This is a genomic window from Haloferula rosea (assembly GCF_016595525.1).
GTDB lineage: Bacteria > Verrucomicrobiota > Verrucomicrobiia > Verrucomicrobiales > Akkermansiaceae > Haloferula > Haloferula rosea.
Map to the genome: position 1 here is coordinate 1 of NZ_JAENII010000001.1, position 115,343 is coordinate 115,343.

Consider the following 115,343-nt stretch of genomic DNA (forward strand, 5'->3'; position numbering starts at 1 on the left):
ACCTCACGGGCCGCCGCCGGTTTCCATGGCTGGTTTGCGGCGCGGCCCGTGGGACATTTTTCCAACGAGACGGAGGGGCCAATCGGGACAGCGGCTGCTTCGACTCATCAGACGGTTGTTCGCTCCGGTTTCCATGGCTGGTTTGCGGGGCGACAACCGGGGACTTTCATGTGTGGTGTGTCGACGAGCGGCTCATCCGACTACCATGTCTCCGTGCTCCCCAGGGAGACCCGGGAATGGATGGCCGCCTCGCCGGACAAGTTCATCATCGATGGCACGCTGGGCGGGGGAGGACACAGCGAGATGTTTCTCGAGGCTGGAGCACGGGTGCTCGGCGTCGACCGCGACCCTGAAGCCCTGGCTCATGCAACCGCGCGCCTCGAGCGCTTCGGCGATCGCTTTCGCACTTGGCAGGGAAACTTTGCCGATCTTCTAGACAACCCCGAGGTTCAGGGGGGAGAGCAAGCCGATGGCTTGCTTCTGGACCTCGGGGTGTCGTCTCGTCAACTGGATGCTGCGGAGAGGGGATTCTCTTTCCGTGGCGAGGGGCCGCTGGACATGAGAATGGGACCAGCGACCGACTTCACCGCTGCCGACCTGGTGAACACCTGGTCGGAAGATGAGATTCGCAAGATGCTGCGTGAATACGGGGAAGAGCCCCGGGCGCGTCGGATCGCTGCGGCCATCGTGAAGCAGCGCGAGAAGGCTCCTTTCGAAACCACCACTCAACTGGCCGACTGCATCGAGCGGGAAGTCGGGCGGACCGGAAGAACTCATCCCGCGACCCGCAGCTTTCAGGCGATCCGCATCGTCGTGAACGATGAACTGGGTTCGCTCGAACGGGCCCTTGAGGCATCGGTCGATCTGATCAAGCCGGGTGGCCGACTTCTGGTCATCACCTTCCACAGTCTGGAGGACCGGATGGTCAAAAGATTCATGCAGGATCGAGCCAAGCAGTGGCTTGATCAACCTGACTGGCCGGAGCCCCGGCCCAACCCTCGGTGGTGCTTCCACCTTCCAAAGAGAAAAGCGATCGCCCCAGGCGACGATGAGATCCAGGTGAACCCGAGGGCCCGCAGTGCAAAACTGCGGGTCGCTGAGCTTCTGGAAACCACTCCAACAAGACCATGAACCGACGCCGATCCGAAGAATTGCCGAATCATTCGGCAGCCTTTCTTGCCCTTGCTCTCGCTGCCATCGTGGCGACGACGGGAGGAGCGATGCATGCCATCTACCGGAATGGTCAGATCAAGACCGAGCGCAAGATCGCGGACACCCGCAAGCGCATCGAGGAGCATCACCTGGACATTCAGATGATCGAGGTGAGGAAGGAGAGATTGTTGGATCGCTACGAGATCCGAGACCAGCTCGCGTTGGTGGATTCATCGTTGTTAGCCGTCGACCACGGGGTGGTCGAAAAGGTGAGCCCGACCAGCTCCGGGGAGACTTTTCCAGTCGTGGTGCGGCCCTGATTCATGTCGTCGAAGTCCTTTCAGTTTCGTTGCTTGCTGTTGTGCACGGTCCTTGTGGCCGGGCTCAGTTTGCTTTCAGTGAGGCTGATCCAGATTCAGGTCTGGGAGCGGAAGAAATATGCGGAAAGGGCGCGTGCGGCGTATGACCGGAGTGAGACCCTGCCCGGTCTTCGCGGGAAGATCGTGGATCGCCACGAGGAGGTCCTGGCCAAGAGCATTGCGCTGAGCGCGGTGATGATCGACGCCAACCTCATGAACGACCCGGTGGTGGTCGTCAAAGCGCTCGCTTACGAGCGGGCGTCGAGCGAAGAGGGCTGGAATGAGCTCACGGCCAACGAGCAAGCCCGCAAGCTAAAGGCATACCGCAGCGTGATCCTCGGCGAGGAGCCCCCCGAGGTCATCGTGAGCCGCCATCTGGCTCGTGCCGTGGGAATTCTGGCCCGGCCGCTCGGCCTGCGCCGTGAGGAGCTGAGGGCTCGGATCGAAGGGCCGCGCAACAAGGGTCGTCAGTACTATCCGATCGCCAAGGACCTGCCGGAGGACGTGGCCGACAGCTTGCGCGAGTTGATTGCGGAGAACCACCTGAAGGGGTTCCGCTTCGAGAACAAGATCAAGCGTTGGTACACCTCACCCGATCTCGCGACCCACGTGATCGGCTACACGGGTGAGGAGAAGTATGAGAACCTGAAGGGCAAGACCGCCTTCCGGCAGATCGGCAAGTTCGGCATCGAATCGGCGATGGAGGAGTATCTCCGCGGCACCGACGGCTACTGGGACCACCTGAAAATCCCGATGCCCGGTGAGGAGGGGAGCATGGTGCCTCCGGTGCACGGATTGAATGTCCAGCTGACCCTGGACATGGGCATTCAGGCCATCGTCGAGGAAGAGCTGGATGCCGCGCTCGAGACCTACATTTCCAAACGGGGCTGCATCGTGGTGCTCGAACCGAAGACCGGAGAGTTGCTGGCGATGGCCAGTCGGCCACATTTCAACCTGAACCGCAAGGAAGGGCTGGCCGAAGGGGCGATGAACTACGCCCTGCAGGGGATCTACGAGCCGGGCAGTACGTTCAAGATTGTGGCGGCTGCGGGTGCGCTGAATGAGCGTCTGGTTAGCCCTGAAACCCTGATATACTGTCACAACGGGCTGTATCAGGAGGGCCGCCTCCGGATTCCCGATCACCATCCGTATGGGATGCTTCCGGTGTGGGGAGTGTTGCAGAAGTCGAGCAACATCGGCGCCTTCAAGATCGCCCGTCAGCTCGGCACCAAGAGGTTCTACGAGTATGCCCACCAACTCGGATTGGGAAGCGACACCGGGATCCTGCTTAGTGGCGAATCCGCAGGCACGGTCCGGGACACGAACAATCTGATCGACTTCAGCCGGGCCTCCTATGGCTACGCGCTGAATGTGACTCCGCTACAGGTAGCGGCGGCCTATGGGGCGATTGCGAATGGCGGTGAGTGGGTTCGTCCCCGGGTGATCCGTTCGATCATTGCCAACGACGGAACCGTGCTTGAGCGCTACCGTCCGGAAGTCGAGCGACGGGTGCTTCGAGAGGAAGTCGCCGAGCAGCTCCGCGATGCCTTGGTCACAGTGGTGGAGCCGGGTGGCACGGCGACCCGCGCTGCGGTTTCCGGCTTCAAGGTGGCAGGAAAGACTGGCACGGCGATCCGCATCGACAAAGGTCGCTATCAGAAGCCCCCGTTCGCCAGTGAGTCGCACTACACCGTTTCATTTGCCGGCATGATGCCTGCCGAGGATCCGGCCTTCGTCTGCCTCGTGGTGGTGGACGATCCTCTCACGAATGAGGTGAAGCGCTATGGGGGAACGATTGCGGCGCCGACCTTTGCCAAGGTGGCCGAGCGATTGGCCACGCACATGAATCTCACTCCCACCGAGCCTCTTGACGAGGACACCCTGGCGGAAGCCGACTAAGCCATGAAACTCAGCGAACTCACCTCCAGGCTGCGCAAACCACTCGTCGTGGGTTCGCTCGACGTCGACGTTTCGTCGGTGACGTCGGATTCGCGTCAGGTCGACGATGGGTCGATCTTCGTGGCGGTGCGTGGAACTCAGGTGGACGGGCGCCGATTCATCGGTTCCGCCGTGGAGGCGGGGGCCGTGGCGGTGGTCAGTGAGAGCGCTCCGGAAACGGGCGATCCAACGAAGGTGACCTGGATTCAGGTCTCCGATACCCGGGCGGCGCTGTCGGCAATGGCCGCAGGCCTTGCAGGTGATCCGTCCAGGGACTTGAAGCTGGTCGGTGTCACCGGGACGAACGGAAAGACGACGACGGGGTTCCTCTGTCACCATATCATGAAGTCCGCGTGGCATCGTGCAGGTCTGCTCGGAACCGTGCAGGTCGACGACGGGGAGAAGATCACGGTGGCAAGCCACACGACACCGGATGCGGTGGATTTGCAGAATTTGATCGCACGCATGGCTGGCAATGGCTGCCGGGGTGCGGCCCTCGAGGTTTCCTCGCATGGGATCGACCAGAAGCGGGTGGCTGATCTGGCCTTCGACGCGCTCGTTTTCACCAACCTGACTCAGGACCACCTCGACTACCATGGAACGATGGCGGCGTATGCGGCGGCGAAGTTCTCCTGGTTCGAGGCCGCAGCTGCCGATCCCCGGGGGAAGAAGCCCGTCGCGGTGATCAATGTGGATGATGCGAGCGGAGCGGAGCTGGCCGGCATGCTGAGGGACAAGATGCCGATCGTGCGTTATGGCTTCGGTCTGCATACCGACCTGCGGGCCTTGGAATTCCGCCAGAGTTCGCGTGGCATGGAGGTGAAACTTGAAACCAAGGGGCGCCAGTATCTCATCCGCACTCCACTGATCGGACGCTTCAACGCCTACAACATCCTCGCGGCACTCGGTGCCATGAAAGCCATCGGGGTGCCGATGCGCCAGGCGATCGCGGCCCTCGCGGAAGCGCCGCAGATTCCCGGGCGAATGGAGTACTGCGGCAACCGCGATGGCGTTTCAGTTTTCGTCGACTATGCCCATACGCCGGACGCATTGGAGAATTCCTGCAAAACGCTGAAGGAGCTGGAGCCACGGCGACTGATCACGGTCTTCGGCTGTGGGGGGGACCGTGACCGCGCCAAACGTCCGCTGATGGCGAAGGCTGCAGCCCGCTATTCGGATGTGTGCGTGATCACGTCGGACAATCCTAGGAGTGAGGATCCCCAGGCGATCATCGAGCAAGTGGAAGCCGGAATGGGCAACAGCCGATACAAGAGTGTCGCGGATCGCGCGGAAGCCATCCGTATCGCCATTCACGCGGCCGGGAAAGGGGACATGGTCCTGATCGCTGGGAAGGGTCACGAGACTTATCAGGAGTTCGCGGGAAACACCGTGGATTTTGACGACCGGAATCAGGCACGCATCGCACTGGCCGAGCGTCCACCCATGGATGAACCACCGAGGAAACGATGAAACCTGTCGATGCCAACACCCTGGCTCAGATCACCGGAGGCGAATTGCTTCTGGGTGACGGCGGGGCGGTGGCTGGCGCGGTTTCCACCGATACCCGGACGATTCCGGATGGTGCGGCGTTCTTTGCCCTGAAAGGAGATCGCTTCGATGCCAATGACTTCGCCGGTCAGGCTGCTGCTGCCGGAGCCCGGGTCGTGGTGGTCGAGCGCTGGGATGAGGCCGATGCGCACGGGGCGGCAGTGGTCAAGGTGCCGAACGGTTTGTTCGCCTTGCAGAGGTTGGCGCGCTGGCAGCGTCAGCAACGGGAGATGCCTGTCGTGGGCATTACGGGTTCCAATGGCAAGACGAGCACGAAGGATTTCACCCGGGCGGTACTCGGGCAGCGCTACGACGTCTGTGCGACACGGGGCAACCTGAACAATCACATCGGGGTGCCGTTGACGGTACTTTCGATCGAGGCGCAGCACGATGCCGCGGTGGTGGAGATGGGGATGAACCACTCGGGTGAGATTGCGCCGCTGTGTGAGATCGCGATGCCGACCCTGGGCATCATCACCAACATCGGCACGGCGCACATCGAGCACCTGGGAAGCCGTGAGAGCATTGCCGAGGAGAAGGGATCGCTGGCGCGCGCGCTGCCCGAAAGCGGTGCGCTCTTCGTGCCGGCGGGTTGTGATTTCTACGAATACTTCAAGTCCCGTACCAAGGCGCGGGTGATCCCGGTTGGAAACGGGCGGGGTCTGGTTCGCGCCGAGAATCTCCATCAGGAGGGCGGGCGTTCGCGTTTCACCCTGGTGATCGAGGGTGAGGCGGTGGCGGAGGTGGATCTGCCCGTGATCGGGCGGCATATGGTCAAGAATGCCCTGCTTGCCGCGGGTTGCGGTTGGTTCCTCGGCATGAGCCCGGAGGAGATCGCCCGCGGGCTGTCATCGACAGAACTCACGAGTGGCCGGCTGCGCCGCTACGAGTCGTCCGGGATCACGGTGTTCGACGACACTTACAATGCAAACCCGGAATCGATGGCGGCAGCCATCGAGACCCTGGCCGAAACACCGGTGGCCAATGGAGCCCGTCGGTTCGTGGTGCTGGGCCCGATGGGTGAGCTTGGCAGCCATGCCGAAGCGGCTCATCTGGAAGTCGGCCGACTTGCCGCCGAACGAGGCCTGAGTGTGGTGGCCGTGGGCAAGGGTGCCGAAGGCATCGCCGAGGGTGCGGGCAACGCCGAATACTTTGCTGAAGGTTCATCGGCAGCCGATGAACTTTCGAACCGTCTCAAGCCGGGTGACGCCATTCTATTCAAGGCCAGTCGGAGCGCGGCCATGGAGAAGGTGATGAATCAGGCATTTCCCCCGAACAACTGATGCTTTATTGGATTTACGAATGGTGGCGCAGCGCGTTTGAAGCCGAGAAACTTGCCGGTGCGGAAGGCTGGGCGCATGCCCTGAGCTTCCTCAACCTGTTGCAGTACATCACGTTTCGTGCGGCTCTGGGTGCCTTGATGGCATTCCTGCTGAGTGTGGTTCTCGGGCCGCGGGTGATCCGCCGGTTGATCTCGCTCAAGGTCGGTCAGCCGATCCGGACGGCTGACGAAGTCCACAAGCTGGCCGAACTCCATGGTGGCAAGGTGGGCACCCCGACGATGGGTGGCGTGCTGATCCTCGGTTCGGTGCTCATTTCCACCTTGATCTGTGCCAAGCCCTTCAACCCGTTCGTCGCGGTGTGCGCCTGCACGATGGGCGCGCTCGGTTTGCTGGGATTCTGCGACGACTACAAGAAGGTCAAGGAGAAGAACTCCGATGGCATCAGCGCGCGGGCCAAACTTTTCTGGCAGTTGGTCATCGCGGCGATGGCGGCCTGCTTCATCTTCTTCAAGCCGGAGATCTCGGGGTTCGGATACACTCCGGATCAGCTCGAGGAGTATGGTTACGTGCCTGGATACAAGCTGGGCGACCAGCCGATGGGCATCGGAGCCATCACCTTCCCGCTGTTCAAGTTTGCGATCATCGATCTGTCATGGCTGATCATCCCGTTCTTCATCGCAGTCATCATCGGCTGCTCGAACGCGGTGAATCTCACGGACGGTCTGGATGGTCTGGCGACCGGGTGCACGATCACGGTTTCGCTGGCCTATGCGATGCTGGCGTATCTGGCCGGCCATCTGTTCATGGCGACCGAATACCTGACGATCCCGTACAACCGGTTTGTTGCCGAACTCACCGTGTTCCTGTTGTCGCTGGCCGGTGCCGGATTCGGTTTCCTGTGGTTCAACTGTCACCCGGCGAAGGTCTTCATGGGGGACACCGGGTCGCTCGCGATTGGTGGAGCGATCGGAACCGCGGCGATCTGTGTGAAACAGGAACTCCTGCTGGTGATCATCGGCGGGGTGTTCGTCATGGAAGCGCTTTCGGTGATGCTTCAGGTCGGTAGCTTCAAGCTGCGCAAGAAGCGGATCTTCGCGATGGCGCCGATCCACCACCACTTCGAGCTGCGCGGCTGGCATGAAAGCCAGGTCATCATCCGCTTCTGGATCATCTCCATCATGCTCGCCCTGTTCGGGCTGGCTTTGCTGAAAATCGTCTAATGGAACTCAAGGAACGTCGTGTGAACATCCTCGGGGCCGGCCGCAGTGGCCGGGCCGCGGCGGCGCTTGCCCTGCGCGAGGGAGCTCGGGTTCATGTGTATGACGCGTCGGAGTCGATCGAGAATCTGCCGTCTGGAGTCACCGCGCACCCGGGGGCGACTCCGGAGTCCGCTGAAGCATCCGATGTGCTCGTGGTGAGCCCGGGGGTGGATACCTACGGCTCTCTGGTGAAGGCATTCTCCGCTGAGGCCGGCGAAACGATCGGTGAAATCGAGTTGGCTTGCCGTTTCTATCAGGGCCGGATCATCGCGATCACGGGGACCAATGGGAAGACGACCACCACCGAGCTGGTCGAGCGCATCCTCCGTGCCGGCGGCGAAGAGCCTGCCGCCTGCGGGAACTACGGAGTGCCGGTTTGCGAGGTGGTGATGCGTGATCCGCAGCCGACGGTGCTGGCGCTTGAAGCCAGTTCGTTCCAGCTTGAGACGATCGTGGATTTCCGCCCTGACGTGGCGGTCTGGCTGAACTTCGCGCCGGACCACATGGACCGTTACCCTGACGTCGACAGCTACCGAGAAGCGAAGCTGCGGATTTTCACCAACCAGACCGCATCGGACACCGTGGTGGTTCGTCATGGTGAGCCAATCGCGACCGGTGCCGGACGTTGCGTGACCTTTTCGACCGAGGATGATTCCGCGGATTGGTTTTCCGATGGACAGAGGATCCGTCACGGCCTCGAGGAAGTGATCGACATGCATCAGGGCACCCACCTCCGAGGACTGCACAATGCCGAGAACGCCATGGCGGCCATCGCTGCCTGTGAGGCCCTCGGAGTGAGCCGCGATTCGGTGGTGAAGGCCTTCGATGGTTATGCCCCTCCGCGACATCGGTGCGAGTTGGTCCGTATCCTCGACGGAGTCGAGTGGCTCAATGACTCCAAGGCGACGAATCTGCACGCCTTGGAAAGCGCCCTTCGCTCACAAACTAGGCCCATCGTATTAATTGCAGGAGGAAAGGAAAAAGGGCTCGATTATCGACCGCTTCTTCCCTTACTCAAGGAGCGCGCTGCGGCCGTGGTGACTTTTGGTGAGATCGGTCAGGCCCTGGCCGATCTGGTCGGAGAGCTTTCCCCGTGTGAAACGGTGGAGACACTCGCCGAGGCGGTTGAGTCCGCGCACGCCAAAGCCGTGGCGGGTGCCACGGTCCTGTTCTCACCGGGCACTTCCTCATTTGATCAGTTCACCGGCTACGAGCAGCGCGGTGATGCATTCTGTCAGCTCGTCCATCAACTTCGCTAACCCCCTTACGACCCATGAATAATCAACGCATGTCCGTGAAACGCCGCCCTGTGAAAAAGCGGGGCTTCCAGACACTCTTTGCCAACGTGGCACGCAAGAAGAAGCGGCATCGTGCTGCAACCAGTGCCACACCCGCCGACTTCGAAGGTGACGTGCCGAATCTTGGGATTGCCCGTGCGCTGGTGGTGATCCTGCTCATCCACGTGGTCGCCATTGGTGGCATCTTCTTCCACAGCCACTGGCTGAGTGATGACGAGGCGACGGCGAAGACCCCGACTCCGGCGGTGGCCAAGCCCCTGCAACCTGCCAGCCCGGCGGCTGCGCTGAATCGTGATCAGGGCGAGGATCTGCCAACCATTCGCTCAGGCGATTCCCTCTACACCGTGGGCACGGGTGATACCTATCAGAGCATTGCACAGCGTTTCGGGATCGATGAAATGGAGCTCCGCCAAGCCAATGAGAATCTGGGGATTCGTCAGGGCCGTGTGCTGCGCATCCCACCGAAGATGATCACCGCGGTCGAACCCCCGGTGGTCACGGAACTGCGCGATCGCACGCCCGAGGTCACTCCGATCAATCCTCCGGCGGCTCCCGTGGCTGCGGTGGCACCGGAAGAGCCTGTCCGCGTGGCTCCAGCCGCTCCCCAGCCGGAGTTGGTGCCGACCGAGGCGGCACGCCAGGCCGATGCCCGTGCCAGTGGCACCGTGAACCAACCTGAAGTCACCGCGTCGGGAACGACCTACAAGGTGAAGTCGGGTGATACCTTCTGGGCGATCGCCCAGCGTCACGGCACTACGGCTGACAAGTTGATGAAGATCAACGGCATCTCCAATGCCCGGCACCTTCGGGTGGGGGCGACTCTGGTCATCCCTGACTGAGACTCCTCCTGATTTCTCCTCATGGCCCGTTATCTCAATATTGCCCTTTGCATGGCCGTCGCCACCCTGGTGGTGCTCGGTCTCGTGATGTTGGCGAGTACGAGTGCGTGGGTGAAAGGGGTCGAGGATCCCTACTACTTCTTCGTCCGGCAGAGCTGGATGGCGGTGGCAGGGGTCATCGGTGCGATGCTCCTCGCCGTGCTGGACCCGAGCCACCTCCGTCGTTTCTGGCCATGGCTGCTGTTGGCCGGCTGTCTGCTTCTCGCGCTGTGCTACGTGCCCGGAGTCGCGGCGGACCTGAATGGTGAGCGTCGATGGATCAATTTCCCAGTGGTCAACCGCTTCCAGCCCTCCGAAGTGGCCAAGGCGATCACGATGATTGCGCTGGCGGGATGGTTCGCGCGTTGGCAGACGGAGATCCCGACTTTCTTCAAGGGATTCGTCGTGCCGAGCATCCTGCTGGGAATTCCGCTTTGCCTGATCCTGTTCGAGACCGACATGGGAACCGCGGTGGGGCTGGGCGCTGCAGGATTCGCAGTGCTTTTCACTGCGGGGGTCCGGCTCCTTTATCTGGTGCCCACGGTGCTGACCGGCTGCACGGCCTTCTATTTCCTGGTAAGATCGAATGAGAACCGTTGGACGCGGATCGAAGCGTGGATGAATCTTGAAGACCCGGTTCACCAGATGAACAAGGGCCTCCAGCAATGGCGTGCGCTGCTTGCGTTTGGCAACGGAGGAGTGAAAGGGCAGGGCCTTGGCAATGGCTTCGAGAAATTCGGCCACATGCCCTATGCGCACACGGACTTCATTTTCCCGAACATCGGCGAGGAACTGGGCCTGTGGGGAACGCTCGGCACGGTGTTGTGCTATGTGGTGATCGCGGTCGCGGGAATTGGCGTCGCCATGTATTCGCGGAATGTCTTCAATCGCTGTCTGGCGATTGGCCTGACGGCCGTGATCGTGGTTCCGGCCATGATCAACATCGCGGTGACCACCGCGGTGCTGCCCAATACCGGCTTGCCGCTGCCCTTCGTGAGCTACGGGGGAACCAATCTGGTCTTCACGCTGGCTTCGGTGGGTCTGCTCTGCGGCATTCATCGCCGGTCCCGCCTCGAAGTGAAGCCCGACCGGACCTTCTCGATCGAAAAGACCTACGAAGTCAGGCTGTGACAGGTCGGGAAACCGCCCGCTCGGCAAAGTGGGAAAAAACCGGATTTTTCCACGTCGGTCCCAGTTGCACCCCACCCAGTTGCGGGTAAAATGGGCGCATGATGTTTGAATTGCTCGCGCAAGCTCAAGATGGGTCGACCCATGGGGTCGGCGGGATTGGGATCGGCTACTGGATTCTGCTGGGAGGCATGGCCCTCGTCAGCATGCTGATCAGCGGGACCTTGAAGTCCCGGTTTGCCAAGTATTCGCAAATGCCGATCGCCCAGACGGGGGCCCAGGTCGCCGAGGCGATGCTGCGCCAGAACGGGGTGAACGACGTGCAGGTGATCAGTGTTCCGGGTCAGTTGACGGACCACTACGATCCGTCCAAAAAGACGGTGAATCTCAGTGAAGCGGTGTATGCGCAGAACAACGTCGCGGCGGCGGCCGTTGCGGCCCACGAGTGCGGCCATGCCCTGCAGCACAAGCAGGCGTATGCGTGGTTGACGATGCGCTCGAAGATGGTGCCTGCGGTCCAGCTTTCCAGTCAGCTCATGAACATCCTCATGTGGATGATGATCTTCGGCTTGTTTGCCATGGGCTCGGGCGGGACGGTCTTCATCTACGTCTTCCTGATCGCGATGGGGGTTACCACGCTGTTTTCGATCATCACCCTGCCGGTGGAGTTCGATGCCAGCAAGAGGGCGCTCGCGTGGCTGGATCAGAGTGGCTACGTGCGCGGATTCGAGCACGACAAGGCGAAGGACGCGCTCTTCTGGGCGGCGATGACCTACGTGGCTGCTGCGGTGGCTGCCATTGCCCAACTCGCCTATTGGGCGATGATGTTGCTGGGTCGCCGGGATTGATCCGGCCTCGCCGACGAATCGATTACGGGCATTCCCTGACTCGGGGAATGCCCTTTTTCGTGATCAGTAGCGGCAGGGGCGGGGGCGCCCGTAGTAGGGGCGGCCGTAATAATAGTCGTTGCGGTCCCGGTTGTTCGCCACGGCGTAGCCAATGGCCGCGGCGGCGGCGACTCCGACGGCAGCTGCGGCCGGGTCGACCGACTGGACGGGCCTTCCGTTGGCATCGTAGGTCGTCATGCAGGAGGTCGCAACGAGAGGGATGGCTGCGGCGGCAAGAATTCGGGTGACAAGCGGGGTCATCATGCAGGCTTCGACGGGCGCGGGCGCTGTTCTATTCAGAGAAGAATCGCAGCGGCTGCTTTCGTTCAACGCAGCATTTTCAGTGATCACACCTCCCTCAGTGGCAACCGCTGCTGGGATGTGTGGAGAAAGTAGGCATCTCTCGCGCAGCACTCACAAGCGGCAAAGCGGTCTTGAGGGATGCGGGATGCGGGATGCGACCGACTTATGGGATGAGGCGCCATGTTTTTTGTCGAGCACTCTCACAGGTGTTTGGGGAGCCTCAGGCTGGTTCCATGTTGACCTTGAGGGCCTCGAATCCATTGGAGCGTTGGTAGTGTTCCTCCACTTCGATGTGTGGACGTGCTTCCAACACGTGGATTTTGGCCACACGATCGACCAGCGCCTTCAGGAGTGTTCGAACAAGCAGCCGCGCGTGTGGGGCACCAAGACAGAGGTGCGCGCCGAAACCGAAGGAAATGTGCGGGTTGGGTTTGCGATCGAGTTGAATGGTCTGGGCTTGGTCGAAAACCGATTCATCAAAATTGGCCGATGCCCATCCCAGCGACACGCGCCCGCCCTCCTTCACTGGGACTCCATGCACATCGGTGGCTACCGGGCAGACTCGGCCGATATGCGTCAGGGGCATGAACACCCTGAAAAACTCCTCGGCCGCGTGGACGATTCGTTTCGGATCTTTCCGGAGGAAATCCAGGGCCTCCGGGTGTCTGCCGAAGTATTCGATGATCGATGAGATGCTGTGGATGATCGTGTCACGACCTCCAGCGAATGTCAGATTGCCAAATCCCATCATCTCTTCGCGGGTCAACTTACGGCCCTGAAATTCCCCCTGCGTCAGTGCACTGAAGAAATCCTCTCCGGGGTTCGCCTCGGCGCGGTCGAATTGATTGGCAAGGTAGTCTTCCAAGGCGTTGCCTTTCTTGAACTTGCCGCCTTGCACCTTGAATACGTGAATACCCCAGCCGACATACGTCTCAGCTTCGGTCTCCGGAACGTTCAACAGGTAGGTCAGGGCATGCGATTGGATCGGCAGGGCAAGGCCGTTGACGATCTCGATCGAGTCATGACCCAGGGCCTCGGATAGTTTCGAATCGACCAATGCCTCCACCTTCGCGATCACCTCCGGTGTCTTCGAGCGTTGGAAGAAGGATTTCACGATTTCGCGATATTCGGTGTGTTGAGGAGGATCGGTCTCGATTGGCAGTTGTCGCATGGTCCGCACTTCCTCCTCCGAAGGAATTGGCACGCGAAACGGCGCGTCTGAGCTGTAGGTTTTCCAATCCTTGGCAGCGGCTCGCACATCGGCGTGACGGAGAATCATCGGCACCTCCTCGCCCTGGAATGGGCACTTGATTACGCCCTTCTCGCTTCTCGCCTCGCGGAATGGATCCAAGGGGTCGGATGATTCGGTCATGGGTGCATCACTTTCCGGGATGGGTTTCTTCGATTCAAGGAAACAGAGCCAGGCAGGGGAAATGTGAAATTTGGATTGTGTGGGCTTGTCGTTGGCAGGCCCAAACGGATAGCTGCTGTGAGCAATGACCGATGACCGACGAATCCTGACCGCTTATCATGAAGCAGGGCATGCGGTGATGGCGCTGTTGATGGGGCGCACCATTCAGAAGGTCAGTATCATTCCTTCTCAGAATCGTCTTGGATCCTGCACCATCCAGAAGGGGCGGGCGAAGCAGGTGCAGGACAAGCTGGAGGCGGACATGCTGATCCTTCTCGCAGGGATGGCGGCCGAGGGAAAGAAGTCCGGGCGCTACAATGTGCAGGGCGCGGGACAGGACCTTCAAGCGGTCGAACGATTGGCCATGGCTCGCTCGGGTAACTCCCGCCAGGCTGCCAAGCTCTTGCACAAGATGCTCGACAAGACTCAGCACCTGCTTGCCGACAACGCCAACTGGGCAGGGGTCAAGGTGATCGCGAATGAATTGATGGAACACGAGTCCATCAGTGGCAGGGCTGCCAAGCATCACCTCACGCTTGCTAAGAATCAGAGCAGCTAGTGCCGCCCAACGATCGCGTCGCGCCGACTTTGCTCCATTGGTTCCTTGAAGAGCAGGCCGAGGAATCTTGCTTGGAAGGATGGCGGTGATCTGGCGTATTGGGGTTTGATGAATCCCAAGTTGCTCATTTCTTCGCTCCTGATTGCCACCTCGGGTCTCCCGGCGGTGGCCGAGACCAAGGAGATCGTTTTCATTGCAGGCCGGAAAAGTCATGCTTCCGGCGAGCACGAGTTTCGTGCGGGGAGCCTGCTTCTTGCCAAGGCGCTGAATGAGCAGAGCGGGCTGGATGTGAAGGCCTCGGTGGTGGGCGTGGAGTGGGCAAAGACGCCGAAAGTGCTCGAGAATGCGGATGCCATCGTCATTTACTGTGATGCATCGAAGGCGATTGCGGGCAAGTGGGATGAACTGGATCGCCTCGCGAAGAACGGGGCGGGTTTGATGTTCATGCACTACGCGGTTCACCCCTCGAAGGAGAATGCGGACAAGTACCAGCGCCGCTGGGTGGGTGCGGCCATGGAGACGGGATTCTCGGTGAACCCCCACTGGTTGGCTGAGCTGAAGGTGATGCCGGGTCACGAGATTTCCCGGGGTGTGCCGGAGGCATTCGAGAGTTATGATGAATTCTACTACAACATGCGTTTCCAGGATGACCGCGAGGCGGTGCTGGACCTGGTGACCGCGGTGCCGACCCGCGAGCGGATGCGCCGCTACATCAATCTGTGGAATTGGTATGGTGCGGAAGGCATGAACAAGCCGCAGACCCTGATGTGGGGCGTGGAGCGTGAGGATGGTGGCCGTGGGGTGGGGTTCACGGGCGGTCACTACCACAAGAACTGGGCGCTCGATGGATTCAGGACCGTCGTGCTGAATGCCATCGTGTGGACCGCGGGCATGGAGGTGCCGGAAGGCGGGGTGAAGTCGCAGAAGGTCACCGAGGATGAACTCAACGCGAATCTCGACTCATACGGCGACAAGAAGAACCCTCGGATCACGCTGCCGGATCTGGAGGAGATCCGCAAGATGGCGCCTGCCAAGATCAAGCCTGAGCGGGAAGCCGCACCCTGTGGCTGCGGTGGCTTCCACTGAGTGAGAAGTGGGGCTCTGGTGCGATGAAGGTGACCACCACGCTCGCCCGCTGCAGCACGCCGGACGGTCGTCCGATGCTGCTGCAGGAACACGACGGGCACTACTTTCTGAAAGTCGATGGAGTGACTCTGATGAGCACGATGGCGACTGCTTCAGAGCAGCAGATGGCGGAGTTGGCGGGCGAAATCTCGCCGCGACGTGTGCTGATTGGCGGGATGGGATTTGGTTTCACCCTGCGACGTGTGCTGGAGCTCGGAACGGATGAGGCGGAGGTCACGGTCGCGGAACTCCTGCCGGAGATCCTTGATTGGAATCGAGAGCACCTTGGAGCGGTCAATGGATCGCTGATGGACGACTCCCGGGTTCACGTTCATCTGGGTGATGTGGCGGAGTGTATCGACCGCGCGGCGGGTGGGCGCTTCGATGCGATCCTCCTGGATGTGGACAATGGCCCGGATGGCCTCGTGGATGGCGGCAATGACGCGCTTTACGGGAGGAAAGGTCTGAAGCGGATCAAGTCCGCGCTGGCTCCGGGCGGACGGGTGATCTTCTGGTCGGCGAATCGCGATCGCAGCTTCGAGCGCGAAATGGCGAAGCATTTCAACGGGGTGAGATCGATCGGTGCAAAGGCCTACCCGAAGGCCAAGCGGTTCTCGCACACGCTATTCGTTGGGGACCGGTAGGAGTGGGTCCGAACCCACGGTGGGGTCGCTCTCCATCGGATCGGGAAGTTTGGTGCCACCGGTGCCGAAGGTGGGATTGGATCCGAAGCCGCTGTTTCCGCCGAGTGATGGGCCGGCATCCCGGGCGGCGGCTTCCTTGGTCTCGCGCTGTCTCTTCTCGACCTCCTTGTTGGCCTTGCGCTTCTTGTGGGCCTCCATGGGTTTGGTGACGGCGGCGCGGCTCAGTGAGGCGGTGCCCTTGGCTACTCCTCCCGCGACCTTGAAGGGCGCGCGCACGATGCCGCATGAGCAGAGGCTCAAGGTAATGATGCTGATCGCGAGGAAGCGGAATGAAGTCATTGCTCGGGCGAGTCTGGCAGGCGACCAAGGCGTGCGGCAAGGTCGATCAACAGGCGTTCGCCCGGATTGAGGGTGGCTCGTTCGTCGATCACCTTCCGGCAGGTGTGGGGGCGGTCGGTGATGAGCCCATCGATTCCTCTGCTGAGAAGGGATGACATGAGGGTCGGGTCGTTCACGGTCCAGGCATAAACCTCGATGTTCGACCGGTGCGCACGGTCGATGAGCCGGTCCGTGACCGAGTTGGCATTGAGACCGAGGAAGCTGACGTCGAGGCGGGTCGGGTCGCCTACCGAGATCGACGACAGCAAGCCCACCCTCCAGGTTGGCCGAAGCTTGCGGACCTTCTGGACGCCCTCGAGCTTGAGCGACATGAGTTGGACCTGATCGGTCATGCCGGTCGCCTCGACGATGTCGATCGTCCGTTGCTCGAGTTGTTCCTCGGAGCCGTAGTACTTGAGTTCGATGATGACGCCGGCCCGGTCTTTGCAGAATTCTAGGACCTCCCGCAGGGTGGGTGTCCGCTGGTCCGCGAATCTCGGGTCAAACCATGAACCGATGTCGAGTTGTGCGATCTGGTCCTGCGTGGCATCACGAAGCGACGTGGTATCGCGGGACATGCGCATGAAGTCCTTGTCGTGGAACACGAGGATTTCACCGCGGGCGTTTTCCTGCACATCGATTTCCACCCAATCCGCTCCGGAGTCCACGGCCAACTCGATGGCGGCCATGGTGTTCTCAGGTGCCTTGGCGGAGGCGCCGCGGTGGGCGATGACCACGGCGTCGTCCTTGCTGGTCAGACGGTCCAGCCGCTGGTGGCAGAAGTAGGCGATGAATCCCAGACAGACGCACGAAGCGGCGATCAGGAGCTTCCACGGAATGGCTCGGGAGGTGCTGGAACCTTCGGTCTTGAAATCCTCCGGATCCAGACCGGTCTGGCGGAAGAGCTTGAGGTGATAGAGGGCGAGTGCCGATTGAGTGGTGAACCCGATCAGCATGGCGATGCCACTGGAGAGAAGGAGGACCATCGCCAGACAGAGCGCGAGCACGCCGAGACGGTGTTGAAGCATCTCGGCCGCCCACAGGGTGACCGGCGGCCAGATCAGGTTGGTCGGCAGCAGGAGGAGCGGTGTGCCGAACGCCCAGAGGGCCAGGGCGGTGGCGATTTTCCGTTTCTGACCCCGACATGCCTTGGGGCTTTTTTGCCGAGCGCTGCCTGCGGATTCCTTGCAGAAGAGGACGAGCGGGAGGGCATGCATCCAGCCCACGGCGTGTCGGATGACCACGAAGCCCATGACGGATAGGATTCCGAGGGTCAGGATCACCGCGAGGATGAATTCCGGGGGGCGGGCGTCGAGGTAGTAGTTGATGTCCTGCTGCCCGAGTTGCACCCAGGCAACGCCTGCGATGGCTGCCAAGAAAGGGAGGGCGATGGTCGAGACCTGCAACAGGAAGCGGAGAGACAGGGCCAGCAGCGACGGCAGCCGGGAGGCGGTGTAGGATAGCGCGGCGGTGATGGTTGGAGCCTCGCCGTGGAAGGACTGATGGCCGGCGACGAGCTGGGCGGCGTAGCCGAGGAGTTGAAGGGTCAACCACAACGCCCCCAGACCCAGCGCAAGAAGCAGTCCGGCTGGGCTGGCAATGAAGGATAGGATGTCGGTGTCGCTGAGGACGGTTTTGTCCGAACTGGCGAGAGCGGTCTGGACCGCGGCGGTGAGCAGGGGGGCGCCGATCAGCGCTCCGATGACAAGACAGAGTGCCTGAATCCCGAACAGGCTCTTCCAGCTGCGCCGCAGGTGGGTACGGATGCGTTCCGGTTCCGGTGCTTCTTCCGACATGGTGTGATTTCTTATCAGGGCGGCGAGCTTGCGGGAAGGCTGGGTGTGAGCTTCCGAACGAATTCTGGATTCAGCGGACCATGGGATTGCGTGGAATCACGCGATCATTGGTGGGCATGTCCGGCTGGATGGGTTGGGCCGGCTTCGGCTGGGGTGCAGGGGCTTGCTTGCGAATCTGTTCCACGATGGTCAGGACCCGTCGGTGATCGCGCTGGGCGAGTTCCTCCACGTCCGTGCCACTGGCCTCGGCGAGGAGTTTCATGTAGCCGGAGTCGAGACTGAGGAAATCCTGGGCCGTCCGGGCCTTGAGTTCACGGGCCAGCAGCGAGCGGTGGGCGCGTGCAAGTCGGGCTTGTTTCGCGACGGCTGGGTTCTTTTCCAGTTCTTCGATGGTGGCCTTGATTCTCTCCGGCCACGGGCTGCCCGGCACGGTGGTGAACGGGCGCTCGCGGAAGGCACTGAGGGTCGCCCAGCTTTCCTCGGCGGGCAGGTTGGTGAGAGCTTCGAACTCCTTCTGCAAGGTCTCCTGATCCGGCTGTTTGCCATTTCTCAAGGCGAACCATTCCTTCAGCCCGACGGACCCATCGGATGGAAAGGCGTGGCCGAGTTCCGGCCAGACCTCCATGTCGACCTTGGCACCGAGAGTGCGATAGAACAGGAGGGCCTTGAGCGAATAAAAGTGGTTGGGGTCCTCGCGACCGACGCCGATGAAGACCGGGGTGGGGGTGTTGAAACGCTTCGGGTTCTTGGGGAAATCCGTGAGGTGTCCTGCCATGAGCATGGCACCACCGGCGAGGGTTCGATCGACCTGAAGCAGGCTGTCGACCATCCAGCCCCCTTTGCTGTAGCCGACGAGGTGGAGTCGCTTGGGATCGAGCCCGTGGCTTCGCTGCAGGCGATCGCGGACGGCGCGCAGGACGGCCAATTCACGATCGAGGGCTTCCTGGCTCAGTTTGTGTTCGCCCCGCTGGGCGTAGGCCATGCCGACGACGATCCAGTCTTCCGCTCCGGTGTGTTCGCGGGTGCGCGCGGTATTGGGCTGGCCGTTCTGGCCGTGATACGAAAATACGGCTGGCCAACTCATGCCGTCCTCATGGTTGGCGGGCAGATCGACGAGGATGGGCTCTTCGACCCCGGGGACCTTGATTTCAAGCGCGGGAGCGCAGGTGATTCCCAACAGACTGACTCCGATTCTGAACCACCGTGACCACTTTTCCATGCCTGACGTCTAGCCCGGAGCCGGGTGTGCCGCAAGGTTGGGACTCGAATTGCGCGCTCAATCGTCCCAGATCATGTGTTCGAGACCAAGCTGCTTGGCTCGGTCGGATGCCTCTTCGGAACGTGGCCCCTTGAGCTCGGCGATGCGGCTCGCCAGCTTCTTGGCAGCGGCCCATTCCTCTCTTTTCTCGAGAATCCGGAGTGCACTGAATCCACACAACTCGATGGATTTCCAGTCGTTCCGGTTGGTGCCGACCGCGGAATCCACGACATCGGTGTAGGTCTTGAGGGCATCGCTTTCACGGCCCGGGAATTGTTCGAGCGCCAGGCCTTTCTGATAGAGAATCCTCGCCCGCACGGGAGAGTCATCGGGCAGCACACCGAGGAGTCGGTCATACACTTCGACGGCCTGCTCGAGGACGCTGGTCTGTCCCTGAGCGTGGGCGAACAGGGCGTCGCCCAGCAGGAGGCCGATGCTGAGGATGAGTGGATCGTCGTCCTCCATTTCCTTGAACCACGGGGCAAGGGTTTCAACCGCTTCCTCAAGCCGGGACAGGCGGATGAGCAGATCGGCCTTCTCGAGCCGGGCGACTTCGTGGAAATCGGAATCCGAGTCGATGAGTTGGTCAAAGAGCTCGAGGCTTTCGGACTGGGACTGGGGCGTTCCACCTTCGGCTGCGGCGCGTGCGGAGAGGAGCAGCGCAGCGGGGGCCTGTGGGGAATCCGGGGCATCCTGAATCAGGGCTTCAAGGACGAGGCGGGCGTCGTTGTAGTCCTTGTTCTGGAAAAGGGCCTTTCCTTGCTCGTAGCGGATGGTGTTCCGCAGCGGGCCTTCTTCGAGGGTGCCGAGGAGCTCCTGGGCTTCCTGGGCGGATTCCTTCCAGTTGCCCCGACGCTCGTGCAAGCGGATGCGGGCGAGTGCCAGCAGACCGGATGAGAGGGATTGCTGCTGATCGGGGCTCAGGGCGTTGAGTTGTTTTTCCGCCACGTCGGGCTTGGCGGGTGAGGCATCCAGGGCGGCGAGGGCGGTGCTGAGTCTGGCCTCGGGCATCCTCGGGTGGTCCGGGTATTGCTGGATGAATGCGAGCAGAGCGGGCAAGGCATCTGGACTGCGCACGGAGGTCAGGTGGAGTGCGCGTTCCAGGGCGAGCTGGGATTGCAGCCATGGATCCTCGGTCTTGCCATCGAGCTGGTCGAAGGCTGCGACATCACCTGCCGCAAGCAATGAGGTGGCTGCATTGAGCCGGGCCGACTGGCGCCGATCATCTTCAAGCAGATCGGCGGCTTCATCGAACAGGTCGGCGGCCTCGTCGAACTGTCCTTCCGCGAACAGAGCTCCGGCTTCAAGTGTGAGTCCCTGTGCCCGGAGCTCGGGTGGGGAAGCCTGACCGAGCCGGTTCAGGGATTCGAAGCAGGCTGTGGCGCGCTGGCGTCGGCCTTCTTCGAGGTGCCACCGTCCGGCTTCCAACAAGGCGCGGGGCACCAGCTGATGGTTGGGGAACTCGAGGCGCAGCCGGGTGAGAAGAAGCTGGGCTTCAAAGGGGGACGTCGGGGAGTCCTCTTTCTTCACGCCGAGGGCCAGATAGAAAAGGGATGCCGGTCCGAGGGGCGTGGCGGGAGGGGTCGGGAGCGGCCAGCCGTGGGCTGCTCCATCCTCGATGCTCGACATGGTGATGCCTCTTCCGGGGGCTGAGGGAGCCCAGTCGCGGAGTCGAGTGAGGATGGGATCGTTGGGTGCGGGTTGCTCGGGGAGGCACTGCAGGAGCAGGGTGAAAGCCTCGTTGAGCAGCGGAGAATTCGGATTCTTCTGAATGAAGGCGAGCAAGCCGTCTGCGGCAGGTTCGATGGAGCCCAGCTTCATTCTTGCCTCGGCCAGACCGATGTAGGCCTTGTGGTGGTTTTCGAGGGTTTGGTTCTCGGGTGCGGCCGTGAGGTCGAGGAAGATGGGGGCGGCTTCATCGGCCTGACCGAGCGCGAGCAGCGCGCGTGCCTTCACCAAATCCGCGACACGCTGATCGGCAGCCGACAGACCTTGGGTGGGGGGGAGTGCTTTCAGGGCATCCTCCGGGCTGTCCTCACCCAGGAGGATCTCCGCTTTGAGCAAGCGAGCGGTGGCCGGCGGTTTGGGCAGCGAGAGGATGGAATCCAGTGTGGAAAGGGCGGCGCGTGAGTCTCCAATGGCGCGCTCCAGCAGGGCTTGGGTGAGGGCGATCTCGGTGCGGTGGGAGTCCTTTGCATCGATGGCTTCGAAGGCGTCGATGGCTTCTTGAAACCTGCCTGCGGCGGCAAGTGCCTGGGCATGCCAGAACGGGCGGTCGGGGTGGTCGGCGATATCCGGGTCGGCGAGGGTTTCCAGGGCGAGATCCGGTTGTCCTCCGCGGATGCGTGCTTCCGCGAGTCGGAGGAGAATGGAGGCGCGGAGTTCGGGTGTCAGGTCCTCTTCCTTGAGGGCTGCTTCAAAGCGGGATGCAGCGACTTCCCACAGCCGGCCGCCCAAGGCATCGAGTCCCAATTGGTAGGTGGGGATGTCCTTGAGGTCAGGCGCGGCATGGACCGCCGCCGCGAGTATGGCGGGCAGGAGAATGCGGCTTGGCCAGCGGATCATGAAAGCAAGCTAGGCCGGGACGGGGGGTGAGGAAAATCCCGAATGCGTGGGGATGGTGATTTCGCGGCGGTGGTCCTCAGCCGCCATTGCCGAGCCATTTGCGGAACTGGGAGGCGCTGAGCCCCAGCACGCCGGACGCGGCACCGAGGTCTCCATCCTGGCGCTCGACCAATCGGGTGGCGATACGCTCAAGGAGCCAATCGCCGCCATTTTCGGAAGGCAGGCAGTCGAGCAGGGCATTCACGTGCTGGTCGATGGATTCTTCAGACGCTCCCGGCGCGGTGGCCAGCATGATGTCGGCCGGCAGCAGGACATTCGATCCGGCCAGGGCGCATGCGCGCGCCATGGTGTTCTCGAGTTCGCGCACGTTGCCGGGCCAGCGGTGGCTCTGGAGGACGGCTCCGGCCTCGGCGGATAGCCGGATGTGGGCCATGCCGTTCTTCCGGGTGATCCGACGAAGGAAGAACTCGGCCAGCAACGGGATATCCTCGGGGCGCTCCCGCAGCGGTGGAAGTTTCACTTCGACCACATTCAAGCGGTAGTAGAGGTCTTCGCGAAAGCGACCGGCGGTGACCTCCTCGGCGAGGTTCTTGTTCGTGGCGGCAACGATGCGTGCGTCGGTTGTCTGCGTTTCGTTGGAGCCGACGCGGGAGAATGTGCCGTCCTGGAGGACGCGGAGAAGTTTCACCTGAACCGAAGGCGGCATGTCGCCGATTTCATCGAGGAACAAGGTGCCACCATCGGCTTGCTCAAACCGGCCGGCACGACGTGCGATGGCTCCGGTGAACGAACCCTTTTCGTGACCGAAGAGCTCACTCTCGAGCAGGTTGTCCGGGATCGCTCCACAGTTGATCGCGAGCAGTTCTTTCTGGCGTCGGGGGGAATACTCGTGGATGGCCTTGGCAACGAGTTCCTTGCCGGTGCCGGATTCTCCGGTGACGAGCACGGGGGCATCGGACTTGGCGACGCGACCGACCACCTTGAAGACATCCTGCAGGACCCGGGAGACCCCGATGATCTTGAGGCGGCCCTCGTTTCGCGGCATCTCCGCGGCGGTCTCCGGCTTGTCGGCCACCCGCAGTGCTTCCGCGGTCTGCAGGGCATTTTCGACGACAGGTCTGAGCTCGAATGGGAGTGACTCCTTGCGGAGTACATCGTGGGCTCCCTGTTGGGTGGCTTCGATGACCTGGCCGGTGCTGGGAAAGCCCGTGGTCAGGATGACCAGGGTGGTGGGGGCGGTGGCGCGGATTCGCTGGAGTAGCGCCATGCCATCGAATGGCTGGAGTTGGATATCCGCGATGACCAGATCGACTTCCGCTTTCTCAATCACCTTGGCGGCCTTGTCCGCGTCATCGCATCGGAGGATTCTCAGTCCATCGGCCGCCAAGTGCTTGGTGGCCCACTTCAGGTAGTCGTGGTCCGGATCGACGAGGAGGAGGGTGGGTTCGCGAGGGTCAGCCATAGGCGGGGAACGGGGGGAAGTTGGGGGGAAGTCTCCGAATACGCAAGTGGGGAGACCGACGGATCAAGACATCGCGCGCCGGTCGAACCCATGGAGTCAGTGCGGTGATTTCCGGTGAATCCGGCGGAACGGCCCGGAAAACGTCGGATCAGAGGGCTCCAAACCGACGGTGCCGCCTGGAATACTCCTCGACCGCCTCGAACAGGTCGGACTGGTGGAAGTCCGGCCAGTATTTCTTGAAAATCACGATCTCCGAATAGCTGATCTGCCACAGGAGGAAATTGGAGATCCGCAATTCACCCGAGGTGCGGATCAGCAGATCAGGGTCGGGCATGTCCGAGGTGTAGAGTCGGCTGGCAAACAATTCCTTGGTGATGGAATCCGGATCCAGCGTGCCTGCAGCGGCGTCCTTGGCGATGGAGCGGGCCGCTTCGGTGATCTCCTCGCGCGAGCCGTAGGACAGTGCCAGCACCAAAGTCATGGAGGTGTTTCCGGCGGTCCGTTCCATGGCTTTGCGGAGCTTGTTGCGCGTTTTCTCCGGCAGGCGCTCGGTGTGACCGATGGCCAGCAAGCGGACATTCTGCTTCATCATCTCCTCCGCCTTCTGGTCGAGAAACCTCTCGAGAAGGGTCATGAGGGCGGAGACCTCGGCAGGTGGGCGATTCCAGTTCTCGGAAGAAAACGCGTAGAGGGTGAGGTACTTGATCCCTATCTGTTTGCAGGCTTCCACGCATTCGCGGACCGACTCGGCTCCCGCCCGATGACCGTCACGGCGTGGCAAGCCGCGGGCTTTCGCCCAGCGACCGTTGCCATCCATGATGATGGCGACGTGCTCGGGAATGGAGGATGGCGGTGACACGAGTGGGATGGGAAAAAGAAGCCGGGGTTACGTGTCTTATCGGTGAATGGCCGGCGAATTTTCAATGATCATTTTGCCTCCGCCGCGCCATCGGGTCGATGATCCATGGTAGCCCGATTCTCGAAGGTGCTCAGACCACCAGTGTTTGATCGCGGTCGGGGCCGACACCAACGAACTGGATGGGAGTATCACAGAGTTCGGAAAGGCGCTGGAGGTAGGCCTTGGCCTTTTCGGGAAGATCCGCGTAGCTCGTGCATCCGGTGGTGTCGGTCTGCCAGCCGGGGAGTTCTTCATAGATGGGTTGTGCGCGTTCCCACGCGCGGCGGTCGGCCGGAGCCAGCTCGTGGCGGACACCGTCGATGTCGTAGGCCACGCAAATACGAAGGGTCTCGTAGTCATCGAGCCCGTCGACGTTGGTCACCGCCAGCCCGGTGGTGCCGTTGACCATGCATCCCTGACGCAGGAGGACGACGTCGAGCCATCCGCAACCGCGCGGGCGTCCGGTGGTGGCACCGAACTCGCGGCCGAGATCGTGCAGGAACTGGGAGAGTGCCTCATCGACGGACGGGAAGGGTCCGCTGCCGACGCGGGTGGTGTAGGCCTTGCAGACGCCGATGACCTGATCGATCGCCGTCGGCGGCAATCCGCTGCCGGTGCAGCATCCGCCCGCCGTGGTGTTCGAGGAGGTGACGAAGGGGAAGGTTCCGAAGTCGATGTCGAGCAGGGTGCCCTGGGCTCCTTCAAAGAGGATCTCCTTGTCGGACTTCCATGCCTCGTGGAGGACGGGGATGGTGTTGGTGACGTGAGGCTTCAGTCGTTCGAAAGCGGCGAGCACTTCGTCGGCCTGCTGTTTGGCGTCGAAGGTCGGGAGGTCGAATTTGGCGAGGATCTCGTTGGCCTCTTCGGTGCGGCGAGCCACCGTTTCCCGGAAAAATTCCTCATCGAGGAGATCGGCGACCCGCAGTCCATTGCGGTTCACCTTGTCGGCGTAGGTCGGGCCGATGCCACGTTTGGTGGTGCCGATCCTGCGGTCGCCGAGGGCGGCTTCGCGTGCGGCGTCGAGCTCCTTGTGGAGGGGGAGAACGACGTGGGCCCGGTCGGAGATCAGCAGTTTCTCGGCGGGGATCTTCACGCCCTGGGCCTCGACTTTCTCGATTTCGGCGACGAGTCCGACGGGGTCGAGCACCACGCCATTGCCGATCACGTTGATCTTGTCGTCCCAGAGGATGCCGGAGGGCAGGAGGTGAAGGACGTACTTGGTGCCTTTGGCGATGACGGTGTGGCCAGCGTTGTTGCCTCCTTGTCCGCGCACGACGACGTCGGCGGTTTCGGTCAGGTAATCGACGATTTTGCCTTTGCCTTCGTCTCCCCACTGGAGACCGGTGACGATAGTGTTCATTGGAAATTCTGGGGAACCGTGGAGGGCTGCAATTCGGTGCGAGCGCCCGGGTTCGGGGTGGTTGAGTGAGGACGGGAGGTTCCCACCCGATTCAAGAGTGTTTGAAATGGTGAATCAGATCGACGCGATGGGGTGAATCGATGGGCTTGATGCCCGTGCCACCGGATGATCCTTCTCATTCCGAATCGCGTTGCATTCCGCCGAGGTTCGGGACGATTCCTGAGCAAGCGGCGAGGAGAAGATTACTTGGTGGATTCGATCAGCTCGGCGAACTCCTCGAAGAAGTAGCTGGCGTCATGAGGGCCAGGGGCGGCTTCGGGGTGGTATTGCACACTGAAGACGGGGTGTTCCTTGTGACGGATGCCTTCGACCGTCTGGTCGTTGAGGTTGATGTGGGTCACCTCGATGTCGTCGGGCAGGCTGTCGCCATCGACGGCGAAGCCGTGGTTCTGCGAGGTGATGGAAATCTTTCCGCTGCGCAGGTCCTTGACCGGTTGGTTTCCGCCACGGTGACCGAACTTGAGTTTGAAGGTCTTGCCACCGAATACATGGGCGAGAATCTGGTTGCCGAGGCAGATGCCGAAGATCGGGGTCTTGCCGATGAGCTTGCGGACTTCTTCGTGGATGTAGCCGAGCGCGGCGGGGTCGCCGGGACCGTTGGAGAGGAACACTCCGTCGGGATTCTTGGCGAGCACCTCGTCGGCGGGGGTGCGGGAATTCACCACTTCCACTTCGAACCCGGCCTGGCGCAGGCGGCGCAGGATGTTGTGCTTGATGCCGAAGTCGTAGGCGACGATGCGGTGCTTCACGGGTGGCAAGGGAAGCCAGTTGTCCGGTTGGTCGGTGACCACGTTCGGCAGGGTGAATCGGCGGGAGTCCTCTTCCCACTGGTAGCTGTCCGGCGTGGACACTTCCTTCACGAAGTCGCTGCCTTCCATCAGCGGGGAGGCCTTGGCGGCGGCGACGGCTTCCTCCGCGGAAAGCTCGGTCGTCAGGCAGGCGCGCATGGCTCCGGCGGAGCGCAGGTGTTTGGTCAGAGCCCGGGTGTCGACATGCTCGATACCGAGAATCCCGTGCTCGGTGAAGTACTCGGCCAGCGTCTGGCGTGAGCGGTAGTTCGAGGCGACTGGTGAGAGTTCTCCGATCACGAAGCCACGGACGTGGGGGCCGGCGGACTCATTGTCTTCCGGAGTCACTCCATAGTTTCCGATCTGCGGGTAGGTCATCGTCACGATCTGTCCGCGATAGGAAGGATCGGTGATGACCTCCTGATATCCGGTCATCGACGTGTTGAAGCAGATTTCACCGGTATGGGTGCCGGGAGCTCCAAATGCGCGACCTTCAAAAAGGCGGCCGTCTTCGAGGGCAAGAATGGCTTTCATGGGACGTGGGCCGAGCGCTGTGGAGGCCTTCCCCGGCGCGCGGCGCGGGAGATTACGAGCGGGGACGCCGAATGATCAATGACGAATCCCGAAACCTGATTTTCAGCCAGTCATCCCGCGGGTTCGGGCTGGGCGGGAGCGTCAGGATTCCACCTGACGGCGCAGTTTGTGGGCGCGTGACAGGTTTTTCTCATAGGTCTGCTCGAGGCGCTGGGTGAAGTCCCGGGCGCTTTCGTCGGCCTCCGGTTGCAGCGGCTTTCCGAGCTCGATGCTCATCCGGATCGGGAATTCCGGGCGTTTCCACAGTGGCCAGCCTTTTTCGAGGAAGCGGGTGTTGCTGCGAATGTAGACCGGCAGGACCTTGACGCCGGCGTGGCGGGCGATCAGGGCGCAGCCGCCGCGCAGTGGGTTGATCCAGCGCTCGGTGCGCTTCGTCCGGGTCCCTTCGGGGAAGAGCAGAAGCTGTCCGCCGTCGCGCAGGGCTTCGGAGGCTTCCCGCACGAGGCGTGAGGACTTTCCATTCGGGATGTAGCCGGCAAGTCGGGCGCCGCCACCGAGGAATGGATTTCGAAGGATGGACTCCTTCATGATGCAGATGGGCTGGGGTAGGCAGGAGATCACGAACACGGCGTCCCAGAGTGAAGTGTGGTTCGGCGCGATGATGACCGGCTCGGTCATCTTGCGGAGCGAGCGCAGCGAGTCGAGGTCGGCGTGGACCAGCCGCGTCACCTGCAGGTAGCGGACGAATACCCGGAATGCCCAATGAAGGAGCGAACGCCCGAAACGAGTGCCGGATTTCCGCGGCAGGAGCAGGCAGAGGGGAAGGGAAACCAGCGTGAAGAGCAGCCCGAAAATGCCCCAGTAGAGGAACGCGCCGATGGCTGCGACCGTCTCGAGTGGCCACCACCACCAGCCGCGACTGCTGACAGGCAGCGAAGCGGATTCGCGGAGGACTGTGGGATCGACAGGGGGCATGGCTGGCCGGGAAGTCGCCAGAATGCGTGGAATCCATAAAAATTCCAACTCTGAAATCTGTCTCCTGGCTCTTGGTCGGCACGACGGATTGCTTCGGGCGGTGAGTTCCCTAGGCTGGTCGCCATGTTTGCGAAGTGGACCTTGAGCCTGTGGATTCTTGTCATGGTCATGCCGCTCACGGCGAAACCGGAGCGGAAGGAAGTCGACGGCATCACTTACCACCTGCTCCGCGTGCCGGCGGCATCGGTGCGGGTCATCTGGAAGGATAACGCTGGAAAACCGCTCAGGACCTTTCCCGCGACCACGAAGTTTCTGGAATCGAAGGGCGAGGACGTGCAGGTGCTCATGAATGGCGGGATCTTCGAGCCCGGAGGGATTCCGAGTGGGCTCCTCGTGCAGGATGGCAGCACCCTGCATCCGGTGAACCGGCGTCCGGGGAAGGGGAATTTCTACCTGATGCCCAATGGGATTTTTCAGATCACGGCCAAGGGAGCGTCGGTGATCCGGACGGATGAGTATCCTTTGGGAAATGCCGCCGTGACCTACGCCGTGCAGTCGGGGCCCTTGCTCCTCCGCAAGGGGAAGGTGCATCCGGCGTTCAATGCTCCCTCGACCTCACGGCTGCATCGCAACGGCGTGGGCGTGGCGAGAAACGGAGATGTCGTCTTTGCGATGACTGACTTCCACTCGGCGAAGTTTCCCAACCTGTTCGAGTTCGCCGGGCTGTTCCGTCAACTCGGTTGCGATGACGCCTTGTTTCTGGATGGCGATATCAGCCAGATGCGGTGGGGCGATGGACTCAAGAAACCGGGCAACCGCTTCGGGTCCTTCATTGCCGTGGTCGGGGAAGCGACGCCGGATGAATGAGGAGGCCTGTTAGGCTCTTGCCGGTAGCCTGCCCCGATTTTACTGTAGGCAAGACGGTGACGATCACCCTGCGCGTGTGGGATTTCTCCGTGGATCTCAACCACTACGTCGAGCGCCCGGACACCATAGCACCCGAGTGGATGGTGGGCTCCAGTATTCTTCCAGTCGTGGAGAACCTTTCAGCCAAGTGGCTCCAGTGGTGCCGGCTTGGCTCAATCCAAGCGCCAGCGCGGTGACTCGATTGGAAACGACAGAGTCAGGAACGCACCCCACTCCGGCTCTCCTGTCTGTTGGAAGAGAAACGCCCTGACCCCTGCTCCCCACTGAATGGGTTGATCCCTGATCAGGGTGAGCTGGCTCAAGCGCAGTTCCAATGGACCAGTCCACTGCTCGGCCCTCCAGCTGTAGCTCAGTTCGGCACCCAGCGCGATCGTCGAGGCAGTGGGGAAAGTGTAGGCGAGGAGTGGTTCAATCCGTGTTGTATCCACGCGGCCCGCCGACGAGGGCCCTGCAACCGACCAGAGGTGGCTCAGGATCAGGCCGGTGGTCAGCCGGTCGCGCTGACGAAAGAAGCCGAAGCTCGGGCCGGCACTGAAGAGCTGGCTTCCAAGCGAATCGCGGGTTGCCGTAGGAACCACGAAGGTTGGACCTAAGCCCCAGTAGACATCCCAGGCCAGCGAGCGATCGGGCGAGAAAAAGAAGGTTTGGACAAGGTCACCAAGCCCCTCCTGTTGAGTGCCCGGCACCACGTCGTTCTGAGCCCGCCAAGTCAGTTCAGTTTTGCTGATCGCGTGCCAGTCATCGGTCAACTGGAAGGGGATCCTCGGTCCCAGTCGGAAGGTGTATGCCTTCCCTGAGCCATTTGCTCCACCGCCGTCGTCGTATTCGAAAACGGTCGGAAGCACGAGGAGTCTGGCGAGCGGATTCTGAAGCTGCCGTTGCAGGTCAGGATAGGCCTCCACGGCGGCTTCCCGGCGTCGCTCGAATGGCCCGTCGCGTTCGGCAAGCGCCGGATGCAGCATCGATGCTGACAAAAAACCCGTGGACCAGAATCTCATGAAACGAGCATGCGGACCCCGTACCGTGGCGGAATCCGCAGTAGATCAGTCGAGAGAACAGGTATTAATCCCGTTTGTTTTTGTTGTTCTGCTTCTGCTTGTACCAATAGGCGTCCTCGCGGCGCTCCTCTTCTTCCTTCTTGTCGATGGCATTGGAGACCGCCGCACCTGCGACGGCGCCTGCGGCGACGTTTCCGGCCGTGGAAGAACAGGATGAAATGAGGAAAGGTCCGCCGAAAGAGGCGATAAGGATCAAGAGTGTGGTTCTCATGGATCGTGTAGTTTGGCGTTCCGGGTTCATTCAGTAAGCTCCGGATCCCCCGGCATCCAGGTCTGGTCGTAGAAGGATTCCAGTGGCCCATAGAGGCGGAGAATGGTGTTCCAGCCCTTACCCGGAACCGTCTGGATCCAGTTGCTTTCCTTGCCTTCCGGTGCCTTCGGGCTGAAGTAGATGTCGTAGGAACCATCGTCGTTCGGCTTGGGAGCGTCCTTGTCCACGCTGCTCTTGCCCGGGAACTGCTGGTCGGTCTGCAGCATCGAACGCGTCTGGTTGTCGTAGAGCGTAAACGACCAGAAATCCTTCGCCGGGATGTCCTTCGGCAAGGTGATTTTGTAAGTCTTGCTGCCGTCGAGCGCGTTACCGTCTTTGTCGAGGTAGGCAATCGCATACTGCGATCCCTTGCCGACGTTCTTCACTGCCATCGCCGGGGTGATGCCCGTGGCGTAGAAGTGCATGTAGACACGCGAGTCGAGCAAACGCGCACCATCGAGCAGGAAATCATAGCGTCCCTGAATGAAGGGATTAGTCCACACCCGCTTGCCGGGATAGAGGTAATGACGTTCATCCTTCGGTCGTGCGGTCAGGGCACGGGCCGTGACCGATCCCACCTTGGCCGCCTCGGTGAGGATCTTCTTCATGCGCTCATCGGGCGCGAACTCCTTGCCTTTCTCGATGCCGATCGAGGCGATCAGGCCACGCAGGTCGGCGTCGAGGCCTTCCAGCGGCTCGGCTTGAATGGTCTCGTTGAGCTCTTCCCAGTAGCCGAAGTCCATCCGGTGGATCGTGTTGTGGAACTTGCCCGAGACGTTGATGAAGTTCATCGGCGGCGGGTTGTCCTTCTTCGAGAGGGGGTAGATCTTGAACTTCTCCTTGGTCGCCTTGATGGCGGGAGCGGGCGAGCCGTCGACCTGGAAGCCACGCCAGATCACCCAGTTGCCGTAGGTTGAAGTCTTGGCAACGTGATACCCCTCGGGGATCTCCCCTTCGTAGCCGGGAGGGATGACCAGAAACTTGCCGCCCTTGCCCTTGTCGGGTCCGGCATTGCCAAAATCGACCACATACTGGAACCAAGCGTCGTTGATGAAACCCAGCACGTTGGGCGGGGTCTCCATCACCATCGGCTCGTCGCCGAGCTCCATCCACGTCGCCATGTAGACCGACACGGTGTTCGGTGTCAGCCACAGCGCCTTCGAGTCCATCAGGTCCTCGAAAAGCAGGGCGGTCTGGTTCGGCGGACCGAACTTGGTCAGCCCGTGCTCCATCGCATTCAGCGAGGAAATCTGCAGCGAGTTTAGAAAGGCCTGGGTCGCCCGCTGAAGGTCGAGATTGTCATAGACTTTCTGGGTCGTCTCCGCATCCGGCACGCCGTCGAAGGAGCTCAGGGTGCCAAGTCCGGTCTCCAGCTTGTCCGGAGTCGCAACTCCGTCAGGCACCTCGGTGGTCATCTTCATCTTCGGCGGCTCGGCCGCCAGGATCACGCCGCTCAGGGCGGCGAAGGTCAGGGTGGTGGTTTTCATGGTGTGTTGATTCTATTCTGTTGGACTAATCTTTAAGTTGGATAGCTACTGAACCCAGCGGGCGAAAACGTTCTCGACCACCGGCGCGATGTTGAACCCAACCATCCATTCAGGCCCGAACTCGTCCGGAGTCTCCACATAGTAGTTCAGATCCACGGAGAACTCCCACGGGCGACCGGCGATACTGAGCGTCTTGTTCACCGTGAGATGGAGCGGGATGATCCAGTCATCCGACTCGTGGTTGTAGGTCATGATCGGAGCGGTTCCGAAACTCCATCCGTTTCCAGGCATCATGATTCCGAAAAACTGGATCGTCGTCAGGCTCACCGCTGGATCGTTCGGTCCCAGCAAGACGTAGGGTCGGTCGAGCCCCGACTTGCCATTCCCGGCGACGTCCCACTGATGATTGACAAAGACCCCGACAACCGAGGTTTCGGTCACCCGTCCGATCTGAAAGCCTGGCCCGATCGTCCAAAAATCAGTACCCAATCCTTTTTCCGTGGCGGTGGGAAGGCTGGTCGAGGCTCCGATACTCCAAAGAAAGCCGTTTTCCAAAGTCGTCCCATACTGCACATCCAGCGTGACATCCCCCAACCCACTCTCTTCCTCAATGCGCCTTGATCCCGTGTCGAAGACCGGCTGATTGACCAAGAAAGGCACACCCGGCCTCACCCAGAGAGTATTGCCATTCGCCAGTTCGAAAGGGAGAGTCGGCTGCAGGTACAGTTTGACCATGTCGAGGTCTCCCAAGCCGGGAACATCGCTCTGGAAAGCGTAGTATTGGGTCTGCAGCTTGAGGCTGGTAAGGGAGGTGTTGGGGTTGGCCAACTCCTTCGCAATTTCGTCGGCAGATTGACCAGTCTCTTGGGCGTTTGCGGCAGAAAGCCACATGACGAATAGGGCTGCGGCTCGCACCGAATGTCTAGGATGGGTCATGGTATTCTCGATTATGAGCTCAGCTTGATCGACTGGCTCAATTAACGGGCTCCGGTTTCATGCTGGATTTTGATTCTCCTGGATTCAGGGAGCCGCCTTCAGTTCACCTTCTCGATGTCGGGCAGTTTCCATCCGCTTTCAAACCAGCCTTTCTTCGGCCCGTAGAGGCGGAACAGGATGAACCAGTCCTCGCCTGTCGGGATCCAGTTGCTTTCCTTGCCTTCCGGAGCCTCGGGCGAGAAGTAGACGTCGATGGTTCCATCATCATTGACGATCATGGACTCCTTGTTGGTCGAGGCCAGACCGACCCGCTCGGCTTCCTCGACGAAGCCTTTACTCTTCATGCTGTAGACGATCACCGACCAGAAGTCTTCGGCCGGAGTATCGGCAGGAACCCGCAGCCGGTAGGTGTCCTTTCCATTGAGCAAGTCTCCCGCCGAGTCGCGAAGTCCTGAGATGTAGTAGGTACCGCCACCCAGTTTCTTGGGAAGATAGGTCACGTAAAAGTACATGAACGCCCGTTTATCGATCATCAGTCCCGTCTCATCGATGAAGGGGATCCCGAGCTTGGCCTGTTCCAGCGGGAAATTGAAGGTGCCGTGCTGGCGGTCATCCCACAACTTCCGAAGGCTTCCCCCATCGGTCACAAACCAGTGCTGCATGTAGTCGTAGGCCTGCTGCAATCCTTCCAGCATGGCGGCCTTGGTCTCCTCATCGGGAGCGAAGGGCTTCCCGGGCACCATGCCGAGAGAGGCCATGAGGCCGGACATGGCGTAGTCGTGCTCCAGGGGCTTTTCCCGCTGCATGGCCGAGTTGAGATCGGTGAAAAAGGTCCAGTCATAGACCGGCAGGGTGTTCACGGGGTTCTCGTAGACGTCGACAAAGGGCCAGGGAGCATCGGCCTTGCCCAGTTCGTAAACCTTGAGCGTCTTGGCGTAGGCCGATTGATCCTCATTGGTGCCACCATTGATGGCTACCGGGCGAAACGCGAAGTGTGCCGCTGCCGTGTCGCACTGGAGAATGATGTAGCCCTCCTTCGGAAGTTCCCCTTCGTAACCCGGCGGAACGACCAGATATTTCCCGCCATTGCCGGCATCCTCACCCGACGGGCCGACGTCGGCGAGCGGGCGTTGCCAGGCGTTGATGATGGTGCCGAACAGCTGCGCCTTCTCACCAAGCGCCGGCACCTCGATCACCATGGCCTTGCCATTGAGTGGCACGCCGGCGAAAACATAAGGGGTTACGTCGTTGGCGGTCAGGAAGCCGTGGCGGGAATCCATCGGTTTGGTCATGTAGGCGACCGTCCCCGGCCTGGCACCGGCATCGCGCTGGATGGCCAACTCGATGTCGTAGGCGGCGACGGCCGGCAAGCCCCAGATCGCCAACTCGCACGAGCGGCGCACGATCATGTCGTGTTCGGCTTCGGAAAGCTCTGCCATGACAGGTGGCAGACCTGTCAGGAGCGCTGTGAGCGTCAGGACCTTGATCTTGTTGGCGAATGGATTCTTCATCATATTTTTGGGGTGATCGTTACTTCACCAGTTCGATCTCGCTCGGACGCCACGTTTGTTCGATCCAAGGCTTGAGTGGCGAATACATGCGGAGGATCACGAACCAGCTTTTGCCGGGAACGGTCTGAACCCAGTTCTTTTCGAAGCCTTCCGGGGCCTCCGGGCTGAAGTAGATCGTGAAGGATCCGTCCTCGTTCTTCTTGATGCCTTCCGTGTTGCTACCCGTGGTCGGGAAACCTTGATCGGTCTGCAGCATCGAGCGTGTCTGGGTGTCATAGACGGTGAGCGCCCAGAAATTGCCGACCGGAGGATCGGCCGGAATCGTCATCTTGTAGGTCTTGGCGCCGTCGAAGGGCTGCTTCTCCGCATCGACATAGGCGATTGCATAGTCGGAACCCGTTCCCTCCTTCGGAGCCGCCATGGCGGGCGTCACCGCGGTGTACGGGTAGTGGAACATGACGCGGGCGTCGGTGTTCATCGTCTGACCGTCCTCTCCGTTGAAGAGGACATTCCTGCCGGTGAAGGCCATGATCCAAGCGCTGTCGGTGTCCGGATAGATGCGCACCCCCTCCATGTTCATCTCATGCCGCGGATACCAGACGACCGAGCGCGAGGCGGCATTGCCGAGTGCCACGCCATCGGCGAGGATCTTCTTCATCCGCTCATCGGGCGCGAACTCCTTGCCCTTCTCGATACCAATCGAGGCGAACAATCCGCGGGTTTCTGCATCAATCATTCCCAGCGGCTCATACTGGATGATCTCATTCAGGTGATGATAGAATTCGCTGTTATTCGGGTGGATGGTGTTGAAGGCCTTGCCCGACGCGCTGACGAATTTCATCTCCGGCTGCTCCCTGAACTTCGAGAGCGGATAGACCTTCACGTTGTCCGTGCACAGTTTGGCAGCTGCCTCGACGTCGCCGTTCTTGACCGAGGATCGCATAAAGCACCAGACACGATAGGTCTCAGGACGGTAGACAATGAACCCTTCCGGAACCGGACCATCGTAACCCGGCGGCAGGTAGAGGTAGCGACCGCCGAGTGCGTAGTTGTGGACGAAGCGGAACCAGCCATCATTGGCAGCCCCGAGAACGCCGTCGGGGACCTCCACCACGGTCGGACCGTCGCGCTTCAAGTCCAGATCGGGAACGCAGTAGATGGTCGAACTGTTTCCAGTCAGGAAAAGCGACTCAGCTCCCATCAGCTTGTCGAAGATCATCACTTCGTTCGCTTCGACCGCACCCAACGAATGGGCCCCGTCGATGAGCGCCTTGAGCGAGGCACCCGGCATGCCTTTGAGGAAAGCATCCATTGCGCGGGTAGTGTCGAGGTAGTCGTAGACTTTCCCGGCAGTCTCCGGGAGCGGAGCCCCGTCGAGGAACTTCAGGGTGCCGATCGAGGTCTCGACTTCGTCCGGTGTCGAGATTCCATCAAGGGTTTTCTGGCTGACGTCGGAATGAGCGAGCCCACAGAAGGCTGCAAGCAAGAGGGAAGAAAGGCCGGTGAATTTCATGGCGGTAGCGTTATAAAGATATCACGCCATACACGATGAAGGTGTTCTTCCAGCCAAGTACTAATCACTTGTGATTTGGTGCCAACACCCGAGGATAGGAAGGATGCGCTACGTCGCTATGGCCCGAAGCTCCCTCTTGCTGCCCTTCATGTCCTTCTTGGCCAAGGGCGGGGCTGATATGGCGCGTTTGGAGGCGATGGCGGGGCTTCGGCCAGGTCTGATGGATGATCCTGAATCGTTGTTACCTCTAAACTGGGCAGGCGATTTTCTGGATGATGTCGGACGGCGGGAGGGAATTGTGGGGTTTGGAGCAAGGGTAGGGGCGGAGGCGAGGATTGATCGGATGGGATGCTTCGGTGGGCTGCTCGCAAATTCACTCACTTTGAAGCAGTTGCTAGATCGCTTACGCAAGCTGGTTCCGTTGGCGAATTCGGGGGCCAAGGTCTGGCTGACCCGGGATCAAGCCAATGTGAGCCTCCATTTGCAGCATCGGATGTCGAGCGGGCGAGCGGAGGCGGATGGCTTTGCGCTTCTTATTTTGATTGACGCCGTGCGCATGGCGCTGGGGCCGGAATGGCGACCTCGTCGATTTACACTTGATTCAGATGCTGGCGATTTGGCGGAGCTTGAAGCTTTGTCTGGAGGTCGGAGACTAGGGGAGTCCAGCCATGTTTCGTTGGAAATTCCCGCATTTGAACTCCATCGAGCGATTCTTCGGGAGCGATTCCAAGACACGGCACCTATGAACTCGCCGCCGAGGGACCTCATCGCTTCGCTCGAGGCAGGCGTGGAAGCTGGGCTCGGGCGGCCAGTTCCCACCATTGAAGGGGCTGCGGTGATGGCAAACATGAGCCGCCGCAGCTTGCAGCGACATCTGGCACTCAATCAAACCAGTTATCGAGAAGTGGTTGACCGATTGCGCCATCGCCACGCCATCCGATTGCTTGGCGAGATGGACGTGCCTGTGGTGGAGATCTCGGAGTTTCTTGGCTACAGTAACCCGGCAAACTTCACCCACGCTTTCCGCCGGTGGACAGACTTGAGCCCGATCGAATATCGCCGAAGACTGGGAGAAGGGCTGATCCGGTGAGTGATGGTGGCCTGGTTTGGCGGGGGGCAAGCCCCCGACCAAGGGATTTACGAACGGGTGAGTGGTATTCCTCTGTCTTACCGGGAGGAAGTCGATCACTTCGACTGCTCAAGCATGCGCAGCAGCGGAGCCTCGGCCCGGGAGCGGATGTCCTCGGGGAGTTCGACCTGGGGTGACAGGTTGGCGAGGCAGTCGTGGAGTTTTTCCAGGGTGTTCATCTTCATGAACCGGCAGTCGGCGCAGGCGCACTTGTCGGTGGGCCCCGGAATGAGGTTCTTGTTAGGCACCTCTTTCTGAAGTCGATGAAGCATGCCGCTTTCGGTGACGACGATGATGTTCTGGGCGTCGACTTCCTTGCAGTAGGTCACCATGCGCTCGGTCGAGCAGACTTCGTCGGCAAGCAGGCGGACGGCCTGGGTGCACTCGGGGTGGGCGACGACGACGGCGTCCGGGTGTTCCTTCTTGATCCTGTTGATCGAGTCGCGGGTGAACTCGACGTGGACGTAGCAGGAGCCTTTCCACAGGTCCATCTTGCGGCCGGTCTTCTCCATGACCCAGGCACCGAGGTTGGCATCGGGGACGAAGAGAATCGGGCGGTCCTTGGGCGCGCGATCGACGATGCGGATGGCGTTGCCCGAGGTGCAGATGACATCGCACAGGGCTTTGACGTGGGCCGAGCAGTTGATGTAGGCGATGACGTAGTAGTTCTTCTCCTTGTTGGCTTCGAGGAAGGCCTCGAGTTCCGGTCCGGGACAGCTTTCCTCGAGCGAGCAGCCGGCATCCTTGTCGGGAAGGACCACGGTTTTTGACGGGTTCACGATCTTGGCGGTTTCGGCCATGAAGTGAACACCGCAGAAGCAGATGACGTCGGCATCGGTCTCCTTCGCCTTGTAGGCGAGGCCGAGCGAGTCACCGACGTAGTCGGCCAGGTCCTGGATGTCGCCGGTCTGGTAATTGTGGGCGAGGATCACGGCGTTCTTTTCCTTCTTCAACTGAAGGATGGCGTCCTTGAGATCGAGAGCGGCGCTGGGCATGCGGGGAGAGTGGGGCATCGAACCCCGGACGTCCAACTTTGAACGCTGAAATGCGGGCCAAGGTGGGTGGGGCGTCGCCGCTGAGAAGATGGAGGGAGGCGGGGAGGAGTGGATTCCGAAGGGGAAATCGTAAGGGCCGTACAAGCATTCCGGCCTCCAGCAGGAGGCCGGAATGGATTCCTTACCGGGGGGCAGTGGGAATCGACTAGTTACGAGTAACCCCAGAAAACCAAAACTGGAGCATGGGGAATCCTACGCCAGAGGCTTGGCTCACTGGAAGGATGGGTGCAATATTGCACGTATTGATAGAGGAGTATGAGAGACGAACAGCGTGAGCAGGAGGCCATGGCCGTCAATCTGGCGAGTGAGTTTTACGCGGTTCTGGCGAAGTATCTTCCCCACACCGCGAGTCTGGGTGAGATCCAGGTTCTCACGGAGGTGGCGAAGGGCATGTACGCGGATGCTCCCTTAACGGTCAGCGAGGTGGCGGATGCCACGAGTATGAACCGGTGGTCGGTGAGTCGGATTCTGATGCGCTACATCGAAGGCGGCATCATCGTGGAGAGGAAGGATCCGGATGATTCGCGCAAGAACCTGTTGGTGTGGACCGAGGAGGCTTTCAAGGGCAACCGGGAGTGGTCGGCGGATTGGCTGGAGGTCTGGAAGGCGGGGGTGGAGCGTCTTTCCCCGTAGCCTCGGGCATCACGTGGGCACAAAAAACGGCATGACCCGAAGGTCATGCCGTTGATGAAATGAATGGGGTGTGGATCAGTTCTTGATCCCGGCAAGGTTGCCTTGCTGAGGCTTGTTGCCTCCGCCGTTGCCCTGCTGCTGGGGCTTGTTTCCCTGGTTCTTGTTCCCCTGTTGTTGGGCGGGCTTGTTGCCCTGGACCGGGGTGGATGGGGTGCCCACGGTGGACTTGCCGACGATGATGGCGCCGGCTTCAATGGTCAGTGTCTTGGCCTTGATGTCGCCGACGACTTCGGCGCTGGCCTTCAGGTCGACGCGATCGCTGGCGGTGATGTTGCCGTGAACCTTGCCGTAAACGACGACCGTGGCGGTCTTGATTTCGGCTTTGAGGCGGGCGTTCTCACCGACGGTCAGATTGCCATCCGAGGAGATCTCACCTTCGATCTTGCCATCGACCACGAGGTCGTTGGTGAACTTGACGGAACCCTTGATGTCGACGTCCGAGCTGAGGACGTTGCGCGAGGCGGCCGGAGAGGCTTGCGGGCGCGAAGCGGGCTGCTGGGGCGCGGAAGCCGGGGTGCTTGGAGGCGCGGAAGCGGCCGGGGCTGGAGCCTGGCTTTCCGGTGCTGGCTGGCTGGCTGGGGCGCTGGACGATTCATCGGATTTCTGGCCGATAACTTTGCGAAACATGTTGTTGCTCACGGTTTCTGAATCAGAGGTTTGGGATGGTGAAAGTCAATCTCATTCGCCGTCCGCGGGAGGCGTTGAGTCGCTGGGTTCTTCTACTGGTGTTTCGGCCGAATCTTCCGCGGGAGCGGGAGTTTCTTCGGTGGTTTCAGGAGATTCTTCGGCGGGCGCCGGGGTGTCCTGATTGAGATTGTCGAGCAGAGGGTTGCCGGTCGTTCCACCACCGGTCGGTTGGGTGGGGTCGAGCTCGATGGGAGAGGAAAGATCGGGGTCCGGGCCGGGATCGAGGGGGCTTGGAGGGGTCGATGTTTCAACCGGCTCGGGGGCTGGCGGATCGATCTCGGTGGGCATCTGGAATCCGATGTAGCGCTTGCTGTCGCTGACGGTCCGGCCGAATGGGGATTCCGGGTAGCTGTTGCTTGCCTCATCGAGCAGGCTGGACGCCTTCTCCTGGTCGCCATTCTTGGTGGCGATTTCGGCAAGGGCGGTGAGGGCGTAGGGAGCGAGGTAGCTGGCCTTCGGGTTGTCGGCGAGGTCCTGGAGGACCTCGGTGGCCTTGTCCAGCGAGCCTTGTTCGATCAGGCGGGCACCGAGGCGCGCTTGGGCGGGGAAGGTGGCCGGATGGTCGGGATGGGCCGCGATTTCCTCTTCGAGGGTTTCGATGGCGGCGCTTTGCTGGCCTTGTTCCCACTGGAGATCCGAAAGGATGACCTTCGCGGAGGGAACCGTGGGGGTTTCGGCGTGGTTCTTGACCACGTCCTGCATGGCGGAAACGTCTTCGGCGGCGAGCAGTGCTTCCCCTGCGGCGGCGTTGTTTCCTTCCTCGACGCCTCTCATCACGACGACGGCGCCAATGCCCAGCGAGGCGAGGATCCCGACGGCGATCAGTTTCTTCTGATGACGATCGAGGAAGCCCTCGAAAGCGGAGGGTCCGTGGGAGATTTCTGCAATGGGCTGTGCGGATTCAGCGTTCGGTTCGGCCATGGTCTTGCTGCGTTGCGGAGGGCGATTAAGGGGCGCTATGGGGGGAAATCAATGACAATGTCCATTCCGAATCGACATTCGGAGCTGTGGGATCGGGGGATTGGGGATTGCGAGGCCGGTCGACGAGCGGATAGCCTCCGCCACAGATGAACGGGAGCTTGTATGTCGTCGCCGGGGAGATGAGTGGCGATGTCCACGCGGCGGGCCTGCTGGAGGCTCTACAGGAGCTGCGGCCGGGGCTTCAGATCCGGGGCGCTGGAGGGCCGCGCATGCAGGCGGTGGCGGGGGACGGGATCCACGATTGGCTCGATCAGGCGGCGGTGATGGGGATTGTCGAGGTGCTGAAGCACTATCGTTTTTTCAAGCAGAGCTTCGATCGCATGTTGGCGGAGGTGAAGGAGTTTCGGCCCGACGTGTTGTTGTTGGTCGATTATCCGGGTTTCAATTTCCGTTTCGCGGCGGCGGTGCGCGAAGCCCTGCCGGACACGAAGATCGTCCAGTATGTCTGCCCGCAGGTGTGGGCATGGAAAAAGGGTCGGATTCCCAAGATGGTCGAGCTATTCGACGAGGTCCTGTGTCTGCTCCCGTTTGAGCCGGAGATTTTTGCCGCCACGAAGTTGAAGGTGACTTTTGTCGGTCACCCGTTGGTCGATGAACTGGAGGAGGCCCGGGTGGAGGGCGGTCGTGAGGACGGGCTGGTGGCCTTGATCCCGGGAAGCCGGATGCCGGAGGTGGAAAAGTTGTTTCCGATGATGCTGGAGACGGCCCAGCGCCTGATGAATGGCCGGCAGGGGCTGCGGTTTGCGGTGCCTGCGGCAAATGCGAAGCTGCGCGCGCGGATCGAGGAGCTGGCAGGGCACGCCCAGATCGGGGATGCTCTCGAAATCCTGGACGGCAAGGCGCACACGCTGATGCAGCGGGCGGCATGTGGGGTGGTGGCAAGCGGCACGGCCACGGTGGAGGCGGGCTACTACGGGCTGCCGTATTGCCTCGTCTATCGCTTGGCGTGGCCGACGTTCCTGGTGGCGAAGATCGTCGTGAAGATCAAGTATGCCGGGCTGGTGAACATCCTGGCTGGGCGCGAGGTGGTGCAGGAATTCATCCAGTCCGAAGCGGATCCGTGTCACGTCGGACGGGCCATGGAACGGTTTCTCGATGACCCGCAGGCGGTGGCTGACCTGCAAGGGCATCTGAAGGAAACGCTGGCAAAGCTCGGTGGCACCGGGGCTCACCGCCGCGCTGCCGAGGCGGTCAGTGCGTGGTTTGGGTCGTAGAACCCGCCTTCGCTCTTGTCAGGTCGGGTGGAGGGACTAAAACCTCCGCCAATGAAGCCTCTTTACCTCCTTGCCGCCGGCGCTTTCTTCGCTGCCGTTTCCTGTGAACGCCACTCTTTTGAGGATACCAAGGTGTTGCACGAGCAGCACAGTGACCACGGCGACGGTCATAAAAAGGAAGCTGACTCCGGTGCAGAAGATAGTGAGCCGGGCCATTGATGGGCTCAGCTTTCGGTGGAGCGCCGATAGCTGAGGAAGCACTCGCCCAGATCCTCTCTGGGCTCGAAGCGGGTGAGTTTGAAATGCCGGGATGCCGGGAGGAAATTGCCTGGCAGGCCGGTGGGTCCGGGGGCGGATTGTCCTCCGAAGAGATGATGGCCGGCCCAGGTGAGGTGGATCTCGTCGAGCAGGTCGAGGCCGGCCAGCTCGTGGATGAGTTGGCCACCCCCTTCGCAGTGGATGTGTCGGACTTCGTGGTCGCGGCTGAGGGTTTGGATGAAATCGGGCAGGCTGCCGTGGTGGGCCGTCGTCGAGGGAATGGCGGTGGGCGGATGCTCGGTGCCGAGAAGGTGGATGGGGCCTCCCTCGCTGGAGAACAGCGGGTGCGTGGGGTCGAAGTGACCCTTGCGTGAGACCACGCAGCGCAGGGGATTGCGGGGTGACTTCATGGTCATCCGGTCGGCTTCGAGGGTGCCACGCCCGACGAGCAAGGCATCCGCCGAAAGTCGCAGCTCCTTGAGGCGGGCGAAGTCATCCTTCGAGGTCCAGCCGGACGCGCGCCCGGAAACGGAGCTGATTTTGCCATCGGCGGACAGCGCGAGATTGATGGAGATGCGGGGCCGGCTCATGGCGGGATTCAGTGGAGCCACCAGCGGGTGATGCCGGTGGGATCCGTGCGGAGAATGTAGATGCTGGCAAGCGGGAGGATCAAGCAGCCCCATGCGATGAGTGTGGTTTGCTGGCTCCGCTCGCCCCGTTTCCACCACAGATAGGGGAGGAGGAAGGTGGTGAGGAAGGGGCTGTATACGAAGACGGCTGAGACGGTGTGAAGGATGGAGAAGACCGGGCTGAGTGATCCGGGGGAATCCACTCCGGGGACAGGCTTTCGGCCAAGGAGGGCGACGGCCAGCAGCCACTCGGCGAGGATGGCAAGGATCGGGGACACTCCGAGCAGCAGGCTGGCCGCGGCCCGGAGGTATTGGCGGGTGTCCCATGGGGGATTGGTAGATGGAGCGGAGTGAAATGGTTCCATCGGTCTTGCGAATGGGAGAAGTCACGCTACTTTTCCGCCTATGAGCAATTCTCAACCGCAAATCACGGCGTATCTGAAGACTTTCTGCGGCTGGAGCGAAGGCGTCCGGGCGATCATGAGGAAGTACAACCTCGAGTTCGAGGAGAAGGACATCATCAAGAATCCCGCCTACCGCTGGGAGATGGAGCAGAAGAGCGGTCAGCCGCTTTCACCCTGTGTGGTGGTGGATGGCGAGATGCTCGCTGATGTCTCGGGCGAGGAGGTCGAAGCGTGGATGATTGAAAACGGCAAACTGGCGAAGATCGAGGCGGAGGCCGATGCGCCGACGAACTCAGCCTGCACCGACGAGCAGCACGATGCGATGGCCAGGGGTGAGATTCCCGGAGGAAAGATCAAGTTCGTCGACTGACCGGACCGGTCGGGATTCACTTTCCTGAATTTTCACGAGGCACCCCGATGGGGTGCCTTTCGTGTGTCTGGTTGTCCTACCCAACCACTCGATCCCGGATGAACATCGCTGATCGCTGGGGTAGTGATTTCGTGATGACGCGATTGCTGACCGTTCTTTGCTGTGCCTGCCTGTGTCTCGCAGCCGTGGCTGCCCGACCTGCGCTCCTGCCGATGCCCCAGCAGGTGGAGTGGGGTCAGGCCGAGGTCACCTTGGAGGGTGTTCGCTTCGGGGTGCCGCCGGGCTGGAAGACCGGGCGGGGTGGGCAGGTGGTGGCGGTTCTGGGCGCGCTGAGGTCCGAGCACGGCTTGGCGTCGGACGACGGCTATCCGATCCGGTTCGTCATGGGTAAGGTGGAAGTGCCCCGGTTTCCCGAGGAGGCCTATCGGATCGAGGTGACGCCTGAGGGGACGACGGTGACCGCCAATGGCGAGCTCGGTCACTTGCGGGCGGTGCAGACCATCCGGCAGTTGATGGTCTCGACCGATGGACGTACGACGCTTCCCGTATGTCGGATCGTGGACTACCCGGCGTTCAAGGTGCGCGGATTCATGCACGATGTGGGACGGAACTTCCAGTCGATCGAGCAACTCAGGATGCAGATCGACATCATGGCAGCCTACAAGCTGAATGTCTTCCACTGGCACCTCAGCGATCACTACGGATGGCGATTGGAGAGCAAGAAGTATCCGGGTCTGCAGAAGGATGAGGCATTCACCCGGGGGATCGGCGACTACTACACGCAGCAGGAGTTCGTCGACATGGTGAACTACTGTTGGGAACGTGGGATCATGGTGCTGCCGGAGTTTGATTCGCCGGGGCACTCCGGGGCATTCCGCAAGGGGATCGGTATCCAGACGATGATGGATCCGCGTGCCGAAACGGCCATGGTGGGGTTGATTGATGAACTTTGCGGGTTGGTGTCGGCTGAGCGGATGCCGTGGATTCACCTCGGGACCGATGAGGCCCACGCGGCGGCGGAAAGGGTGCCAGCCTCCTACCTGCCCGCCTTGCACGCGGCCGTGCACGGCCATGGACGTGAGGTCGTGGGATGGTGGAAGGGGATCCAAGTGCCGGGGGATACGCGCCAGATCCTCCAAACCTGGGCGAAGGCGGCTCCGACTCCGGGCAAGCGACACATCGATTCGAGGTCGAACTACATCAACCACCTGACGGCGCTCGATGCACCACTGCGATTCTTTTTCCAGCAACCGTGCCGGGTGCCCCATGGCGACGAGATCAACCTGGGCGGCATCCTCTGCTACTGGCCGGATCTCCGCGTCTCGGACGAGAAGGCGGGGTTGCGGATCTCACCGGTGTTGCTTTCCATGGTGGCCTATTCCGAGTCGGTCTGGCGTGGATTGGAAGAGGATCGCCCGGAGTTCTGGGCCAAGGTTCCGCCGCAGGGTTCGAAGGAATTCGAGGCTTTCCGTGATTTCGAGCAACGGTTGGTCGAGCACCGGGATCGCTTCATGGATGGAAAGCCGTTTCACTTCGTCCGCACCACCGACATCCCATGGCGGCTTCTGGGCCCCATCCGGAATGACGAGCTGCCGGAGCTCCCCGAGCAGGGGGTTCGCGAGCTCTATCAGACTGAAGCCGGTCCGTATCGGTGGACCAAGCCGATCCATGGCGGGACGATTCACAGTCAGCACTTCTTCGGTTTCCCGGGGCACCTGAAGGCAGGCAAGGGGGACGACACGGTATATGCTTTCACGCGGATCCACAGTGAGGAGGCTCGTGAAGTGGATGCGTGGATCAACTTCAACACCGTGTCTTCATCGGATTACCGGGCAGGCGTGGCCCGGCCCGGAGACTGGAATGCCAACCCAGCCTGCGACGTCTGGCTGAACGGAGAGCGTGTGGATCCGCCGGAATGGAAGTCGAGTGGAGACACGGACAAGGAAACGCCGATCACCGACGGGGTCTTCACCAATCGTGAGCCTGCCAAGCTGAGCTTGCGCAAGGGGTGGAACACCATCCTGCTGCGCAGTGCGCCGAAGTGGAAATGGTGCTTCACTTTTGCTCCCATCGAGTGGGATGGGGTGCTGGCGCGCGAGGTGGAGGGGTTGACGTATTCGGTCGACTTTCCGCGTGCCGAGTAGGGGTCAAAGCCGACCAAGCAACTCGTCAAGGCAATGGTCGAGACGGCTTCGGCTGTGTTTGCTACGATAACCGGCGTAGTCCGGGTCGAGGGGACGGGAGAAGAGTTCGTTGATGGCTGCCTTGGCCGCCTCCACGTCATCCTGAGGGATCGTGCGGCCCAGTCGGAAGCGATGGACCCGTTCGCCGATGCATTCACCCTCGGTCGCGATGACGGGGATCTCGAAGGCGGCGGCCTTGCTCAGGGTGCCGCTGCTGCCGGCGAAGTCGAGATAAGCGGCCCACGCCAGATCGAAGCTCGAGAACAGCGAGTTGAACTCCGGTTCGGTCGGGATGCGGGTCGCTGCCGGGTCAAAGTGGACGTGATCCACCTGGCCGGAGCGGATGTCGCGATCGATCGATGCGAATTCCTCCTGCTCGGACGGGCTGAACTCGGAGGCATCGTAGGTGCCCGCAAAGACGAAAAACCATGGAGTTTCTTCGCTCTGACATTGGCGGGCCAGGCGCAGCATGGTGAGGGCTCCCTTTCGTTTCTCGAGGCCGATCAGGCCGATGACTTTTCGTCCTTTTGCCTTCTCAGCGATCTCCTTGGCGAAGGCCGACGGGGATGCGGGGAGATCCGTTAGGGTGACGTCGGGGAAGGCGGTTACGTTCTGCCCGGTTTGCATTTCGAGGGCGCTGCAGTAGCGCTCGTCGAGCACCCCGATGCCTCGGCAGGAGGGGCTGGAAAGCAGGTGGTCTCCTTTGGCAAAAATGCGGGCCGTCTGAAGCAGGCTCCCTCCGTTGCGGTAGTGGTGGTTCCTCAAATACAGGCCGCTCCAAGGGCGTGCGATCGTGGCCTCCGGGACCCTGGGGAATGGCAGGAAGCGCAGGTAGGAATCCAGATAGGGGAAATAGATCAGGTCGAAGGGTTTGCCGCTTTGCTTCTCGGCGCTGTGGATGGCGTCGGCGGCGAACCGCCAGCGCTGGAAGGTGCGCCACGGGTCACCTTCGAATCGTCCACCTAGCACGCTACGACCACCAGTTTGGAGTGGGAGACAATCGACCGGCGCATCCGGATCCCCGTAGGCTTGGAGGATTTCGCCACGGCCGGCATCGGGTTGCGGGCAAATGCCCACCACCTGGGCTCCATTGCGCAGGAAGGAGGCACCGAATTCCCCGAAATACATGGGGTGGTGGCCGATCCAGAGCGGGTCGACGATTGCGACGGTGGGTTCCTTCATGAGTGTCTGGAGGAACTAGAGTGAATCCAAGAGGCGCGGACAATGAAGGATTGGGGCAATCCGGCCATGAGCCCGAAAATCAAGGCGGCGAGGCGTTCGTCGAATGGATTGGAGGTGGCGGTCTCGCTGAGGAGGCAGCATGCGGCGACGAAAGGGAGAAAGGCGAGCCATTGGTCGGGACCGGGGTCGCTGGCACTGGAGCGGGCGGCACGCAGGCTGAACCCCATCACCCCACCGATGAAGAGCAGGTGGGCGACCACCCCGATGGCTCCGCCGGAGAAGAGGGCGTAGGTCCAGGTCGAGTGTCCGGCGAACCAGACTTCTCCACCAAGCTCGGCGTCCACGGGGTAGACCATGTGGAGTTCGGGCAGGTAGTCGGGATCCCAGTAGTAGCTCGCGCCGATGCCCTTGCCAAAGAGGTAGTGGGCGGGTTCCTTGTTGAGGATCTCGATGATGGCAGAGGCTTCCGCTTCCCGGGTGAGCCAGGAAATGTCGCCCTTCAGGTTCCGGTCCGAGGCATGGTGGAAGAGGCGTTCGTTCCAACGGTCGAGCAGGCGCGGGTAAATCACCGCGACCGACCCGATCGCCAGGATGGCGGCGGTGGCAATGCCGAAGGCCGGGGCGTATCGGCGCGCGGTTTCCTTCACCTGATAGATGCCCCAGCGGATGCCGAGGACGAAGCACAGGGTGGTGGCGAGGGCCGAAGCCATCACGGGAAAGAGCAGCGAGCGGGTGACGGTGATGAGGATGCCGCCGAACAGGACGCCACCTGCGATCAGCAGGGTGATGTGGAATTTTCGGCGCAGGACGAGGGCACATCCGATGAATGCAGCCAGCCAGTTGTTGGCGGAGCTCTGCACTTCGACCCGGGCGGTATCCAGCGTCACGCCCTTGAACAGGAAACCCTGGGTGATGCGCCAGACGACGTTGATGCATGCGGCCACGAGAATGGGAGCGACGATGCGGGATGGGCGGATGCCAACGCAGCCTGCGATGTGGGCATTGACCAGACCGGCGAAGCAAAGGCCAAGGGGGAATAGGATGCGCAGGGATCGCCCCGGAGCGACTCCTTGGGCGAAGGCATTGACCAGCATGAAGCCGAGGAACGCCCCCCATCCGGCAATCAGCCAGAATCCCGGGCGGGTGGTGATGCGACGCCATCCGAGAAAGAGGATGCCCATCGTCGAGAAGGCCATCAGTGCGAGGAATGCGAGCTGGTCGAGGCCTGCGCCGCCTGCACCCTCGCGTGCCGTGGCCGCCCGGTAGTCCAATGCGAAGGACAGGGTGAAGACCCACAGGAGTCGCTCGATCCAGCGCGCCTCAGGTGCCTGAGGGACGTGGACGGGGTCTTCCTGGTCGCAGAGGAACATGATGCTTGAGCTTACAGTTTCCGCAGCGCGGCGGCGAGCGTGCGGCCGCGGTCGGCCCAATCAAAGGCCTTCTGGCAGCGTGCCAGCGCGCTCTCGGCGAGGTGGTTGAGGTGCTCGAGGTCATCGATGCGCGTGGCGATCTGACTGGCGAGCTCCCGGGTGGTTCCCGCCGCGATGACGTTGGCCCCCGGTGTCAGGGGAAGCCCACTGAGGGCGGATCCGATCGAAGCCAGGGGCAGGCCGTGGAAGATGTAGTCGAGCGCCTTGAGCTTGAATCCGCCTCCGAGGGCTTCGGGGATCAGTCCGATGCGGGCATCGCGCAGGTGGGGTGCCATGCTCGGAACGTTCGGGATGAAGCGAGCCCACGGATGGCGCTGGGACAGGGACTCGAAGTAGTCGGGCTTGGCCTTGCCGACGACATGGAACTCGATGCCAGCCGGTTCGAAAAGCGACTCGGCATCGTGGAGGAAGGCCTCGAGGTTCCGGCGCTTGGCGATCCATTCAAAAGTCCCGGCCAGCACCACCCTTCGTGGTGTCTCTTCCGTGATCGGCCGTTCGGGGGACGATGGGATCTCACCCTCGAATCCGGGTGGGAGCTGGCAGTAGTGTTTGTCGGGGAAGTCGTCGCGGTAGTGGGATTCATCGCGGGGCGTGATGGCGGAGATCACTTTGGCGGTGGCACAGAGGCGACGTTCGAGGGCGGCGTATTTCGACGCATCGAACCGCAGGGCGAGCCGGAGCGGTAGCGCACCTTCCTGGGATCCGGCGATCTCGGTGCGGACGATGGCTTCGTGGTTGTGGGAAACGTAGAAGACGGGGAGGTCCTCGGGGAGGTCGTCGAGTGCCCAGGCGTTGGCGGCCTGATCGATGATGATGCCGTCGAATGTGGCGGACCCGATGTGCCACCGCAGAGTATCACGGATCCGGGGATCGGCGAGGCGATGGGCGTCGCTGGGAAGTCGGGAAAGCAGGCTGAGTGGGCTCTTCGACGCGATGCTGCTGGGGAGATCCCAGCTCACTCCCTCGATGTCGGATTCTGAATCCCCGGCTCGATGACCCAGCACGGTGAGCCGGACTTCGCCGGTTGCAGCGAGGGCGCGGATCAGCCCGAGCGTGTAGATGAGCTCGCCGCTGTCGGCAGGTCTCGGGTCCTGCCGGGTGATCCAGAGGTAGGACTTCATGAGGTGAGGATCTGCTCGAATACGTCGGCCTTCGCTTCAATGGGGAAGATGGTTTCAGCGTAGGACCGGGCGTTGGCGGCGAGACGGGCGCGCAACTCCGATGAGTCTCGTAGTTCCGAGGCGGCGGCGAGGAAACCATCGGCATCCGCCGGGGCGACCGTCCTGCCGGCTTCATGGTCACGGGTGATTCTGGCGGCGAGATTCGCGGGTGGCACGGCCAGCAACAAGGGGCGACCGGCGCACAGGTAGCTCAGCGTCTTGGATGGCACGGAGAAGACGCCTGCATCCTCTTCGAGAAGGCCGACAAGGACGTCGCCGGTGGCGAGGACCTCGGGCAGATCGGCGAAGGGCTGGTAGGGCATCACCGTGAGGTTGGTGAGATTCTCGCTGGCAGCATGCTCCTTGAGCCACTCCGCGCCCATGCCTTCCGAGATCACAAGGACCTCGACCTGCGGGTCGTGCTGATGCTGGCGCGCGAGTTGGAGCAGTCGTTCGGGGTTGTGCTTCATGCCGATGGTTCCCGAGTAGAGGAACACGAAGCGGTCGTGGAGCTTGTGGCGCCTGGCCCACGGATTGTCCTTCGGGTGGGTGGGGAGTTCCTCGATCAGGGCCCAGTTCGGGACGACGGCGACCTTGTCCGCGGGGATGCCGAACTCATCGGCCAGGATGGGAGTGAAGTCCTCGGTGATGGTAATGATCCGGGTGCTGAGCTCGAACTGCCGCGAGTCGAGCCGGCGGTACCATTTGCCGATGAGGCCACCGACGAGCGGGATCTTCTTTCGGAGAAGTCGGTCGACGGCGAGGCTGTAGAAATCCTGGACCCAGTAGTAGAAGCGTGCGCCCGTTTCCACGGCGGCGCGGCAGATCGGGTCCTGGCTTTCGGTCGGGGTATTGCCGGAGAGAACCACGTCGGGTTTCCAGCGGCGGACGAATGCGGCGGCTTCATGTCCGTAGCGCACTTCCATGTTGCGTCGGCGGATGAAGGAATACTTGTACTTCGTGTATTCCGGGTCCATGGCGAGCTCGTGGAATTCGAGCGTGTCGGGGTCGTCCGGTCTCTTCCTGAGCTCCCCCCGCGGGGTTTGAAGGGCGCCGGCAAAGGTATGGGCGACCTGATGACCTCTCCGCGCCAGCTCGCGGCTGAGCGAGGTCGGAAAAGCATGGCCGGCGTAGTCGTGGACTACGATTTTCATCGTGGGAGGGGGTGGGGAAGCAGGGGTGAATGCCCGGGGAATGGGCGACTCGGAGTCTAGGGAATGCGTGGACCGGGTCAATGGTGCGGGGTCACGTGATCGCGGGGGACTGGGTGGGCTCCGGGAATCACGGTTTGGCGGGAAGCGGTCTGAAGCGGTCGGGTGGTCGTGGAATGAGCGGGCTTTGCACCGGGGCGAGGAACCGTTAGTAACTTGCCTGTGACTCCCGAGCTTGAGCGATTTTTCGATGCTGCCACCCGACCCCTGGAGGGGAATCCCGAAGCTCGCGAGGAGGTGCGGGCGGAATTGATGGGACGGGTGAGCCATCAAGGGGTGCCGCTGGAGCTGATCGATGTCGGCGAGGAGACCGCGGTGCTCGAGAAGGCGACGTCGCGGCCGTCTCCGTGGTTTCGGCGCGTGGCGATGCTGGTGGGGTTGGTGGTTTGCCTCATCCTGTGGGGGGCGGGTGTCACGCTGGAGAGCCTGGCGGCGACCCGCGCCATGCTCGCTCAGCAACTCAGCTTTCACTACCGCTGGGGGGGGAGCTACGGCACGACCCAGTCGAACGATTTCCTTCCCGCGTGGCAGCGCCGTGTGGCTCCCGACGTGCCGCTCACGGGAGACCCGGCGAGATTTCCCAAGGTCGATGATGAGACGCGGGCGCTGCGTGAGCGCTTTCCGGAAGATCTGGCGGTCCTGCAGGAGCATTTGGCCCGCAGGACGAACGAAGCGGATGACTACATGACCGGGGAAGAACGGGCACTGGTCGAGCGTCTGGATCCGGACAATGCGATGTGGCTGGTGAAGGAGTCCGAGTGGATGCGTGGCAAGGCCTACGGTCGCGGCACCGGAGGACTCAGCTACATGGCGAGGTCGACAAGCGTTCCGGTGGATGCGGACGTCCTCGCGGAAGCGTGGGATCTCTATCAGCAGGCGGCTGCGAAGACGACGTATCGGGATTATTCGCCAACGATGGTGCGACGTGAGATCGAGTCATTTCCTCCGGATCAGCGCTTCATGCAGTCGCTGTTGCTATCCGGCTATGCAGACTTGGTCTTCTCGGCCGGCGAGGGTCGAATGGGTTTCTCCTTCTCGTCGATGACGGATGACTTCGAGAAGCAGGTCTCGACGCTGGTCAAGGATGGGGATCTCGAGGGACTGACGAAGCTGGGCGAAGCGTGGGAGCGGATCAACCGCCTGCAAGTGCACTCGGGTTCCCGCTCCTCCGGCATGGATGTCAGCAGCCTGCAGAGAGAGTCGCGCCAGTTGGCGGATGCGTTCCTCTCCTTGAACGACATGGAGTCCTCCGGGCACTACGAAGGGCTGGCGACCGTACTTTCCATGGTGGAGACGAAGCGATATGTGACGTCCGGAGATCCGCTGGATGAGCTCATGCCGATTCGGGGTGAGATGGGATACCTGGTCCCCCGTGAGCTGACGGTGGATGAAGTGAAGCCCGGGCGGATGGCGGAGCGGGCCTACTTTGACCGGATGTTGACGTGGTTCGGGGCATTCCTGTTGTTCCTCGTGGTGCTGGCCTGTGGGTTCGAAGCCTATCGGCGATCCTTCCCGGTCAAGGGGATGGCCCGCGGGCTGATGCCGTTGTTCAGCTGGCGGGATCAGGCATGGGTTGCCGGGCTGGGGGTGGCGGCTCCATGGCTCTATTGGTGGGGGGTGACGCGCATGACGCCGCTGGGTTTTCGCAAGATCGGCATGGCCGATGAATGGGCGGGGTTGGGGTGGATGCTTCAGGCGGCGATCGCCCTGCTTCTACTGGTCGTGATGCTGGTGCAGACGGTGCAGTGGCGTTGGGTCAAGCGAGGTGCCTTCCTTGGATTCCGCGGCCGGGTTGATTGGCTGGGTTGGGTGGTTGCCGGAATGCTGGCGCTCGGGTTGCCGCTTGTGGGTGTCGTGCGTGAACTGGCAGGCGGTGATGATGAAAAGGGGATGTTCCTGTTGGGGATGGTGGGTCTCGCTCTGGTGGGACTGCTGTGGCTGCTCTGGGTGGGCGGGATGAATTTGTTCACGCCTCGCCATAGTGCGCTGCGGGCAAATCTGGTTTCCCGTAGCCTGCTGCCGTGGAGCATCGTTTCGGTGGCGCTGATGCTCCTGTGTGCGGGTGTCCTGCTGCAGGCTGAGAAGACATGGTATTCGCGGGACACCTTGTTTCCGCTGTCCACGGGGGTGAGTCGGATCAACGGTTTCGAGGAACGGGCGATGGAAGAGATCCAGGCATCGCTGCAGGAGGTCTGGCAGGTCGAGGAATGAGCCATCCCCCCCCGAATCAGGAACCAACGAAGCCATGAGTGAAGCGACGGAGAATTTTGTGGATGCGGTGGTCGCTCCACTGGAGGACGATGCCGAATTGTCTCTAACAGCCCGGCAGCAGCTGGGCGAGACCCTCGACCCGGGTGTCCCCGAATCGGAGGTGGCTTCGGCGAGCGAGCGGGTCGGCAGGTCCGCGTGGAAACGTTGGCAGAAGGGGTGGCTCATCGCCGTGCTCCTGGTCTCGGTGCCGATGGTTCTGCTCACCGTTGGCAAGCTCAGACGTAGCGTCAACGAAGTGCGGGGTGCCATCAATCCGATCTGGACCATGGCGGTTCAGGAACCGAATGCCCATCCCGCTTGGGCGCAGGGGATGGGGACCGAGGCGCGATTGATCCTGTTTGGTGCGGAAGGGGCGGTTACGGAGGTCGATCGTTGGCGGCCACTGTGGGAGAGCGACCGGGAGAATCCGGTCTACTACCAGAAATTCGTCATGGTCCAGCAGAACGAGGAGAAGCGCCTGCCTGCCGACTTTCTCGAGTTCGCTCAGTCCATCGACCCGGGCAATGGATGGTATCGCGTGGTTGTGGCTGCGCATGAGATGGATCATTTGATCAAAATGGGCTCGATCCCGAGGGCGGATCGGGAAGCGGGGAAGGCCATCCCGTATGAAATCCTCGATGAGGATGAGTTCGGGAAAAGGATCGCCCTGCTCCATGAAGCTTCCGCGGCGCCACGCCTGGTCAGTCATCACAAGGACCTGGTGGAGCTGCAGTTCAAGCTGATGCCCCGGCCAAGGGATTTCCCGGAACTGGTGAGGTCATACATGATCTTTGCGGACACGACGATTGGCATGTCTTCGATGAAGTCGTCCCGATTGATTGCCGCCGAGGCCCAGCGCTGTCAGCGCGAGGGTGATCGGGATGCATTTCTGAAATTGGAGAAGACATGGAAGCGGATGGTGGAGACCCAGATCGAGCAGAGCAATACCTTGGTCGAGGCACTCATCGCCCAGGCCTTCATGTCGGGCACGCTGTCCTCGATGCGCGACGCCGCGATCGCCCTGGAAGTGAACGACGAAGCCTGGACCGATCTGGAAACTGCGATTCGGGAGCGCAAGGAGGAGATTTCCAAGGCACCTCTTGATGAGGCGGTCATCAGCCAGCACGGATCGATGCTCGCATCGCTGAGTCTTCCCATGGTCGGGCGCATGATCCGGGGCATGGACCCGCTGACGCGGGAAGAGCTGTTGCCGTCGGTCCGTGTGGATCAGGCATTCCTCGGCCGCATCCTGTGTGCCTCCGGATGGCAGGTGGTGGGAATGGTGGTGCTAGTCTCGTGGTTGGCCATGTTTTCGATCCCGAAAGTGACACGGGTGCTGGGGCGCCGACTGCAGGGGATTTTCCGGCCTGTCGACTGGATGTGGATCATGCTCGGAGGGCTGATTGCTCCTCTGTGCCTGTTCTTGATTTTTCGTTATGCGACGCCGTTGGGACGGCTGGATTGGGGGCCTCGGCTGACGCTGTATGCCATCCCGATCGGGCACTTCATCTCGCTGCTTCTGATGTGGCTGGTGTGGCCGATGATCCTCGCGTGCTGGCGGATGGAGAAGGCGGGCGCGGTGGTGCGCTGGACCTTCGGGAAAAGGTGGTTCGCCGGTCTCGTGATGGCCGGGCCACCCGTGGCAATGATCCTGTTGGGGATGGGGGTGCCGATGGGAACCCACAGTCTGATCCTCCTCGGATGCGCGACCTTCCTCGGCGTCCTCTGTCTGGTGTGGCTTCTTTTTCGCCCCGGATGCGGGTCGCAGGGCGGCTTCGCAGGGCGAGTTGAGAGTGCAGCCCACCTCTACGCCGTCCGCCCTGCATGGCTTGGGGCGATGCTTGGGTTTGCCTTACTCATTCCATTCTTCCACGCGGAGGAACGGAGGTGGATGAGACGCGATACGATCCTGCAGCCCACGACTTCCATGACGGCCTATGAAAGCCGGGTGACGGAACACCTGAAAGGAGAGCTCAGGGACATCCTGGAAATGCACCCGCTGGAGTGATCGCCCCAGGTTCGGGTCAGCCGGTCGGGGTGAAGCCCATGATGATGTCGAAGCGGGCGGCGAGCTCGTTGACTTTCGAACCTTTGACCGGGGTGAAGTCGACGATGACGGAAGCGCGTTGATTGGCGTCCTTGATGTTCTGGAGCAGGCCATCGCGGGCATTCTGTTTTTCGCCCTTGATGTAGCATTGGGTGGTCCACTTCTTTCGGCCTTTGATCTTCACGGCGAAGTGGATGTGCGGCGTTCGACCGGGATAGGAGACGGGCTTGATGGTGCGGAAATAGTATTCGCCTGTGGTGCCGGTCATGAAGCGACCGAAGCCCTGAAAGTTGGTGTCACGTGCGTTGTGGCGGTTGCTGCCCTTGTGAAGGTAGACGCCCTTCTGGTCGACCTGCCAAATCTCGACGAGGGCGTTTCGAATGGGCTTGCCCGCTGAGTCGAGGATTCGCCCGCTGAGATGGGTGATCTGGCCGAGAGCGGGGGTCAGGGCATCGTTGATGACGATCAGGTCGTTGTCGGTATCCAGCGGGAGATCGACGGGATAGAAGGGGCCTTCGGTCTGGCGGGGTGTCTGGAGGAGGGCTTCGGCGTAGGCACCGGGGACCCAGAGGCCCGCGGCTGTCGCGGTGAAGCCACGTAAAAACCTCCGCCTTTCAATCGAGCTCATGGAGATGGAACTCCGCCCGGACGTGGTTTTGTCTGTGAAAACGGAAGGAGGGCGTTGCCAGATCAGTCGCTGTTCGACAGGCGGATGAATTCGCGAGGGGCGCCGGATGGGGCGATCGTCACGGTGCCGGTCGAGCCGGCCGGGATGGGGTTGCTGCCGATGGAGAGACGTCCGGTATCGATGTCGTCCCAACTGCCAAGGGTGCTGGAGGTCTCCGCCACGAGCGGTGCGGCCGTTCCCCCATTGGGCAGGAGAATTTCGAATCCACCGGGAACGAGCTCGGATGGACGGGGAAGGGATGGGGAGGCATCGGTGACGCCGTCGTAGCCCAGCGCCCATGCGATGCCGTTGCGAACCCCGTCGCCGTTGTTGTCATCGTCGGCGGGTGCTCCGGGAATCGAGTTCTCAATGGTCCAGGCGATGTATTCGCTGAGGGGGACTTCCGCGGAGCCTTCGAGCTTGATGGTTCCCACGGCGCGAATGGTGACTTCCTGACCATCGGTTACCGTGACTTCGGTGATGTCCACGGGGATGGTGACTTCAACGTCGAAGTTCTTGGTCAGTGCATTGGCACTCGTCTCGGTGAGGGTGATCGTTCCCTCTCCGCTTCCGCTTCCGGTGAAACTCTCGGTGGGCGTGAAGCTGATGTTGATGGGAATGGTTCCCACGATGAGGGCGGAGATCGATCCAGCTGCCTGTCCTTGATCGATGGTGAACTGGTGGAGCGTCGCATCGAATTTGCCAGTGGCAGGATCGACGGGTGCGGGGGGATTCGGAGTGCTGACGGTTCCGCCGAGGTTGGTCAGGTTGACGGTGTAGCTTCCGACGAAAATGGTCCGCCCGCTGAAGGTGGTATCCGTTCCCTCAATACGCCCACCCGTCAGGGAAAACTCCTGTGTGGTGCCGGCGGCTGGGTCCACGTCCAGAGTGGCCATGATGGGTTGGCCGGGCACGCTGGTGAGGGTCGATGTCGCGGTGTCGGCGGGGAGCACCGGGGGATTGATCGTCAGGGCCAGTTCGTTGAATCCGGATTCTTCCGACAGCGTCAATGGCGTCGTGACCGGGATCGCGACGAGAGGGCAGGTGGTGAGTGCGAGGAGGAGGGGGGCGCGCATGGGGGGCGGATATTCAGGGTTGGGGCGGCACGAACGAAGGCTCCCGAACGGGTCCTACGGGTTCAGCCAGTGGTTCAAGATCTCGACGGCTGCGGCCTGGTCAATAATGGCTTTCTGCTTTTTTGCGTTCCGGCCTGCTTCGCGCAGCTTGTGGGCCGCATCGACGGTGGTCATGGACTCGTCAACGTATTCCAAGGGGAGCCCGGGCAGGCGCTTCTTCAGTTTGTTGGCGAAGTGGCGGACCTTCAGGGAGGCGGGGCCTTCTTCGCCGTCGAGATTCAGAGGCAGGCCGACGACGAGGATCTTGATCCCGCGGTCTTCCACCAGCGCGGCGATCCGTTCGATCGGGTCGACCTTGCGGACGTCGATGGTTTCGACCGGATGGGCGAGGATGCCCAGTGGATCGGTGGCGGCGATGCCGAATCGCGCATCGCCGTAGTCGATGCCCAAGGCCGGGTGAAGGTCGGGGTTCACTGGGGTTCTCCAGGGGGGCTAGAGCAGTTCTTCAGGCAGGTGCGCGGACAGCTTCTTGATGGCATCCGCCTGGTGACGGTTGGCGATGAGCAGGGCATCATCGGTCTGCACGACGATGAGATCATCGACGCCGAGCAGGGCCACGTGGCTTCCCTTGCGTGCGTTGAAGACGATGTTGTGATCGGAGTCGATCTGTGAAACGGGGCTGTTGACCTGGTTGTCATCGCCTACGGTGTCGAGGTACTTGGCGACCGAGATCCACGATCCCACATCATCCCAGTCGAAGGATGCTTCGATGTTCATGACGCGGTCGGCCTTTTCCATGAGGGCGTAGTCGATCGAGATCGGGGTGAGTCCCGGGAACCGCTCGGTGACGGTGGTGTCCAAGTCGGATGAATCTCGAAGTTCACCGATGAAGTCGGCGAGCTCGGGGCTGTGGGTGGCAAGCTGGGAGGTGACGGTCGGGATGGACCAGACGAACATCCCGGCATTCCAGCAGAATCCTCCCTGGGCGAGGTATTCCTCGGCTTGCTCGGTGCTTGGCTTTTCGCGGAAACGGGTCACCTCGGCAGGCGGGTGGGTGCACTCCAGGCCGTCGATCTCCGAAGCTACACCGCGCTCGATGTAGCCGTAGGACGGGCATGGCCATGTCGGCTTGATCCCGATGGTGACGAGACCGTCGGACTTCTCGGCGGTGGCGATGGCGTCGCGCATGACCGAGTGGTAGGCCTCCGTGTCCTGAATCAACTGATCCGCGGGAAGCACCAGCATGGTGGCCTCCGGGTCGCGTGCGGCGACCAGGCCGATACCGAGTGCGACGGCGGGGGCGGTGTCACGCTTGGCGGGCTCCGCGTAGATGTTTTCGGCTGGCAGCATCGAGGCAACCTCGCGCACGGCCTCCACCTGGAGTGAGTTGGTGAGGATGAGGATGTTTTCAACCGGGACGAGCCCTTCGAGACGCGAGATGGTCTGCTCCAGAAGGGTGTCGGTGCCGAACAAATTGAGAAGTTGCTTGGGGCGGGCATTCCGGCTGAGGGGCCAGAATCGGGTGCCGGATCCGCCGGCGAGGATGAGTGCGTAGGTCGAGGGCATGAGTCGTTCGGTAATCTGTCGGCGACTGTAGGGGGTGGGGCGTGGGCGAAAAGCCCGAATCGGTGACGGATGGGGGGGCAAATGCCTGTCGGCATGGTCCGGATTACCAGTGGTCGTGCAGATCTTGTCGGCTGCGGCGTCGCTCCGCCCGGTGCTGGATCTGGCGGAGTTGCTTCGGGGTGAGTTCCTTTTCGCGGCTCAGCCACGGTTTCGGCACGTCGCCGGCCATCAGGCAGCCGAGGGGTTGGATCTCGGTGACGATCTCCGCCAACCCGAAGCGGGCGATCTGGGCTTTCACCGACTCGGCGTTCTTGTAGGCGATGGGGGTTTCGCCGAGGTCGGGTTTGCCGCAGAACCAGCGCACGTCGATTCCATCCGTGCTGCTCTCGATGGCATGACGCCGTGCTGCTTCATCCCGGAAGCGCTTCCTCAGGGCGGTGCGCGACACGTTCCGGCCTGCGCCGTGGGGGGCGAAGGAGAGGAACTCGTCCTGATCCGCCCCGAGGACGAGGAGGATGGGCTCGGCCATGTTCAGCGGGATGAGGCCGAGCTGTGGGCGGCCGTCGGGATCCTTCCATGCCGGCGTGGCTCCCTTGCCGTGATAGAACATGTCGCCGCGTTTCCAGACGAAGTTGTGTTCGTTGCCCACTTCGGCCACGGAGCTTCCGCCGATCCGTGCAAGGAAACGCCGGTGGATGGCGCGGTGGTTTGCCTTGGTCCATCGAGCGACGTATTGGAGTGCGTCCCAGTAGTCCCTGCCTTCCGGTGAGTCGGCATCGATCCACGCGGCGGCGTCGGGGATGGGTTGGCCCTTGTGGCCGACGTGTTTCATGGCCACGGCCTGGCCGCGTTTGAAGACGTGGGCGCCGAGGCTGCGTGAACCATGATGGGTGACGAGGACGCGATACTTCTTTGTCGAAAGCCGAGCCGCCAACTCATCGTGGCGGGCCAGCCGAAGCAGCGCGATCATGGCCGGGGTAACTTCGGTTTCACCAAGGAAGGCGAAGTGATTGCCGTCGCCCTGGTCGGCGATGTGCGCATGGGCACGGTCCCTCATGCCGTAGAGAAAGCGGTTGCTCCAGACGTTCTCGTCGAGCACGGGATCGTGGACGAGGTCGTCGAGATGTCGGTGTCCCGGCCCGAAGCGGGTGGATCCCGTGAGGGCATCGAGTTCCTTCGCGACGCTACTGCGTTCCTCGTAGAACGTGGCGAACATCGAGCAGCAGATGTCGGAGGAGTGGGCGGAGGGGATGATGGCGTTCTCGACGGCAATGGCGCCGCCGACCGGCATGCCGGCCTTGATGGGGCCGGTCGGGCAGGCATCGGGCATGATGGCACCCCTCGCGATGACGGGAGTCCTGAGTAGCTCGCTCATGCTCTTCCTGACCTTGGCGAGGTTGGCCTTCTCATCCTTGCCTGTGGCCTCGATGGCTTCGGCGCAGCCGACCGGCTTCGTCCGCATCGCGGCCTTCGGTGGTGGCGGCGCGAAGTCACGCTTGAGCAGCTTGAGGGCATACTTCTTGTCCGAGATCCCGCGGGCTTCGTATTCGTCGATCTTCTCGAGCATGAGTTTGAACGCGGGACCGGGTTCGTAGCCGGCGGCGATCAGGTCATCTGAGGTGAGTGGTTTCATGGTGGTGGGATTGCAGGGAGCTAACCTGATGGGGGCTATTTCGGGTGGACGGCCATCCAGTCGTCGTCGATCAGGCCGTAGTTGACCCGGTCGAAGAGTTGATTGCCGCGTTGGGCACCCAGTCGTTGGGTGCCCTCATGGGTGAGGCCTGCCTTCTGCATGACCCGACCTGAGGCCGGATTGTGGGCAAAATGGCAGGCCCCGATGCGCCGAAGTCCGAGGTCTTCGAATCCAAGGCGCAGGACGGCTTGCAGGGCTTCGGTGGCGTAGCCATTTCCCCAGAAGGGAACGCCCAGCCAGTAGCCGAACTCAGCCATGGGTGCGGTTTCGTTTCGGTGAAGACCGATGCATCCGATCAGCTCTCCGGTGTCACGCAGGGTGATCGCGAAGACCTGATGGGGGTGATCGTCGTCGTAGGTGAGGAGGCGGTCGATCCAGTCGATCGCTTCGGTATGGGCATAGGGGTGGGGGATGAGGGTGGTCATTTCGGCCACCCGGTGGTCGCTCACCCAGTGGGTGACGGCTTCGGCGTCGTCCCTTCGGAAAGGGCGGAGCGTCAGGCGCTCCGTGTGTAGAATTCGCTTCATGATGGGATGGAGGGTAGGGAGGGGAGACCTTTGTCTCCCCTCCCGGTGCTTGGTTCAGATGAAGTGCTCCCAGTCCTTGATGCCCCAGGAGTTCCGGATCCGCGCGGTGGCGGGCACGGGCATGGGGGTTCTGGGGACGGAGAGCAGGCGGAGGCCGGCTTCTTCGGGGGTGAGGGACCCTTTGCGGGTGTTCACCTTCCGGTCGGCGAGGACGCAGTTCTCCCAGCAGTCCTGTCCGCCCCGCGAACGGGGCAGGATGTGGTCGATGTTCGCTTCGTCGGGCCGGAGTTCCCTGCCGCTGTACTGGCAGCGCCCGCCGTCGCGTTCCCACAGGCCGCGGAACCCGAAGACGGGTCGGACCATGGGGACCCGGGCGTAGCGGGTGAGTACGATGACTGTAGGAATCCGGACCCTGCCATGGGGAGTTCCGATGGCGGGCGCGGTCGCGGGAATATCAAGTTCACGCCAGTCCTCCCAATCGAAGGGTTGGACGGAGGTGTCGTCGATACGCAGGGCCCGTGCGCTGCCGGTGGCGAGATGGCCGAAGGCATCGACAGGGGTGATGGCATCGATGGCGAGCCAGTGACGGTTCAGGACGAGAACGGTGGAACGATGGAGGATGGGGACGGTCATGGGGTGGGTGTGGAGTTGGGGTGACCTACCGGATTCGAACCGGTGCCGCCGCGCTCACAACGCGGGGTGCTGCCGCTACACCAAGGTCACCATGGAGTGGGATGATTGCTTCGAGGGCGCAGCTCTCCCGTGACATGAAAGATATATCTTTCCTGATTCAGGATGGATATATGGTTCGAGTCCTTGTCGGGTGCCGTCCGCCCTCCGGGCGGAGGTGGATCAAGAATGACGAGTGTGAGTTTTCAGTGGATTGGCCGCGTGGGCCGACGGGAAGATTGAGGGTGGGAGATTTCGAGTGGTGGGTTCGGGATGCAAAAAAGCCCTGATTCCGAGGTGGAAGCAGGGCGGCTTGGTGGAGTGTCCTAAGCGATTGTCCGGTCAGTGGACTGACCTGGCCCTGTTTCCGTGGAGTTCCGGATGCATTTCGAGAATGTAGCCCGAATCTTTCGGGGTCTCGAATCCGCATGAATCCCAGCAGCGCACGCATCCCAGACCGATGGAGAATCGGGTGGTCGTGCTGATGTTGGATTGCGGTTGGGTCATCGGATTGGAAGTTGGGTGGGGCGGTGGATAGGAGGTTTGTGGAGATGAGTCAAGTTGTGATTATATCTTTTCCTGAGATAGTGTTATCATGATGGATTGATATGAGTCCCGGGATGGTGCCTCCATCATTGGTGGCTTGACTCGCGCCGACGCATGCTCTTGTTTGGCCGCGCTTCACTCAATGTTGAGAGCCATGCGTGTCTTCCTGATTCATTTCTCCCGGCCGTCGTCCCATCCCTGAAGGGGTGGGGATGTGCCGTTGAGTGACCGCCGCGATGGCGGTCGAGGAAATGAACTTTTGAAAAGCCGCGGAACGATCGCGCCCACAGGACGGGCCCGGCACCGCGCAAGATAACAATGAAACTTCACGAAGTGGAGGAGGTGCGTGCCTGCCTGTCGAAGGGGCGGACACTCTTCTCCTATGGAAAAGACTGGTATGCCGTCGAGTTGCTGAAGCTGTGCGTGCGCGGCGAGACCTCGGTGGCAGATCTGAAGCAGTCCGCATTCGGCAGGCTGTTCGACAAACAACGGGTCCGGCAATGGTTCGGGTCCCTCGGCAAGACGAAGGTATCCAGGGAGGATCTGGAATTGCTGTGGCCGGAGGAATGGGAGAGCTATCGATTGAAGCTGGATGCATTCGACGGCTGGACCCAAACGAGCCGGAAGGGCGACCAGGCCTGGAATCTGGTCCTGCAGCTGAACCTCAATGAGGCCGATGCGCGGCTGATGGATGCCCAGTTCGAGGACAGGAGTGATGATCCCTTTGAATGGGCCTGTCATCCGGTTCACGAGGGTCGTCACCGCACGCTGGCTTGGGCGAGGATCGATCTCGATTGGGAATCCGGCGAAGCGCTGATCGAAGAGGTGCAGAATGACCGCCTGAGGGAGGTGAAACTGCTTCTTGATCGCGCCCGCAGCCTGGAGCTTGAGGAGGTCGATCGATGGGGTGTCACGGTGAAGACCAGCTTTCTCGAGCACTACTGGGAGAAACGCCTGCGGCTCTCCCGGGCGGTCTGGGATGAAGCGATGGTGTGTGCGACGATTCGGTTCATCGTGGGAGAGCTGGGGTTGCGCAGGGTGTTCTTCCACACTCCGGAAAGTGGCAGGACCTACAAGGACTACGGGTATTCAGAGCCTCCAAGGTCGGTCTATACCGATCTGCCGAAGAAGTTCTGCTTCAAGCGGGTGGCCGAGATGCCTGAGTTCCTGCGCCGTCGCTTCAAGAAGCGTCCGCAGGTCGACTTCCAGCTGCTTGAGTTCTAACAGTGCGTCGCTATCGGGCATGATGATGCCCGGCAGCGTCCGTTTCGTGGCTGGGATTGATCCGGTGGGGCGGGTGTCGTCCCCCTTGCGGTTGTCGAGGTGGTGGGCTAGAACCGCGCTGTGACGGCATGGCAAGCAGCGGAGGACACCATCAGGCAGTGTTTGGAGCAGGGGATCCGCGAGTTCGTGGTGTGTGCGGGTGCGCGCAATGCGGTGCTCGTGGAGGTCCTTGTACAAGCGGAGAGCGCCGGGCATGTCACCTTGCGGCGTCATTTCGAGGAGCGCTCGGCGGGGTTTTTCGCGCTGGGTCGGACGATGGCCAGCGGTGAGCCGTGTGCGGTGGTGACCACGAGTGGAACGGCGGTGGCGGAATTGCTGCCGGCGATGGTCGAGGCCCGCTATCAAGGGCGGCCATTGGTTGCCTTGACGGCGGATCGCCCTGCCTCCTTCCGGGGTAGCGGGGCACCGCAGTCGATGAATCAGGTGGGGATTTTCGGCGAGCATGCGGGCAGCGGGGATCTTTCCGGCTGGGACCGACGTTCGCCTTGGCATGTGAATGTGGAACTCGAGGAGGCCTTCGAGCCGGGTGTGCTGGAGCTCGGGGGTGCGATCGTATCGCGAAGTGAGGCGGACTGGCCGCGGCTGGCGGTGGCTGGCCTGGCGCGCTGGATGAAGGATGATCTGTATCGTGGCCTCGTGGTGATGATCGGTGGCCTTGAGCCCGAGGACCGGGAGGACGTATTTCATTTTCTGCATGAACTCGGTGCGCCGGTGGTGGCCGAGGCGACGAGCGGTTTGCGTGAGGCGCTTGCGGGCCTCGTGCTTCCGGATCCGGATCGGATGCTCAAGGCGATGCCTCCGGGAAAGGTGTTGCGTCTCGGATCCGTGCCGAGCGGCCGGTTCTGGCGGGATCTCGAGGACTTGCCGGATGTGGAGGTCTGGAATGTCAGCCGGAGTGGCTTTCCCGGGCTGGCACGTGAGTCCTTCACCATCACCGGTGAGGTGGGTCGCGTCGTGCGGGCGCTCGGCGAAGCGGAGGAGGCGGGCGATGCGCTCGACTACCTTCCTCGTAGTTCACGCCGGTTTGCGGAGATCGACGAGTTGTTGGAGGCCTATCCGGACAGCGAGCCGGGCCTGCTGAGGACGCTGTCGCACTATGCGGCGCTGGGGTCCGGTGTGTTTCTCGGGAACAGCCTGCCAATCCGCGAATGGAACCTGTTTGCCCAGCGCGATCGCCCGGTGCCGGAAGTGAAGGCCAATCGGGGCATGAACGGGATCGATGGTCAGGTTTCAACTTGGTTCGGCGTGAGTGCCGCGCGCGAAGACGCGTGGTGTATCGTGGGTGACCTGACGGCGCTCTACGACCTGTCCGCGCCGGCCATGCTGGGTCAGGTGGTGACCAAGGGTCGGGTCCTCGTGGTGATCAACAATGGGGGAGGTGCGATTTTCGGACGGGTCCCTCGACTTCAGGCGATGGGGCCGCGGGGAAAGGAATTGATGATGAACCCTCACGCGGTGTCCCTGGAAGGCTGGGCGGCGATGTGGGGGATGCGTCACGTGCGGATCGCGACCGTCGAGGACTTCGATCTGCTCGAGACCGATGACGGCATGCTGCTGGTCGAGGTCGTACCTTCGGCGTCAGAAACCGAGCATTTCTGGCGCAAGTGGGACGAGATGTCCTGAGTTGGCTCCAGCTGAGGGTGGTGGCTTCGCGGGACGGGTTGCGTTGACGGCTCGGCTGTTTGCTTGAGTTCGGTTCGTTCGAATGCGATCAATGGGACCATGAGAGCGATTCTTCTTCTGCCGGTTCTGATCTTTTGTTCATGCGCGACTTCCGGCCCGAGCCCCGATGGCAAGGTCCGCTACGTGTGCCATTGCGGACCGGACTGCGACTGCAAAACGGTGTCCGACGAGCCGGGCAAATGTGAGTGCGGTGAGTACCTCGTGCCCGAGTGACGGACGCGATTCGGTCAGTCACGGGAAGCCTGGAATTTCTTCCAGAAATTGAAGAACCCACCCGTGGCGAGTGGTCGGAGGTCCAGGTCCTCCGGTCGGTCGACCAATCGGAGTGACACGTCGAGCTCGCGGAGTTTCGTCCGAAGGTCCGGGAGTTGATCATGAAGAGGGCCGACCTCGGGGCGGAGGGCGACGATCTGGCCTCCGCGATGGTCGTTTGCCCATTGGGTGAGCGATTCTGCGAGCGGTCTGCGGGTGTCGACTTCGGCTGAGGTTTCGAAATGTTCCTCCGAGCGCCGGGCACCATCCTGGATGGCTCGTTCGAGCCACTCGATCTTTCCCGGCGCGAACCGGTGTTCCTTCCACCCCGCCCGATTTCCTGCCGCGATGATGTGATGGGGTTTGAGCGAGGAGAGCGGACCTTGTTCGGTGAGCAGGTCTTCTTCATGGAGCCACAGGGCGATCGGTCCGTCGGATGGCGCGTCGGAGTCTTCGAGCGATGGACGGGTCACAGCAGGCTTGGTGACGGCCTCGGGCTGCTGTGGAGTCGGTTTTTCAAGCAGCTCCAGTCCCTCGGCATGCTTCTCGAGCACTTCGGGTGTGAGGTATTTCTCGAGGTTACTTCTCCTCGGGAGATAGGTCTTGCCGGGAGTTTGCAGCCCGGCGACCCATCGCCACGACAGCGTGTTCGATGCCGGGTCGCCATCCAACAGGTGGCGGAAGAAGAAGTCGGCACCGAGCTGCCACGGCAGACGCTCGATGTGGATCCACCATCCGGCGAACCACATCCTCGCATGATTGTGGAGGTAGCCGGTTTTGATCAACTCGTTGGCGAAATGATTCATGATGGCGATCCGGCTTCGCCCCTCCTCGCAGGCGTTGGCGCGCTCGAGGGTTTCGTGATCGGTGCGCCAGTGTTCCAGCTCCTCGAGGTAGGAAGTCCAGACTTGAGGGCGGAGCGACAGCCATGCCTTCCAGTACCGTCGCCAGTAGATCTCTTGGGTGAATTTCTCCACGGTGGAGGCAGCGTATCGTGTTCGCGGCGCCTCGGCGCACTCCGATTCAAGGAGCAGCCGGTGGCGGATGGCGGGGGAAAGCCGCGAGACGTTGGTGTGCCCGGGCACGACGTGATTGCGGTCGCGGCCGTATTTGGAAGCCCGTGGTATGAAGGCCTCGAGCTGTTTCAGGGAGCTGCGCCGGGTGTCGGCGAAGGTGAGATCGGGAGGTGGGATGAGCTCGGCGGTCATGTCAGCACGAGGGCGAAGGTTGAAGGGCTTGGAGACCGGTGGTCCATCGTTCACTGACGCCGTGGACGGCACCCAGGAGAGCGCCGACGACCGCTCCGCGGTGGCAGTTGTCACCGCCGACCATCGCATTGGCGATGATGCCGGCGTCGAAATCATCATGGTATTTCCACGCGAGATAGATGGCGGCGGGAAATGCCTGATCGATGTAGCAAGCGGGGCTGAAAATCGGTCCGATCACTTCTTCATCCGGACGGTTTTCCCATCGTTCGGCCTTTCGGCTTGAGAACCAGTCACCGGCATCCCGCGCGATGGCCTCGCGGAGGGCTTGGCCGGTCTGGATTCCGCGGAGCAGGCGACCGAGGCAATCTGCCGCTCGACGCACGTTGCTGTGCCTGTGGGTGAGGGCCAGGTGTTCGTAGATGGTTTCACGAGGGTCGACGTCTTCGGGCAGGGCGGCGAGCAGGGCGGGGATCTGGGCGAGTCCGCCGATGTGCTTGTCGGAGATCCCGCAGCGAGTGATCGATTTCCCTTGGGCGTAGCGGGTGAAGAATCCGCGATGGTATTCCTCCAGATAGGTATCGCGGTGCCAGCCGGGGGTGAGCATGCATTCGATGTAGCGGCCTGCCCAGCGTTCGGCGTCGTAGCCACCATGATCCTGGACCTGCTGGTGAAGCTCCCGGGCGAGTCGGAAGTTGATGGTATTCTCACCGGCCTCGAGGAGCTGGTGGTAGTGGATGCCGCGCTGGCCCCAGAAGCGTGCTTGTTCGCGGAGGATGTCCCCCTTCTCGTTCAGTGGTGTGTATTCCGAGCGCCAGAGGATGCTGCCGGGATGCGGGTTCTTCGGAGCTTGGTAGTGGTCCAGCGTTCCGTAGTCGCGGCGCAGCGCCTCGCGGTCGTAGTACCAGTGCCCCGGCATGGCGAGGGCGTCGGCGACGAGCGAGCCGAGGTAGGCTTGTTGAAGGATCATCTCGGGTCAGGGTAGTTCGAAAGGCGTGGTGCGCCACCAGAGCTTTGATTCACGGATCGGGGCTTGCGAATGCGGAGAGATGGCCAAGTGTCGACCCATGAAGGAGATTGCGATCATCGGAGGTGGGCTCGCCGGGTTGAGTGCGGCGTGGTCCTTGACCAGGCAGGGTCGTGATCCGGTGGTATTCGAGAAAAGCCGCGGGCTGTCCGGTCGTGCGGCGTCTCGCAGCCGCGGGGACGTGCGTTTCGATCACGGGGCGAATTTCTTCAAACTGGATGATCCGGTGGTGGACGAATTGGTTCGAACCAAGCTGTCGACGAAAGATCTGGTAGAGATCCCGGGGGACGTCTGGACATTCGACGGATCGGGTTCGATCTCGGAAGGGGATCAGGAGCAGAACGCCGAGCCGAAGTGGACGTATCGGCAGGGCATCAGCCAGCTCGGCAAATTGTTGGTCGCGGCCTCGGGGGTGGAGGTGAAACGCCAGACCCGGGTGGCACGAATGGAGCTGGCGGATGGCAAGTGGACCTTATGGGACACCGATGGCGGTGAGCTGGGCAATTTCAAGCAGGTCCTGCTGGCCGCACCGGGTCCGCAGTGCCGCGAGATCATCGAAGCCAGCGCGATGGATGCGTCCGTGAAAGCCGGGTTGCTCGAAGGTCTGGGTCACTCGCAGTTTCATCGGCAGTATTCCTTCATCCTCGGGTATGAACGGGCGCTTGATCGTAGCCGACCGTTTCATGCCCTGGTCAGCAGTCAGAGGGATCACCCGGTGGCGTGGTTGAGCTTCGAGGAGGACAAACCGGGACACCTGCCGGAAGGACAAGGGGCGCTCGTGGTGCAGATGTCGTCCGACTGGACGGACTTGCGGTTGGAGGTGGATCGGGAGGCCCTGTTGGAGGAGGTCCTTCACGAGGTCGGTCTACTGTTGGGAGATGAGTTCCGCAGGCCCGACTGGTGGGACAGCCAGCGATGGATGCTGGCGCTTCCAGCGGCACCTGCTGATGCGGTGGCGCTTCGTGTGGGGCAGGGCTCCAACCTGTTCTTTGCCGGGGACTCGCTGGTCGGGCGTGGCCGGGTTCCATTGGCGATGGCCAGTGGCTTGGAAGCGGCGGAGTGCATGCTCCGCCAGCAGAATCCGATGTCGGCAGGATGAAGGAGGTGAGACATCTGGTGGTGGTCCTTGGTGACCAGCTTGATCCCGATTCGGCGGCCTTCGATGGCTTCGATGCGCACAAGGACGTCATCTGGATGGCGGAAGTGGCGGATGAATCGACGCATGTGTGGACGCACAAGCAGCGCATCGTCCTCTTCCTTTCCGCCATGCGGCATTTTGCTGCCGAGCTGAAGGATCGGGGTTGGCGGGTCGACTACCGCGCTCTGGACCAGAAGGCGCGGAGTGAATCACTGGGTGATGAGCTGCGGAAGGCGATCGAGGAGGGTCAACCAAGCAAGGTGATCCTGGTCGAGCCGGGTGAGTGGCGGGTGAGGGATGGCTTGGAGAAAGTGTGCGATCGATCAGGTGTCGAAATCGAGATTCGCGGGGACCGGCACTTTCTGTCGTCGGTCGACGATTTCAGGAATCATGCCGAAGGTCGGAAAGAACTACGGATGGAGTATTTCTACCGCGAGCTTCGCAAGAAGACCGGGGTGCTGATGGATGATGGCAAGCCAGCCGGTGGAGCATGGAACTTCGACAAGGAGAACCGGAAGTCATTCGGGAAGGAGGGACCGCAGGAGGTGCCGTCCTACCGGGCATCCCCACCGGATGAGATCACCACGGCGGTGATCGAGCTGGTGGAAGATCGCTTCGGGGATCACCCGGGGAGTCTCGATCGGTTCCTGTGGTCGGTGACCCGGGCCCAGGCGAAGCGTTCGCTGAAGCGGTTCATCGATGAAATCCTTCCGCGTTTCGGGGACCATCAGGATGCACTATGGACCGACGAACCCTTCCTGTTTCACTCACTGATCTCGTCTTCACTCAACCTGAAGTTGCTGAATCCCCGCGAGGTGATCGAGGCGGCGGAGGGGGCCTATCGGGATGGGAAGGCTCCCATTGCTGCGGTGGAAGGGTTCATCCGCCAGATCCTCGGATGGAGGGAATACGTCCGCGGAGTCTATTGGCTTCACATGCCCGACTACGTCGATCGCAATGGTCTGAAAGCGGATCAGGACCTGCCAGAGTTCTTCTGGACGGGGGAGACGCCGCTTCCCTGCCTGCGTCAGACAATCGGGCAGACGCTTGAGTTCGGCTATGCGCATCACATCCAGCGGCTGATGGTGACCGGGCTGTACAGCCTGCTGCTCGGGGTGCGGCCGAAAGAAGTCCACGAGTGGTATCTGGCGGTGTATGTCGATGCGGTGGAGTGGGTCGAGCTGCCGAACACGCTTGGGATGTCGCAGTATGCGGACGGCGGTGTCATGGCGTCCAAACCCTACTGTGCGAGCGGCAAGTACATCGACCGGATGAGCAACTACTGCAAGGGCTGCCCATGCAAACCGGGGGATGCGACCGGCGATCGCGCTTGTCCTTTCACCACGCTCTACTGGGATTTTCTCCTGCGGAACGAGGAAGAGCTCTCGGGCAATCATCGGATGGGCATGCAGTTGCGGAATCTCAAGCGCCTCGACGAAGAGCGCCGGGAGGCCATTCGCGGGCGTGCGGAGCAGATCCGTGAGGACCCTTCGTGCAAGACGCTGGTTGAGCAAGCGGGCCTGCTCTGAGCGCTGGCTGCCGGGGCAGGTGAGCCTAGGGGCTTTTTCCAGTTGCTTCCCTCCGTGGCGGCTCTCAAGTAAGTGGCGTGCCGGTGGATCTGAAAGCCAAGCTGCGGGAGGTCCCGCACAAGCCCGGGGTGTATCTGATGAAGGATCGCCTGGGCTCGATCATCTATGTGGGAAAGGCGCGCGATCTTCGGAAGCGGATGTCATCGTACTTCATGGCATCGAAGAAAACCCGCGCGGATCTGAAGACCCGGGCGCTCATCGATACGATCGCGGACTTCGAGTTTCACGAAGTGCGAAATGAGACCGAGGCCCTGCTGCTGGAGGGGAAGCTGATCAAGGACTACCGACCGCGCTACAACATCCAGTTTCGCGACGACAAACGCTTCCTGCTCGTCAAAGTGAAGCTGAGCGACCCGTGGCCGCGGTTCCAGATGACGCGGATGAAGAAGGACGATGGTTCGCGCTACTTCGGTCCATTCGCGCATTCCGGTGCGCTCAAGACGACCTTGGAGTGGCTGAACCGGCGATTGGGTCTGCGCACCTGCCGTCCGCGGGTTCCCGGCGAGACGGAATACAAGCACTGCCACGCCGATGTGATCCGCAACTGTTCGGCTCCCTGTGTCGACCGGATCAGCAAAGAGGAGTACTTGGAGAAGGTCGAAGAGGCATGCCGGATTCTGGAAGGGAAAGGGCGTCGGGAAATCTTCGATGAGCTGGAGACCGAAATGCAGAAGGCGGCCGGGAAGCTGAATTTCGAGAGGGCGGCCCTGCTCCGGGATGTGGTGGAGAATCTGCGGAAAACCTTGAGCCCGACCCGTCAGTTCACGCGTGGGAGGGGGGTGCCGACGACGGTCAAGCCGCTCGAGGACCTGGCGGATCTGGGGGAAGCTCTGGGTCTTGAGGGGCCACCCAAGGTGATGGAATGCTTCGACATCTCGAATGTCTCATCGAATCACATCGTCGCTTCGATGGTCCGCTTCACGGAAGGCCGACCGGACAATCAGAACTACCGGCGCTACCGGATCCGGACGGTGGAGGGACAGGATGACTTTGCCTCGATGGCCGAGGTGGTGCGACGTCGTTACTCACGCATTCTGTTGGAGAACGCCGGGGCGGTGCCGGAGGCGGATGAAAGCCAGGAGGACGTCATCGAGATCCAGCGCCGGCTTGCCAAGGAAGGTCGGGCGAGGATCGTGTTGCCTGATCTGGTGATCGTGGATGGCGGCAAGGGGCAGCTGTCTTCCGCCTTCAAGGAACTGAAGCGCATCGGCCTGCACGACCTGCCGGTGATCGGTCTGGCCAAACAGCACGAAGAGATCTTCAGACCCGGTCGGAGCGAGCCGCTGCTGATTCCTCATGACCGGGGTGCGCTCAAGTTGCTCCAACGCATCCGCGACGAAGCCCACCGATTCGCGAATGGCTACAATGAGCTGCTCTATCGAAGGCGGATGAAGGAGAGCCTATTGGATGACTGCCCTGCCATTTCACCGAAGAAGAAACAGCTTCTGTTGTCGAAGTTCGGCAGCGTGGCACGGATCAGGAAAGCGACGGCAGAAGAACTCTCGGCCATCCCGGGCATCTCGGAGAAGGGGGCGGAGGCCATCCTCGAATGGTTGGGGTGAATCCTTGTGGGATCTCGACACGGAATCCTCACACAATCGCTTCGAACTGCCCGCTCTCTGCGAGGCCGACCAATCGCGATCCCTGTTCCATGGGTGACGCAATCCCCCAAGGCATCCATCACCTTGATCTGTCACCCATGTCCCCGGTCAACATGACCCCTCGGTCCCTGACCCCTTGGAGGGAATCGACGGTGGAGTCGGCATGCACGGGAGAGACTCTCGGGGTAGTCAGGTATCACGGCCCTTCAGGCCGTTTTGTTCCGGCGCTGATTTACCCAAGGCTGCGCCTTGGGCTGAGGGATGTCGGCCCGTTGGGCCTGGTTTCCGCCTTTCGCTGGCATCGCTTGGCCCCTGATCCCTCAGTCCCTGATCCCTTGGGTGGAATGGGCTGGAGTCGCTCCTTGGTTGGGGGTCGGGGGTCTTGGCTGGTCAGGCCGGATGGCCTGATCGAGCGGGCTATTCGTCGTGGTCCTTGTCCTTGGAAGGGGGGGCGGAGACTGTCTTGGCGATGTGCCGGGCAAAGAAGAAGAGCCGGGACATGATCTCGAGCACGCGGCTTTCGAGGCGGTAGGTTTCGGCCCGGTCGGGATCGTTGCTGAGGAGGCGGATGGAAAGGTGCTTGGAGAAGTCCTCGATCTCCTTGCGCAATTCCTTCTTCTGTTTGATCACGCTTCGGGCCTTTTTGTAATCGCGGTCCCTGCAGGCGGTGATGGCATCCCTGAGTGCGCTCTGAACCTTCTTCTCGAGGCGGTCGAATCGCTCGCCGGTTTCGGCACTCACGATCAGTTGGCGGGATTCCCATTCGTGAAGGAACGAACTGAGGTTGTTGCCCAGGGTGTCGGCGACGGCGCGGAGCTGGTTGACGACATCCAGGATCCGGTGAAGGCGGGCACCATCGGCATCGGTGAGGGCCTTGGAAGAGAGTCGGCGCCCGTAGTCGAGGATTTCGACGACCAGCAGGTCGACTTCACGGGCACGCTTGTCGATCTTGGAGACGTCGGGGGGATTCTCCCGTCCGGTGCCGGATCCTGAGGCGTTGACCATGTCGAGGACGAGCTCTCCGAGGTGCCCGGTCTCGAGTTCGACGCGGTCGACCGCGAGGGCGGGGGTGTCGAGCAATCCGGCATCGAGGAAGATTGGCTGGGCGGCCTTCGGCAGGGGGATGGCTTTTTGCGGGATGATCTTGGTGACGAGCTTGGCGAAGAGCCGGTCGAACCAGATGAAGACGAGGGTATTGGCGACATTGAACACGGTGTGGGCGTTCGCGATTTGGCGGGGGACTTCGCGGGCGAGGCGGGCGTCTCCGGTCAGTTCGGAGTGCTGCGGGGAGATCTGACGGATGAAATCGGCGAGATGATCGATGAATGGCAGCCAGACGAGCACGCCGATGACGTTGAAGAGCACGTGCACGGCGGCGGCGCGACGGGCGTCGGTGGGTTTGCCGAGTCCGGCGAGCACGGCGGTGACGCAGGTTCCGACATTGGCCCCGAAGGCGATGGCGATGCCTGCTTCAAGTGTGATGAAGCCCTGGGTCGCGAGCACGATGACGATGCCGGTGGTGGCGGCGGAACTCTGTACGAGGGCGGTGAACACGAGGCCGGCGAGGATGCCCAACAGGGGGTGGGCCATGTTGCGCATGATCGCGATGAACGGGGGATAGTCGCGAAGCGGGCTGGTGGCATCGCTCATCAGGCCCATGCCGAAGAAGATCAACCCGAGTCCCATGATGGCGGTGCCGAGTTGCTTGAGCTTCTCGCGCTTGCCGAGAAACATCAGGCTGAAGCCGACGATGACGATGATCAGGGCGTAGTCGGTGATCTTGAAGGCAACGAGCTGGGCTGTGACCGTGGAGCCGATGTTGGCACCCATGATGATGCCGATCGACTGGGTCAGGGACATCAACCCTGCGGAGATGAAGCCGACGACGAGGACGGTGGTGACCGATGAAGACTGGACGAGGGCGGTGATGACGGCTCCGCTGAAGGTGGCGGACAGGCGGTTGCGCGTCATGTCGCCGAGCATCTTCCTCATCCCGTTGCCAGCGATGGCCTTGAGGGCGCTCGACATCTGGTCGAGCCCGAAGAGGAAAAAGGCCAAGCCTCCGAGGAGGAGCACCGTCATTGCAAACCAGTCCATGAATTCGCAGGCACGCTAGAGCCCAATGCCTCTGCCTGAAAGCTTCAAGAAAGGCGGGTGGCCCCGAATTCACGATGGCTCGTTTTTCAGGGCCTCGGTTCATCTGCTGGAACCAAGGAAGGGAAAGGGTGCGTAGCGGCTTGATCTCCAACAGGATTGACGGAGGGGGGATGGATTGTGGAGGATCCGGACCGTGGCCCTCAGGATCGAGAAAGCGGTGCTCCGCGGTGAGATCGACAACACTGTCGAGGGCACGACGACGGGAATGATCTGGGTGGTGGATCGTGAGGACCCGATTGTTCTGAATCTGGTCGGCGATTGCTGGCGGGATCTGGCCGGAGCAAAGCTGAGTTTCTCGAATCTGAAGCTGACCGATGTGCGGGCGGATGACCTGGCCGTGATGCAGACCGGGGTGGTCGGGGACATCACGGCCAGTCGGAAGGCGCGGGTGCCGACTTGTGATCTCGAGGAGATGGTGGCCTTGCAGGCAGCGGGGAAAGAGGTGCCCACGGTGTGGAAGAATGTGCTTTATCTGGAGTGGTTTTCCGAGGCGAATGGCCGGGTCGTCATTGAAACCACGGACTTCGAGTTGTCGCTTTCCGAGAGCTTGTGGTCGATGGATGGCGATGCGGAGGAAGCCCAGAAGATGGCCAACATGCAGGCGATGAGGGATTTCCTGGAGGGGCTGATCGCGCGGCGCCCGGGCAAATCGACGAGTTCCAGCGAGGACGACGAGTTTGAGTGGGAGCGGCGATTGCGCGACAGCGATCGGATGACCGATGCCTATCAGGAGGTGCTGGAAAAGTACATGGACGACCCGAATGCCCAGCAGAAGGAGGCATTCGTCATGGGTTGGGATGGACTTCTCGGTGCCATGGCCGATGCGGACGATGGGAAGGGCGCCTTGCCCGTGGAAGAGAGAGAATGGACCGAGGAGGATGAGGATGAAATGTTCCGTCCCCACCCCTTGCAGGAGGAGGCTCAGGAGTTGGCGATCCGTGCCTACGACCTGATGCATCGGGAACCGGAGGCAAGTGGCTACGAGGATACGCTGGTGGTCACGGGAACCCTGACGGAGGTCGCCGGCAAGTTGGCGGGGGCCCTGAACGGGACCTACGAGCGGGAGACCGGATACGTGCTCGCCATTCTGAAGCGCTGCCTGGCCCGTCAGAATGAGGCGCTTTCAGCCTGCCGGAGGATTCTTGAGGTGACGGAAGATTTGGATGAATCCCGTGCGATCGAAGCATTCAGGGATGAAATTTTTGCACTGCGGACGAAACTGACCGACATGCGGCAAGAGCTTAAGAGATCTTGATTTTCTGGATTGCCTTGCTTTCTTTCGTGGATATGAGTTTGGCCATGAAGCGCTTGATCATTGTCCTACTGGCAGCGGTGACCCTGAGTTCGTGCAACACGATGATTGGAATCGGGCGGGATTTCCGTCAACTGGGCGAAGGGATGGAGAACAAGGCCCAGGGGCGAAGTTTTGATGGCAGTACGCCAGAAAGCCAGCAGAACGGCAATTTGCCGACCTACTGAGCTTTCGGAGAGGGGGAGTGGCGCGGAGGGCGGCTACTTGCTGCTGCCGCCGCCGTGCTTGTAGGGATTCTTGTATCCCTCGGTGTAACCCCAGATGTATTCCTTCCGGTAGGCGGATGGCAGGGTTTCGGCGTCGTTGATGTGCGGATTGTGCGCACGACCCGCGAGGCGATCGGAGCTCCCGTCTGAGAATCCACGATCATAGGCGTCCCGTTCGCTGTAGCCAGCGCCGGGGACGTTGTATTCCGTCGGTCCGATGCAGGATGGGAGGGTTCCTGCTAGGACGACGAGTGCAAGGGCGTAGAAGGGTGATTTCATTGCGCATCATGGTTAACTTTTTTAAATTAATTCGTCCAGCCCCGGTTGTTGCAGTTTTTTCGGTGCTGGTTTTGAGAGCTGAGCATGGCGGCCTGCGGTCGTTCGAGGAACTGACGGGTAAATGGTATGGGGTGGCCCGTACTCCGGTGCTCAATGAGCAGGTGGAGGTGTCATTTTCGCCGGATGGAACGGGCATGGTGTATGAGCTGGAAACGGGGCGGGGTCGGGTTCTGGTCCCGGTCGACCTTGAAACCGGGGAGCAGGGGAAACCGATCCAGCCACCGCTGGACTGGAAGAGCTTCCGGGTCGGAGCGGAGGGGGGCTTGAAGCTGGAGACCGATGAGGGTTGGCGTCAGCTGGACGACGGGAGCTGGCGGGAGGTGGCCGCGCCGGAGAAGGAAAAGAGCGCGAGATCCGGTCGGCGTGACCATCGTGGGTGGCAGTCGAAGGACAAGAAGTTCGAGGTGGTCGTGAGGAAGGGGGCGGTGGCGATCAAGGGCAGCGATGGCGAGGAACGGGTGGTGATCAAGGCGGAGGAGGGACAGGTTTTCCGGGATGAGCCGATTTGGTCGCCGGACGGTTCAAGATTTGCGATCTGGCGGACCCGTGACGTGCCGGAGAGGACGGTGCAGCTCGTGGAGTCGTCACCGAAGGATCAGCTGCAGCCGAAGCGGTCGACCTACCGCTACCCGAAGCCTGGGGATGAGATCGACACCAAGGCTCCGTGGATCTGTTTCGTGGACGGACGGGAGGCGATTCGTCCGGATCCTGCCCTGATCGAGAACCCCTTCAGTTGCGGCCGCTTCGCATGGAGAGGGGATGGCCAGCGGGGGACGTATGAGTATGTGGAGCGCGGCTTCGGGAAGCATCGTGTGATCGAGGTTAACAGCCAGTCCGGGCAGCATCGGGTGCTGATCGGGGAGGAGAGCGATGCGTTCATCTTTGTCAGTGGGAACTCCTACCGCCGTGACCTGAAGGACGGCGAGGAGATCATCTGGATGTCGGAGCGTGACGGCTGGAAGCACTTGTATCTCATCGACGGCCGGGATGGCTCGGTGATCCGCCAGCTCACCAAGGGAGAGTGGGTGGTCCGCAAGGTGGTGGAGGTCGACGAGGAGAATCGTGAGCTTCTCATCGAGGCGGGTGGATTCCATCCGGGGCAGGATCCGTATTTGATCCATTACCTCCGTGTCGGGCTGGACGACGGCGAGGTGGTGGCCTTGACGGAATCCGATGGCACCCATGACCGGTTCGAGAGATCCGGATGCGGCAAATACTACAGCTGTCGTTGGTCGCGGGTGGATCATCCGCCGGTGACCGAACTCCGCAGGTGGGAGGATGGATCGCTGGTGCGGGTGCTGGCGGAAGCGGATGCGAGGAAGCTGGAGGGAACGGGGTGGCCGCTGCCCCAGCCCTTCGTATCGAAGGATCGTGAGGGGAAATTCGACATTCACGGAGTGGTCATCCTGCCGCCGGATTTCGATCCGTCGAAGAAGTACCCGGTGGTGGAGAACATCTATGCGGGACCGCACGGTGCCTTTGTTCCGAAATCATGGCGTCCTTGGCGGATGCCGATGCATGAAGTGGCGGTCCATGGGTTCATCGTGGTGAAGATCGATGGTCGGGGGACCAACCATCGGAGCCGGGAGTTCCACCAGTTCGCCTACAAGAACCTGAAGGATGCGGGGTTCCCCGATCGAATCGCGTGGATGAAGGCGGCGCAGAAGAAGTATCCGCAGATGGACCTGGAGCGGGTGGGGATCTTCGGGGGCTCGGCTGGCGGGCAGAATGCGATGGCGGCGTTGCTCTTCCACGGTGACTTCTACAAGGCCGCCGCGGCGGACTGTGGCTGTCACGACAACAGGATGGACAAGATCTGGTGGAACGAGCAGTGGATGGATTGGCCGGTCGGGCCGCACTACGCGGAGAACTCCAACGTGGTCCACGCCGACAAACTGCAGGGTGCCCTGATGCTCAGTGTGGGTGAACTTGACCGGAATGTGGATCCTTCCTCCACCTATCAGGTCGTCGATGCGCTCATGAAGGCGGACAAGGATTTCGAGTTCCTGATGATGACGGGCAAGGGGCACGGAGCGGGAGAGAGCCGCTATGCCCAGCGTCGGAGGGTCGATTTCTTCAGGCGCCACCTCGGTGGGCCCGAGTAGGATTCAACGGGCGGGATTCCACCAGCCGTTGTCGTTGCTCGGGCCGGCGAAACCGATGGCGTGTTCGTCGTTACTTCCTCCGTAGTAGTTGAGATCGCTGCCCTCGGTCATCGGGACGGCGGAGACGGAACCATCGCACCACGCCACGAGGGCCTTGCCGCTGAAGCGGAAGTGCATGCTTGGCTGGAGGCTGCCGCCGGGGTTGCCGTTGGGGTCGATCCACTGACGGGGTTCGGCGAAGGGGTATTCCTGGAGTCCGCCGGATTTCGCCAGGGCGGTGGTGGCGAACATCAGCGTTTGAGAGGGGTTTCTCACATTGGCCGGTACGTTGGGCCGGTAGGGGTCCCGGGGCGTGCCTCCGAGGTAGACGGCGTTGTAGCCATATCCGCCGGAGCCGCTTTCCCAGGAATCGGGATCGCTGATCATGTCGCGGAGGCGCGGGCAGAATCCGACCTGCCGGCTGTTGCCGAGGTAGGGAGAGAGGAATCCCTCGGTCGGGTCGAAGGCTCCCTTGCGATGGCTTCGGCCGCCATGCCAGCGTTTGAGGTTCCGCGGATCCATCGCGGGTGCGTAGGTCCGGTGGTCGGAAACATGGCCGGCATTGGCGGAGGCCAGCTGCCTGAGGTTCGAGCTCGACTCTGCAATCTGGGCGGTGCTGACGGCCCGTCTGCCTACGGTCCAGACCGCGCCGGCGAGCATCGTGATGATGACGATGCCTACCAGTAACTCCATCAGGGTGAATCCACGCGGGTTTCTCATCGTTCGGCTTTCAGACGGAAGAAGGTGTAGTTGGCGGTCACGGATGCTGTCACGAGCGAATCCTGAGCGGTCTCCGAGACGGCGACTCCGAGGATCAATCCGGAGGTCGCTGCGGAATCGGTGGAGGACGCGAGGTCGGTCCAGTCGACAAGGTTGGATGAGCCTTGGAGAATCAGGGTCACGCCGGTGCGGTTGTTGGCCTTCCTCCAGGTGAGCTGCGGAGATGGTCCGCTGTAGGCGAACTGCAGGGGGGGACCCGACGGGTGGACGGGGTCACCGGCGGTGGCGTATTCGAGCAGGTTGGGAATCCGGTCGCCGTCGGGGTCTTCCTCGTCGCCCGTGGCCCCACCTGTCGGGAAATGGTGAGTGGTCCAGGCGGGGAGGTTGGTGGGTGCCGCCTGCATGGCGCCGACGGCATCCAGATCGAAGCCGCCGGTGGCGAAGTTCGTTTTGAAGGGGTCGTTGATGGGATTGCCGAGGCTGTCGGTGGTGCCGAGATTCGGGTCAATGCTGCCGACGACATCGATGACCCGGACGTGGGTGACATGGCTGACGTCAAGTCGCGGGTCGACCCCGCGTAGCTCGGCAAGGTCGAAGGGCGTTCCGATCCCTGCTTCGTATTTTCCAGCAAGGTTGTGGAGATCGGTCGGGTCGATTCCGTTGAAGGCGAAAGTTCCGATCTGGGTGTCGGTCTGGGTCTGTGAGATGGATGGAAAACGGACGAAGTGAATCCCATCGGAACTGACTTCGACGTGGGCGAGTTCGAGAAATGCGCTGCTGAACCCATTTTCGAACACCGCAAGATCGGCGCCGGAGCCGTCGGCAACAGGAACGCTGAGGCGAAGGGTGGCGGCTCCTCCATCCCCCAGCGAGACCACGCCAACCGTGGGGTCGTCACTCGCATCCGAGGCGCCGATGGCATCGGCCGGCGAGCCATGGCTGGTGGTCGCTCCGTCCGGCACGGTGGCATCCACCGGACCCCGGTCCACGGCCGCGGAGGACGCCCAGATCCCGGGAGTGTCTTCGGCAATCCCATCGTCATCGGGGAAGGAGCCAGCGAGGGTCAGCCCGGGAAGGATGGCGAGAAGATGGTATTTCATGGTGGGAGTCCCGACCCTGCCGGTCGGCAGGGTCGGAAGATGGGAGGTTTCAGCCCCGGCGCCTGCGGAGGACGAGTCCGGCGGACAGCGCGATCAAGCTGAGAGAGGTTGGCTCGGGGATGGTCAGGTTATCCATGGCGAAGTAGGCCGGAGTATTCATCCCAGAACTCCCTGTATCGGAGGAGCTCAGGCTGAAGCGAAGGCGGTCGACTTCGCCCAAGCTGCTGAAATCCACGAAGGTCCATCCGTCGACGATGTAGTCCTCGCTGTTGTCGGAGAAGCGGAAGTCGGCGAGGTAGAACTCGATGATGCCTGTCGAGCTCACCCCATCGAAGCCCTCGATGGTGAGCAGGAACCAGTCTTCGTCGTCGCCTGTGGCGCCACCGAATTGCTTGGCGAATCCGTCGCCATCCCTCATCGACAAAGCGGCATAGGTCGTGTTGGTCAGCCAGGCTCCTCCGCCTGCGCCGAGGTCGATGGTTCCGCCGAACTCAGCGGTGGGTGCGCCACCCCCGAGGAAGTTGCTGGTGTATCCCACGGCGTAATTCGAGGAACCGGCGACCCCGCTTCCGGGAAACGCGGCGTATTGGTTGCCGAAGCCCGGCGTGGTGGTGTCACTGACGCTGGAGGCGGCGAAGCCTTCCCAATAGGGGCCGAAGGTGTCGTCGTAGGCATTGCTGAAATCCACGCCGGAGCTGGTGAATTTCCCACTTCCGTCGGACCCGTTGTAGAAGCCGCCGGGTGGGACGGTGACATCCTCGAAGTTGATCACCACGGTGGAGGCCACGGATTGGGCTACGTTGGCAGCTGCGATCAACCCGATGAAGACGGGTTGTATCTTGTTGGTCATATGTATGTTCTTGCTTGGTATGAGCGCGAACGGTTCTGAGCCGATCGGATTCAAAGTCCCGTCGGTCTTTCCCGCCGACCCTTGAATCGCGAAGGGTCGTATGTCTCCGTCGATGGATCCTTTCCCATCGGCCGGAGGACGAGATGCAGTGAGGACAAGTATTCGGACTCCCGGCTTTGAACCTCCTCCCCGCCTTCACCCGTGCCGAAACACGGATTGGCTGTTGGGGATTTGTAACCGGATACCGCAGCGCGACTGTTCCGGGGTCTCACCGGATTCCATGCACCTCTCTGCAAATAGCCACCGCCCGGGTAGCGATCCGCACCCGTTCAGTCAAGGCGCAAGGGGGACGACCATCCGCGATCGGCAGGCAGGCACCAGCGGACCTTCCGGGATTCGCCGGATCACACGACGGTGATGGTGCAGGTCGCGGTCGCGTCGGCCTCGGCGGGCAGTCGGGCAATGATCGGGACCGCCTCTACTCCGGGGACCATGTTGAAGACCCGCCCCTTTTTGGTCGGCTTGATGCTCAAGGGTACATTCGCCTCGATCACGACCTTGCCCACGGGCTTCATGATCTCGATGCGGGTAGGGGACACCTGAACCACCTTCTCGCCTGTTGGAGAGATGACGGGCAGCACGAGGGATATATCGGATGAAGTCGCCGCTCCCTTGGCTGAGATCGTGGTCTGTCCGTCGGTGAATCCATAACCGAGTTCGAAGTTCCCATCATTTCCCGGAAGGGGTTGGTAGTCCTCGTTGTGGAGGGTGGTCTTGATGGAGAAGTTGATTTTCCCGTCGGTCGTCTCGTGGGTGACCTGCGCCTTGAGGTCGTAGAGGTTGGTGAACCACTTTCCTTCCTGTGTGGTCTCGACGCGCGGTGTGAGGACGAACCCATCTTCCGGGTTCTCCTGTTGGTTGAGGGGTTCGACTTCGAGGTACTTCGGCATGCTGCCGGCGAGGAGGAGTCCTGCCTTCTGGTGGTGGAGTAGGGCGAGCGAACCACCCGTGGCATGCAGGATGTGGTCGGGTTCGGTCTTGGTCCGGTAGATGGAGTCGTAGGCGGAGACGGTGGCCCGCCACGGGCCTTGGGCAGCGAGGGAGACGGCGATGTCGGGGAAATCCCTCACTCCCTTGGCCAGTTCCCTCGGAAGCGGTGTCGAGTCGTCGACCGGGGGCAGCGACTTCCTGTTGTCCTGGACAAAGGCGAGCACCTTGGCGTGGGTGAAGGTGTGGTGGATGCAGGGTTTGATGCCGTGGGTGACGTAGTGGGGGCCACCGTGGATCAGTCCGTCGGCGGTGCAGCGGGCGAGCACTTCGGTATTGCGGTAGGCGGCGGTCCCGAAGGCGGGGTTGCGTCCGGCCATCATCGAGAAGGCCGGCTGGCACCCGTCGGAGGTACGACTTCCCCAGTAGGTCCACTTGAACTGGCGGGTTCCCCAGCTGTTGTCCCAGCCGCCGTCGGGAAGCATGAACTCGAGGTGGGCTTCGAGCGACTGCTGGAGCAGGTCGAGCAGTGCTTCGTCCTTTTCGTGCAGGGCGTAGAGGACGACGCCATTGAGGGATTCCTCGACGTTGTAGCCCAGGTCGACCGGGAGGAGACCGCGGGCGCTCTTGTGGTTGTAGGGTTTTCCTTCGCCGAAGAGCAGCTTGCTGGGTTCGGTGAAGAAGCGGGGGATCTCCTTGGCGAACTGATGGCTGCGCTCGATGTATCGTGGTTCATCGAGCACGCGACCGATCAGGTTGAAGCCGTGGATGGCGGTGAAACCGTAGTTGACGTTGGTGAAGTCAATGGTGGCGAACTGCTTCCACAGGTAGCCGCTGGCGGCCTCGCCGAGACGCTTCTTCCAGGCGCTCCGTTGCTCGTTTGTCAGCAGGTCTCGGTGGTATTTGATCGCCTCGGCCAAGGCGATGGCCCCGAAGATGGATGTGCCGTGCCAGGAGCCGGGCCTCAGGTCGTTGGTCCACCTTCCGTCCTTGCCGCTCACATTCTTCGACCAGTCGAAGAGGCGGATGCCGGCGGTAAGGTACTTCTTCTCGCCGGTGACCTTGGCCAGATGGAGGAATGGATAGACCGCTTCCCAACAACGGCCGTGGATGAAATCGCACGACGGGCAGGCGAGGGCGCCGTCCCGAACCGGGTCTTCGGGATCGTTGATCTGATGGGCGAGCATGCCGTCGCACCAGTTCCTCAGCAGGTTCGCGGTGAGGGTATCGAAGTCGGGCTTGCCGGCCTCCGCGGCGAAGCTGCGCGAGTGGGCGAGGAAGCCCCCGGTGGTGAGGGAGAGTCCGGCGGTGCCCAATGACATCGCTTGGAGGAATGATCGGCGGTCCTGCATGATGGGTGGATTGGGAAGGTGTGGGCCCTGCCGGGGAGGCCAGCAAAGGAGTTTCCCGACGCCTCGGTGTGGGCATGAGGAAAGGACAGACGCCTGTCGTTTCGCTTGAGGAGGCTACGATGGGCGCTGGAGCACGCTGGGCTTCATCTGCACGTAAAGGGCTGCGGCTTGGGCACGGGAACGCACGTGGAGTTTCTCGTAGATTCGCCGGCGATAGGTGTCGACCGTGTGGGTGCTGATTCCGAGTTCGGCGGAGATCTCCTTGCAGAGGAATCCCCGGGCGAGGAGTTCGAGCACTTCTTCCTCCCGCTTGGAAAGTTGGCTCAACTCGTTCGTTTCGTCTTCCGGTTGGCTCTTGCGGAAGCACTGCACGACTTTGCGGGCAATCCCGCTGCTCATCGGGGAGCCGCCGTTGTAGACTTCCTGAAGTGAGGAGAGGAGCTTTTCGCGAGGTGTCTGCTTCAGCAGGTAGCCGGTCGCTCCCGCCTCAAGCGCCCTGAAGATGCGGTTCGAGTCTTCGTAGACGGTGATCATCACGAACTGGATGTGCGGGAGTTCCAGTTTCAGTTTACGGACGCACTCGACGCCGTTCATGCCGGGGAGATTGATGTCGGAAAGCACCACATCGGGTTCGTCTCCCGGGATGCCGTTGAGCGCTTCCTTCCCATCTTCATACTGGCTGACCAAGCGGAAGCCTTCCGCGTTCTCGATCCAGTCAGCGTAGATGGTGCGCAGGGCCTCGTCGTCCTCGACGATGGAGACTGCGATGTCGTTTGCAGGAGCACTCACTGGGATCAGACTAGTCGAAATCGGGGGTAATGGGTTGTCACTAAATTGGGGGACAAAAGGGGTGCGGCATGGCGGAAATCAGAAGGGAACGCTGAATTCCACGCTTGTTCCACGATCCGGGGAGCTCTCCACGATACAGGTCCCTCCGATCTCGTCCATCCTGTTCGTCATATTGTTCAAACCACTGCCGGAGTTCGAGCGTGAGGGGTCTGCGGGGGCATTGGGGTCGATCCCCTGGCCGTCGTCTTCCACGCGCAGGGAGAAGCGGTCATCCTCGGCTTCCAGGGTGATCCTGACCTCGCTGGCATTGGCGTATTTCACGACGTTGTTGAGGGCCTCCTTGAAGGCGAGGAAAAGATTGTGGCGCAGCTGGGATGACAAGGGACGTTCCGGAACGGCGATCGGTACCTCAAGGCGGCAACGGATATTGGCGACGCTGAGAAACTCCTGGGCGTAGCTGCTGATGTAGTTGACCAGATCATCGAAGGAGTCGTGTTCCGGGTCGATGGCCCAGACGACCTCGTCCATCGAGCGCATGAGGTGCCGTGCCGTGGACTGGATCTGGCTGAGGACGGATTCACTCGGAGTGACCGACGACGATTGGCTGAGCAGGCTGATGCGGGTGAGGCTGGCGCCGAGGTCATCGTGGATGTCGCGGGCAATCCGGCTGCGCTCCATTTCCAAGGCCCGTTTGGCGGCCATCTTCCGGAGCTGGCTGTGATGTTTCCTCCGTAGCCCGAGGAAGACGATGCCGCCGGCGGCCAGAGCGGTGAACAAACCACCCCCGATTCGGAACCACCATGTTTCCCAGAAGAAGGGCTCGACGATGATGTCGAGAGACGCGCCGACTTCGTTCCAGACTCCCCGGCTGTTGCATGCGGTGACCTGGAACTTGTATTTTCCCGCAGGAAGGCGGGTGAAGGTGGTGCTGTGCTGGCTGTCGGATTCCTCCCAATTGCTGTCGAGTGGCGATAGGCGATAGCGGACGCCGGTGTTTTCAGGTGAGGCCAGCCCGAGAGCAGAAAAGGTGATGGTGATTTTGTCGTGATCGGGCGGGATGGTGATGGCTGGGTCGTCCTTGCTGAGGTCGATGGTTTGCTTGTCAGCACCGGGCATGAGCATGGATCTGGCCTGATAGAGGGCGGCCAGTTCATTGTTGACGGTGACTTTCTCCAGTACGACCGGCGGGGATTGCGAATCCTGGCGGGTGAGGTGGGGGTGAGCTTCGATGAGACCGTTGCTGGTTGCGAAATACAGCTGGTTGTCCGGGCCGCGGGACGAGCTCGGGCAGTAGTCGCGGCTGGGCTGGAAGCTGGGCAATCCGTCGCTGCGACCGAAGACCCGGCACCTGAGCTTGGTGCGGCTGGCGGGCGAATGGTTGAGGAGATCATCGAGCCCGACGTGAAACAGCCCACGGTTCGAGGCGATCCAAAGGGAGCCCTGACCGTCGTCCTGGATCTGGGAAATGTAGTCGTCGTAAAGCCCTTCTTCCGTGGTGAAGCGGGTGTAGCGTCCATCCTTCAGGTGGCCGAGGCCTTCGCCGGCGTAGCCGATCCAAAGGCTGCCGTCCGGGGTGGTCTGCAGGGTGCGGATGGATGGCATCTCCTCCGCCCCCTCCTCCTTGATGAGTTGGTCGCCTCCCACCCGGAACAGGTGGCCGTCCGAGGTCCCGGCCCAGATGGTTCCGTCTGCTCCCTCCGCAAAGGCCCGGATGGCCTTGAACTTGCCCCCGTCGCGGAGCGCGGTGATCTTGCCGTCTCGGAGGCGGTGGAGCCGGAAGGGGTTGTCCGTCGCAATCCAGAGGTCGCCATTCTTCGCGGCGAAGACCGATCGAACGAAGAGTGAGGCGAGTCCGTCTGCCCTGACGAACCGCTTGATGCTGTTTTCGTGGATTCTCAGCAAGCCATGCTCTTGAGTGCCGAGCCAGGTTCGGCCATTGGCGTGGGCCAGCACGCAGTTGAACCGTTCGTTGCCGCTCTTGGTCTGGAAACGTTGCCATTCACCGGACTCACGAAATGCGAGCCGACCTCCCTGGCTCACGGCCCAGATCCTCCCATCCGGGCCGGTACTGGTGGATCGCACGGTGCTGAAAGGGAAGCCGTTGGACTTGTTTTGAAGGCTGACGGTGCGGCGTTTGATCAGGTTCAGCCCGCCACCGATGGTGCCCGCCCAGATGTATCCGTTCCGATCCTCGGTGATGCACTGCACCCACGGGTGGGAAGTAGGAACCCGTTCCCACCTGCCATCGCTGACCCGAATGAGACCGGACAGTTGAGTGCCGATCCAAACCGAGCGTTCTTGATCGGCGAAGAGGGTATTGATCGTGATATTGGCCGGCAGGGTGGTCACTGACTGGAACTCTTCATCCGGTCCCATGTGCAGGAGTTCGGAGCCTGCGACAATCCAGAGGCCGGAATCGATGGATGGGGTGATGCTGAGTCCGACCTCGCCGAAGTTGCGTATTGGTTCGAATCCCTCGGGGTTCAGGCGTCCGAGTTGGCCGCCCTTTGCCAGCCATACCTGACCTTCTTGATCACAGGTAATACCGGAGTTGATGCCGCTGGGGATACTCTCGGGTTTGCTGACCCGATCGCCTTCGATCATGAAGACTTGGTGCGAAAAGCCGACCCACAGTCGGCCTTGCGGATCTTCGACCATGAAGCGAGCCACCCCCTCGAAGCCATGATCATCACGGTCGAACGCGCGGAAGCTGGATTCGCCGATCCGAATCACCGGGCCACGCTCGAGGGCGAGCCAGAGGGAGCCCTTGCGATCGACGATCATGCTCCGAATCTGCCGACTTGGCAGACGCGGAACGTTGTGAAGCGGAATCGGGCTGAACTCGCGACCGTTGAACCGCATGGCCCCACCGTTGGTTCCAACCCAGAGGTATCCGTCAGGGGTCTGCGCCAGACCCGATACGGTGTTATCCGGGAGGCCGTCCTCGGTCTGCCAAGCTCTGTAGAACCAGTCCGAGCCGCCGGTCTCCGCCCATGCGCTGCCAATCGCAAGCAGGATCGACATGAGGATGAACGGGCGGATTCGCATGGGTTGTGGAGGGACGCTATACGGCGAGTCAAGTGATCCCAATTTCAAAGTCCGACGAGAAACTTGTGGGACTCGGTTGGGGGCATTTCAGAGCATCTTCAAGGCACCAAAATGAGCGCATTGGGAAGGCAGATCGGGAAAATGAAGACACATGGAGAATCGATTCTTATTTACTCCCAGTGCAGTGCCCGCGTAAGCATGGCGCTCTCGCAAACGGCGGGGAATTGCCAAATCATGTAAAGACATTGTCTGCATTAGGAAGCGATTCTTTATTGATTCCAGACCGATTGCTGTCATACACCTTTCCCCTTGAACCCAAAGAATCCATGAACCGACCTCAAGTATCCCGCGTGTCGCAGCGAGGCTTCGCATTGATCATCACGATCAGCATGATGGTGTTACTCGTGTTGATGTCGGTGGGGCTGCTTAGTTTGAGTTCGGTTTCCCTGCGGGCCTCCAGCCAATCAGCCGCTCAATCGGTTGCCAGAGCGAATGCTCATCTGGCGCTGGTCATGGCGATCGGAGATCTCCAAAAGTACGCGGGGCCTGATACTCGCGTGACCGCTCGAGCGGACATTCTGGACGAAAGCAATCCGCCGGTGCTGGGGGTGTGGCGGAGTTGGGAAGGGGAGGATCATGAACAGGACGGGCAGGCGATCGGCCGGCCGGTCGCACCGGACTACGACAGCAAGGACGACCGACTTCTTTCGTGGATGGTTTCGGGTGGCGGACAGCAGCTCCCGGCTACCTCGCCATCGCCGAACCGGGTGACCTTGTTAGGAGAAGGTTCCGTGGGGTCGGGTGGTGATCGGGATGATCTCCAGATTCATCTCGACCCGATTGAGATCGAGGACGGCAAGGCATCGAACGGTGCGTTCGCGTGGTGGGTCAGTGGAGAAAACCAGAAGGCCCGCATTCCGAATCCTGTCGAGATGGACAAGGACACGAATGGTCAGTGGGCGGCTCGAATGAAGTCTCACTCCGTCGCGGATCCGGAGGTGTTCCGGATGGGTCGGGTTTTCGCCGACAAGTCGCTCGCGGCAAAAACGACAACGCTGGGCCAGGGCGACTTTTTCGCGGAGTCGGGTGCGCTCCCGGTTTCCCAGGAATTCTATCATGACCTGTCCGCCTCCTCAGTCGGTCTGCAGACGAATGTGGCGACCGGAGGTTGGAAGAAAGACCTCTCGCTGTTCACCGAGAGTTCCTCGGTGGGTTCGCGCAGTCTGCCTCTTTTCCGGGTGGCTCCTGGCGAGGATCTCATGGCGAGGATGCCGACGAGTGGCAGCCCTTCGGCTTCCAAGTCGATCTTCTATCCGTGGGCTTCTTATCGGGGAAATGCATCGAGCATTCCGATCTATCAGCATGGACCGGTGACCAGTTGGGCCAACCTCATCGACTACGCGACCGCCTACAAGCGGGTCAATGTGTCGAGTTCGGGGCGGGCGACGATCCGGCCCGCTTCCGAACAGATCCGGGGCAATGCGTACAATTTCCTGCACAAGGTGAGGATGCTGCCCGTGATTGCGCGGATCCAGTGGGTGTTCTCGCATTCGGCGGCGCCTTCCTCTCAGCGAGGTGCGCGTCCCGGTGACCTGGAGGGGCGGTTGTTGATGACGCCCGTCGTCACGATGTGGAATCCCTACAACGTGGAGATGACCTTCAGTTCCGTGCCTCTGAGGTTTGCCCTGCGCAAGCCCTTGCCTGTGGCGTTTCGCTACAAGGTGAATGGAACGGCGCCGTCGGCCTTCAACAGCCTGATCGCCGGGAATACGAATCATAATCCTCCGTTGGCAGCGGATGACCGGTTGCAGTATGTGGTGCGCCAGCGTTTCACCCTGATGCCCGGAGAGACCAAGCTCTTCAGTCCTGCCTCGAACACTGCGGTGGAAGCAAGCATGGCGGACCTGGAGCTCCGGCCCGGCTACCGGGCGAGGGGCGGTCACTACTTTGAGATCAAAAACGGAAGGCGGCCGTTGTCCGGTCCGCCTTCGACGACGATCCAGGCGGATGCCAGGTTCGACACCGTCTATCAGGACCGGGAAACGGGGGTGGGGATCTACCTCAACATGAACTTCCAGGGTGGTGACCATCTCGTCTACCGGATGGTGTATACCCCCGAGGTGGCGCGGCAGGTTTATCCCGAATTGACCGGGATGGGGGCCAGCACGCTTGGCGAAGCAATGGCCAGCCCCCGACCGTTCATGACCACCGTGTTTGGTGCCCGCATGGCCAGTCGGACCCACCTTTCGGCGAAGGGGTTTGTCCAATCGAGTCCGCTGGTGAACTACACGGCGATGGGCGGAAAGGACCGCGTGGAAAGCACGATCAGCCGTCACTATGGCGGCACCGATCATCCGGTGAATTCACCCTTTGACTACAGTTTCCAGCAGGTTTCCCAGAATGACAGTCTGCTGCCGAATGAGAGTGATGCGAGCAACCGCGGATACATTGTCACCGGATTCACCAAGGCCGACGGGTTGTCCCGTTGCGTGATCGCCGAGATCCCGACACGTCCACTGCAGTCGCTGGGTGAGCTGCAGCACTGGGATCTTCGATATGAGAATCCGATTCCTCCGTTTGCGTTCAATCTGATCGGCAACAGTGATGCCAGTCCGCTGCTGCCGCCCGATGCCGTGGTCAACCAGGCGGATGCCGGTTTGTCCGTCAATCTGCAGCATGATGATTCCTACTGCGCGAACCATCTGCTGTTTGACGACTGGTTCTTCTCGTCGATTGCCCCGGACCCGGACAGCTTCGGCACCAACGGTCGATCCCAGAAGGACGTCTTCACGGACCTCGTTCAGGGGAATGCCCCGCTTCCCAACGTGGCGTACAAGCCCATCCAGGAGGATGTAGCGTTGGCATCCGGATCCTCATCCGAGGCAACCAAACTCTATCAGGAGGAAGTGGATGGCAGGAACAGCTGGAAGACCATTGCTTCCCGACTGGAAGTGGAAGGGATGTTCAATGTGAACTCCACCTCGGTGACGGCATGGCGCGCCCTTCTGCGTCACGCACGTGATCAGGAGATTCCCTACATCGAGGAGTCCGCGGGAGGCTGGAATGTGGACCTTTCGTCTCCGACGGACCATGCGTTCTCGCGTTTCAGTGTGGCGGGCGATGTCGAGGCGACCGAACAGGGATCGTCGGGAGCCTTCCCCGAGGCGGCGGAGTTTGCGGGCTACCGCAAGTTCGATGAGGAAATGCTGGATCGACTGGCTGAGGAAATCGTTGAGCAGGTCCGTCGTCGCGGACCGTTCCTCTCACTTTCGGAATTCGTGAACCGTCAGCTTTCATCGGGGGACCTGGCTTTGGCCGGTGCCGTCCAATCGGCCCTCAACGAGCTGGCCAACGATTCATCCTCGAGCCCCTATGGTGTGATCGAGAGCGTGATTTCGAGACCCTCGGTATCGAACCCACCCGGTGCGAACAATGCGGAGTATCAATTCCCTGATGCTGCCGTGGGTCAAAGCACCTATGGTCTCCCGGGGTGGACGAGGCAGGCGGATGTCCTGCGTGCCCTCGCTCCGACCATCACGGCGCGTGATGACACCTTTACCGTTCGCGCCTACGGAGAGGCACGCGACGCGGCGGGCAGAATCACCGCCACCTCCGTGTGCGAGGCGGTCGTGCAGCGGACTCGAGACTACGTGGACCCATCGGATGAAGCCGACATCGAAGAGCTTCCGGATTCCGAGGTGAACCGGCGGTTCGGTCGGAGGATGAAGCTTGTCTCCTTCCGCTGGCTGAATGCCTCCGAAGTTTGAGGGGTCCGTGAATCGTTCCAAACATCGCTTATGAGATTGCTCGTCTTCGTTTCCCTTCTTCTTTCTTGGTCTGCCCTGGCTGCCGAGAAAGGGAGTCATACTTGTCGCATCCTGTTCCTGAATGCTCCAACGGATGCCCCGGAAAAGCTCTTCTTGTTCGACGGGAAGGTTTCCCAGGAGGTCCAGCTTCCACGGATGAATTTTTCTCCGGTCTATCGCCTTGCGGCGGGGGACCTGACCCTGGTGATGTCGGAGAAGTCCTACATGGCGCCCGAGGAAGTGGATCCCAAGGCGCCGCGGGTGAAGGTTCCTGCTGCGGTAAAGGACTTCTATCTGCTGGTCGCTTCGGATCCGAAGAACACGGTCGCACCTGTCAGTTTGAAGGTGGTGCCGATTGACTCATCCACCTTCAAAAGGGGTGAAATGATGTGGTTCAACCTCACTGGAAACTCCGTCGGCGGCAAGGTCGGTCGGCAGGATCTGGCGATGAAGGCAAACTCAAGGACCTTGCTCAAGGCTCCCGCCGTAGGGAACGAGGACTATCATGTGAATCTGGCCTATCGCATCCCCGGCAAGAAACATCTCTATCCGCTTTGTGAGACGAAGTGGGTTCATGATCCCAACTCGAGAATGGTGGTCTTCGTCATGACCCAGAACGGGAGTCGCACTCCCCGGGTCATGGGTTTTGCCGACTTCCGGAACGACGGCAAGGAAGGCAAGCCGGCGGAGTAGACATGCGCGGCAAGGGTCGCACCCCTGATCAGAGGCCTCGGCGCAAGTCGTTCATGAGGCTGCGGTATTCCGGGTTGGAGGCGAGGTTGTTCCATTCATGGGGATCCCCCTGATGGTCGTAGAGTTCTTCTTCGCCGTCCTGATAGAGGATGTAGCGCCAGCGCTCGGTGCGCACGGAGTGGTTCCCCTTGTCAAAGACGGTCACCAGCTTTCTTCCGGTCTTCTGATCCGGGTTCCGAAGGAGCGGCGCAAGCGATTGCCCGTCGAGCCCTTCCGGTGGTTTGACGCCGCACAGGTCCGTGAGGGTGGGGTAGAGATCGATCAGGCCGACCGGTTGATTGCAGCTTGAGCCTGCGGGGGCGAATTTGCCTGCCTGACTTCTTGGAGGGGCGATGATCAGCGGCACCTTGGTCGACCGCTCCCAGCCGGTCCATTTCCCCCAATGCTCCTTCTCGCCGAGATGCCAACCGTGGTCGGACCAGAGGACCACGATGGTGTTGTCCCGATAGCTCGATTCGTCGAGGGCATCCAGAAGGCGGCCGATCTCGTGGTCCACGTAGGTCGTGCATGCAAGGTAGCCTTCGACGGCTTTCGACCATTGATCGTGTTTGACGACGGATGCGTGTGCCCCTGCCGTGACCGCTTCCCGAGCCCATTTTTTTCCGGTTTCACCCAGGTCGTCGAGATCGTCCTCCTTCACCGGAGGCAGCTGGCCGGGGTGTTCCTTGAACCGGTCGAAGAAGCGTTTAGGTGCCCATAGCGGGATGTGGGGCCGGTAGTAGCCGAGGGCGAGGAAGAGGGGAGCATCGTCTTCCTCCTCCAGCTTGCTGATCGCCCAATCGGTGATTCGGGTATCTCCGAAGTCGCTATCAGGCACGTCCCATGGACCCCAATCGAATGACTCTCCGGAGAGTTTTTCAGGGGCGCGATCCGAGGGCATGCGATTGAGCGGCAGGACCACCTGGCGCCCCAGGGAGTCGGTGACGAGGTGTCGCGGGTTGTTGCTTCCCTTGGTGGGCAGCGCCTCCTTGGTGTAGCGTGCCTGTTTTGATGGGATGGGGCTCCAGCGCTGTTCGACGTAGACGTAGTCCGGCACGGCGGGATGGTCCCGATCGGAGGTGTCGTGGATCAGTTTTCCGGTGCCCATGGCACGGTAGCCGGCTCTTTCGAATGGAATGGGAAGTTTGATGGCTTCCGGCATCATTCTGGAGAGTGAGTCCTTGCCGTTGGTCCAAACGCCGGTTTTCTCGGGCATCATCCCGGTGAAGACAGCCGCCCGCGATGGCTGGCACGCTGGGGAAGCGCAGTGGGCGTTGGTGAAGAGCATGCCGCGTGCGGCCAGCCGGTCGATGTTCGGGGTGTGGGCCTGAGGGTGACCGCCCATGCATCCGATCCAGTCGTTGAGATCGTCGATGGCGATGAACAGGATGTTGGGTTGCTGGGTGCTGCCTGAAGACGGCACAAGCGTCAGGGAAAACGCCGCAAGAATGGTCTGGAGTAAGGGTTTCATTGCAAAAACGGAGCAAGGGATCAGCGCGTGCCCCACTGGCATCATGCAAGCTCATCTTGAACCCCATACGGTTCAAGGTTCATCGCCCTGTGTCACTGGAATGCGTGACATGCGAGCTGATGTTCCATCGGCTAGTTTGAAAAGTGACGGGGTGGAGGAGGGATCCAGGCTCGCCTGCGTTCGCCATGTCCGCGGACGTTCCCTCCGACCGACTGGGGCCACGTTCAGGTTTGCTCCGCCTTGTCCAACTGATCGACACAACACAGCAATGAGTAAAACACGAATGAATTGGATGGTGGCGCGGGCCTTGATGGTTTCGATGGCCGGAGTCATGGCGGCCCCTGCAGGAACGCTGGATTCCAGCCAAGCGGATTGGTATGAGCGCTACAAGAAACAGGAGAACGCTCCGAAGCCAGCTGAGATGCAACTCAACGAGGAGGCCGAGCCGTCCTTGGAGGAGGGCTTCTCCGAGTTGTTCAATGGCAAGGATCTGACAGGTTGGACTGCCAAGGGCGGCAAGGCGAAGTTCGAGGTGAAGGATGGCGCCATCGTCGGCACGGTGGTTCCGGATACTCCCAGCACATACCTTTGCACGACGAAAGATGATTTCGGCGACTTCATCTTCACTGCTGAGCTGAAATGGGCGGTGAATCTGAATTCCGGAGTGATGTTCCGGGCTTCCTCGCGTCAAAAAGGAAAGCAGGAGGAAGTCTTCGGTCCCCAAGCGGAGATGGAAGGCATCACGGGTGACCGGCGCTGGTCAGGTGGTGTCTACGGGCAGTCGTGTGGAGGCTACTTTTATCCGCTTTGGCTCGAAGAGCATGAAGCCGTGCGCTCGGCCATGAAACCGAAGGACTGGAACCGGATTACGATTTTAGCCAAGGGAAACGTGGTGAAGACCTGGCTCAATGGAGTGCCCGCGGCACACTGGGTGGGAGATGGTACGTATGCCAAGGGATTCTTCGGGTTGCAGGTCCACAAAGCGAAGGCGGGCCAGGTGATGTTCCGAAACATCCGGGTTAAGGAACTGGATGAGTAGGCGCTTCAACCGACACGTGAATGCTTCCCTGCGGGCGAATCGAGCACGGATCTGGCACCGGGTGTCAGACGAGAATGGCGCTGCTTTGGGAGGGAGACGGTCATACCTCTGGCAGGTGGGCCGGACGTGGTCCTGAAGGCGGTGCCATTCGGGTCAGATGAGATTTTTGTGCCCTTTGGGGAACTTCGTTCGTTCGGGTAGCTGAGAGGGCGAGAAGGCACCGTCCATGTTGAAATGACCAAGGATGAACTAGGAGAGCTGGTTGAAGCGCATCAGGCGGAGTTGTTCCGTTACCTGAGGTTCATCGGTGCCGACTTCGCGACCGCGGAGGACCTGGTGCAGGAGTCGTTCATCCGGGCGTTCAGGGCCAAAGTGGCTCCGGACCTCGGAATGCATTCGGCCCGGCGAGCCTGGTTGCGTCGGATTGCCCACAACTTGTTCATCGACCATTGCCGGCGCCGCAGCCGTTCCCCCGTGAGCTTCAACAGTGAGGCGGCGGAAACGGCCGAAGATTTCTGGCACAAGGAGTTCTACCAGCATGACGAGGGTTTCGGCTGCCTCGAAGCGCTCGAGCTTTGCATGAAACGCCTGTCCGACAGGCAGCGTGAATTGATCGAGGCATTCTATGCTGCTCGTCGTTCGCGTGAAGACATCGCGGAGTCGTTTGGGATCACCCCGAGTGGGGTGAAGGCATCCCTGCGTCGCATCCGTGCCTCGCTTGGCGAGTGCATCCACCATCGACTCGCCCAAGCATGAAACCCGAAGAGCTCCGAGATCGATTGGTGGATCTGCTGCTTTCGGAGTCCGTCGGCAAGCAGTCGCCTCCGGATGTGAGGGAGCGGGTGCTGCAGGCGGTCAATGCCTTGCCCGAGCCCTCGACGGTCGACTTCTTGTCGAGACCGGCGCCCGTCCCGCTGCAGTCCGCGAAGCGTTCCAGAGTGCCGGCTTTGGCCATCGCAGCACTGCTCGTGCTCTTGCTGGGCGGCGGCGTCTTTCTCCAAGCCCATCGGGTCAAGATGGCCCGGACTCCGATGCTCGTCGAGGCTTCGGGAAAGGTGGATCGAGTGGGCGGTGCCCTCGGGCCGGGTGAGAGCCTGACGACAGGCCCCGGGTCCGCTGCGACGCTCCGCTATCAGGATGGCACGGTCGTCATGGTGGCTGCGGATACCCGCGTGATGGTGATGGAGGGGACGACGTGGGATCGCTCGAAACGCATCCGGGTGATGTCCGGTCAGGTGTCCGCGGATGTGATGCCTCAACCGGATGATCATCCGCTGAGCTTCGTCTCGACCGATGCCCGATGCGAGGTGGTCGGAACTTTACTGTCCTTTCAAGTGGCCCCCGAGCGGAGTCGACTCGAAGTCCAGGAGGGATCGGTTCGCTTCATTGGTGAGGGAGGAGGCAGCCGGGTTCTGGTGGACGAGGGGTGCTTTGCCGAGGCGGGGCGATCTGGTTTCAAACATGGCCGAATCCCGGCTCCTGCGAGGGTGGGGATCGTCGGATTCACCCTCATGAATGCGGAGACCGACATGCCGATCCGTGACGAGCCCCTGGTGAGTGGCGAGGTGATCTCGCTCTCTTCGCTGCCAACGAAGAAGATCAACATCCGTGCGGACTTCGAGGGGGAGCCTCCGGTTTCCGTGAGGATCGATCTGAGGCGTCGCCATGGCCACCCGACCGGGCTGCCGCCCCATTCGACCGATCTTCACATGCATCCCCCGTACTTCGTCGCCGGGGATCACTGGGGAGACGGCAGGCCTGAGGACTGTGCGGAGTGGACGCCGCCCCTTGGATTCTACGAGCTGTCCGCAGAGGCGATCTACGCGGACGCCGAAAAAAGCGAGGCCTCCAGACCAATGGAACTTGAATTTCAGATCAGCAGATAGACATCACCGTGAAAAGAAATAGCTCTTTCATCCGTTTTGCGGCCGTCGTCCTGGCGGCCTTCTTGTCGGCTCAGTTTCAGCTTCGTGCCGCCGAACTCAACGTGCTTGAGTTGACCGAGGTGGATTCGGCGGCCCTGAATTTCTCGAGTTCCGCCGCAAACTTCAGCCAGAATGTCAACGGCAGGACTTACCAACGTTCACCGGTCAGCAGCTTCAAGGGGTATCAGTATGCGACCTATTACGACGGCAACCGGAACGTCTGCCTTGGTCGGCGCAAGCTGCCTTCCGGTCCCTGGGAAGTGATCCGGTTTCCGGACTACTCCATCACGAGCCATGATTCCCACAACATCACCGCGCTCGGGATCTGTGCCGGCGACGGCACGATTCACCTGGCGTTCGACCATCACAAGCATCCCCTGAACTACCGGGTCTCGTCGGTGGGGGTGGCGACGAATCCGGATGCGGTCAGCTGGTCGGCCTCGCTCTTCGGGAGTGTCACGGATGAGCTTGGATCGGTCGGGCGTCTTACGGACGTGACGTATCCTTCATTCTTCCAAGCCCCGAATGGTAACCTGATGCTCTTTTATCGGTTCGGAGGATCGGGGAATGGAGATGGGATGATCTACGAATACGATGGAAGTAGTAGCGATTGGAGTCCGGGGATGGGGAAGTTCATCTCCCGCTCGGGAACCTACAATGGGGCGGTGTCGAGCAACAGCACGAGCCGGAACCCCTACATCAACGGGATTTCCTACGGAGGTGATCGTTTGCACGCGTCGTGGGGATGGCGCGAGAGCAGCGGGGGTTCGCAATTCAATCATGATCTGAACTACGCCTACAGCGACGACGACGGGCGCACCTGGAGGAACTCGGCAGGAACGCAGATCGGGGTCACTGGGTCGTCCTTCATCTCGATCCATTCATCGGATCTGATCGTTGCGCCGATTCCCCAGAACATCGGCCTTTCGAACCAGTACACCCACTATGCCTATCCCGACGGGAGTTGTCATGTCGTCGTCGCCCACAGGGAGGGGGGGACGGGTTCGGTGCGCTACCATCACTACTGGAGGAATGCCGCTGGAACGTGGTCGAGCGAGGTGCTTCCCCTATCCGGGTCGCGCCCGAAGCTGGTGGGTGACGAAAATCGCGAGCTGTTCCTGGTTTATGTGTCCGGCAACACGCTGAGGGTGGCGAAGGGGACGCCGAATGCTTCGGAGACTGCTTGGAGTTGGTCGAGCATCCATTCACAGAGCGACAGGAGCGAGGGTGGAGAAGGTCAGATTGACGTGGCCCGATGGGAGGCTGATCGGATTCTCTCGGTTTATGGTCAGGAGGATCCTCCGAGCAACGGGTCTTCGACCGCGCTTCATGTGCTGGACTACCAGGTGTCGGCCAAGGCCATTCTTCCTCTCCCGGCGCATGAACAGTCGGACGTGGACATCGCCATCTCGCTCGAGTGGACCGGGGGGATCGATGCGGACATGCATCGGGTCTATCTGGGAACCGATCGGGCTGCCGTCGAAGCGGCGGATCCTTCCTCTCCTGAGTTTCAGGGTGAGCAGGTTGCCGCGAGCTTCACCCCCACCGGCCCTCTGGCCAAGGATACGACCTACTACTGGCGTGTCGACGAAGTGGACTCGGAATCAAACGTCCATTCCGGGTTGATCTGGAGCTTCACCACCAGCCCGGATTTCCTTCCGGGTGATGTGGCCGACGCCAGCGTGAAGGAGGATCCCAGCGTGACGGATGTTTCCAGCCAGACGACCCTGCTCGGGGCGGGAGGTAGCAGTCCCTGGGTGGACCGCTGTACGGTGTATGTGTTTCAACTGCCGGACCTCGGGGCGGTGGCGGATCCGTTTCTCACGGCGAGCTTCCGCTTCAACATGGAGTCCAAGCAGGGCAGCCTGATGGACAATGATCTGTATGGCTTGGGGAGGAGGAGTTCTCCCGAGGTTCTCGCCAGCGACTACTATGGGCAGACGTCGACCGGTGATCCGACGGATGCCACCAGGTTGGAGGCCGGCATTCTCACCGACGCAACGCCGCTCGGTGCGATCCGCACTTCGGCGGGTGGCGACAGCGCCCTGTTGGACTACCTCAATGAACAGTATGATTCGGGGGCGGGCATTGGTGAGTATGTCTTTCTGCGCCTGAATACTGCGGAGCCGAAAGCGGGCATCAACCGCGCCACGCTCACCATGGCTGAAAGCGGCGATGAGGGAAGTCGGCCACGGATCGTCTACTCCTCCAGCTCGGGTCCCACCGTGACGATGGTGGTGCTGGGAAGTCCGGAAGACCTGACGGATGGAGCCACCTGGTCGGATGGCCTGCCTGCGCACCCTGGATCGCATTATGTAGTTCCTGATACGGGAAATCTTCGAGGTGAGGCGGGGAGCTCCACTTTCCCGGGAATCTCTCTAACCGTGGAGAAAGGCGGCAGGTTCCAGGTCAGGAGCAAGGAGGACTTGGGGGAGTTGACGACGGTCGATCAACTGATCTTGAGCGGGGGCTCGAGCTATGCTTCCGGCAACTTTGTCGAACTCACCGCGGGAACCGGATCGATGGTGACCAATGTGCTCGATGGAGTCATCACGAACTCAGGCTTCAGCCGTTTCCTGAGCTACGGTGTTTCGGGGGGAAGCAACCTCGAGCGCAATCTGAAGGTGCATTCGCGGATTGATGGATCGGGGCGAATTCAGGCAAGGGAGGGTTCAGCGGCGGGCCTGAGTTCGGTGATCATCACCCATCCCGCCAATGGTTTCTCCGGGACATGGGAAGTGGCGGAGGGAAGTGCGCTGATCTTTGAGAATGCGGGTGCCGTGGGCACCGCGGATATCGAAGTGGCGGCAGACGCCCGTCTTGAGATTCAAGGTCACTGGACAGTGGGAGGTTCCCTGAGCGTGGCGGACACCGCGGCGACGGAAGTCGATCTCGGGAGTTTCGGATGGGTCGTCGAGCAGTTGACCTTCGGATCCCTGATGATTCCAAGCGGCACCTATGGCACGGCCGAGCTCAATGCTTTCGGAAGCAACGCGGTGTTCACGGGAAGTGGAGCGCTGACGGTGATCGTCAGCGGGGAAGGTGGTCCGGTGGCCCGCTGGGCGCTTGACGAGGGGAATGGTATCCTTGCGAGCGATTCTTCGGGCAATGGGCAATCGGGTGAGCTTCTGCATGGCGCGACGTGGGGATCGGATGCAACCCGGGATTCATTTGTCGTGCTCGATGGGGTGGACGATCGGATCACGACGCCATTCGCCTATGCGCTTTCTGCCGGCGATGACTTCACCTGGGCATGGTGGGCGAATCGGGCGGCAGGCAATCACAGCGGTGCGATCATGGTGGGCAATCGTTTTCCTGAGGGACCCCCCGGGGAGAGATTCGAATTCATCAAGTTCACGGCGGTTGAAGCGCAGTTTGCCGATGTCGAGGAGGCAGGCTCGATTGCGAAGCATCCCTACGCAGAGGTTTCCGAAGGAGAGTGGCATCACTATGCCATGGTCAAGACCGGCACGAGCTACCAGTGGTATGTGGATGGCGTGCCACAGGGAGCGCCTCTGACTCATGCTTACAGTGAGTCTTCGCCGATTCCCTTCCAGATCGGTGGGGACGACAATGATGGGACGCCGGGTGGCAAGGAGAACGAGCACTTCGAGGGAATGCTCGACGATGTGGTCCTCTACGATCGGGCCCTCACCGCTGTCGAGCTCGGGAGCGTCATGGGGGGGGGCTACGCGGACCTGCCCCAAACCTGGCAGGAGAACTGGCGTCAGGCGCATTTCGGAACGAGGGAGAACTCAGGCATTGCCGCTGACGACTTCGACGCGAACTCCGATGGGGAAGACAACCTGCTCGAGTTCGCCACGGGTCAGGATCCGTTTGCAGCGACCTTGGCATCGACGCCCATGGTAGTGGGCGGGGAGAATATCGAGTTCCGCTACCGTCGAAGCAAGGCAGCCCTCGCCGATGGCGTAGCGTTTCAGGTCGAGTGGAGTGACACGATGACGGGTGGATCCTGGAGCACCGACGACACCGTCGATGAATCGGATCCGGAGAATCCTGACACGGCTGAGCTCGAGTTCCGGAGGGTCCTGCTCCCTGGTGGTTCGGCCGGTCGACGGTTCTGCAGGTTGAGGGTCACCGCCCCATGATGGTGTTTCGGGAAGCCCCCTGGTTTGGACACCTCCATCCATCCTGATCATGATCTTGTCCCGAAAACAGGGGACAATTTTTGGTGTGCTCTTTGAGTGAAACAATTCGTTAGTTCCTGCACAAAGCCGAGAATCCTTTGTTGCGGACTAGAATCGTGGTTTCGAGCTGTCGGAGCCCCGTGAGCGACAGGCCAAGTTCTCCGATGCGAACGATTCAGATCCAGAGTTTGCCCAAGTCATGGTGAATAACCCTACACTCATCCGATTTCTTGCCGCCGTGCTTCTGGTGACGCAGATCTCTGCCTACGAGGTCTGGATCGGCACCCATCTGATGCGGAGTGCTGATGCCAATGACCTTCCGTCCTGGTCGCTCACGGCTTCGCAGGTCGACGGATTCAACGTCAACCGGGCTCCCCACGATACCGATCCAGCCTCGAATCAAGAGTATCGGACCATCTTCCAGCAGTTTACCAATGCGGAAAGTGCGATTACCGAGTTCGCCCGTTCTCAGGCGACGCGTGATCCAGAGAAGGTCGACGAGCTCGCATTCCCTTCCATTGCGCAGCGGCTTGAGGACATATTCAGTCTGGAAAGAAACTTCGGCTACGAACTGACGGCCATCATGTTCTACGACGAGCGGGGGACCTTTCAGGGGACGGAATACCTCTACGAATGGACGGATACTGAGATCCAGTATTTGCGGGACTGGCTGGACGACAATGGCCACTCGGACATCGAGTTGAAATGGAATGTCCGCAACAACAGCGTGCGAAACCAGCAGATCGCCGCGAAACCAATCGTTGATTCGGTCGAGATCGAGGCAAGCACGACCGCCCTGCTTAACAATACGAACAACCAGATCACCTTCTTCACGTGGTATTGGAACAATCCCGCTACCGCGAACAAGCCGATCGCCCTGCAGATCCCAAGAACGCTGAATTCGCTCAACCAGTTCAAGGGAACGCGGCGGGTGGCCGAGAAAATCGGAGGGATCATCGGATATGGCGATGACGGTATGCGTAGTGATCGCCTCATCTTTCTGCCCGTTACCTATAACGACAACTACGACTATCTTCCCGAGACGGTTTCCAACGGCGCGAACTACACCAACACGCTGACCAGCATCGCGCTTTCCCTGATTGAGCAGCGAACCCTGTTCGAGGGGCGTGTCCGCGTTCCCACGATCGCCGATGCGGACAGCACCACCCGGCTGTTTCCGCCGACGGTTGATCCGATCGCCGACCAGATCGTGCCATCCGGGACTTCGACCGGACCTCTGGCATTCTCCGTTGGCGATGATGCGACCCCGGCATCCGATCTAACGATCTCGAAGAGTTCATCGAATACCAGTCTAGTATCGGAGGCGAATATCGTGTTCGGGGGTAGCGGTGCGAACCGAACAGTGGAAATTACGCCGGAGCCCGGCCAGAGTGGTAGCGCCGAGATCGAACTCTGGGTGGGGGATGGCACGCTTGGCACTCCGGTGAGTTTTACCGTTACCGTGCTTCCGCCGGGACTGATCCCGGAGACGCTGTATAGCCTGGCTCCCGATTGTTCGATCAAGGAGAATCTGGAGCTCGAGAAGCAATCCTCCGCGACGGTGGATGTGGGTTCCCGGGGGTCGGGGTCGGGGGTGGAGCGGTGTACCGTCTATGTGTTCCAACTGCCGGACCTGGGGGTGACAGCGAATCCGTTTCAAGAGGCCAACTTCACATTCAACTACGTGGCCAAGAGCTCGACCTTGAGAGGTCATGATCTCTACGGGCTGGGTCGACGGAGTAGTCCTACACCTGTGCCGGGAGACTACTATGCCGAGACGACCACAGCGGACCCGACGGATGCCACGCGACTTCAGCAGGCGATCATGAACAACAGTACGCCGCTGGGTCTGGTGACCACCACCGCCGGAGGCAGTGCCAATCTGGCGGCTTACCTCAACGCCCAGTACGCCGGTGGGGCGGGGGCGGGTGAATATGTCTTCCTCCGGATCAACACCCGGGACACGGGATCCGGGGTCAACTACGCGACCCTGACCATGTCGGAGGGCGGTGCATCCGGTCCGGTCGACACCCGGCCACGAATCCGCTACACGGCGACGAACCCGGTTCCGACCATCACCTCCATTCCCAGTCAGACCTTGGGCTTGGGTGAGTCATCAGACGGGCTATCGTTTGCGATCGGTGATGACGGCACTCCGGCGGGTTCGCTCGCTCTAAGCGGATTGTCCAGCGACACCACATTGGTTCCTAACAGCAACATCGTCTTTGGAGGCAGTGGAGCGAACCGCACGGTGACCGTCACTCCCGCCCCTGGACTCCTTGGTTCGGTGGACATCACCATTCAGGTCAGCGATGGAACTTTCACTGCGGAAACCAATTTCACGGTTACGGTGGAGGGGACTCAACAAGTGATGGCGGGCTGGGATTTCTGGAGCAGCGATACGGCTCCTGATGCGAATGTGACCGCGGCCGGAATCATAGCGAGCGCGAGTGCATCGACTGCTACGGGGAACTGGAGCAGGACCGATGATGGAGGTAGTGGTCGTGGATCCAGTGGAGATCAGACCTGGGGCTCCTTCGGTGGGAACGGTGTCTTGGCGAGCGCGGTGACCTCAGGCTCCAGCTCGAATCTGACCGCCTTGAACGGGGTGACCGACGCGGAGCTCACCCTGACCGTCACCAACAACGGTCCCACCGATTGGGAACTCGACGCCTTCCACATGGATGTGATCGCTTTCCGTCCCAACGCGCCCCGAACCTACGAGTTGGAGGTGGTCAGTGGTGACGTCACCCAAGGGGTGGTTTTCACCTCGGCGGACGACGAGATCAGTGAGCTCGGAGGAAGTCTTTCGGGATCCAACGACGATCACGACGAGGTCGACATCGATCTTTCGGGGCTTGCCGACTCGACTCTCGAGACAGGCGGCAGCGCGGTGTTCCGGATCACCTTTTCAAGTGGGACCGGATCAGGCGGTGGTCATCACCTGTTCCTCGACAACGTCGCGGTGTCTGGAGCGACAGTTCCACTGTCGGAGCGTGAGAACTGGCGCTTTCGGTATTTCGGAACGATCGAGAACTCCGGAGTGGCCGCGGATGGATTTGATGTGAACGACGACGGCGAAAGCAACCTTCTTGAGTTTGCCACCGGCCAGGATCCCCATGCTGCGACCCGTGCGGTAACGACTTTGGACCTCGCTGGAGGCGGAACGACCTTCCGCTATGCCCGGAGCAAGGCGGCGCTTGCCGACGGGTTCATCTTTCAACCGATGTGGAGTGATTCGCTCGCTGCGGGTTCATGGAGCACCGTGGACCTCGTGGATGGACCGGATCCGCGAAATCCAGATACCGCCGACCTGGAGTTCCGGCGCGCCACGATGCCTCTCAGTCAAGAGGGGCGCCGATTCTTCCGCCTAGAGATTTTAGAACCATGAAACCCAGACGACCATTTTTTATGAAGCGCTTTGTTGTCACGCTGCTATCCACAGCTGCCATCGCATCGGCCCAAGTTTACAACGAGTCGGGCGGCCTGGTGGTGATGGAGATCGAGAACACCGCATCGCCTCTGGGGTTGTGGCAGGAGCAGAGTTCCCTGTCCGGCTACAGCGGGGACGGCTATCTGCAGTTCCTCGGCAACAGCTACGAGACGGGTCCTGCGACTTCGCCTCTTGAGTTCAACTTCACCATTAATCAGTCCGGGCTCTACTACCTGCACCTGCATTGCGCCAAGGAAACCCACGATGGGCGGACGGATGTGGCCAATGACTGCTACGTGCGCGTCGAAGGCGACTACAACGCGGGGCCGGGACCGCACGATGGTCACGGCGACAATGCCTCACTCTCCGTGCTGAAGAACAATACGAAGTACTTCGGTGGGGCGACGAACAGCTGGAAGTGGGAGAACGGCCAGAACTCCTCCGGTGGTGCCGGGAATCTTGACCCGGGTGGACACGCCAACAAGCGGGTCGCTGTCTATGATTTCAAGGCGGGCGAAACCTACAAGCTCGTGGTCTCCGGCCGCTCCAAGTTCTTCCGCATCAACCGCATCGTCTTCCGTCACACCTCGACGTCGCAGAGTGTGGCGCAGAACCTGAGCACGCCCGAATCGGACACGACCGGGGGGGGAGAGACGTGCTACGTTTACGATGCGACTTCCGATTTTCCGGACATCACCTCCGGAGATGTGGACTACTATGCCGACAACGGCAATGACGCGCTGGCGATCGCGGCCAACATCGTGGAGAATCGAACCGGATTCGCCCGCGCCTCGCGCGCCTTCGACGGTCCTACGGGAACCTACGACGTGACCATCACGACGATGACCGAGGAGGATGGGGAGTCGACCTATCATCTGCTGGTGAATGGCGTGCAGGTGGCCACCTACACCAACCCTTATGTTTTCGTCGAGCAGGGCAATTCCCCCCTCGACCTCCAGCCGCACACCCACACTTGGAGCGGGATCTCGATCCCGAATGGAGCGACGATCGCGATCGAGTCGAATGCCGACACCAACGGCGAAATCCCGGAGAACGGAGGAACCGCCTGGGCGCGCGGCCGCTGGCAGCAGATTGAGATTTGTTCCAGCACCTCGCTGGTCCGTCCGCCGGCCGGCCGGATCGCCTATGTCGCCGACGGCAACTCGCCGGATCCGGATGACATCGGCGCCAACGCGGTGGTCTTCGGGCTCCTTGATGGCGCGGGATTGCAGGATCGGCTGGTCCACTTCTCGCATTCGTGCGACCTCAATCCCCTCGCCACCGGCGGAAGCCAGAGTATCGACGCTTCCAATGAGCAGCGCCGCCAGAACTACCTGCATCAAACCGCCGGAGAGGGGATCGCGCACTTCGGGCCGTTCCCGAACCTGACGGACTACTACAACTGCCGCAGCGAGCAATCCGCAGCCGTCAACGACCTGCGCGACGCCATCAACGCGTCTTCGGCCGGCGATCCGCTTTGGATCATCGAAGCCGGAGAGCCCGACATCATCGGCTACGCCCTTGATGCCGCCACCCCGTCCAAGCGGCAATTCGTTCATGCGATCTCCCATCATCCGGCCAACGACAACAGCGGCGACTTCTACACCTGGGCGCAAATCCTTGCCTTCGGCGTGACCGAACACCAGATCGGCGACCAGAACGTCGGCCTGCAGGTGCAGATCAGCTCAGGGCTCTGGGACTGGGCCGAGGGTCACAGCGACCCGGCGATGGTCTGGATTCTCGACCAGCTCAAGTATGCGGAAGCGGACGGGGTTGTTGGCTTTCAAGACAACAAGTATGACTGTTCCGACGCGGGGATGATCTACTGGTGGATCACCGGTGCCAATGCGGGCGGCAACCGCAACTCGACTCCGGTCGAGATCAAGGACATGCTTCTCTACGAAGGAGCCCCGGGGCCGGTCGATCCGCTTCGTCCGGTGGGCCATTGGAAGTTGGACGAAGGCACGGGCACGGCGGCCGTGGATTCTTCCGATTTCGGCAATGATGGAACGCTGCTCAACGGCGTGAGCTGGGGAAGCGATGGCACCCGCGGCACCTATGCCCAGTTCGACGGGAGCGACGACCGCATTGCCACGCCGTTCCGCTACGCGCTCTCTTCGAGCGACGACTTCACCTGGGCCTGGTGGGCGAAGGTGGAGCCCGGCAACTCGACCGGAGCGATCATGGTTGGCAACCGCTACGGCGGCACGGGTTCGGAGAACCTCGAGTTCATCAAGCTGATGCAGCACGAGGCGCAGTTAGCCAATTCGGACAGTGCCGGATCGATTGAGAAGTACAACTATGCCGACCTTCCCACCGACCAGTGGCACCACTATGCGATGGTCAAGTCGGGAACGAGTTATCAATGGTATGTCGATGGTGTGGCGCAAGGGGCACCCCAGACCTTCAGCTACAGCGAGAGCTCGTCCATCCCATTCCTGATCGGTGGCGATGATGATGGCAGTGGGACGAAGGTGAACGAGCACTTCGAGGGATGCATCGACGATGTGGTGCTTTATCGACGGGCTCTGACCCCTGCCGAACTTGTGGATGTCCAGAACGGGATCTATTTTCCGGCCCCACCCTCGATCGAGATTCTCGCGGGATGGGATTCATGGGATAGCGACTCGGCTCCAAGTGCCACTGTGACGGCGGCGGGAGTGAGTGCTTCGGCCACGGCCTCGGCGGAAAGCGGCGCTAGCAGCTGGAGCACTAGCGACAGTTCGGGCGACCCTGGTCGCGGATCGAGTGATGACGGAACCTGGGGAGGCTTCGACGAGGATGTGTCGGCCAGCACGGTGACCAATGTCCATGGATCCAACATGACTCTGACCAACGCCAAGACAGACGGTGAGATCACCCTTACCATTACCAATAATGGTGCGTCGGATATTGAACTGAATGGGTTTCACTTCGACGCCGTGGCCTTCCGACCAAAGGCAGCCAGGGCCTACGCGCTGAGCGTGCTGGCCGGCAGCGACATTTCCGTCGGCAACGTTTTCACCTCGGCCGACGATGTGATCACCGATCTCGAGGGAGGCCTGAGCGGTCATAATCAGCATGATCAGATCGACCTCGATCTGTCCGGTCTGGCGGACGCGACACTGGAGGTTGGTGGAACGGCGGTTCTCCAACTCACATTTTCGAGTGGGGCGGGCGACGGATCCGGCGGGCACCATTTGTTCGTCGACAATGTCGCCATCACCCATGCGGTGGCCTCAACTCCGGTCAATGCGCCGCAGGTCAATGCCGGTTCGGATGTGTCTGTCACCCTTCCCGTCAACCAAGCGAACCTGGTCGGCACGGCGACGGACAATGGCACGGTCGTCTCGACCGTCTGGACTCAGGAGTCGGGTCCCGGAACGGCGACGCTCAGCGGCGAGAACTCGCTCAACCTGACCGCGTCCGATTTGGTTCAAGGAAGCTATGTTTTCCGCCTGACCGCGACGGATGATGAGAGCAACAGTTCATTCGATGAGGTCACGGTGAACGTGCTGCCGGTCGGTGGTGGCACGGCCGCGATTACGGGTGAGTTGAAGAAGTGGCATAAGGTGACCTTCTCCTGGAATGGACCGAGCAGCAGTGAAACGGCTGGAACTAACCCCTTCAGCGACTACCGGCTCAACGTGACCTTCAGCCATGCCGGCAGCGGGAAGAGCTACACCGTGCCGGGCTACTTCGCCGCCGATGGCAACGCCGCCGAGACCTCGGCCGACTCGGGGAATGTCTGGAGGGCGCATTTCGCGCCGGACGAGGAAGGGGAATGGAGTTATTCCGCATCCTTCCGCACTGGATCTGACGTGGCGGTCAGTTCGGCGATCGGGGCGGGATCTTCAGCCGGTTTCTTTGACGGCGATGGCGGACTGTTCACCATCGGTGGGACCGACAAGACCGGCCGCGACCTGCGTGGCAAGGGCAGGCTCCAGTACGTCGGCAAGCACCACCTTCAGTTTGCCGAAACCGGCGAGTATTTCCTCAAGGCCGGACCGGACGCACCGGAAAACTTCCTGGCCTACGATGACTTCGACGACACCCCGAATGATCAGGACAACCAGCCGAACAACCGCAAGTCATGGGGTCCTCATGCCGGAGACTACGATGCTGCTTCCGCGTCGCCATTCACCTGGCAGTCGGGCAAGGGCACCGAGATCCTGGGAGCGGTTCGCTATCTGGCTGAGAAGGGTCTGAACTCCTTCTCGTTCCTGACCTTCAATGTAGATGGAGACGACGACAACGTTTTCCCGCATCGTCTGAGGTCCACCGTGTCGGCCTACGAAGGTGTGGCGGATAACGCCCGCTGGGCAAATGCCAATGGAGTGTTCCACGACCGCTTCGACGTCTCGAAGATGGCGCAATGGGAGCGGGTCTTCGAGTACGGCACCCAGCAGGGGATGTATCTCCATTTCAAAACCCAGGAAACCGAGAATGACGACCGGATGGATGGTGGGGGACTTGGGCGGGAACGTACGCTCTACTACCGCGAGTTGGTGGCCCGCTTCGGCCATCATCTGGCCCTCAATTGGAATCTCGGGGAGGAGAACACCAATACCACGGCACAACAGCAGGATTTCGCTCAGTGGTTCCACGACAACGACCCCTACCAACACAACGTGGTGCTCCACACCTACCCCTGGCAGAAGGACGCGGTTTACACTCCGCTGTTGGGAACCGCTTCCAAGCTCACGGGGCTGTCGCTTCAAACGAATCAGGCCGATTTTACCAATGTCTTTCCGGATACCCTCGCGTGGGTGAAGAACTCCGCGGGGGCGGGCGTACCGTGGGTGGTCGCCTGCGACGAACCGGGCGACGCGCAGCACGCGCTGCGTCCGGCGGGCGACGCCGGAAGTAGCTGGACCGACGGCCGCAAGAACGCCCTTTGGGGCAACGTGATGGCGGGTGGTGCCGGGGTGGAGTTCTACTTCGGTTACCAGCATGCCAACTCTGACCTCACCTGTCAGGACTATGCGTCCCGCGACGGCTTCTGGGACTATTGCCGCTACATGATCGAGTTCTTCGAGAACAACGAGGTTCCCTTCCAGGACATGGCCAACGAGGATGCGCTGGTTTCGAACTCCGGGGCTTGGTGCTTGCGCAAGACCGGAACCGACTACGTGATCTATCTGAAGAACGGAGGCACCACCAATCTCGATCTGAGTGCCGCATCGGGCGACTTCGATGTCCGCTGGTATGATCCGCGCAACGGCGGCGTGTTGCAGCAGGGCTCGGTCGTCAGCGTGAACGGTGGCGGGGCCGTGAGTCTTGGCACCGCGCCTTCCGCGAATACCTCGGATTGGGTCGTGCTGGTCAGCAATGGTGCCGGCGGCGGGAACACGCTGAACGGTGAGATGCCAGGACTCGAGGAGGATGCCGATGTCCGCAATGACTCGGTGGTCGTGAATCTTGGAGCGGACTCGCTGGTGCCCGGGAAATCCGGAGGGGGAGGTGGATTCGACCGCGCCACGATTTTTGTCTTCCAACTCCCCGACCTCGGGATGATCGATGACCCCTTCCTCGCCGCAACGCTGAGTTTCAATGTGGTGGACGTCAGCACATCTCCGCCTGGGGTGGATCTTTATGGTCTGGGAAGGAGGGTGCTGCCTGACGTGCTTGCCGGCGATTACTACGGGGAGAACGGGACGCCTGATCCAACGGATGCGGATCTGATCCAAAGCAACATCCTTACCAGTAGCACCGGCACAGGGGCGGTTAGTTCGAGTGCAAGCAGCGCCCTGGCCGCCTACTTGAATGCCCAGTACGACGGCGGCAATGGAGTGGGTAAGTATGTGTTCCTGCGCTTGAGCACGAACGGGGTGATCAGCGGACTGCAGCGGCATTTCGTCACATCGGCAGATGCCCCGGGCGGCGCGGGTCCTCGTATTTCGTTCAGCGCTATTGAGGAATCGGACTCGGCCGTGTCGCAGGACTTTAGCGACTGGCTTGCTGGATTCAGCTTCCCGCCCGGTGCGGATCTGAACCCGGACGGGGATCCCGACCTGGACGGCCGGACCACGGAGTTCGAATACCTTTTTGGACTGGATCCTTCGGACGGAGCTTCAACCCACCCCTTCGTCAGTTTTCCGGAGCCGATCGGCGGCACCTTCCGCTACACCCGCAGGAATCCGGCTCTTACCGGCGTGACGGACTATCAGGTATGGATGTCAAATGACTTGTCCGGATGGAGTCGTGACGCCACTGCGACCCAGACGGTGGTGGTCGATGCCGATGTGCAGGAAGTGGAAGTGACGCTGTCCGGACCCAAACCACTTGCGGCCCCCAGGTTGTTCGCCCAGATCCGGGTCGGTGAGTAGGGTGATGCTTCAGTCCTTGTACTGATCGAGCAGTTCGCTGAGCTCGCGATGCACTTCGGGGTGTTGGCCTGAGAGTTCCTCAGTTTCTCCAGGGTCGGTCCCGAGGTCGTAGAGTTCGACCGGGCCATCGACACCATAGCGAACGGCCTTCCACTTCCCTTTGCGGGCGGCTTGGAAGACTTCACCGACGATCCCGGAATTCGGATCACCGGCCTGTTTGCCGAACTCCCAGTAGAGGATGCGTTCGGGGAGGGGATCGGGCTGGTCGTTGAGCAAGGGGGCGATGGATAGGCCATTGGTTTTCACACGTGGCACGGTGTTGAGGTTGACCCCGGAGAGATCCGCAAAGGTAGGCAGCACGTCGGCGAAGGCCCAGGGGGTGTCATCGGTCCGGCTCTTCTTGATTGCAGCAGGCCAGTGAAGAATCATGGGCACATGGATGCCTCCATCGTAGAGGTCGCGCTTCATGCCCTTGTAGGGGGCAGATGCCTGGAAGAACTCCGGGTCGGCACCTCCCTCATCGTGCGGTCCGTTGTCGGAGGTGAAGAAGATCAGTGTGTTGTCAGCGATGCCCTTGTCTTCAAGCACGTTGACGATTTCACCGACATAGGAATCCAGCGCTGTAACCATGCCTGCCAGGGTGGCGTGGGGGTGGTCGACCGCTTCGGGGTAGTACCAGGCATACTTGTCCGAGGGGGATCCGGTCGACATGCCGGTGTAGGGTTTCTTGGGGAGCTCACCATGATAGGGCGTCACGAACTTCTCGGGAGCGGCGAGTTCGGCGTGTGGAGAGGAGTAGGAAAGCATGACGAAGAACGGATTCTCACGGTCCTCCTTGATGTAATGGATTGCTTCGTCGGTGAAGAGCCGCTGTGCGTAGGCGCCCTTCTTTCCTCCTTCGTTCTCCTCGATCCTGAGTTTCTGTCCATCGCGCCAGAGAATCTGTGGATACTGGCGGTGCCCCTCGAGGATGGAGTACATTCCGAACCAGGTATCGAATCCCATCGCGAGGGGGTCGGTGACGCCCATCTGGGATCCGATGGAGTATTTGCCGAACAGAGCGGTGTCGTAGCCCGCATGTTTGAGCACGTGTCCGAAGGTGACATCGAGTTTATCGAGCTCCACGGTGTTCGAGTTGTTCGTCATCAGGCGGCCGTCACGACCGGTGAAGAGAGATACGCGCGAAGGCGAGCAAACGGTGTTCCCCGAGTATGCCTGGGTGAAGAGGATGCCGTTCGCGGCGAGGCGATCGAGATTCGGTGTGCGGATCGGTGTGTCGCCGTAGGCACCGATCTGGTTGATCCCGAGGTCATCCGTGAGGATGAACAGGATGTTGGGTTTTACGGCTGCCTGGCCATGAGTCGCAAGAGCGGTCAGGAGGAGCAATCCTGCGTGCAGAGTCGATCGGGTTTTCGAGGTGTTCATGATCTTCGCTTGAGGAATGGGGTAATGATTCAGTCCATCGAAATCCGGGCGGGAATCGAGGATTATCTTTCATCCCGAAGGGGGGATTCCGTCATCCTCGGGCGTCGGCTGAGGATGAGTCCTTCAACAAGAACGAGGATGACAGGCATGGGTCGGAATAATGATGCATTTCGATCCAGATTTTCTGAGAATTTGCAGCAGAGCAATATCCTCCGAGTTAAGTTTTCCGTGAGGATGATGTAACGGTAGCCATGTTCCGTTTCAGCGCTGGAACGCGATCACCGACTGAAGCGGAAATGATGAATCAGACAATGAATCAATGGAAGTGGCAAGCTGATGGGTCAGCGGGATTCCCTGGTTTCAGGAGGATCGCCATGTTGGTGATGGCTCACCTGCTCGTGGCTGGACCATCCATTGGCGCAGAGCCCATTCAGCCACCAGAAGGAGGCAAGGAATCGGTTGCGTTCGGCCCAGCCGGCAAGCTCCGCGTCCATGAGAAAGAGGTTGGAGCCGAAGGCGATTGGAAGGCCATGGAGGATGCTCCTGTTGGGAAAGCATTTCACCTCACCTTCAATAAAGGAAAGGTCAAGGAGGCGAAGGATGTGCAGCTGATGGTGCCTTTGAAGAGGGGGGTCAGGAAGGGCGACGTGATGTTGATTTCCTTCTGGATTCGACGCCCGGGCGCTGGTGGTGAACCGGGTCCCGTCTCGCTGTATCTCCAGCAGGGAGGTGGCAGGAAGCGCCATGCTTACATGTTCTCAGCCTACCGGGCATGGCAGCAGCATGTGAAGGCGTTCGAGTCCCCATCCGATTTCGATCCGGGCAAGGGGAACGTCGGGTTTCATCTCGGAACGGCAGGGCCAGAGATCGAGATCGGGGACCTTCGTCTGATCAACTTTGGGACCGAGATGAAGGTGGAGGACCTGCCTGAGTCGGCCATCAGCTACCGGGGACGGGAAGTGGATGCGGACTGGAGGCAGAAGGCATTGGAGCGGATCGAGAGGATTCGCAAAGGGGATCTCACGATCAAGGTGCTCGATGTGGATGGGGAACCGGTCAAGGGGGCGAAGGTGAAGGTCGAGATGCAACGGCATGCCTTTCAGTTCGGCAATACGGTCCGATCCGCCATTCTCGGTGCGACCGAGGACAAGCTGCCCTTCACAAAGGATATCGATGGGAATCAGGTCAGAGTTTCCTACGAAGACGTCGAGAAGTATCGCCAGATCGTCAAAGACTACTGCAGTGCAGTGACTTTCGAGAGCTCCCTGAGGCCGCACGCGTGGAAGCTGGCCAATGGGAAGAATCCTGGCTGGCAGGAGCGCTTCCGGGTGTTCACTCAAGAGGCGGTTCCGTGGCTGCAGGAACAGGGGATCGATATTCGTGGGCACTACATCGCCTGGGGAGCCATTGACTATAACCCGATGGAGAAACAGTTCGTCGGCGACCCCAAGGGGCACCGCAAGTGGCTGTGGGAGCACATGGCCGATGTGCTCCCTCGCACCAATGGGTTCGTGAATGAATGGGATACCCTCAATCACATCGTGGCGTGGGGCAAGCACACCTATGAGATCGAGTATGGTGGATTGGACATCTATGTCGACGTGATGAAGGAAGCGCGGCGCCTCGCTCCGGATGCACGGCATGCAGTGAACGAGGGCAAGGTGCTTCCTGATGGCTACAAGCGTGAACCTTACAAGCGGATCATCCGGTATCTCAACGAGCATGGTCAGGCTCCGGATGTTGTAGGTTTCATGGCCCATTTTGATCAGACCTCGCTGACTCCCCCCGAGGAGTTGTTGCAGGTTTACGACGACTTTGCGGAAATCGCTCCTCGTCTTCAATTGAGCGAGTTCGATGTCGAAGTAGGTGACGATGAATCGCTGCAGGCGGACTATTATCGCGATGTGATGATTGCGAGCTTCAGTCATCCGAACTTCGTCGGGATCGTTCAGTGGGGTTTCTGGGAGAATGCTCACTGGAAACCCCACGCCGCGCTGTGGCGGGCGGATTGGAGCCTGAAGCCGGTCGGGAAAGTATTCGTCGATCTGGTGAGGAATCAGTGGTGGACCCGTGAATCGGCGACGACGAACGAGAGCGGAGAGTGTTCCATTCGGGGATTCCTCGGAAGCTATGAGATCACGGTGGATTACGATGATCAGGTGGCAACGGCTGAGCTTTCACTGACTCGCGACGGCTCCAGCCAAGTCATTCGCCTTAAGTAGGCCGAAGGCTTGGAGCCGTATCGCGACCGGGGGATGTGGCAGGAGTCGTCATGTCGAGGTGGTCCGGATCGCCGATCAGGGATCTTGGGCAGAAGGCTCTCTTCGAGTCCGCTTTTGTCCCGCAAACAAGGGACAAAAACGGGTTCTTTTGACCGATGAGGCAACGGTTCTTGATAGGATGAGGAACGTTTCTTAGTAGGAAGCGGCCTGTGAAAATTTCATCACTTTTTCTTCCTCTATTTTTCTCTGTCGTGACCTGGGTCGGGGCGGCGGAGAAGTCGCTCTTCAATGGTCGGGATCTCGAAGGATGGTCCGGGGATCCACGGCTTTGGACTGTTGAGAATGGGGTGATCATCGGGCGCACGGATGAGCAGGACCGGGCCATCAAGGCGAACACCTTCTTGATCTACGATGGCGACGTGCCGGGTGATTTCGAGCTTCGCTACAAGGCCCGTGTGTCTGCCAGCAACTCGGGGGTGCAGTATCGCAGCAAGGTGATCGACAAGGCGGCGTGGCGAATGAGCGGCTACCAGATGGATCTGCACCCGAAAGGGGAGTTCCTCGGAATGGTCTATGAAGAAAAGGGCCGCGGGATTCTGTGTCGGCGAGGTGAGAAGGTCGTGGTTCCGGAAGGGGGGAAACCCAAGGTCACAGGCAAGTTGCCCGCGGCCGACGCTGATCTGAAACAATGGAATGACTATCGGATCGTCGCCCGCGGCAAGGTGCTCAGGCACTATGTGAATGGTGAGTTGGCCATCGAGTTGATCGACGAGGATGAGTCGAAGCGAAGCATGGACGGATTCCTCGGGCTGCAATTGCACAAGGGACCGCCCATGATTGCCGAGTTCAAGGACATCGTGCTTTCGGATCTGCCTGCTGCGGAGGAGACGAGCAAGCGTTCGGACGATGACCGGAAGATGACCCAGGCCCAACCGGTGAGATGGATCTGGAGCAGTCGGAAAGCCCGGCCGAATGAGAAGGTGTTCTTTCGCAAGGAGTTCGTGCTTCCAGATGGATTCGAGGGGGCGGAGTTGATCGCGGTGTGCGACAACGCGCAGCGCACGTGGGTGAATGGTCACGACCTGGGCATGCAAATGGACTGGAGCAGGGTGGTGCGTCACGATGTGGTGGGTCACCTGAAACCGGGCCGCAATGTGATTGCCGTGGAGGGGCGGAATGAAGGTGGAATCGCGGCGATGGCCTTGAAGCTCTCGATTGTGCTGGCTGGAGGGACTGAGGCGGAGCTCACCACGGATGATACGTGGATGGTTGCTTCGGAATCCGCCGACGGTTGGCTGGAGCCGGAGTTCTCCATGGAAGGATGGCGTCAGGCGACCGTGGTGAGAACGATGGGTGACGCTCCGTGGGGCGACCTCATGGGGAAGCCGGGCGATCGCGGCGCTGGAGAGAAGGGGGCGGAGGGCAGGCATCGTTTCGCGGTGCTTCCGGGCTTCCGGTTGGAGCAGGTTCGCAAGGTGCCAGCTTCCGAGGGGTCGTGGGTGGCGATTACGATCGCGCCTGACGGTCGGCTGATCTGCGGTGACCAGTATGGGAAGATCTATCAGCTTGATTCCGAGACGGGTGTGGTGAATCCGCTGCCGATCCCTCTTGATGGCATCCACGGACTCCTATGGTTCCAGGACTCCCTTTACGTCACGGTCAACGAAAGCAAGTCGGTCAAGAAGGGGGTGTACCGGGTCCGCTCTGAGGGGACCGGCAAGTTCGGCAAGCCGGAACTCCTCAAGGGGTTCAAAGGCAGTGGTGAGCATGGCCCTCACTCCTTGATTCCATCGCCGGACGGGCAATGGATTTATTTCTGTGCAGGCAACAAGACGGAGCTTCCCGAGATGGATCGCTCATGGGTGCCCCGTGTGTGGGACGAGGACCACTTGCTGCCAAGGCGCCCGGATGCGCGGGGGCACGCAGCGCGGACGATGGCGCCCGGTGGTTGGATCGCGCGCTTCAAGCCGGACGGGTCGGACTGGCAGTTGATGGGGATGGGACTCCGGAACGAGTACGATATTGCCTTCAATGCACACGGCGACCTTTTCACCTACGACGCGGACATGGAGTGGGATCTCGGCATGCCATGGTATCGGCCCACCCGGATCAATCATGTCGTGTCGGGGGCCGACATGGGGTGGCGCAATGGCACCGGCAAGTGGCCGAGCTACTCCGAGGACAGCATGCCCGAGGTGGTGAATATCGGCCCGGGGTCACCGACCGGATTGCTTTCCGGCAAAGGTGCGGCCTTTCCCGAGAAGTATCAGCGCGCGCTCTACGCACTCGATTGGACGTTCGGAACGATCCATGTCGTCCATCTTGAGAAGGATGGATCCACCTATCATGCAAAGACCGAGGAGTTGGTCGCGGGCGACGGGCTTCCGTTGACTGATGCCGCGATCGGCAAGGACGGCGCGATGTATTTCCTGACCGGTGGACGCCGGACCGACTCGGCGGTCTGGAGGGTGACTTATGTCGGTGACGATCCGGTCAACCCGGTGGCGTATTCGGACAAGCTGGCCCCCGAACTGAACATGAGCCAGGCACTTGCCGGGCTCTCATCCTCGGACCGCACGCTCCGGCAGAAGTCCCGTCTCTACTTCGAGATTCATCCCAAGGAGATCCCCTCGAATCTGGGCAGGGTTCGGGGAAAGCCGTGGGAAACGATTCAGTCGGCGATCATTCAGGCGCGCCTCCACAAGGGAGCCCGGGCCAAGGAGATGTTGCCGTTCCTCACGGCTCTGGAGTTCGGCAATCTGGAACTCCAACAGCAGCTTGCATGGCTACGTGCGGCCGGGCTTGCCTTCATCCGTGGGGATGGAGCCACCGAGAAGGAGAGGATCAGTGTGTTGAAAACGATCGACGCCTCCTATCCGGCACGGAACGACGATCT

At 61.2% G+C, this 115,343-nt stretch carries 86 protein-coding genes, 1 tRNA gene and 1 riboswitch (1 of these 88 running past the window's edge); of the genes, 41 read left to right on the plus strand and 46 right to left on the minus strand.

What is annotated here, in order from left to right; all coding sequences use genetic code 11:
* Positions 1–168: 168 nt before the first annotated feature.
* The 10 genes from rsmH to JIN81_RS00050 all read left to right on the plus strand — a co-directional run bounded on the left by rsmH (position 169) and on the right by JIN81_RS00050 (position 11,691).
* Positions 169–1,131, plus strand: coding sequence for a 16S rRNA (cytosine(1402)-N(4))-methyltransferase RsmH (gene rsmH, locus JIN81_RS00005; protein WP_200274906.1), 963 nt, complete (start codon positions 169–171; stop codon positions 1,129–1,131).
* A complete protein-coding gene (locus JIN81_RS00010) occupies positions 1,128–1,472 on the plus strand; it encodes a hypothetical protein (protein WP_200274908.1) in 345 nt (114 codons plus the stop codon). Before rsmH ends, JIN81_RS00010 begins: the two co-directional genes overlap by 4 nt.
* A gap of 33 nt (positions 1,473–1,505) precedes the next feature.
* The gene (locus tag JIN81_RS00015) at positions 1,506–3,410 is read left to right on the plus strand and encodes a peptidoglycan D,D-transpeptidase FtsI family protein (protein WP_234044345.1); all 1,905 of its coding nucleotides are present in this window, start codon (positions 1,506–1,508) and stop codon (positions 3,408–3,410) included.
* 3 nt (positions 3,411–3,413) lie between these two features.
* Complete coding sequence (locus tag JIN81_RS00020; protein WP_200274912.1) at positions 3,414–4,919, plus strand: UDP-N-acetylmuramoyl-L-alanyl-D-glutamate--2,6-diaminopimelate ligase; 1,506 nt, start codon at positions 3,414–3,416, stop codon at positions 4,917–4,919.
* On the plus strand, positions 4,916–6,280 hold the full coding sequence (locus tag JIN81_RS00025) for a UDP-N-acetylmuramoyl-tripeptide--D-alanyl-D-alanine ligase (RefSeq protein WP_200274914.1): 1,365 nt from the start codon (positions 4,916–4,918) through the stop codon (positions 6,278–6,280). Before JIN81_RS00020 ends, JIN81_RS00025 begins: the two co-directional genes overlap by 4 nt.
* Positions 6,280–7,500 (plus strand): phospho-N-acetylmuramoyl-pentapeptide-transferase, encoded by a 1,221-nt coding sequence (mraY, locus tag JIN81_RS00030; RefSeq protein WP_200274916.1) that lies wholly within the window; start codon positions 6,280–6,282, stop codon positions 7,498–7,500. The genes JIN81_RS00025 and mraY overlap by 1 nt, the downstream gene beginning before the upstream one ends.
* Entirely contained in the window at positions 7,500–8,798 is a 1,299-nt protein-coding gene (gene murD / locus JIN81_RS00035; RefSeq protein ID WP_200274918.1) for a UDP-N-acetylmuramoyl-L-alanine--D-glutamate ligase, read from the plus strand. Before mraY ends, murD begins: the two co-directional genes overlap by 1 nt.
* Before the next feature lie 29 nt (positions 8,799–8,827).
* Positions 8,828–9,676: a LysM peptidoglycan-binding domain-containing protein gene (locus JIN81_RS00040; protein WP_234044346.1), complete on the plus strand. Its 849-nt coding sequence runs from the start codon at positions 8,828–8,830 to the stop codon at positions 9,674–9,676.
* Positions 9,677–9,697: 21 nt separating this feature from the next.
* Positions 9,698–10,846 (plus strand): FtsW/RodA/SpoVE family cell cycle protein, encoded by a 1,149-nt coding sequence (locus tag JIN81_RS00045; protein ID WP_200274931.1) that lies wholly within the window; start codon positions 9,698–9,700, stop codon positions 10,844–10,846.
* Positions 10,847–10,944: 98 nt separating this feature from the next.
* Entirely contained in the window at positions 10,945–11,691 is a 747-nt protein-coding gene (locus JIN81_RS00050) for a zinc metallopeptidase (RefSeq protein ID WP_200274933.1), read from the plus strand.
* Positions 11,692–11,754: 63 nt separating this feature from the next.
* On the opposite strand, the gene JIN81_RS00055 is transcribed toward JIN81_RS00050, so the two are convergent.
* Positions 11,755–11,994: a hypothetical protein gene (locus tag JIN81_RS00055; protein ID WP_200274935.1), complete on the minus strand. Its 240-nt coding sequence runs from the start codon at positions 11,992–11,994 to the stop codon at positions 11,755–11,757.
* 259 nt (positions 11,995–12,253) lie between these two features.
* The gene (locus JIN81_RS00060) at positions 12,254–13,405 is read right to left on the minus strand and encodes a cytochrome P450 (RefSeq protein WP_200274937.1); all 1,152 of its coding nucleotides are present in this window, start codon (positions 13,403–13,405) and stop codon (positions 12,254–12,256) included.
* 124 nt (positions 13,406–13,529) lie between these two features.
* Here JIN81_RS00060 and JIN81_RS00065 point away from each other — a divergent pair, with 124 nt between their 5' ends.
* The 3 genes from JIN81_RS00065 (at position 13,530) to JIN81_RS00075 (ending at position 15,772) form a co-directional block, all read left to right on the plus strand.
* Positions 13,530–14,003, plus strand: a complete 474-nt coding sequence (locus tag JIN81_RS00065; RefSeq protein WP_200274939.1) for a M50 family metallopeptidase — start codon at positions 13,530–13,532, stop codon at positions 14,001–14,003.
* 108 nt (positions 14,004–14,111) lie between these two features.
* Positions 14,112–15,089: a ThuA domain-containing protein gene (locus JIN81_RS00070; protein ID WP_200274941.1), complete on the plus strand. Its 978-nt coding sequence runs from the start codon at positions 14,112–14,114 to the stop codon at positions 15,087–15,089.
* Between the two features lie 23 nt (positions 15,090–15,112).
* A complete protein-coding gene (locus JIN81_RS00075) occupies positions 15,113–15,772 on the plus strand; it encodes a spermine/spermidine synthase domain-containing protein (protein WP_200274943.1) in 660 nt (219 codons plus the stop codon).
* On the opposite strand, the gene JIN81_RS00080 is transcribed toward JIN81_RS00075, so the two are convergent.
* From JIN81_RS00080 to JIN81_RS00120, 9 genes are all read right to left on the minus strand, one after another.
* Complete coding sequence (locus JIN81_RS00080) at positions 15,752–16,111, minus strand: hypothetical protein (protein ID WP_200274945.1); 360 nt, start codon at positions 16,109–16,111, stop codon at positions 15,752–15,754. The genes JIN81_RS00075 and JIN81_RS00080 overlap by 21 nt on opposite strands.
* Positions 16,108–17,946, minus strand: coding sequence for a glycerophosphodiester phosphodiesterase (locus JIN81_RS00085; protein ID WP_200274947.1), 1,839 nt, complete (start codon positions 17,944–17,946; stop codon positions 16,108–16,110). Before JIN81_RS00085 ends, JIN81_RS00080 begins: the two co-directional genes overlap by 4 nt.
* A 70-nt stretch (positions 17,947–18,016) precedes the next feature.
* Positions 18,017–19,165, minus strand: a complete 1,149-nt coding sequence (locus JIN81_RS00090; RefSeq protein ID WP_200274949.1) for an alpha/beta hydrolase — start codon at positions 19,163–19,165, stop codon at positions 18,017–18,019.
* Positions 19,166–19,222: 57 nt separating this feature from the next.
* Positions 19,223–21,769, minus strand: a complete 2,547-nt coding sequence (locus JIN81_RS00095; protein ID WP_200274951.1) for a tetratricopeptide repeat protein — start codon at positions 21,767–21,769, stop codon at positions 19,223–19,225.
* A 76-nt stretch (positions 21,770–21,845) separates the two neighbouring features.
* A complete protein-coding gene (locus JIN81_RS00100; RefSeq protein ID WP_200274953.1) occupies positions 21,846–23,231 on the minus strand; it encodes a sigma-54-dependent transcriptional regulator in 1,386 nt (461 codons plus the stop codon).
* A 148-nt stretch (positions 23,232–23,379) separates the two neighbouring features.
* The gene (gene uppS, locus JIN81_RS00105; protein WP_325100823.1) at positions 23,380–24,090 is read right to left on the minus strand and encodes an undecaprenyl pyrophosphate synthase; all 711 of its coding nucleotides are present in this window, start codon (positions 24,088–24,090) and stop codon (positions 23,380–23,382) included.
* A 130-nt stretch (positions 24,091–24,220) separates the two neighbouring features.
* Positions 24,221–25,489 (minus strand): adenylosuccinate synthase, encoded by a 1,269-nt coding sequence (locus tag JIN81_RS00110; RefSeq protein WP_200274955.1) that lies wholly within the window; start codon positions 25,487–25,489, stop codon positions 24,221–24,223.
* A 242-nt stretch (positions 25,490–25,731) separates the two neighbouring features.
* Positions 25,732–26,871 (minus strand): glutamine-hydrolyzing carbamoyl-phosphate synthase small subunit, encoded by a 1,140-nt coding sequence (gene carA / locus JIN81_RS00115; protein ID WP_200274966.1) that lies wholly within the window; start codon positions 26,869–26,871, stop codon positions 25,732–25,734.
* A 141-nt stretch (positions 26,872–27,012) separates the two neighbouring features.
* On the minus strand, positions 27,013–27,846 hold the full coding sequence (locus JIN81_RS00120) for a lysophospholipid acyltransferase family protein (protein ID WP_200274968.1): 834 nt from the start codon (positions 27,844–27,846) through the stop codon (positions 27,013–27,015).
* Between the two features lie 123 nt (positions 27,847–27,969).
* On the opposite strand from JIN81_RS00120, the gene JIN81_RS00125 reads away from it, so the two are divergent.
* Positions 27,970–28,713: a phosphodiester glycosidase family protein gene (locus JIN81_RS00125; protein WP_200274977.1), complete on the plus strand. Its 744-nt coding sequence runs from the start codon at positions 27,970–27,972 to the stop codon at positions 28,711–28,713.
* 212 nt (positions 28,714–28,925) lie between these two features.
* On the opposite strand, the gene JIN81_RS00130 is transcribed toward JIN81_RS00125, so the two are convergent.
* The 6 genes from JIN81_RS00130 to JIN81_RS00155 form a co-directional block, all read right to left on the minus strand.
* Positions 28,926–29,771: a hypothetical protein gene (locus JIN81_RS00130; RefSeq protein ID WP_200274979.1), complete on the minus strand. Its 846-nt coding sequence runs from the start codon at positions 29,769–29,771 to the stop codon at positions 28,926–28,928.
* A gap of 64 nt (positions 29,772–29,835) precedes the next feature.
* Positions 29,836–30,042: a hypothetical protein gene (locus JIN81_RS00135; protein WP_200274980.1), complete on the minus strand. Its 207-nt coding sequence runs from the start codon at positions 30,040–30,042 to the stop codon at positions 29,836–29,838.
* 26 nt (positions 30,043–30,068) lie between these two features.
* Positions 30,069–31,568, minus strand: a complete 1,500-nt coding sequence (locus tag JIN81_RS00140) for a DUF1254 domain-containing protein (protein WP_200274982.1) — start codon at positions 31,566–31,568, stop codon at positions 30,069–30,071.
* Between the two features lie 45 nt (positions 31,569–31,613).
* Positions 31,614–32,459: a hypothetical protein gene (locus JIN81_RS00145; protein WP_200274984.1), complete on the minus strand. Its 846-nt coding sequence runs from the start codon at positions 32,457–32,459 to the stop codon at positions 31,614–31,616.
* A 143-nt stretch (positions 32,460–32,602) separates the two neighbouring features.
* A complete protein-coding gene (locus tag JIN81_RS00150; protein WP_200274986.1) occupies positions 32,603–34,018 on the minus strand; it encodes a DUF1214 domain-containing protein in 1,416 nt (471 codons plus the stop codon).
* 16 nt (positions 34,019–34,034) lie between these two features.
* Positions 34,035–35,528, minus strand: a complete 1,494-nt coding sequence (locus JIN81_RS00155) for a DUF1254 domain-containing protein (protein WP_200274988.1) — start codon at positions 35,526–35,528, stop codon at positions 34,035–34,037.
* Positions 35,529–35,631: 103 nt separating this feature from the next.
* Between JIN81_RS00155 and JIN81_RS00160 the strand changes: the two genes are divergently transcribed.
* On the plus strand, positions 35,632–36,618 hold the full coding sequence (locus tag JIN81_RS00160; RefSeq protein WP_234044347.1) for an AraC family transcriptional regulator: 987 nt from the start codon (positions 35,632–35,634) through the stop codon (positions 36,616–36,618).
* A gap of 95 nt (positions 36,619–36,713) precedes the next feature.
* Here the strand turns inward: JIN81_RS00160 and nadA are convergent, their stop codons facing one another.
* The gene (nadA, locus tag JIN81_RS00165) at positions 36,714–37,652 is read right to left on the minus strand and encodes a quinolinate synthase NadA (RefSeq protein WP_200274991.1); all 939 of its coding nucleotides are present in this window, start codon (positions 37,650–37,652) and stop codon (positions 36,714–36,716) included.
* Positions 37,653–37,967: 315 nt separating this feature from the next.
* On the opposite strand from nadA, the gene JIN81_RS00170 reads away from it, so the two are divergent.
* On the plus strand, positions 37,968–38,345 hold the full coding sequence (locus JIN81_RS00170; protein ID WP_200274993.1) for a MarR family transcriptional regulator: 378 nt from the start codon (positions 37,968–37,970) through the stop codon (positions 38,343–38,345).
* Between the two features lie 75 nt (positions 38,346–38,420).
* Here JIN81_RS00170 and JIN81_RS00175 read toward each other — a convergent pair whose 3' ends face one another.
* Both JIN81_RS00175 and JIN81_RS00180 read right to left on the minus strand, forming a co-directional pair.
* Complete coding sequence (locus tag JIN81_RS00175) at positions 38,421–39,032, minus strand: bactofilin family protein (protein WP_200274995.1); 612 nt, start codon at positions 39,030–39,032, stop codon at positions 38,421–38,423.
* A 51-nt stretch (positions 39,033–39,083) separates the two neighbouring features.
* Positions 39,084–40,013 carry a tetratricopeptide repeat protein gene (locus JIN81_RS00180; protein ID WP_200274997.1) on the minus strand — a complete coding sequence of 310 codons (930 nt, stop codon included), beginning with the start codon at positions 40,011–40,013 and terminating at the stop codon, positions 39,084–39,086.
* 146 nt (positions 40,014–40,159) lie between these two features.
* On the opposite strand from JIN81_RS00180, the gene lpxB reads away from it, so the two are divergent.
* Complete coding sequence (gene lpxB, locus JIN81_RS00185) at positions 40,160–41,287, plus strand: lipid-A-disaccharide synthase (RefSeq protein WP_200274999.1); 1,128 nt, start codon at positions 40,160–40,162, stop codon at positions 41,285–41,287.
* Positions 41,288–41,338: 51 nt separating this feature from the next.
* On the plus strand, positions 41,339–41,506 hold the full coding sequence (locus JIN81_RS00190; RefSeq protein WP_200275000.1) for a hypothetical protein: 168 nt from the start codon (positions 41,339–41,341) through the stop codon (positions 41,504–41,506).
* A gap of 5 nt (positions 41,507–41,511) precedes the next feature.
* On the opposite strand, the gene JIN81_RS00195 is transcribed toward JIN81_RS00190, so the two are convergent.
* Positions 41,512–42,135 carry a RibD family protein gene (locus JIN81_RS00195; protein WP_200275002.1) on the minus strand — a complete coding sequence of 208 codons (624 nt, stop codon included), beginning with the start codon at positions 42,133–42,135 and terminating at the stop codon, positions 41,512–41,514.
* An 8-nt stretch (positions 42,136–42,143) separates the two neighbouring features.
* Positions 42,144–42,539: a hypothetical protein gene (locus tag JIN81_RS00200; RefSeq protein WP_200275004.1), complete on the minus strand. Its 396-nt coding sequence runs from the start codon at positions 42,537–42,539 to the stop codon at positions 42,144–42,146.
* 40 nt (positions 42,540–42,579) lie between these two features.
* Between JIN81_RS00200 and JIN81_RS00205 the strand changes: the two genes are divergently transcribed.
* Positions 42,580–42,948 (plus strand): glutaredoxin family protein, encoded by a 369-nt coding sequence (locus tag JIN81_RS00205; protein WP_200275006.1) that lies wholly within the window; start codon positions 42,580–42,582, stop codon positions 42,946–42,948.
* Between the two features lie 98 nt (positions 42,949–43,046).
* On the plus strand, positions 43,047–45,092 hold the full coding sequence (locus JIN81_RS00210; protein WP_200275008.1) for a family 20 glycosylhydrolase: 2,046 nt from the start codon (positions 43,047–43,049) through the stop codon (positions 45,090–45,092).
* A 3-nt stretch (positions 45,093–45,095) separates the two neighbouring features.
* On the opposite strand, the gene JIN81_RS00215 is transcribed toward JIN81_RS00210, so the two are convergent.
* Genes JIN81_RS00215 through JIN81_RS00230 form a run of 4 tightly spaced genes read right to left on the minus strand, consistent with a single transcriptional unit; the run spans position 45,096 to position 50,057 of the window.
* Positions 45,096–46,313 carry a glycosyltransferase family protein gene (locus tag JIN81_RS00215; protein WP_200275011.1) on the minus strand — a complete coding sequence of 406 codons (1,218 nt, stop codon included), beginning with the start codon at positions 46,311–46,313 and terminating at the stop codon, positions 45,096–45,098.
* The gene (locus JIN81_RS00220) at positions 46,310–47,683 is read right to left on the minus strand and encodes a hypothetical protein (protein ID WP_200275013.1); all 1,374 of its coding nucleotides are present in this window, start codon (positions 47,681–47,683) and stop codon (positions 46,310–46,312) included. Before JIN81_RS00220 ends, JIN81_RS00215 begins: the two co-directional genes overlap by 4 nt.
* Before the next feature lie 11 nt (positions 47,684–47,694).
* Positions 47,695–48,864, minus strand: a complete 1,170-nt coding sequence (locus JIN81_RS00225; RefSeq protein WP_200275015.1) for a glycosyltransferase — start codon at positions 48,862–48,864, stop codon at positions 47,695–47,697.
* A complete protein-coding gene (locus JIN81_RS00230) occupies positions 48,861–50,057 on the minus strand; it encodes a glycosyltransferase family 4 protein (RefSeq protein ID WP_200275017.1) in 1,197 nt (398 codons plus the stop codon). Before JIN81_RS00230 ends, JIN81_RS00225 begins: the two co-directional genes overlap by 4 nt.
* A 219-nt stretch (positions 50,058–50,276) precedes the next feature.
* On the opposite strand from JIN81_RS00230, the gene JIN81_RS00235 reads away from it, so the two are divergent.
* Positions 50,277–52,325 carry a hypothetical protein gene (locus JIN81_RS00235; protein WP_200275019.1) on the plus strand — a complete coding sequence of 683 codons (2,049 nt, stop codon included), beginning with the start codon at positions 50,277–50,279 and terminating at the stop codon, positions 52,323–52,325.
* A 34-nt stretch (positions 52,326–52,359) separates the two neighbouring features.
* Entirely contained in the window at positions 52,360–54,372 is a 2,013-nt protein-coding gene (locus tag JIN81_RS00240) for a hypothetical protein (RefSeq protein ID WP_200275021.1), read from the plus strand.
* A 16-nt stretch (positions 54,373–54,388) separates the two neighbouring features.
* Here JIN81_RS00240 and JIN81_RS00245 read toward each other — a convergent pair whose 3' ends face one another.
* The 8 genes from JIN81_RS00245 to JIN81_RS00280 all read right to left on the minus strand — a co-directional run bounded on the left by JIN81_RS00245 (position 54,389) and on the right by JIN81_RS00280 (position 60,663).
* Complete coding sequence (locus tag JIN81_RS00245; protein WP_200275023.1) at positions 54,389–55,039, minus strand: dioxygenase family protein; 651 nt, start codon at positions 55,037–55,039, stop codon at positions 54,389–54,391.
* Between the two features lie 62 nt (positions 55,040–55,101).
* Positions 55,102–56,154 carry a hypothetical protein gene (locus tag JIN81_RS00250; protein WP_200275025.1) on the minus strand — a complete coding sequence of 351 codons (1,053 nt, stop codon included), beginning with the start codon at positions 56,152–56,154 and terminating at the stop codon, positions 55,102–55,104.
* Positions 56,155–56,208: 54 nt separating this feature from the next.
* A complete protein-coding gene (gene ruvX / locus JIN81_RS00255) occupies positions 56,209–56,628 on the minus strand; it encodes a Holliday junction resolvase RuvX (RefSeq protein ID WP_200275027.1) in 420 nt (139 codons plus the stop codon).
* Between the two features lie 18 nt (positions 56,629–56,646).
* Entirely contained in the window at positions 56,647–57,720 is a 1,074-nt protein-coding gene (locus JIN81_RS00260) for a mannose-1-phosphate guanylyltransferase (RefSeq protein WP_200275029.1), read from the minus strand.
* Positions 57,721–57,823: 103 nt separating this feature from the next.
* Positions 57,824–59,353 (minus strand): RtcB family protein, encoded by a 1,530-nt coding sequence (locus JIN81_RS00265; protein ID WP_200275032.1) that lies wholly within the window; start codon positions 59,351–59,353, stop codon positions 57,824–57,826.
* A gap of 35 nt (positions 59,354–59,388) precedes the next feature.
* Positions 59,389–59,940 carry a GNAT family N-acetyltransferase gene (locus JIN81_RS00270; protein ID WP_200275034.1) on the minus strand — a complete coding sequence of 184 codons (552 nt, stop codon included), beginning with the start codon at positions 59,938–59,940 and terminating at the stop codon, positions 59,389–59,391.
* 54 nt (positions 59,941–59,994) lie between these two features.
* On the minus strand, positions 59,995–60,573 hold the full coding sequence (locus JIN81_RS00275; protein WP_200275036.1) for an HNH endonuclease: 579 nt from the start codon (positions 60,571–60,573) through the stop codon (positions 59,995–59,997).
* Positions 60,574–60,589: 16 nt separating this feature from the next.
* Positions 60,590–60,663, minus strand: a tRNA-His gene (locus tag JIN81_RS00280).
* An 810-nt stretch (positions 60,664–61,473) separates the two neighbouring features.
* Here JIN81_RS00280 and JIN81_RS00285 point away from each other — a divergent pair.
* The 3 genes from JIN81_RS00285 to JIN81_RS00295 all read left to right on the plus strand — a co-directional run bounded on the left by JIN81_RS00285 (position 61,474) and on the right by JIN81_RS00295 (position 64,335).
* On the plus strand, positions 61,474–62,379 hold the full coding sequence (locus tag JIN81_RS00285; RefSeq protein ID WP_200275038.1) for a hypothetical protein: 906 nt from the start codon (positions 61,474–61,476) through the stop codon (positions 62,377–62,379).
* A gap of 120 nt (positions 62,380–62,499) precedes the next feature.
* Complete coding sequence (locus tag JIN81_RS00290; protein WP_200275040.1) at positions 62,500–64,062, plus strand: thiamine pyrophosphate-binding protein; 1,563 nt, start codon at positions 62,500–62,502, stop codon at positions 64,060–64,062.
* Between the two features lie 99 nt (positions 64,063–64,161).
* On the plus strand, positions 64,162–64,335 hold the full coding sequence (locus tag JIN81_RS00295) for a hypothetical protein (RefSeq protein ID WP_200275042.1): 174 nt from the start codon (positions 64,162–64,164) through the stop codon (positions 64,333–64,335).
* Positions 64,336–64,349: 14 nt separating this feature from the next.
* Here the strand turns inward: JIN81_RS00295 and JIN81_RS00300 are convergent, their stop codons facing one another.
* Entirely contained in the window at positions 64,350–65,582 is a 1,233-nt protein-coding gene (locus tag JIN81_RS00300; protein WP_200275044.1) for an FAD-binding domain-containing protein, read from the minus strand.
* Position 65,583: 1 nt separating this feature from the next.
* Positions 65,584–66,549 (minus strand): ADP-ribosylglycohydrolase family protein, encoded by a 966-nt coding sequence (locus tag JIN81_RS00305; RefSeq protein WP_200275046.1) that lies wholly within the window; start codon positions 66,547–66,549, stop codon positions 65,584–65,586.
* A gap of 97 nt (positions 66,550–66,646) precedes the next feature.
* Here JIN81_RS00305 and JIN81_RS00310 point away from each other — a divergent pair, with 97 nt between their 5' ends.
* The 3 genes from JIN81_RS00310 to JIN81_RS00320 all read left to right on the plus strand — a co-directional run bounded on the left by JIN81_RS00310 (position 66,647) and on the right by JIN81_RS00320 (position 70,895).
* Positions 66,647–67,705, plus strand: coding sequence for an NAD(P)/FAD-dependent oxidoreductase (locus tag JIN81_RS00310; RefSeq protein WP_200275048.1), 1,059 nt, complete (start codon positions 66,647–66,649; stop codon positions 67,703–67,705).
* Positions 67,702–69,273, plus strand: coding sequence for a cryptochrome/photolyase family protein (locus JIN81_RS00315; protein WP_200275050.1), 1,572 nt, complete (start codon positions 67,702–67,704; stop codon positions 69,271–69,273). The genes JIN81_RS00310 and JIN81_RS00315 overlap by 4 nt, the downstream gene beginning before the upstream one ends.
* A gap of 83 nt (positions 69,274–69,356) precedes the next feature.
* Positions 69,357–70,895 carry an excinuclease ABC subunit UvrC gene (locus tag JIN81_RS00320; protein WP_325100824.1) on the plus strand — a complete coding sequence of 513 codons (1,539 nt, stop codon included), beginning with the start codon at positions 69,357–69,359 and terminating at the stop codon, positions 70,893–70,895.
* Positions 70,896–71,351: 456 nt separating this feature from the next.
* Here JIN81_RS00320 and JIN81_RS00325 read toward each other — a convergent pair whose 3' ends face one another.
* Positions 71,352–73,031, minus strand: a complete 1,680-nt coding sequence (locus JIN81_RS00325) for a Na/Pi cotransporter family protein (protein WP_200275052.1) — start codon at positions 73,029–73,031, stop codon at positions 71,352–71,354.
* 193 nt (positions 73,032–73,224) lie between these two features.
* Between JIN81_RS00325 and JIN81_RS00330 the strand changes: the two genes are divergently transcribed.
* A complete protein-coding gene (locus tag JIN81_RS00330; RefSeq protein ID WP_200275054.1) occupies positions 73,225–74,346 on the plus strand; it encodes a hypothetical protein in 1,122 nt (373 codons plus the stop codon).
* Entirely contained in the window at positions 74,343–74,570 is a 228-nt protein-coding gene (locus tag JIN81_RS00335; protein ID WP_200275056.1) for a lipoprotein, read from the plus strand. The genes JIN81_RS00330 and JIN81_RS00335 overlap by 4 nt, the downstream gene beginning before the upstream one ends.
* A 33-nt stretch (positions 74,571–74,603) precedes the next feature.
* Here JIN81_RS00335 and JIN81_RS00340 read toward each other — a convergent pair whose 3' ends face one another.
* Complete coding sequence (locus JIN81_RS00340) at positions 74,604–74,888, minus strand: hypothetical protein (protein ID WP_200275058.1); 285 nt, start codon at positions 74,886–74,888, stop codon at positions 74,604–74,606.
* 62 nt (positions 74,889–74,950) lie between these two features.
* Here JIN81_RS00340 and JIN81_RS00345 point away from each other — a divergent pair, with 62 nt between their 5' ends.
* Complete coding sequence (locus tag JIN81_RS00345) at positions 74,951–77,053, plus strand: S9 family peptidase (protein WP_200275061.1); 2,103 nt, start codon at positions 74,951–74,953, stop codon at positions 77,051–77,053.
* 3 nt (positions 77,054–77,056) lie between these two features.
* On the opposite strand, the gene JIN81_RS00350 is transcribed toward JIN81_RS00345, so the two are convergent.
* The 6 genes from JIN81_RS00350 to JIN81_RS00375 form a co-directional block, all read right to left on the minus strand.
* Positions 77,057–77,812 carry a type II secretion system protein gene (locus JIN81_RS00350; RefSeq protein WP_200275062.1) on the minus strand — a complete coding sequence of 252 codons (756 nt, stop codon included), beginning with the start codon at positions 77,810–77,812 and terminating at the stop codon, positions 77,057–77,059.
* A complete protein-coding gene (locus JIN81_RS00355; protein WP_200275064.1) occupies positions 77,809–78,912 on the minus strand; it encodes a hypothetical protein in 1,104 nt (367 codons plus the stop codon). The genes JIN81_RS00350 and JIN81_RS00355 overlap by 4 nt, the downstream gene beginning before the upstream one ends.
* A gap of 49 nt (positions 78,913–78,961) precedes the next feature.
* Positions 78,962–79,762, minus strand: coding sequence for a DUF4465 domain-containing protein (locus JIN81_RS00360; protein WP_200275066.1), 801 nt, complete (start codon positions 79,760–79,762; stop codon positions 78,962–78,964).
* Between the two features lie 136 nt (positions 79,763–79,898).
* Positions 79,899–80,100, minus strand: a riboswitch (cobalamin riboswitch).
* Positions 80,101–80,166: 66 nt separating this feature from the next.
* A complete protein-coding gene (locus JIN81_RS00365; RefSeq protein WP_234044349.1) occupies positions 80,167–82,071 on the minus strand; it encodes an ulvan lysase-like protein in 1,905 nt (634 codons plus the stop codon).
* A 144-nt stretch (positions 82,072–82,215) separates the two neighbouring features.
* Complete coding sequence (locus JIN81_RS00370; RefSeq protein WP_200275070.1) at positions 82,216–82,890, minus strand: response regulator; 675 nt, start codon at positions 82,888–82,890, stop codon at positions 82,216–82,218.
* A gap of 78 nt (positions 82,891–82,968) precedes the next feature.
* On the minus strand, positions 82,969–85,914 hold the full coding sequence (locus tag JIN81_RS00375) for a sensor histidine kinase (RefSeq protein WP_234044350.1): 2,946 nt from the start codon (positions 85,912–85,914) through the stop codon (positions 82,969–82,971).
* A 413-nt stretch (positions 85,915–86,327) separates the two neighbouring features.
* Between JIN81_RS00375 and JIN81_RS00380 the strand changes: the two genes are divergently transcribed.
* Both JIN81_RS00380 and JIN81_RS00385 read left to right on the plus strand, forming a co-directional pair.
* Positions 86,328–89,705 (plus strand): hypothetical protein, encoded by a 3,378-nt coding sequence (locus tag JIN81_RS00380; RefSeq protein WP_234044351.1) that lies wholly within the window; start codon positions 86,328–86,330, stop codon positions 89,703–89,705.
* 30 nt (positions 89,706–89,735) lie between these two features.
* Positions 89,736–90,437, plus strand: coding sequence for a hypothetical protein (locus JIN81_RS00385; protein WP_200275077.1), 702 nt, complete (start codon positions 89,736–89,738; stop codon positions 90,435–90,437).
* Between the two features lie 28 nt (positions 90,438–90,465).
* Here JIN81_RS00385 and JIN81_RS00390 read toward each other — a convergent pair whose 3' ends face one another.
* Positions 90,466–91,947, minus strand: coding sequence for a sulfatase (locus JIN81_RS00390; RefSeq protein WP_234044352.1), 1,482 nt, complete (start codon positions 91,945–91,947; stop codon positions 90,466–90,468).
* A gap of 268 nt (positions 91,948–92,215) precedes the next feature.
* On the opposite strand from JIN81_RS00390, the gene JIN81_RS00395 reads away from it, so the two are divergent.
* From JIN81_RS00395 to JIN81_RS00420, 6 genes are all read left to right on the plus strand, one after another.
* Complete coding sequence (locus tag JIN81_RS00395) at positions 92,216–92,986, plus strand: 3-keto-disaccharide hydrolase (RefSeq protein WP_200275081.1); 771 nt, start codon at positions 92,216–92,218, stop codon at positions 92,984–92,986.
* Between the two features lie 234 nt (positions 92,987–93,220).
* Entirely contained in the window at positions 93,221–93,742 is a 522-nt protein-coding gene (locus tag JIN81_RS00400; protein WP_200275083.1) for an RNA polymerase sigma factor, read from the plus strand.
* Positions 93,739–94,872: a FecR domain-containing protein gene (locus JIN81_RS00405; RefSeq protein WP_200275085.1), complete on the plus strand. Its 1,134-nt coding sequence runs from the start codon at positions 93,739–93,741 to the stop codon at positions 94,870–94,872. Before JIN81_RS00400 ends, JIN81_RS00405 begins: the two co-directional genes overlap by 4 nt.
* 8 nt (positions 94,873–94,880) lie before the next feature.
* Positions 94,881–99,020 (plus strand): BNR-4 repeat-containing protein, encoded by a 4,140-nt coding sequence (locus JIN81_RS00410; RefSeq protein WP_200275087.1) that lies wholly within the window; start codon positions 94,881–94,883, stop codon positions 99,018–99,020.
* A 238-nt stretch (positions 99,021–99,258) separates the two neighbouring features.
* Positions 99,259–102,450, plus strand: a complete 3,192-nt coding sequence (locus JIN81_RS00415) for an autotransporter outer membrane beta-barrel domain-containing protein (protein WP_200275089.1) — start codon at positions 99,259–99,261, stop codon at positions 102,448–102,450.
* A gap of 20 nt (positions 102,451–102,470) precedes the next feature.
* On the plus strand, positions 102,471–108,800 hold the full coding sequence (locus tag JIN81_RS00420; protein WP_200275090.1) for a DUF5060 domain-containing protein: 6,330 nt from the start codon (positions 102,471–102,473) through the stop codon (positions 108,798–108,800).
* Between the two features lie 9 nt (positions 108,801–108,809).
* Here the strand turns inward: JIN81_RS00420 and JIN81_RS00425 are convergent, their stop codons facing one another.
* Positions 108,810–110,225, minus strand: coding sequence for a sulfatase-like hydrolase/transferase (locus tag JIN81_RS00425; protein ID WP_200275092.1), 1,416 nt, complete (start codon positions 110,223–110,225; stop codon positions 108,810–108,812).
* A 383-nt stretch (positions 110,226–110,608) separates the two neighbouring features.
* Here JIN81_RS00425 and JIN81_RS00430 point away from each other — a divergent pair, with 383 nt between their 5' ends.
* Both JIN81_RS00430 and JIN81_RS19380 read left to right on the plus strand, forming a co-directional pair.
* Positions 110,609–112,447, plus strand: coding sequence for an endo-1,4-beta-xylanase (locus tag JIN81_RS00430; RefSeq protein ID WP_234044353.1), 1,839 nt, complete (start codon positions 110,609–110,611; stop codon positions 112,445–112,447).
* A 251-nt stretch (positions 112,448–112,698) separates the two neighbouring features.
* A protein-coding gene (locus JIN81_RS19380; protein ID WP_200275096.1) for a 3-keto-alpha-glucoside-1,2-lyase-like domain-containing protein crosses the window boundary here: on the plus strand, positions 112,699–115,343 show its 5' portion. 904 nt of this gene lie beyond the right edge of the window; only the first 2,645 of its 3,549 coding nucleotides appear in the window; it begins with the start codon at positions 112,699–112,701; its stop codon lies off the right edge, out of view.

Coding starts and splice junctions, on each gene's coding strand:
- rsmH (WP_200274906.1), top strand. CDS start 169: ATGTGTGGTGTGTCGACGAGCGGCTCATCCGACTACCATGTCTCCGTG.
- JIN81_RS00010 (WP_200274908.1), top strand. CDS start 1,128: ATGAACCGACGCCGATCCGAAGAATTGCCGAATCATTCGGCAGCCTTT.
- JIN81_RS00020 (WP_200274912.1), top strand. CDS start 3,414: ATGAAACTCAGCGAACTCACCTCCAGGCTGCGCAAACCACTCGTCGTG.
- JIN81_RS00025 (WP_200274914.1), top strand. CDS start 4,916: ATGAAACCTGTCGATGCCAACACCCTGGCTCAGATCACCGGAGGCGAA.
- mraY (WP_200274916.1), top strand. CDS start 6,280: ATGCTTTATTGGATTTACGAATGGTGGCGCAGCGCGTTTGAAGCCGAG.
- murD (WP_200274918.1), top strand. CDS start 7,500: ATGGAACTCAAGGAACGTCGTGTGAACATCCTCGGGGCCGGCCGCAGT.
- JIN81_RS00040 (WP_234044346.1), top strand. CDS start 8,828: ATGTCCGTGAAACGCCGCCCTGTGAAAAAGCGGGGCTTCCAGACACTC.
- JIN81_RS00045 (WP_200274931.1), top strand. CDS start 9,698: ATGGCCCGTTATCTCAATATTGCCCTTTGCATGGCCGTCGCCACCCTG.
- JIN81_RS00050 (WP_200274933.1), top strand. CDS start 10,945: ATGATGTTTGAATTGCTCGCGCAAGCTCAAGATGGGTCGACCCATGGG.
- JIN81_RS00055 (WP_200274935.1), bottom strand. CDS start 11,994: ATGATGACCCCGCTTGTCACCCGAATTCTTGCCGCCGCAGCCATCCCT.
- JIN81_RS00060 (WP_200274937.1), bottom strand. CDS start 13,405: ATGACCGAATCATCCGACCCCTTGGATCCATTCCGCGAGGCGAGAAGC.
- JIN81_RS00065 (WP_200274939.1), top strand. CDS start 13,530: ATGACCGATGACCGACGAATCCTGACCGCTTATCATGAAGCAGGGCAT.
- JIN81_RS00070 (WP_200274941.1), top strand. CDS start 14,112: ATGAATCCCAAGTTGCTCATTTCTTCGCTCCTGATTGCCACCTCGGGT.
- JIN81_RS00075 (WP_200274943.1), top strand. CDS start 15,113: ATGAAGGTGACCACCACGCTCGCCCGCTGCAGCACGCCGGACGGTCGT.
- JIN81_RS00080 (WP_200274945.1), bottom strand. CDS start 16,111: ATGACTTCATTCCGCTTCCTCGCGATCAGCATCATTACCTTGAGCCTC.
- JIN81_RS00085 (WP_200274947.1), bottom strand. CDS start 17,946: ATGTCGGAAGAAGCACCGGAACCGGAACGCATCCGTACCCACCTGCGG.
- JIN81_RS00090 (WP_200274949.1), bottom strand. CDS start 19,165: ATGGAAAAGTGGTCACGGTGGTTCAGAATCGGAGTCAGTCTGTTGGGA.
- JIN81_RS00095 (WP_200274951.1), bottom strand. CDS start 21,769: ATGATCCGCTGGCCAAGCCGCATTCTCCTGCCCGCCATACTCGCGGCG.
- JIN81_RS00100 (WP_200274953.1), bottom strand. CDS start 23,231: ATGGCTGACCCTCGCGAACCCACCCTCCTCCTCGTCGATCCGGACCAC.
- JIN81_RS00110 (WP_200274955.1), bottom strand. CDS start 25,489: ATGAACACTATCGTCACCGGTCTCCAGTGGGGAGACGAAGGCAAAGGC.
- carA (WP_200274966.1), bottom strand. CDS start 26,871: ATGAAAGCCATTCTTGCCCTCGAAGACGGCCGCCTTTTTGAAGGTCGC.
- JIN81_RS00120 (WP_200274968.1), bottom strand. CDS start 27,846: ATGCCCCCTGTCGATCCCACAGTCCTCCGCGAATCCGCTTCGCTGCCT.
- JIN81_RS00125 (WP_200274977.1), top strand. CDS start 27,970: ATGTTTGCGAAGTGGACCTTGAGCCTGTGGATTCTTGTCATGGTCATG.
- JIN81_RS00130 (WP_200274979.1), bottom strand. CDS start 29,771: ATGAGATTCTGGTCCACGGGTTTTTTGTCAGCATCGATGCTGCATCCG.
- JIN81_RS00135 (WP_200274980.1), bottom strand. CDS start 30,042: ATGAGAACCACACTCTTGATCCTTATCGCCTCTTTCGGCGGACCTTTC.
- JIN81_RS00140 (WP_200274982.1), bottom strand. CDS start 31,568: ATGAAAACCACCACCCTGACCTTCGCCGCCCTGAGCGGCGTGATCCTG.
- JIN81_RS00145 (WP_200274984.1), bottom strand. CDS start 32,459: ATGTGGCTTTCTGCCGCAAACGCCCAAGAGACTGGTCAATCTGCCGAC.
- JIN81_RS00150 (WP_200274986.1), bottom strand. CDS start 34,018: ATGATGAAGAATCCATTCGCCAACAAGATCAAGGTCCTGACGCTCACA.
- JIN81_RS00155 (WP_200274988.1), bottom strand. CDS start 35,528: ATGAAATTCACCGGCCTTTCTTCCCTCTTGCTTGCAGCCTTCTGTGGG.
- JIN81_RS00160 (WP_234044347.1), top strand. CDS start 35,632: ATGCGCTACGTCGCTATGGCCCGAAGCTCCCTCTTGCTGCCCTTCATG.
- nadA (WP_200274991.1), bottom strand. CDS start 37,652: ATGCCCAGCGCCGCTCTCGATCTCAAGGACGCCATCCTTCAGTTGAAG.
- JIN81_RS00170 (WP_200274993.1), top strand. CDS start 37,968: ATGAGAGACGAACAGCGTGAGCAGGAGGCCATGGCCGTCAATCTGGCG.
- JIN81_RS00175 (WP_200274995.1), bottom strand. CDS start 39,032: ATGTTTCGCAAAGTTATCGGCCAGAAATCCGATGAATCGTCCAGCGCC.
- JIN81_RS00180 (WP_200274997.1), bottom strand. CDS start 40,013: ATGGCCGAACCGAACGCTGAATCCGCACAGCCCATTGCAGAAATCTCC.
- lpxB (WP_200274999.1), top strand. CDS start 40,160: ATGAACGGGAGCTTGTATGTCGTCGCCGGGGAGATGAGTGGCGATGTC.
- JIN81_RS00190 (WP_200275000.1), top strand. CDS start 41,339: ATGAAGCCTCTTTACCTCCTTGCCGCCGGCGCTTTCTTCGCTGCCGTT.
- JIN81_RS00195 (WP_200275002.1), bottom strand. CDS start 42,135: ATGAGCCGGCCCCGCATCTCCATCAATCTCGCGCTGTCCGCCGATGGC.
- JIN81_RS00200 (WP_200275004.1), bottom strand. CDS start 42,539: ATGGAACCATTTCACTCCGCTCCATCTACCAATCCCCCATGGGACACC.
- JIN81_RS00205 (WP_200275006.1), top strand. CDS start 42,580: ATGAGCAATTCTCAACCGCAAATCACGGCGTATCTGAAGACTTTCTGC.
- JIN81_RS00210 (WP_200275008.1), top strand. CDS start 43,047: ATGAACATCGCTGATCGCTGGGGTAGTGATTTCGTGATGACGCGATTG.
- JIN81_RS00215 (WP_200275011.1), bottom strand. CDS start 46,313: ATGAAGGAACCCACCGTCGCAATCGTCGACCCGCTCTGGATCGGCCAC.
- JIN81_RS00220 (WP_200275013.1), bottom strand. CDS start 47,683: ATGTTCCTCTGCGACCAGGAAGACCCCGTCCACGTCCCTCAGGCACCT.
- JIN81_RS00225 (WP_200275015.1), bottom strand. CDS start 48,864: ATGAAGTCCTACCTCTGGATCACCCGGCAGGACCCGAGACCTGCCGAC.
- JIN81_RS00230 (WP_200275017.1), bottom strand. CDS start 50,057: ATGAAAATCGTAGTCCACGACTACGCCGGCCATGCTTTTCCGACCTCG.
- JIN81_RS00240 (WP_200275021.1), top strand. CDS start 52,360: ATGAGTGAAGCGACGGAGAATTTTGTGGATGCGGTGGTCGCTCCACTG.
- JIN81_RS00245 (WP_200275023.1), bottom strand. CDS start 55,039: ATGAGCTCGATTGAAAGGCGGAGGTTTTTACGTGGCTTCACCGCGACA.
- JIN81_RS00250 (WP_200275025.1), bottom strand. CDS start 56,154: ATGCGCGCCCCCCTCCTCCTCGCACTCACCACCTGCCCTCTCGTCGCG.
- JIN81_RS00260 (WP_200275029.1), bottom strand. CDS start 57,720: ATGCCCTCGACCTACGCACTCATCCTCGCCGGCGGATCCGGCACCCGA.
- JIN81_RS00265 (WP_200275032.1), bottom strand. CDS start 59,353: ATGAAACCACTCACCTCAGATGACCTGATCGCCGCCGGCTACGAACCC.
- JIN81_RS00270 (WP_200275034.1), bottom strand. CDS start 59,940: ATGAAGCGAATTCTACACACGGAGCGCCTGACGCTCCGCCCTTTCCGA.
- JIN81_RS00275 (WP_200275036.1), bottom strand. CDS start 60,573: ATGACCGTCCCCATCCTCCATCGTTCCACCGTTCTCGTCCTGAACCGT.
- JIN81_RS00285 (WP_200275038.1), top strand. CDS start 61,474: ATGAAACTTCACGAAGTGGAGGAGGTGCGTGCCTGCCTGTCGAAGGGG.
- JIN81_RS00295 (WP_200275042.1), top strand. CDS start 64,162: ATGAGAGCGATTCTTCTTCTGCCGGTTCTGATCTTTTGTTCATGCGCG.
- JIN81_RS00300 (WP_200275044.1), bottom strand. CDS start 65,582: ATGACCGCCGAGCTCATCCCACCTCCCGATCTCACCTTCGCCGACACC.
- JIN81_RS00305 (WP_200275046.1), bottom strand. CDS start 66,549: ATGATCCTTCAACAAGCCTACCTCGGCTCGCTCGTCGCCGACGCCCTC.
- JIN81_RS00310 (WP_200275048.1), top strand. CDS start 66,647: ATGAAGGAGATTGCGATCATCGGAGGTGGGCTCGCCGGGTTGAGTGCG.
- JIN81_RS00315 (WP_200275050.1), top strand. CDS start 67,702: ATGAAGGAGGTGAGACATCTGGTGGTGGTCCTTGGTGACCAGCTTGAT.
- JIN81_RS00325 (WP_200275052.1), bottom strand. CDS start 73,031: ATGGACTGGTTTGCAATGACGGTGCTCCTCCTCGGAGGCTTGGCCTTT.
- JIN81_RS00340 (WP_200275058.1), bottom strand. CDS start 74,888: ATGAAATCACCCTTCTACGCCCTTGCACTCGTCGTCCTAGCAGGAACC.
- JIN81_RS00350 (WP_200275062.1), bottom strand. CDS start 77,812: ATGAGAAACCCGCGTGGATTCACCCTGATGGAGTTACTGGTAGGCATC.
- JIN81_RS00355 (WP_200275064.1), bottom strand. CDS start 78,912: ATGAAATACCATCTTCTCGCCATCCTTCCCGGGCTGACCCTCGCTGGC.
- JIN81_RS00360 (WP_200275066.1), bottom strand. CDS start 79,762: ATGACCAACAAGATACAACCCGTCTTCATCGGGTTGATCGCAGCTGCC.
- JIN81_RS00365 (WP_234044349.1), bottom strand. CDS start 82,071: ATGTCATTGGGCACCGCCGGACTCTCCCTCACCACCGGGGGCTTCCTC.
- JIN81_RS00375 (WP_234044350.1), bottom strand. CDS start 85,914: ATGTCGATCCTGCTTGCGATTGGCAGCGCATGGGCGGAGACCGGCGGC.
- JIN81_RS00380 (WP_234044351.1), top strand. CDS start 86,328: ATGATGGTGTTACTCGTGTTGATGTCGGTGGGGCTGCTTAGTTTGAGT.
- JIN81_RS00385 (WP_200275077.1), top strand. CDS start 89,736: ATGAGATTGCTCGTCTTCGTTTCCCTTCTTCTTTCTTGGTCTGCCCTG.
- JIN81_RS00390 (WP_234044352.1), bottom strand. CDS start 91,947: ATGAAACCCTTACTCCAGACCATTCTTGCGGCGTTTTCCCTGACGCTT.
- JIN81_RS00395 (WP_200275081.1), top strand. CDS start 92,216: ATGAGTAAAACACGAATGAATTGGATGGTGGCGCGGGCCTTGATGGTT.
- JIN81_RS00400 (WP_200275083.1), top strand. CDS start 93,221: ATGACCAAGGATGAACTAGGAGAGCTGGTTGAAGCGCATCAGGCGGAG.
- JIN81_RS00405 (WP_200275085.1), top strand. CDS start 93,739: ATGAAACCCGAAGAGCTCCGAGATCGATTGGTGGATCTGCTGCTTTCG.
- JIN81_RS00415 (WP_200275089.1), top strand. CDS start 99,259: ATGGTGAATAACCCTACACTCATCCGATTTCTTGCCGCCGTGCTTCTG.
- JIN81_RS00420 (WP_200275090.1), top strand. CDS start 102,471: ATGAAGCGCTTTGTTGTCACGCTGCTATCCACAGCTGCCATCGCATCG.
- JIN81_RS00425 (WP_200275092.1), bottom strand. CDS start 110,225: ATGAACACCTCGAAAACCCGATCGACTCTGCACGCAGGATTGCTCCTC.
- JIN81_RS00430 (WP_234044353.1), top strand. CDS start 110,609: ATGGCTCACCTGCTCGTGGCTGGACCATCCATTGGCGCAGAGCCCATT.